The organism is Streptomyces sp. NPDC085937 (assembly GCF_044540535.1).
Taxonomy (GTDB): domain Bacteria; phylum Actinomycetota; class Actinomycetes; order Streptomycetales; family Streptomycetaceae; genus Streptomyces.
Map to the genome: position 1 here is coordinate 248,721 of NZ_JBITSH010000003.1, position 111,443 is coordinate 360,163.

A 111,443-nucleotide genomic window follows, 5' to 3' on the forward strand; every position below is an offset into this window, starting at 1 on the left:
TGGGCCCCGCCGGGTGGTACAGCCCCCCCCCCCCCCCCCCCCCACCCCCCCCCCCCCGGGGGGGGGCGGGGGGGCCCCCCCCGGGGGGCGGGGGGGGGGGGGGCCCCCGGGCCCGACGGCGGTCGGCAACGGTTCCCGGACGTCCCTGCCGCCAGGGGCCGGGACGGACTTACCGTCCTACTCGGGGAGCTCCGTCTCGTCCTCCACGACGTGCATGGCGGCCTCCTCCGCGCCCGCCGCACCGCCGTCGATGCCGACGTCGTCGGCGACGGACTCCTTGGTGACGTCGCTGTGGGCGCCCTCGTCGGGGGCGACCAGGCGTCCCGCGCGGTCCGTGCCCGCCTCCGCGTCGACGGGTTCGCCCTCGCCGCCGGGCAGGTCACCGACCCCGTCGCCGTCGGGCGTGGCCGGGTCCGGCACCTCCTGGGCCAGCCGCTCGTCGAGGGTCTCCCCGTCGTGCTGCTCGGCCGCCGTGATGCCGTGCTTGGTGACCCCCACCGCCTTCTCCGGCGGTGAGTAGCCCTCGTCGAGCATGTCGTCGTAGTCCCGCTCGTCGAGGGCGTCCTGCATGTCGAGCGGCGCGCCGTCCTCCTGCTGCTCGTTGTCCCCGGTGGGCTGGTAGACGTCGTCCCCCATCGGTTCGGAGCCCATGGCGTCCTCCCTGTCGCGCTGCTTCGGCGTATGCGGTCTCGTATGTGGGATCCGCGTTTCCCGTCAGGCGATCTCTAACCCCGTCAGCCGTCCTACCTGCGGAAAAAGCGGGCACACCCGGGGTGCGCGCCGCCTCATCCGCGCGGTGCGTCCACCGAACCGGGAGCGATGCGGATGTCGTAGTCCTCGACCCGGTGGACGGGCCAGGACCGGGCGTAGCGGGGCGGCAGGCTGCCGGTGCGGGTGATCTCGGCGACCGGCGTGTCCTTCGCGGTGCGCAGGATGCCGGCGACCGTGATGTTCTCGTTGTTCCCGGCGGTCGCACCGGAGGAGCAGCCCGTGTAGTAGCCGATGGGGATGGACTCGTGCCCGGTGATCAGGCAGGGCGGGTCGACGCCGAGCCGGTGCAGTCCGTCGGCCGTGCGGGCCCAGTCCTCGCGGCCGGCCGTGGAGCGGTCCACGGTGTGCACCAGAACGGTCAGCTGCACCACGAGGTGCCCCGCCAGTCCCAGCGCCACCACGGTCCGGACGGCCGGCCGCCACTTCCCGCGCGGCGCCGTGACCAGGTGCCACAGGGCGTCCGCGACGGGGATGGCGAGCAGCGCGTAGGCGGGCTGGAGGAAGCGGGGCGCCGCGTACTGGATGGTGAACAGGTACGGCACCGCCGCGGTCACGGCGCAGGCCAGCGGCACCGCGGTGCGCAGGGCACGGCCGGCCCGTACGGCGACGACCAGGCCGAGCACGGCGAGCAGCGGCAGCACGAACCACCACAGGGTGATCACCGGATGGGGCATCGACCCGGTGCAGGGACGGCACAGGGCACGTCCGCCCAGGCTGCGCAGCTGGTCGTCGACGGCCATGTGGAGGCCGAGGCCGCCCTGGATGCGGGAGGCCTCCGCCAGCCGCTCCGAGAGGCCGCCGAACGCCACGTACGCCTCGATCACCCAGGGCACGCCGCCGGCCAGGAGGCCGCCCACGGTGGCCGCGAGGAAGCGCGGGCGGCGGCCGACCGCGGCGAGCACGAGCAGCGGCAGCGCGACCCAGACCGCGTCGGTGGGCCGCATCCACGCCATGAGCGCGGCGCCCGCCACGACGGCCCAGAGCGGGCCGCGGGCCGCGGGGTCGTCACGGTGGTGCAGGTACGCGCCGACGGCGACCAGCGCGCCGATCGCCACCCAGTAGTTGGGCATGGCCTGCGGGCCGTAGAAGAGGGTCACCCAGAGGGAGGCGAAGAAGGCCCCGCCGACGACCAGGACGCGGGTCGGGAAGAGGCCGCGCCAGACGCGCAGGGCGAGGAACAGGCCGAGGCCGGAGACCACGGCGAGGTAGACGCGCAGCAGGGCGGTGGAGTCGGACCAGGACGCCACGGGCGCGACCAGGAAGGAGACGCCCCGGGAGCGGGGGGCGCTGAAGAACGCGGCGGGGTGGTGGGTGGTGACCTGGCTGGTGTAGACGATCTCGTCCCAGCCGAGGCCCAGCACGGGCCGCACCAGCGCGAGTTGGGCGACCGTGAAGACGGCGGCGAGCGCCGCGAGCGGCCACGCGCCGCGCAGGCGCCGCGGGCTGTCCGGGCGTGACCGCTCCTCGGGCCGCCGTGTCACGGTCGGCGGGGCGCCGGCGCCTTGGGTCATCGTCCGTCCTTCGTTGCCACGCGGCAGGGCCGCCGGGTCCCACGGTTCGTACGGACCACGGGACCCGGGCCCCGGGGAAGCCGGATGTCCGGGGATCATGGGCCAAGCTAACCCGGCCGACGCGATCGTGCAGACGGTACACGGCCAAACGTTCCCCTCCGGTGCCGGGGCGGCCCGGTCAGCGTGCGTGCGGGCGCCGGTGCGGGGGCTGTTCGGGCGACGTCCTCGGGGCGGGCACCGGGACCGGGCCCTCGACGGGGGCGTCCACGCGCACGGTGAGCTCACGGCCGTGGTGACGCAGCGTCAGCGGCGGTCCCGAACGCAGGCGGTACGTGGTCCGGTCGGCGGTGACCTCCACGTGCAGGCACCGTCCGAGGTGGCCCAGGGTGAAGGCCAGCCGGCGCAGTCCGGGCGGCAGCCGGGGGGCGAACCGGAGGCCGTCGCCGTCCCAGCGCATGCCGCCGAAGCCGGCGACCAGGGCGGTCCAGGCCCCGGCCAGGGAGGCGATGTGCAGCCCGTCGCGGGTGTTGCGCTCCAGGTCGGCGAGGTCCATGAGCGCGGCCTCGCCGGTGTAGGCGTGGGCCAGTTCCAGGTGTCCGGTGCGTGCGGCGAGGACGGCCTGGACGCAGGCGGACAGGGAGGAGTCGCGGACGGTCAGCGGCTCGTAGTAGGCGAAGTTGCGGGCGATCTGCTCCTCGTCGTGGCGCTCCTCGAACCAGTCGGCGCGGGTGTGCATCGCCAGCACCAGATCGGCCTGTTTGATCACCTGTTTGCGGTAGAGGTCGAAGTACGGGAAGTTCAGCATCAGCGGGTAGTGGTCGGCGCGGGTGCCGGAGAAGTCCCACCGCTGGTAGCGGGTGAAGCCCGCGTGCTGTTCGTGCACGCCGAGTTCCTCGTTGTAGGGCAGGTGCACCGCCTCGGCCGCGTCGCGCCAGCTCGCGCTCTCCTCCTCGTCGACGCCGAGGCCGGCCGCCCGGTCGGGGTGGCGTTTGCAGGCGTCGGCGGCGGCCAGCAGGTTCGCCCGGGCCATGAGGTTGGTGTACGTGTTGTCGTCGGCGACGGCGCTGTACTCGTCCGGCCCGGTGACCCCGTCGATGTGGAAGACGCCCCGGTCGTCGTGGTGGCCCAGGGAGCGCCACAGCCGGGCGGTCTCCACCAGCAGCTCCACACCGGTGTCGCGTTCGAAGCGTTCGTCGCCGGTGGCCTGGACGTACCGCACCACCGCGTCGGCGATGCCCGCGTTGACGTGGAAGGCGGCGGTGCCGGCCGGCCAGTACGCGGAGCCCTCCGAACCCTCGATGGTGCGCCAGGGGAACGCGGCCCCGCGCAGGCCGAGCTGCGCGGCGCGCTCGCGGGCGACGGGCAGCGTGCTCTGCCGCCAGCGCAGCGCCTCGGCGGCGGCCTCCGGCACCGTGCAGATCAGCAGGGGCAGCACGAACACCTCGGTGTCCCAGAAGGCGTGCCCGTCGTAGCCGGAGCCGGTCAGGCCCTTGGCCGGTATCGCCCGCTGTTCGGCGCGGGCGCCCGCCTGCAGCACATGGAACAGGGCGAAGCGCACGGCCTGCTGGATCTCCTCGTCGCCGTCGACCTCCACGTCGGCGCGGGCCCAGAACGCGTCGAGGTAGTCGCGCTGTTCGTCGAGGAGGCCCTGCCAGCCGCTGTGCGCGGCGGCGGCGAGCGCCGCCTCCACCTGGTCGCTCATCGCGGGCCGCGAGCGGGCTCCGGACCAGCCGTGCGCGACCAGCTTCTCCACCCGCAGCCGCTGTCCCGGTTCCAGAACGGAGGTGACCGTCAGCCGGGCCAGGTCGACGTTGCTCTCGCAGTCGGTGGTGGTGCGGTCGGGTCCGTCGACGACGTGGTCGGCGGCCACGGCGACCCGCAGTCCGCTGCGCCGGGTGCGGTGCAGCAGCCGCAGCCGGCGGCCCTGGGCGAAGTCCTCCTCCGGTTCCAGCGGGGACCGCAGGGCGCGGGCGGCGCGCGGGTCGCCGTCCGGGCCCGGCAGGGACTCGTTGGCGACGAGTTCGGACTGCAGCACCACGCGGGTGCGGCTGTCGACCGGCTCGACCTCGTAGGCGACGGCGGCGACGGCCCGCTGGGTGAGCGAGACCAGCCGGGTGGAGCGCACCCGGACGGTGGACCCGGCCGGGGAGGTCCACTCGCAGACCCGGGTCAGTGTCCCCCGGCGCAGGTCGAGGGTGCGTTCGTGGTGGACGAGGCGTCCGTAGCGCAGGTCGAACGGCTCGTCGTCGACCAGCAGCCGGATCACCTTGCCGTTGGTGACGTCGATGACGGTCTGCCCGGACTCGGGGTAGCCGTAGCCGGCCTCGGCGTAGGGCAGGGGGTGCAGTTCGTGGACGCCGTTGAGGTAGGAGCCGGGCAGGCCGTGGGGTTCGCCCTCGTCGAGGTTGCCGCGCCAGCCGACGTGGCCGTTGGACAGCGCGAACACCGACTCGCTCTGCGGCAGCCGCTCCAGGTCCAGGCCGCGTTCGCGGACCGTCCAGGGGTCGATGTCGTACCAGCGGTCGGTGCTCACCGTTCACCTCCGAGTTCGGCCAGGTCGGTGACGACCCGGTCGGCGCCGTGCGCGTACAGCGCGTCGGTCTGGCCCACGCGGTCCACGCCGACGACGAGACCGAAGCGACCCGCGCGTCCGGCGTCCATGCCCGCCAGCGCGTCCTCGAACACGGCCGCGTGCGCCGGCTCGACGCCGAGGTCGCGGGCGGCGGCCAGGAACGTGTCGGGCGCCGGCTTCCCGGGCAGTCCGCGCTCGGCGGCGACGACGCCGTCGATCCGTACGTCGAAGAGGGTCTCGGCGTCGATGGAGCGCAGCACGTCGCGGCAGTTGGCGCTGGACGAGACGACCGCGGTGCGCAGTCCGCTCGCGCGGACCGCGCGCAGGAAGCGCAGGGTGCTGTCGTAGGGCTCCACACCGTCGGTGCGGATCTTCTCCAGCAGCAGTTCGTTCTTGCGGTTGCCCAGACCGTGCACGGTGCCGGCGTCCGGCGGGTCGTCAGCACCGCCCTCGGGCAGCCGGATGCCGCGCGAGTCGAGGAAGGTGCGGACGCCGTCGGCGCGCGGCCGCCCGTCCACGAACGCGTCGTAGTCGGTGCCGGTGAAGGGCGTGAAGGCGGGGCCGTCCCGCTCGCGCAGGAAGGCGTCGAACATCTCCTTCCAGGCGGCGGCGTGCACCACGGCCGTCTTCGTGACGACGCCGTCGAGGTCGAAGAGGCACGCCTCGATGTGTTCGGGCAGACCGAGATCCGTCATACCCGACACCGTTCCCCGTACGGCGCCGGACAGTGAGTGGCGCGGGCCACACGGGTGGTGCGGCCCGCCGGGTGACACACTCTGCCGTGTGGCGCTGACCTTCGACGACCTCCTCCGCCGTGCCCGCGCCCTGCCCCGGGGCGGGCGGCGCGCGCTCCTCGGCATCGCCGGCAGCCCGGGCGCGGGCAAGTCCACACTCGCCGAGCGCCTGGTGCGGGAGCTGAACGGCGCCGGGGAGCCCTGGGTGGCGTGGGTGCCGATGGACGGCTTCCATCTCGCGGACGCCGAGCTGGACCGGCTCGGCCGCCGCGACCGCAAGGGCGCCCCCGACACCTTCGACGCGGCCGGGTACGCGGCCCTGCTGGGACGGATGCGCGAGGAGGGCGACGACGAGGTCGTGTACGCCCCCGGCTTCGAACGGGACCTGGAGCAGCCGCTGGCCGGCGCGATCCCCGTGCCGCCGGCCGCGCGTCTGGTGGTCACGGAGGGCAACTACCTGCTGCTCGGCACCGGCGCCTGGTCGCGGGTACGGCCGCTGCTCGACGAGGTGTGGTTCTGCGCGCCGGACGAGGAGGAGCGGCTGCGGCGGCTGATCGCCCGTCACGAACGGTTCGGCAAGAGCCATGAGGAGGCCGTCGCCTGGGTGGAGCGGTCCGACGAGCGCAACGCCGCACTGGTCGCGGCGACCCGGGACCGCGCCGACCTCGTCGTGCCGGAGTCGGCGGTGACGGCGGTGACGGCGGTGCGGTCGGTGCCGCCGGTGCGGGACTCGGGGAATACCGCGGCCGGCTGACGCGGAGCCGGACGCGTGGTGAGCGGGGCCTGCGGATCACCTGGACGGGCGTCGCGCGCGGCGGGACGGTGCGAGAGTGGGGCCATGAGTGGTCTCGTGGCGGCGGGGGCACCGGACGCGGTCGCCGTCGACGGCGCGGGCGGTGGCGGCGGGTCCCCGCTCCGGGGTGCGGTGCGGCGGTGGGGCGTCGTCGTCGCGGTGGTGCTGCTGCTGGGACAGATGGCGGTGGCGATGGTGACCACCGCCGTGCGGCAGACACCGACGATCGACGAACCCGTGTACGTGGGGACGGCCGCGGTCTATCTGCACGAGCACAGCCTGCGGTTCAACGCGGAGCATCCGCCGCTCGGCAAGCTGGTGATCGCCGCCGGGGTGGCGGTCGCCGATCCGCGTCCGGAGCGGGGATTCGACGGTGACCAGACCGAGTTGGGGCGCCGGCTGCTGTACGAGTCGGGCAACGACCCTTGGCGGGTGATGTTCTGGGCCCGGCTGCCGGTGATCGTCCTGACCCTGCTGTTCGGGCTGGTGGTGTTCACGTTCGCCCGCGAAGTGGCGGGCCGGGCGGGCGCGTTGGTCGCGCTCGGGTTGTACTGCCTCTCCCCCGACGTGATCGCCCACGGTTCCCTGGCCACGCTGGACGTCCCGGCCGCCGGGTTCGTGCTCACCTCGGTGTGGCTGCTGTGGCGCGCACGGCGTCGGCCGTATCCGTATGTGCCGTCGGCCGGTGCGGCGTTCGGGGCCGCCCTGGCCACGAAGATGAGTGTGCTGCCCGCGCTGCCGGTACTCGCGGTCCTGGCCGCCGTATCGGTGTGGTCGGCCGCTCCGGCCTCTCCCGGTGAGCGCAGGCGCCGGCTCGGCCGGGCGGCCGGCGGTGCCGTGGTGTTCGGGCTCATCGCGTGCGCCGCGGTGTGGGCCGCGTATCTGGCGGTCGATCCCCGACTGCGCTGGGGGCCGCCGCACCACGTCCCCGAGGTCGGCGGGCTGCGGGGGCTCGCCGTGCGGCTGCTCCCGCTTCCCGAGGCGTTCCGGGACGGCATGCGGATGCAGTTCGGCTTGGAGAACCTGCCCTGGCAGGGCTTCCTCTTCGGAGAGTTGTACACGGGGTCGCTCTGGTACTACCTGCCGGCGGCGCTGCTGGTGAAGACACCGCTGGGCGCGCTGGCCCTGTGGGCGGCGGGGTCGGCCGTCGTGACGGCACTGCGCCCGCTGCGGCCCGCCGCCCCGTATCTGCTGCTGACGCCCGCGGTGTTGCTGGCGGCGGCCATGTACGGGTCGCGGGACTTCGGCACCCGGTACGCCGTCGTCCTGCCGATGTTCCTCGCGGTGGCCGCCGGGTGCGTGGTGCGGGTGCGGTGGCGGTGGACGCGGGTGGTGACGGGCACGCTGGTGGCGTTCGTCGCCGTCAGCTCGCTACGGACGTTCCCCTACTATCTGCCGTACTCCAACGAGGCGTTCGGCGGGCCGGCGAAGACCCGGTTCCGGCTGCACGACTCCAACGTCGACTGGGGGCAGGACCTCGGCCGGCTCGCCGACCGGCTGGACGAGCGGTACCGGGGCGAGCGGATCTGGCTCGTGTACAAGGGGGCGGGCGTGCCCGCGTACTACGGGATCGACGCCGACGATCCGCGCCGGGCGGCGCCCGGGGACGTACGCGGGGTGCTCGTGGTGTCGGACTCCGCGGCGGCCAAGGCGACCGGGCGGCTGGCCGAACTCATCGACAGCAGCAGGCGGATCGACCAGGTGGGGCACTCGATCACGCTCTACCGGCGGTGAGGGCGCGCCCACCGCGCGTGCGCGGAGTCGCGGGTGACTCAGGAGTTCCGGGTGACTCAGCCGTCGGCCGGCTGGGCGGCGCGCCGGAAACCGACCGCGCTCACATGCCGCATGACCGTGCTGGCCACGCGGTAACGGCCGTTGGGCACCTCGGAGGAGCGGCGGACGTGCACGGTGAGCGGGCCCGCCCACTCGTAGCCCTGGCGGGCGGCGTGCCGGGCCAGACGGTCGGTGAGCACCTGCCCGACGCTGTCGCCCCGCCGGGTCAGCTCCTCGTGCACCGGGGCGGCCAGTTCCACGTCGTAGGCGTTGGGCACCATCACCCGTCCCGCGGTGCACACGACGGCGTTGCTGTCGCACTCGCGCCGCAGGGCGTCGACGAGTTCGAGCGGATCACGCCCGAACATCCGCGCCCAGAGCGCCTCCCATCGGTTCTCCAGTGCCTCTTCCAGCGTGCTGAGGGCGCTCATGCTGTCACCTGCCGAAACTCGGTCGCGTCGGGACGTGGGGACGGGACATGGGGACTGGTGCGGCGGGCATGGCGTTCGGACCAGGCCGCGCGGCCGGGGACCGGCGGGCCCCCGCGCCCGCGGCGTGATCCGAGCGGCATGCCCTACCGCTCCTCGTAGTCGTCGGGCCGGATCTCGGCCTCCTCCAGCGCCTCGCGCATGGTCCGGCCGGTGCCGCCCTGCGCCTGCGCGTCGCCCTCGGTCCGCTGCTCGAGGGTTTCGTCGGTGTCGTGGGTCTTCGGCCGGTTCTCCTCGGGGACGGTCATGTCCGCTGTGCTCCTCGTGATCTCAGGGGTTGTGCTCGTGTTCCGGTGCTGTCGAGCGTGGTCGCTGTGCAGCGCTGTGTCGGCGGGTTCCCTGAGCGGGCGGGGATATCCCCCGGCATCGGGGACGGGTCTCGCCCGGGGGTGCGGCTGCGGTGCGGACGTCGTTTCGGCCCGGGGAGGGTGGGGGCGGTGCGGAGGTGCCTCCGGCCGGGGACAGAGGCGGTGCGCTGGTGAGGTTCCGCCGGGAGGCGGGGGCGGCGCGCGGGTGCGTTCCGGCCGGGAGGCGGGGGCTGTAGGGGCGCCGATCGCAGGCGGGAAGCGAGGGCGATACGGGGGCCGGGAACACAAGGACGGCGGGGCCGGAGCGGGGTGGGTGACGAGGCTGGTCACCCGGGTGTGTGGGCTATGTTGAACCCTCGTGGGAGACGAAGGAGGCGCACCGGTGCCATCGCCGCAGCAGGCACGCGCACAGGCATCCGCGATCACCTCGGGAAAGGCGGGCCCGGACACGGAACTGTCCCCGACGGCCCAGCTCCGCACCCTCTTCGACCGGCCCCGGCTCTCCCCCGGCCAGCGGCGCATCGCCCAGTACCTCATCGAGCACATCACCGAGGCGGCGTTCCTGTCGATCACCGACCTCGCCGACCGGGTCGGGGTGAGCCAGCCGTCGGTGACCCGCTTCGCCTCCGCGGTCGGCTTCAGCGGCTACCCCGCGCTGCGGGAAAGGCTCCAGGCGATCACCCTCGGCACCCGCTCCGGCGGGCACGCCGAGGAGAACCGGGCGAACGAGTTGCAGGCCGCGGTCGACGCGGAGATCGAGAACCTGGAGAACCTGCGGCGGGACCTCGCCGACACCGACCGGGTCATCGACGTCGGACGCAAGCTGTCCTCGTCCGCCCCCCTCACCGTGCTGGGGCTGCGCATCTCCGTCTCCCTGGCCGAGTACTTCGCCTACGCCGCGCGCCGTATCCACCCGGACGTGCGGCTGGTGACGCTGGGCGGCAGCGTGGCCTACGACGCGCTGCTGCAGTCGCGGGAAGCGGGCGGCACCTGGGTGCTGGCCTTCTCCATGCCACGGCACGCGCAGGAGACCCTGACGGCGATCCGGGTGGCGCGCAGCGCCGGGCTGAAGGTCGCACTGATCACCGATCTGGCGCTCGGGCCGCTCGTGGACGAGGCGGACGTCACGTTCGCCACCGGCACCGGCTCCCGCCTGGTGTTCGACTCGTACGCCGCTCCCGGCGTGATGTGCGCGGCGCTGCTGCAGGCCATGACGGACGCCGATCCGGAGCGGACGCAGGCCCGGCTCGAGGACTACGAGCAGGTGGCCGACGAGCATCAGTTCTTTCTCCGGGACTGAGCCCGGACCGAACCCGGACCGAACCCGCACCGAGTCCGTACCCACCGGTCTTCGCCGTCACCCGCCCACTTCACAGCGGGCATGAATGTTTTCATACGTCTTGAAAACTGGTTGGCATATATAAATACTGCTCACGGATCACGGCCCGGCCGCTCCGGACCGCGTTCCGTCCACCGCACCCGCCCGCCCCTGGAGGCCGACGGTCCGCCATGCGCTGCACGCACCGACGCCGCGGTCCTGCACCGGTTTCCACCGGGCACCCGCGCGAACACCCGAAGCCGCCGGCTCCTACCCGCACCGGCGGTCCGGGTGTTCGGCCGGGCCTCCCCTGCCCGGCCACCCGTGGCGGTCCCGGTCTCCCCCTGGACCGGGGCCGCCCCACCCCGTCGCCCGCGCCGGCGACGCCGTACACCCGGAAGCGATGATCATGCCCCTGACGTCCACGCGCCTCAGTCCCGACTGGCCCTGCCAGGTCAAGGCCCCCGGGAGCTACGACTGGGAACGCTCGGCGGCCAAGTGGCTGCGCGAACTGGTACCGGCGCGGTACGCGAGCTACCCGGCGTTCATCCGGCACCCCGTCCTGCTGGCCCGGCATGCCCAGATCCAGGTCGAGCACGAGATCCGGGTGGCGCGCACCGCCCTGCAGACCGCCCGGGCCGACCTGCCCCGGCTGGGACTCCACGAGGGTGTGATCGAGCACACCATCAAGCTGTACGCCGCCGAGCTGATGCAGCTCCAGCACATCGCCCGCAGCGTGCGGGCGGTGACGCAAGCCTTGGACGAAAGCGGCCGCTGACCCACCCGCGGGCCCGTCCGGCCTCGCCGGGCCCGTTCCGGTCGGGCGTCCGCGGCCGGCGCCCCTACCGACGTGGCTCCCCAAGGGGGCGTGGTGACGCAGGTCGGTCCTGCGTGCGCCGCATGTGCGCCGCGAGGGACAGTGCGAGCCCGCCCCGTACGCGCCGCCCGAGGTGGGGCTGCTGGGGTTCGTGAGGTCGAGGGCGTACGCGTACGCCCTGTGTCCGGGCGGGGTGCCGAGATCCGGGCCCGGGCGGGAATCCGTAGGAACAAGCCGGTCAACGAACCAGCGCGGGTGTGCAATGCTCGGGGTGTGAAAAGCGATCGCCTTGCCCCGGTCGAGCCCGGAACAGTCCCGGACCTGGTCGAACTGGCCAGGGTCGTCGCCCAGCAGCGCGCGGAGATGGACCGGCTGCGGGGGCAGGCCGCCACGACGGTCGTCGTGGAGCGCGCCAAGGGCGTTGTGATGGCTTTGACGGGCTGTACCGCCGACGCCGCGGAGGAGACCCTGCACGGGCGTGCCAAGGCCGCCCGCCGCACCCTGCTGGAGGAGTGCTGGATCACCCTCGGCGCACGGACGCCCGCCCGGCCGGGCACCGACGCGGCCACCGGCGGCCCGGACTCCGGCGGCAAGGGCGCGGCGGCCTCGGCACCCCTGGACGCCCCGGCCCCCTTCTCGGCCCCCGCCGACGTCGCCGACGCCCTGGCCCGCCTCGGCCGCGCCCTGGTGCACGTGGACACGCACCAGACCCTCGCCCGGTGTCTGCTGGACCACCTCGCCCCGGAGCTGGACGCGGACTCGGTGATGATCTACGCCCGGCGGCCCGGAGGCGGTCTGGAACTGGTCGGGCACGCCGGCGTCGACGAGGGGCTGGCCGCCCGATGGCGTCAGGTCCCGCCGTTCAGCGGGGTCGCCGTGCTGGACGCCCTGCGCTCCGGTGAACCGTGCTGGCTGGAGAACTTCGCCGAGGACAGCACGCGGTACCTGCTGATCGGTGAGCCGCCCGAGCGCTGGCAGTCCCGGGTCTGGCTGCCGCTGGCGGGCGGCGACGGCTCCGACCTGTGCATCGGGGTGCTGCGCGGACGCCCCGGCACCTTCTCCCCGCGCGACCGCGCGCACCTGCACGCGATGATCCGGCTCTGCGCCGGACGCCTGCGCACCTTCACCGCCCCCACGGAGGCCGCCGACGACACTCACACGGACGCGGTCCAGGCGCTGTTCGCGGCCCTGCCCGTCCCGGCGATGCTGCTCACCCCGCTGGGCGGCGCGTCCGGCGACGTCGAGGACTTCCGCGTCGACGCCGCGACGGCCCAGGCCGCCGACCTCCTCGGCAGCCCTTCGGGCGAACCGACCGGACGGCGGCTGCGGGAGGTGCGGCCCGACCTGACCGACCTGCCGATGTGGCAGGGCTGCCTGGACACCCTGGCCGGCGCAGGGCCGTACGAGAGCGAGCCGTTCGCGCACCAGGAGACCGTGGACGGCGTCCTGGAGCTGGCCACCTACTCGGTGCGGGTGACGCGTCTGGAGGACGCGCTGGTCGTCACCTGGCTCCGGCACGCCTCCTCGGACCGGCAGGAGCAGCGGCTGGCCGAGCTGCAGCGGCTGGGCAACCTCGGCTGGGCCAACTGGAACCTCTCCAGGGACGAGGCGTCCTGGTCGGCGCAGGTCTTCGCGATCCTCGACCGGGATCCGGCGGACGGGCCGGTGCGGCTCGTCGACGTCCCCGCGCTCGCGCTGTCCGACGACCGGCCCTCACTCGAGGCGGCCGTCAAGGCGCTGCTGCGCGAGGGGCAGCCGTTCGACGCCTCGTTCCGGGTCCGCGGCGGACACGGCGTACGGCATCTGCGGCTCGTCACCGAGGTGGTGGCGGACTCGCACGGCACGCCCGTCGAGGTGCACGGGGTGGTGCAGGACCTGACCGCGCGGCGGCGGGCGGAGCTCGCCCTGGTGGAGAGCGAGCGGGCGATCCTCACCCAGCACGACGTGCTGCAGTCCGAGCGGGTCCTGGTGGCGCGGCTGCAGAACGCCCTGCTGCCGCTGCCCGACAAGGTGGTGAATCTGGCGGGGCTGCGTGTCGAGGTCGCCTATCTGCCCGCGCAGGCCGGCATCCATGTCGGCGGCGACTGGTTCAGCGCCATCGAACTGCCCGACGGGGACGCCCTGTTCGTCGTCGGGGACGTCGCGGGCCACGGCGTGGACGCCGTCGCCACGATGGCGCAGCTGCGGTTCACGGCGAAGGGCATGGTCAGCACCGGCTCGTCGCTGACCGGCGCGCTGGCCCGGCTCAACACGCTGCTGCTGCACTCCCGGGACGCCCACGGCACCGCGACGATGGTCCTGGCCCGCTATCACGCGGCGGACCGGCGCCTGGTCTGGGCCCAGGCGGGCCACACCCCGCCGCTGCTGCTGCGCGGGGGCGAGGCGACGTACCTGCCGCGGCCGCCGGGCATGCTGCTCGGCGCCACCAACGCCCCGTACTTCGAGGAGAGCGAGTACCTCCTCGAACCGGGCGACCGGCTGATGCTGTACACGGACGGTCTGGTCGAGCGCCCGCCCGAGAACATCGACGTGGGCCTGGCCCGCCTCGCGGACGCCGCGCTCACCCACCCCGCCGACGGCGCCGGCGCCCTCGGGACGCTGCTGGACGCGATGCTGGAGGAGGAACGCCGGGACGACGTGTGCGTCCTGGACATCCGCGTACCGCAGGACTTCTAGCCCCCCGCGGGGAACAGCCTCGGGGGGTCATGGGCCGCCCGTGTGGGTTTCCAGGGCCCGGCGGGTGTCGTCGCCGTAGACGCCGGTCTCGTCGCCGCGGACGCCGTACCAGAGCTGGAAGCGGGCGACCGCCTCGGCGAGGGTGGTGTCGTAGCGGCCGTCCGTGGTGCCGTCGCGGTAGACGTCCGGGACGCGCAGCAGCCGTTCCTGGAGGGCCGCCACCTCGGGTCCCGTGTCGCCCTCGCGGAGGAAGCCCGCCTCCGCCGGGCTCGGCGGGGCGGCCGGTGCGGGGACGCCGGTCGTGGGGCCGGTCGTAGCCGGGGCGCCCGGTGCCGCGTTGTCGTCGGGCGGGGGCTGGGTGAACAGGAGCGCGCCCCCGAAGCCGGCCAGCGCGGCGACGCCCACCACGAGGGCCGGTGCGGCGCGGCGCCACCGGGACGGGCGGGCGGGGGCCGGTGGTGGGCCGGCGGGCACCGGCGGGAGTTCGCGGGTGACCTCCTCGGACCCCTCCGGCGGCAGAGGGGGCGCCACCTCTCCGTCGTCGTCGCCCCGCTCGAAGTCCCGGAACAGTTCCGCGAGGGCGTCGGTGCGGCGCGGGCGCAGCACGCGGACGGGTTCGAGGGGTGGTCCGTCAGGGGACCCGGGCCCCTGCGCTGTCGTCACGTCGCTCTCCTTCCGTACCGGCCGGTGGAGTCGATCCGTCCACGGCAGGAGGTACGTGCGCGGGGCCCCGCCGGTTCAGCTCCGGGGGCCGGCGGCCTGGCGCAGGAAGTCGCGCAGGGAGGCGGACAGCGCGGTGACGAACACGTCGCGCCGCGCGTCGTCGAGGACGTCGAGGGAGAGGTACGGGTTGAGGTCCTCCAGCTCGACCAGCAGCAGTTCCCCGCCGGGCGCGCGACAGGCGTCGACCCGCTGGATGCCGTGGTCGAGGGTGTTCCACTCGATGAAGCGCCGGGCGAAGTCCAGGTCGTCCGCGGTCGGCCGGTACGGCTCGAGCTGCCAGCGCCGCGCGGGGTCGGGCGCGTGGAGGGCGTACTGGAAGGAGTGGTCGACGAAGTAGAAGGAGACCTCGTACACGAAGTCGATGTACGGCTGCACCAGGAGGTCGCCGCCGGCCGGGGCGGTCACCTCGCCGGGCGGGACGACGCGCAGTCCGTGGGAGTCGGCGCCGAGCCGGGGCTTGACGACGTACCGCTCGGCGCGGGGCAGCCGGTGCAGGTCCTCCGGCCGCCCGACCGTGGGGATCACCGGGAAGCCGGCCTCGGTGAGGTCCAGCAGGTACTGCTTGCCCGCCATGTCCCCGCGGCCGGTGAGCGGGTTGTAGACCGGGGTGCCTGTCGCGACGGCGTGCGCGCGGAACTCCTCGTAGGCGTCCAGGTATCCCAGCACCGGCCCGCTGTTGCGCACCACGACGCCGTCGAACCCGCCCATCAGGGCGACGGCGTCCCGGGGGTGGCACAGGGCGAGGTCCATGTCCGCGCGCAGCCGGGAGGTGAGGAAGATGTCCTCGTCGCAGTAACGGCGCCCACGGGCCGGGTAGGCCAGGTCGCTGACGTACAGGATCCGCGGGCGGACGGACGGCATGGGGGCTCCCCGGGGCTACGGTGACCCGCGCATGAGTGGCACGGATGTGCGGCTCATCATGACGGGTGCCGGCCGTCCCCCGATCACCGGAGGGCCGCTTCGGCGGGCGGTGTCAGTGCACGGTGGGCGGTGTCAGTGCACGGTGGGCGGTGTCAGTGCACGGTGGGCGGTGTCAGTGCACGGTGGGGCGGTAGACGCATTCCTGGATGCGGTCGTCCAGGGTGCGGCACTCGATCAGTTCCAGGTCGAAGTCGGCCGCGCCCTCGAAGACGCGGTCCAGGCCGGTACGGCCGGTGATCACCGGGAAGATCGTCACCTGGAGGCGGTCGACCAGGCCGGCCGCCATCAGGGCGCGGTTCATCGACAGGCTTCCGTGCGAGCGCAGTGGCACGTCGGACTCCTCCTTGAGGCGGGCCACGACGTTCACGGCGTCGCCCCTGACCACCGTGGCGTCCGGCCAGTCGAGCGGTTCCTGGAGGGTGTTCGAGACCACCGTCGCCGGCAGGGCGCGCATCCGGGTGACCCAGGGGTCGCGTACGTCCGACTCCTCGGTGCTCGTGGACAGCATCTGGGCGAAGGCCCGGTAGGTGTGGGCGCCCATGACCATCCGCTGTTCCCCCGCGTACTGGGCGAGGCGGTGGTCGAGCAGTTCCGGGCCCTGCTTGCCCCAGTAGCCGGTCCAGTCGCCGCCCGCGCCTCCGTATCCGTCGAGGCTGGAGAAGACGTCGAAGGTGTAGGTGGCGGTCATGGCGGGCTCCTCGGGGTGTGCGTCGGCGTGGAGGCGAGAGCGGACGGGCGGAGTGCCGGTCATGCAGAAAGGACTCCGCCGGCGTGCCCGGCTCATCGCCTCGTCAGCCACCGTTCCTCAGGTGTTCCGCCCCCGCACGTCAGAGGGCGATCCGCGCCGCCACCGGGAGGTGGTCGCTGCGGGTCGGGGGCAGGGTCCAGGCCGATGTGGCCCGCACTCCCCCGACGAGGATCTGGTCGATCCGGACCACCGGGAAACCGGACGGCCAGGTGAAGCCGAATCCCGCGCCCGACGTGGTCTGCGCCGAGGCGAAACGGGAGGTCAGGGGGCGTAGTGCCCGGTCGTCGGCGGAGCCGTTGAAGTCTCCCAGCACCACGGCCCGGGAGGCGTCCTCCGCCCGGATGAAGCCGGTCAGCCGGGCGAGCGCCGCGTCACGGGCGCGCGTGGTGAATCCGGCCGCCGGGCTCACCCGCACCGACGGCAGGTGTGCCACGTACACGGCGAGCGGGCCCCGGGGCGTCTGTGCCGTGGCGCGCAGGGCGCGGGACCACGGCATGATCGGCAGGCTGCGCGCGTCGTGCAGGGGGAAGACGCTCCAGATGCCGACCGTTCCCTCGAAGAAGTGGTAGCGGTAGGCGGGCGCCAGGGCCCGTTCGTAGACGGGTGCCGTCTCCGGGCTCAGCTCCTCCAGCGCCAGGATGTCCGCGTGGGCGGAGGCCAGTTGGCGTGCCGTGCCCTCCGGGTCGGGGTTGTCCTGGTTGACGTTGTGGCTGACGACGGTGAGGTCGCCGCCGGCGGCGGACTTGTCGGTGAGCGTGCTGCCGAAGACCGTCAGCCACACGGCGAGCGGCAGGGCCGCGGCGGCCAGGGCCGTACGGGAGCGGCGCAGCAGGGCCGCGGCCGGCAGCAGGGGGAGCGCGAGCGCCGTCCAGGGGAGCAGGGTGTCGGTCAGGCTGCCCAGGTGGCCGGGGCCGTCGGGCCGCAGACCGGGGCATGCGAGGAGCGCGGCGAGGAGGACGGCGCAGGCGGTCGTCAGCGTGCCTCGGCGACGCCGTCCGCGGGGCGGCCGGGGCTCGGCGGTCGTCCGGGGCCGGTCCGGGGCAGGGGTGAGGGTCATCGCCGTTCAGCCCTCGGTCCGTACCGGCAGCAGCCGGCCGCGGAGGCCGTCGACCAGGGCGTGGGCGGCCTCCAGGGCGGCTGTCAGCCCCTCGCCGGGGGTGGTGTTCGCCCGTTGGTGCAGCACCGCGCCGAGGAGGAGGCGGGTGCGGTCGCCGGTGTGGATCTCCGACGCCCACAGGAGGTTGCCGCCCGCCGGGGTGCTGGATCCGGTCTTGAGGCCGACGACGCCCGACGTGCCGAGCAGCGTGTTGCTGTTGCTCACCCTGCCGACGCCGGGGACGGTGGCCTCGCGGGACGCCACGATCTCGCGCAGGACGGGGTTCCGCATCGCCCGGCGGGCGAGTTTCAGCTGGTCGGCGGCCGTGCTGGTGGTCGTCGCCTCGATGCCGCTGGCGCCCGTGTAGGTCGTGTCGTGCATGCCCAGCTCGTCCGCGGCGCGTTGCATCCTCCGCACGAACGCCTCCTGGCTCCCTGCGTCCCAGCGCGCCAGCAGGCGGGCGATGTTGTTCGCCGAGGGGAGCAGCAGCAGTTCCAGCAGGTCCCGCTCGGTGTGGCGGTCGCCGGCCGTGACGACGGCGGTGGACTCGTCGCCCACGCCGGCCTCGTACGCGGCCTCCCGGTCCACCTCGATCCAGAGGCCCTCCTCGCCGGGGCGCAGCGGGTGGTCGGTGAGGACGACGTAGGCGGTCATCACCTTGGTGAGGCTCGCGATCGGTACGGGCCGTTGCGTGCCGCGCGTCACCACCGGGCCGGTGCCCTCCAGGGCCACGGCGGTCTGGCCCTCCCCCGGCCACGGGATGCCGCCGTCGTCGGCGATCTCCTCGAGGCCGCCCTCCGGCATCGCGGGGGCGGTGTCCCGTCCGGCGGAACCGCCCGCCCCGCTGAGACCGGCCGGGAACAGGGCGAACAGGACGACCAGCGCCGTCAGGCCGGTCATGACGAGCAGTGTGCCCCTTGAGCGGTTGCGGGGGACGGGGAACAGGGACATGCGGGGTGCCACCTCCGGGCTGACGTACGGCGGGTACGGCAGCAAGGCTGCGGGGGTGGTGCGTCCGGAGGACGGGCGCCGAAGCACCGGCGGCGCTCGGTGACACGTCGGTTGTGTATCAAGGGCGGGCGGCAGGCACCCGGGTGGAGACACCGGGCGGGCGGCGGGCCTCCCCGGGGGGGGCACGGCAGGGGGCGAGCACCCCTAAGGGCGGCCATCAGGCGGCGGGCGTCCCGGGAGGGGGGGAGACGACCGGCAGGCGGCCGGCGTCCCGCAGGCGTCCCTGGGGGCGGCCGGCAGGCCGCGGGCATCCGGGGGCGACCCGCGAAGCGGCGGGCCGCGGACCGCCGCGTCGGTCATCGGCCGGGCGGCGTGACTCCGTCCGGCAGACGCAGTTCCGCCACCGCTCCCCCGTCCGCCGGGTGGTTGCGGAGGTCGAGCCGGGCGCCGATCACCTTCGCCTGGCCTCGGGCGATCGTCAGGCCCAGCCCGTGTCCCCGGCCCCGCTGCTCCGCTCCCGTGCGGAACCGCTGGGGGCCGTGGGCCAGGAGGTCCGCCGGGAAGCCGGGGCCGTGGTCGCGCACCGTGACCGTCAGGCCGGAGACCGTGATCTCCACGGGCCCGGCACCGTGCCGGTGGGCGTTGACCACCAGATTGGTGACGATGCGGTCCAGCCGGCGCGGGTCCGTCTCGGCGGCCGGCGCGCCGGTCGCGGTGACCGTCGCCGGGAGGCCGGTCCGGGCCACCGACTCCTCGACCAGTTCGGCGAGGGCCACCCGCCGGGGCTGGACGTGTTCGGCGCCCGCGTCGAGGCGGGAGATCTCCAGCAGGTCCTCGACGAGGTCGCGCAGCACCCGCACCCGGTCCCGCACCAGCTCCGTCGCCTCTCCCTCGGGGAGGAGCCCCGCCGAGGTGACCAGGCCCATCAGCGGGGTGCGCAGTTCGTGGGCGACGTCGGCGGTGAACCGCTGCTCGCTGACGATGCGTTCGCGCAGGCTGTCGGCCATGGAGTCGACCGTGGCCGCGATCTCGGTGATCTCGTCGCCGCCCCGCCGGCCCATCCCGGTACGCGCCTCCAGATCGCCCGCCGTGATGCTGCGCGCCGTGCGGGCCACCCGGCGCAGCCGTCTGGCCGGAAGCTCCGTGGCGAGGGCCGTCGCCGGGATGACGACGGCGAGGGTGACCAGCGAGTACTTCCACAGGTGCCGGTCCAGGGCCTGCCGGGTGAGGAGGTCCGCGGTCATGTCGGTCTTGAGGGCGTGGAGCTGCCCGTCCTTGCGTTCGGCGGCCCAGTAGACGGGCGCGGGCGGGCCGTCCTCGTAGAGGGTGCCGCTGCCGTGCCGTTCGACCTGGCGCAGCAGGGACTCCGGGAGTTCGCCCGGGGTCGCCAGGGGTGGTGCCTGGCCGGTGCGGCGGGCGTCCTGTTCCGCCCGGTGGAGCTGGTCGGCGGCTCTGAGGGCTCCCTCGTGCATCGACCGGGCCAGCGTCGACTCGTGCACCAGCACCCCGACGGTGAGGGCCATGGTGGCGCAGGCGACGCCCACCAGCAGGATGATCTTCCAGTGCAGGGAGCGCAGGTTGAGCAGCGCCCGTACGATCGGCATGTCCGGCTCTCCGGGTCAGCGGCGCAGTTTGTAGCCGAAACCGCGGACGGTCTCGATGCGGTCGGCGCCGATCTTCCTGCGCAGTCGTTGCACGCACAGGTCGACGACCCGGGAGTCGCCGTCCCAGCCGTAGTCCCACACGTTGCGCAGCAGGGTCTGCCGGTCCAGCACGATGCCGGGGTGTTCGGCGAACTCCAGAAGCAGCCGCAGCTCGGTCGGGGCGAGCTCGACCTGCGTGCCGTCCCGGTACACCTCCAGTGCGGCGGGGTCGATGGCCAGGTCGCCGAAGACGAGCCGGTCCGGCGTGCCGGGCGGGCCGCCCGCCCGTGCGGGCGCGAAGGTGGCGCGGCGCAGCAGGGAGCGGATGCGGGCCACGAGGACGGCGGTGTCGACGGGCTTGACGACGTAGTCGTCGGCGCCCGCCTCGAGGCCGGACACCACGTCGAGGGAGTCGCCGCGGGCCGACATCATCAGGACGGGGGCGGTGCTGGTCTCCCTGATCCGGCGGCACAGTCCGATGCCGTCCAGGCCGGGCAGCATCACGTCGAGCAGCAGCAGGTCGTGGTGGCCCTCGCGGAACAGTTCCAGCCCGTCGAGCCCGTCGGCGGCCGTGACCACCTGGTAGCCGTAGCGCTCCAGGGCCAGGGCGACGGACCGGCGGATCACCTCGTCGTCCTCGACGAGGAGGACGGTGACGGCGGGGGTCTCAGGCATGTGCATCCAACGGGGCGTCGCAGGGTCGGTGAGGGCGGCGGGCAGGCCGGGCCGCCGTCCGGGGTCGGGGACCGGTACTCCATGATGCCTGGCCGCGTCGGTGATCCCCGCCGCCGGCCGGGGCGGGGTGGGGCTCACCTCCGCCCGGCCGAGCTGGGAGGACGCGGGGCGGATGCACAGCCGATACACAGCCGTGCGGTCGCCCGATGCACGGCCGCCGCACAGCTGCCGCACACCCGAGGCGTCGCCGACACCTCGGGTGCCGAAGGTGGCCGAAGTGCGGGGTCCGCGTGCGGGCGCCCTTCTATCATCAGCCGGATGATCTCCAACTGGCGTACCCGCAAGGGGCGATCACTCGGACCGGCCCTGTTGCTCACCCTCTCGCTGCTGCTGGCCGCGCTGTGCGTGCCGAGCGCCTCGGCCGCCATGTCCGGCTGTCAGGAGGACGGGAACTACGAGGCCTGCTTCATCTACGGCGGGACCGAGGACACGCTGCTCGTGTCCAAGATCCGGGGCAAGGTCGACGCGACCGCCAGGGCGTCGGCGGCCGGGGAGGCGGGCAACTACGTCCGCGTGGCCCTGTACGACTGGAAGGCCGACGGCGGCGGCCTGGCCCTCGCCTCGTCGCTCGTGGACGCCGCCAGGAGCGGGGTGAGCGTACGGCTGGTGATCGGCACGGCCGCCGCCTCCGTGAAGGCGGAGCTGGCCAAGGCGGACATCGGCATCACGTACTGCGCCGACGCCTGCGCGACCCCGGGCTCGGGGGCGATGCACAACAAGTTCTTCCTGATCAGGAAGGGCGCGACCAAGCTGGTCCTGCAGTCGTCCAGCAACATCGGTTCGACGCAGGCCCGGCACGCGCAGAACATGCTCGTCGTGCGGGACGACGACGCGCTGTTCTCCGCGTACGTCAACTACTGGCGCCGTCTGAACGCCAGGGGATGGACCTACGACGGCGTCACCTGGAGCACGGACGCCTCGCGGACGCACGACGGCGGCAACGACCTGTCCAAGGCGTACTTCTTCCCGCAGCCGGGCAGCACGCGGGTGGCCGACGTGCTGGGCAACGTCAGTGCCTGCGCGGAGGGCAACGACCGGGTGTGGCTGGAGGCCAGCCTGCTCGACTCCAGTTCCTACTCGGCGGGCGTCGCCGCCCAGTTGAACCGGCTGGAGTCGCTGGGCTGCGACGTGAAGATCGTGGTGCAGAAGGGCGCGGGGCGGGACACCCTGCTGGCCAAGGGCATCGCCTCGTCCCGTGTGCGGTGCGACGGCCACAGCCACAACAAGGTGATGGTGCTCGACGCGAAGTACGCGGGCCAGTGGCGCAAGGCCGTGTTCGTGGGCTCCTACAACCTGACCGAGAACTCCGCGACCCGCGCCAACGACGCGATGCTGCGTGTCGTCAACGGGTGGGTCACCAACCGGTACATCGAGCAGTTCCGTCAGCTGTGGACGAACCCGCGCCCCTGCGACTGACGAACCGGGGGCCCGGCGCCGCGCGTGCGCCGGGCCCCCGGCCGGGGTCACGTCAGCGTCTGCGGGGCCGGCCGGCCCCGATGCCCGCGACATGCAGGGCCAGGGCGGTCAGCCCCAGCAGCATGACGTTCACCGAGGAGAACACCTCGTTGGTTCCGATCTCTGCCGCGTTGATCAAAAAGGCGATGAAGAACAGCACCGCCGCCACTATGCCGAGCATGAACGAGCTCCTCTCGTCGGCATGTTGCCCGTATGCCCGGCCGTCGCGGACCCAGACCCGTCACATGCCGGAAGGCCGCGAAAGCCGCCCACGCCCCGCACGAGAGGGTACTGAGTGCCTTTACTCGTGGCACTCAGTGCCATAATCTGTGGCTGTGCGCGGTGGCACGGCCACCGGGCAGGCGCGTGCCCGGGCGACCGGACGCGTGGAAGTCCGGCCGAGTGCAGGGAGTTGACCAGCGTGTACCACTTCTCAGGGAACGTCGCTCAGCAGGCAGCCGGTTCCGCGACGCGCCTGCTCGAACCGCGGGGCGCGGACCAGGACGCGATGCTCTTCCAGCGGTGCACCTGGTGCGGCACGGCGATGTACCACCGGCTGCTGTGCCCGGTCTGCCAGGGCAGCGACCTGCGGACGGAGCGCAGCGAGGGCGTCGGTACGGTGCGCCACTCGACGGTGCTGCACCGCAACACCCCGGCGGCGCGCAACGTGTCGCTGATCGAGATGGCCGAGGGGTTCGTGGTGCGCGGGCGGGTCATGGGTCCGCCCATCGGCATCCACAGCGGCGACCGGGTGCGGCTGTCGACGGCGGAGGACCCGGTGCGCGGCGAGCCGGTGTTCCAGCTCGTGGACGAGCCGCTGCGCGCCTGGACCTGACCCGGCCCCGGCTCAACTGCCGTGCGTGGGGCCCCGGTCAGAGGGTGACGCGGATGCCCACCGTGCCGCTCGCACCGCGGCGCAGACGGCTGCCCAGCAGCGTCAGCCGGCCCATCAGGCCGTACTTGCGGGCGATGAGCTTCCGGTAGCGGGCCGTGGTGTCCGCGTCGCACACCTCGGCGGTGGCCGGTACCTGGTCGCCGGTCGGGTTGCCGCGTACGTCGCACGGTCCCACGAGGACGTCACCACGGGCGCGGACACGCTTCACCTTCCAGGAGTCGGCGGCGGTCCACACGCCGAGCGCGTCTCCGTCCCGCACCACCCACACCGGTGTGGCGACGGGCGTGCCGTTCTTCCGGAAGCTGGTGAGCAGCAGGTACTTCCCCGCCCCGAGCCGGTCCCGCAACGCGTCGTCCATGCCCCGAGTGTAGGCCCGTTCGCGGCCGAACCGCCGGGAATCGTCCCCGTGACGTGACCGGAAGCGATCACGGGACAGCGCGGGCCGAGGCGGCGGAAATAGGGATGCGGTACGACGGGTGGTCTGCGACAGTCTCGCGCTGTGAACAGTGACGATGTCGTTCTTCGCCGTGCCGACCCCGCGGACGCCCCGGCCGCGGCCGAGGTGTGGCTGCGTTCCTTCGCCGCCGCCCTGCCGTCGGTGCGCCGTGCGCATGACGACGCCGAGGTGAGGGCCTGGTTCTCGCACGTGGTCGTGCCCCGTCACGAGACCTGGGTGGCGGTCGTGGACAGCGGTGTGGTGGGTGTTCTCGTGCTGGAGGGAGGGGAGCTGGAGCAGCTCTACCTCGACCCGCCGTGGCGTGGGCGGGGGTTGGGCGACCGGTTCATGGCCCTGGCCAAGCAGCGGCGGCCGGACGGGCTCGCGCTGTGGACGTTCCAGGTCAACGAACCGGCCCGGCGCTTCTACGAACGGCACGGCTTCCTCGCGGTCGAGCACACGGACGGCTCGGGCAACGAGGAACGCGAGCCGGACGTCCGTTACCTCTGGCAGCCCCGCGGGACCGGCTGAGACCTCTGGCAGCCCCGCGGGACCGGCTGAGCCGTGGTGACCGCACGCCGGTCCTGTCAGCTCCGGTACCGCCGGCCTGACCGGCCTCGTCACGCTCGTGGACACGTCGAGTCGTGGAGGGACCCCGGTCTCGGGGTCGTACTCGACCACATCCAGCACCCGCCCGCCGCGGTCTGGGTGACACCGGCGCGCACACGGCCCACCAGGCGGTCCGCCGGCCGCTCCTTCGTAGGGAGGGGCGCTCCAGTCCTCCGGCCGGCGCGCGACGAACACGAACTCGCGGCCCGGACGGTCGGGGGCGTCCCGCACGTCCTCCAGGACGTAGCCGTGGCCGGCGAGGTCCGCCTCGACCTCCTCGCGCTCGCGGAAGCGCAGGGTCGAGTCCGAGGTCAGGACCGCTCCGTCCGACGCGAACACGAACGTCGTCCGGAAGGACACCGACGGGCCGTCCACGGCGGTCACTTCGTGCCAGCTCTCCACCCCGCCGACACCCGGCACGTCGGCGCTGACGTACGAGTGCTCGCGGGTCCAGCGTTCCCACGCGCGCCGGGCCGGGTCGCGGGTCTCGAAGACGAGACGGCCGCCGGGCCGCAGTGCCGCCCGGGCGCCGCGCAGGGTGGCGTGCCAGGTACCGGGGTCCACGATCGCCTGGGCGACGTTCGCCGTCATGGTGGCCAGGTCGGCCCGGAGCGGGGGCAGGTCCGTCGCGTCGCCCTCGATCCAGCGGACCCGCGCGGCGCCCGGCTTGGCGCGGGCGACGTCGAGGGACGCGGCGGCGGGGTCGACGCCTACGACGTCGATGCCGTGGTCCGCGAGGAGCAGGGCGAACACTCCCGTGCCGCAGCCGATGTCCAGCACCTGCCGGGCGCCGAACTCCCGGGCGATGCGCAGATAGGGGTCGAGGTCGCCGCGGTCGGGGTCGAGCGGGTCGTAGAGGGCCGCGAGCCGGGGGTGGGCGAAGCCGTCGTCAGCCACGGGCGCCGCCCGCCGCGCGCACGGCGTCGGCCATCCGCCGCACCGCGTCCGTGAGCACCTCGGGGGAGGTGGCGAGGTTCAGCCGGGCGTGGCCCGCGCCGCCCGTGCCGAAGGGCAGCCCGCCGGTGAGCGCCACCCGGCCGTGCGCGAGGAACGCCGCGGCGGGATCGTCGCCCAGGCCGAGGTCGCGGCAGTCGAGCCAGGCGAGGTAGGTGCCGTCGCCCGGGCGGTACCGGACGGCCGGCAGGTGTGCGGCCAACAGGCCGGTGAGCAGCCCGCGGTTGGCGTCGAGACCGGCGAGCAGGGCGTCCAGCCAGGCGACGCCGTCCCGCAGGGCGGCGGTGTGGGCGAGGATGCCGACATGGCTCGGTCCGTGGCCGACGATCTCGGGCATCCGCGCCAGCTCGTCGCCCGCCCCGGGCCCGGCGACGGCGAGGGCCGCCTTCAGCCCGGCCAGGTTCCACGCCTTGGACGCCGACATCAGCGACAGCCCGCGCTCGCCGCCGGGCACGCTCAGGTAGGGCACGAAGCGGGCGTCACCGAGCACCAGGGGCGCGTGGATCTCGTCGGCCACGACGCGCACCCCGTACCGCTCGGCGAGCGCCGCCACCGCCGTGAGCTCGTCGGCGGTGTGCACGGTGCCGGTCGGGTTGTGCGGGCTGCACAGCAGGTAGGAGGCGCGACCGCCGCCGGCCGTCACCTCGCGGAAGGTGTCCTCAAGGACGTCGAGGTCGAGTCGTGCGTCCGCGCCGAGCGGGGCCTCGACCACCCGGCGCTCCGCGTGCCGCACGAAGTCGAAGAAGGGCGGGTAGACCGGCGGGTTCACCACGACCGCGTCGCCTCGCCCGGTGACCAGCCGCAGCATCTCGACCACGCCCAGCATCACGTCGGGGACGATCGCGGTGCGCTCCACGGCGAGCCCGGGCCAGTCCCAGCGCTTGTCGGCGAAGGCGGCGAGCGCCTCGGCGTAGGCGGTGCCTGCGGGATACCCGGTGTCGCCGGTCCGCATCGCCTCCGTGACCGCGCGGACGACCGGTTCGGCCACGGGCACGTCCATCTCGGCCACCCACACGGGCAGGACGTCCTCGGGATGGGTCCGCCACTTCATGCTGGTGCGACGTTGCAGCTGATCCAGGGGGAGCGCCGTGAGGGGATTCGGTTCACCGGACGTGTCGTGCGGGATCCTGGTCATGAAACACACGATAGGGGGCGTGGTGTGGACCCACATCAGGATTTCGGGGCGCCGCCGGGAGACGGTGACGGGACGGTCCTGGAGATCGCCTGCGACGAGTCGGGGTCGGACGGCGAGAACCTGACCGGCGGGAACACCGACGTGTTCGCGCACGCCGGTGTGCACGTCCCCGTCCCCCACGCGGCCGGCGCGCTGCGCGAGATCCGCGGGCGGATCCGCTCACCGGCGTCCGAGTACAAGGCGACCCATCTGCTGCGCGAGAAGCACCGGGCGGTGCTGGAGTGGCTGCTCGCGCCCGGCGGTCCGCTGCACGGGACGGCGCGGGTGCACCTCACCGAGAAGTCGTTCTTCGTGGTGGACCGGCTGGCCGCCGTGCTGCTGGAGGACCCGGGCGCCGCGGTGGAGCTGTTCCGTACGGGGCGTGAGGCGCTCGGGGCGCGGGGGTGGCAGCGGTTCCTGTCCGTGGCCAACCGGCTGCTGCGCGGCCGTAACGGCGCGGAGCCCGGTTCCTCCGTACCACTGTTCTTCGAGACGCTCGACGACCTGTGCCAGGCGTACGCCGGTACGGCCGCGGCACCGGTGCTGGCCCGGCTGACGGCGGGGCGCGAGCGGGCCGAGGCCTACCGGGCGGGGCTGCTCGACGGCCCGGCGGCGCGCATCCCCGTCCTCAATCCGCTGCTCCCGGCGATCGTCGCCACGGCCGCGTACTGGAGTGGGCCCGGGCGCCGCCCGGTGCGGCTGGTGCACGACCGGCAGAACCTGCTGACGCCCGAGCGCATCGCCTGGATCGAGGACGCCGCCCGGCACTCCGGAGTCGCTCTGCGGGAGGTGCGGCTGGTCGTCGCGCGGGACGATCCGCGGGTGCAGCTGGCGGACTTCCTCGCCGGGATCGCCCGGAAGGCGGCCGGCGACGCGCTGCGCGGCGCCGGCGACCCGCGGCTCGTTCCGCTGTTGCGTCCCTACGTGGACCCGGCGTCGGTGTGGGGGGACGCCCGTAGCGCGGCCGCGCTGGGCCTCGGCGCCCCCGACTCCCCGGCGCGTGCGGCCGGTTGAGCGTGGGGCCGGGCACATCGGCGTGCGCGCGGACTGAACGCGGCGGGCCCCGGGTCCGTATGGACGGGGGGCACTCGGCTCGGAGGAGGCCCCGCGGTGCGCGCACCGCGTGTCGAGGTTCTGGAGCCATGCATGAGGCACGCACGACGACGGGTGGTCCGGCGAGTGACACGGCTGGCGGCCGTCGGCGGACTCCTGCTCGGCGCCACGATGGTCACGCAGGCCGTGGCCAGTGAGCCGGGCACGCCCGACGCCGTCCCGTTCTCCACCGCGTCGCCCGCCGACAAGGCCGCCGCAGGGCCGGGCGCGGCCCTGGTCCAGCGGCTCGGCACATCGCGTACGGCGGGCAGCTGGATCGGGTCGGACGGCAGGACGGTGGTCGCGGTCACCGACGAGGAGGCGGCGGCCGAGGTGCGGGCCGCGGGCGCCGAGCCGAAGATGGTGCGCCACAGCATGGACGACTTCGACTCCGCCACGAAGACGCTGAGTTCGGCGCCGCGCGTGCCCGGCACGGCCTGGCTGAAGGACTACCGGACCAACCAGGTGGTGGTGCGCGGCGACACCACGGTGTCCGCGGACGACTGGTCGGCGCTGACCGATGTCGCGGACGGCATCGGGGACTTCGTGCGGATGGAGCGGGTCGGGGGCGTTTTCAGCACCCGCCTCAACGGGGCCCTGCCGATCCTGTCGACGGCCGGGCGCTGTTCGGCCGGGTTCAACGTGACCGACGGGGAGAAGGACTTCATCCTCACGGCCGGTCACTGCGGCCCGGAGGGGTCGGTGTGGTTCGCCGACGACGGGGGCCGGCAGGCGGTCGGCACGACCGTCGGGCTCAGCTTCCCGGGTGACGACTACTCGCTGATCGCGTACGCCGGCGGCACGGCGGGGGCCGACCCGGGTGTGGTCGCGGTGGGCGGCGGCAAGGGTGTGCGGATCACCGGGGTGGCCGACCCGGCCGTGGGGCAGCGGATCTTCCGCAGCGGCAGCACCAGCGGGCTGCGCGACGGGGAGGTGACCGCGCTCGACGTGACGGTGAACTACCCGGAGGGCACGGTCGGCGGGCTGATCGAGTCGGACGTGTGCGCGGAGCCGGGTGACAGCGGCGGGCCGATGTTCTCGGAGGGGGTCGCGCTCGGCGTCACGTCCGGTGGCAGCGGCGACTGCCGCGCGGGCGGTACGACGTACTTCCAGCCGCTGACGAAGGCGCTGACCGACCTGGACGTGCGGCTGATCGTGGCGCCCCAGGAGGGCGGAGGTGCCGCCGACCCCTCCCCCGCGCCGTCGCAGGCGCAGGGTGTGGCGGCGCCGGACTCCGCCTCGCCGGGGTCGTCGGCCCCGGTGCGGGACATCCTGCCGGATCCGTCGACGCTGCTGTCGCGGCTGGCCGACCCGCGGAACGTGGGGCCGGGGCTGCTGGTGATGGGCGGGAGCCTGGTCGCGCTGGTGGCGTCCCGCTGGATCAGGGCCGAGCAGGACCGCAAGGCGTACCGGCGGCAGTACTCGGCGCTGTGGGGCTGAGAGGTGGAAAGGGCACCCGTGCGCCCACGGGTGCCCGGTCGTGCCGCCGAGGACGGTCAGGCCGCCGTGGCCGCCTGCGGGAGGGCCGAGGCCCACTCCTCGACCAGGCGCTGGTACTCCTCGCGCTGTTCGACGCTGAGTGTCCCGCCCGACCGGAGCCACAGAGCCCGGATCTCCTCGTTGACCTCGGCAGCCGATCGCTCGGAGGAAGGTTCAACACTGGTGGACATACCGTGAAGCATACGGCCCCGGAGGTGAAGACGCTGTGAGTAATCGCACGCCCATCGGGCATTTCGGACAGTGTTGCTGATCACGTCCATCTGGCAAGCAACGTGGGCGAGTTCACACCCGACGCGCCGCGTGGCGCCCGGCCGCGGGCCGGGCGCCGGGGGACCTCAGGTGCCCGGCTTGCGGCCGTACACGTAGACGTCGTCGCCCGTCTTCAGCAGCGACCAGTACTTCTTGGCGGCGGTCTTGGTCATGTTGACGCAGCCGTGCGAGCCGGGCGGGTTCCACATGCTGACACCCACGGAGTGGAAGGCCTGCCCGCCGTCGAAGAACTGGCTGTACGGCATCGGCACGTCGTAGATGGTCGAGACGTGGTTCTTGTTCCGCCAGTAGACCTTCTCCAGGCCGGTGCGGGTCTCGTACCCGTTGCGTCCGGTGCGGACCGGCACGGGGCCGTAGACCAGCTTCTTGCCGTCCTGGATCCAGCTGAGCTGGAGGGTCAGGTTGACGCAGGCGATGCGCCCCTTGTTGGTGGGGCACTTGCCGGCCTTGTTCGGATTCTTGCCGACCGCCTTCTGCTTGTTCATCAGATCCATGACGCCCCAGGTCACGGGGCCCGCGTATCCGATGTTCGGCCTGATGCCGTGCTTGTTCTGGAAGGCACGGATCGCCTTGCAGTCGGCGGCGGACTGCTTGCCGTCGACCGGGCGGCCGAGGAACTTCTCGACCTTCTTCTGGTACGGCCCCGCCGAGGTGGTGCAACTCGCGGCCTGGGCCGGTGACGCCCCGAGCACGAGCGTGAGCGGGGCCACCAGTGCGGTGACCCCCAGGGCGACGACACCCCGTCTACGTATGTCCCCCATGGTCCGTTTCGCCTTTCCCGCGAAGGTGTGCGCTGGCCGCGCACTCTGCCAGGTAGACGGCCTGGGAGGAAATTCGGTTGTACGCGCAACCGGACCGTTATGTCCGCCACTCCGGGCACTTCGACGTGAGCTGCCTCACGCCGGACGACCCGCTGTGCGCGGCCCGTCACCTCCCGGCGTGGTCCACCGCCCGGTGGAAGCCGTGGTTGACGGCCGTGACGCCGCCGTCGACGACCAGGGTGGTGCCGGTGATCCAGGACGCGTCACGGGAGGCGAGGAACGTCACGGCGGCCGCGATGTCCTCCGGCTCACCGACCCGGCCCAGGGGGTAGAGCTTCGAGATCGCCGCCATGTCGTCGTCCCGGCCCGCCCAGGCGCGGGTACGGACCGTCCCGGGCGCCACGAGGTTGACCCGGACGCCCCGGGGGCCGGCGTGCCCGGCGAGGGTGCGGGTGAGGGAGATCAGGCCCGCCTTGGCGGCGCTGTAGGCGTGGTTGCCGAAGTCCTGCAGCCCGTTGACCGAGCCGACGGTGACGATCGCGCCCCGGCCGGACGCCTCCAGGTGTGCCAGGGCGGCCCGGCAGCACCGGTAGGCGCCGGTGAGGGTGACGTCCAGGTCCGCGGTCCACTCCTCCTCCGGCTCGTCCTCGAAGCGGGGCGCGTCCGGGGTGCAGTGCGCGGCGTTGTTCACCAGCACGTCGAGCGAGCCGAAGCTGCGGACGGCGTGGGCCACGGCCGCCTCCACGGACGCCCGGTCGGACACGTCGCAGACGACGGCCTCCACCGTCAGTCCGCGTCCGCGCAGCTCCGCCGCAGTGTGCTCCCCCGCGTCCGGGTCGGCGTCCGCGATCAGGACGCCCGCTCCCTCCTCGGCGAACCGCCTGGCGGTGGCGGCGCCGATGCCGCGCGCCGCCCCGGTGATGAGAACCCCGTACCCCGCGAAGCGTCCTGTGTCCGTCGTCATGGGGTGAAGGTAGCGGCTCGGACGATCACCACGGCAAGCCCTTTTCCGCACCGCCCGGCCCCGATTTCAGCGATAGCCGGTGACGTCCGCCGGCCGGCCCGGGTCCTGCACCTCCACCAGGTAGCGCCAGGCATCGGGGCGGCTGCCGTCGAGGTCGGTGAAGCCGTACTCCAGGGCGAGACCGCCGCTGGAGAGGGAGGTGCCGTTGAAGCGGGCCACGTCCGGGTCGGCGGCGAGCGCGGCGACGGCGCGGCCCACGTAGCGCGGTGTCTCGGAGATGGCGAAGTGCGGCACCTTCTCCAGCGCGTCGCGCCAGTTGTCCTCCCGCACCCCGAACTCGTCGAGCATGATCTCCGAACGCATCCAGCCGGGGGTGAGGGCGACGGCCGTGGCGCCGCGCGGGCCGAGCTCCTGGCCGAGGGCGAACGCCATGCGCAGCACCGAGGACTTGGCTAGGTCGTAGAAGAAGGAGACCCGGTAGTGGTCGCGGTTGTAGTCCGCGGTGCCGTCGGTGAGCTCGACGACCAGTCCGCCGGGGCGGCGCAGCAGCAGCGGCAGTGCGTGGTGGCTGGTGATCGCGTGGGTCTCCACCGCCAGGCGCAGCAGCCGCAGTCCCTTGTCGAGGTCGTGCTCCCAGACGGGCGCCTCCCAGTCGAAGAGCTTCTCGCCGCCCCAGATGTCGTTGACCAGGACGTCGAGGCGGCCCTGCTCGGCGTCGATCCGGTCGACGAGCGTCTTCACCTGCGCCGGGTCCAAATGGTCGGTGGGCACGGCGATGCCCCGGCCGCCGGCCTCGGTGACCAGGTCGGCGGTGTCCTCGATCGTCTCGGGGCGGTCGTACTCGGAGCGGCGGGCGCGGGTGCTGCGGCCCGTGACGTACACCGTGGCGCCCGCCGCGCCGAGTTCCACGGCGATGCCCCGTCCGGCTCCCCGGGTCGCCCCGGCCACCAGCGCGACCTTGTCCCGCAACGCCTGTGTCATGTGTTTCCGGCCTTCCGCTCGCTCGTTCCGTCCGTCGACGACGAGCCTGACGGGTAAGCCGGACATCCTCTGTCGCCTTTTCGGCGGGGATCACCCGGGGCGTCGTCGGGTTCACCCGGACGCGCCCGCACGGTCGGTGCGCGCGGGGAGCGGGCGCGCGCCGACACCGTGCGCGCCCGGACGCCGGTGCGTCCGGGCGCGTGGCGTCCCGGTCAGTGGCCGCGGGCGATCCACTCCTCCAGGTGCGGCGCCTCGGCGCCGATGGTGGTCGGATCGCCGTGGCCGGTGAGGACCTTCGTCTCGGGCGGCAGGGTGAGCAGCCGGTCCCGGATCGAGTCGATGATCGTCGGGAAGTGCGAGAAGGAACGGCCGGTGGCGCCCGGGCCGCCCTGGAAGAGGGTGTCGCCCGTGAACACCGCCGCGAGCCCCGGGTCGTACAGGCAGACCGCGCCGGGGGCGTGGCCCGGGGTGTGCAGCACGGTGAGGTCGGCGCCGCCGGCCTCGATCACCTGCTCGTCGGCGAGCCAGGCGTCGGGGTCGCGGTCCGGGTGGGTCTGCTTCCACAGCTGCAGGTCGTCGGGGTGCAGCCAGATCATGGCGCCGGTGCGGTCGGCGAGTGCGGGGGCGGCGTCGATGTGGTCGTTGTGGGCGTGGGTGCACACGATGGCGGTCAGGCGCCGGTCACCCACCGCCTCGGCGATGGCGTCGGCGTCGTGGGCCGCGTCGATGACGACGGCCTCGTGGTCGTCACCCACGATCCAGACGTTGTTGTCGACGTCCCAGGTGCCCCCGTCGAGGCTGAACTGACCGGAGGTGACGAGGCGTTCGATGCGGGCGGTCATCACAGCACCACCACCGAACGCAGCACGTCGCCGCGGTGCATCCGCTCGAACGCCTTCTCCACCTCGTCCAGGGCGATGGTCTCGGTGACGAACGCGCCGAGGTCCAGGCGGCCCTGGAGGTGCAGGTCGATCAGCATCGGGAAGTCCCGGGAGGGCAGACAGTCGCCGTACCAGGAGGACTTGAGGGAGCCGCCGCGGCCGAAGACGTCGAGCAGCGGCAGTTCGATCGTCATCTCGGGGGTGGGGACGCCGACCAGGACGACCGTGCCGGCCAGGTCACGGGCGTAGAAGGCCTGCCGGTAGGTCTCGGGGCGGCCGACGGCCTCGATGACGACGTCGGCGCCGAACCCGCCGGTGAGTTCCCGGACGGCCTCCACCGGGTCCGACTGACGGGAGTTGACCGTGTGGGTGGCGCCCATGGAGCGCGCGGTCTCCAGCTTGCGGTCGTCGATGTCGACGGCGATGATCTTCGCCGCGCCGGCCAGCCGGGAGCCGGCGATCGCCGCGTCCCCGACACCGCCGCAGCCGATGACGGCGACCGAGTCGCCGCGGCCCACGTTGCCGGTGTTGATCGCGGCGCCGATGCCGGCCATCACGCCGCAGCCGAGCAGCCCGGCCACCTCCGGCGCGACGGCGGGGTCGACCTTGGTGCACTGTCCGGCGGCGACCAGGGTCTTCTCGGCGAAGGCGCCGATACCGAGCGCCGGGGAGAGCTCGGTGCCGTCGGTCAGGGTCATCTTCTGCTTGGCGTTGTGCGTGTCGAAGCAGTACCAGGGGCGTCCGCGCAGACAGGCGCGGCAGGTGCCGCACACCGCCCGCCAGTTGAGGATCACGAAGTCCCCGGGCGCCACGTCGGTGACGTCGTCGCCGACCGACTCGACGACACCGGCGGCCTCGTGGCCGAGGAGGAAGGGGAAGTCGTCGTTGATGCCGCCCTGTTTGTAGTGCAGGTCCGTGTGGCACACCCCGCACGCCTGGACGCGCACGACCGCCTCGCCGGGGCCCGGGTCGGGTACGACGATCGTCTCGATCCGTACCGGCTCGTCCTTGCCGGGTGCGATCACGCCGCGTACTTCCTGGGCCATGGTGCTGACTCCTTCGTCGGCCGGGTCCGTCTTCCCTCCGACCCTACGCGGGAATGATCGGCTCCGCCGCCCACCGTGCGGGGCGTCCGCCCGGGAGACGTAGCCTGAACATCCGTCCGACGCCGAGGGGGCCACGTGAGCATCGCAGGGGAACAGACCGGCAGCCCGGCCTGGCGACTGCTTCTCGGGTACGTACGGCCGCACCGGTGGGCGTTGCTGGGCGGTGCGGCGCTGTCCCTGGTGACCGGTGCGACGGGGCTGGTGCTGCCGCTGGTGGCCCGGGAGCTGATCGACGACCTCGCCCACGACCGTGCCGTGACCGGCGCGCTGCTGCTGATGTCGGCGTTGGTGATCGCCAACGCGGTGCTGGGCGCGGTGGGTTCCTACGTGCTGCGGCGCACGGCGGAGTCGGTGGTGCTCGGGGCGCGGCGCACGCTGTCGTCGTATCTGCTGCGGCTGCGCGTCGCCGCCGTGGACCGCGCCGAGCCGGGCGACCTGATGGCCCGCGTCACCTCCGACACCACGCTGCTGCGCGAGGTGACCACCGATTCGCTGATCGGTCTGGGGACCGGCGGCCTCACCCTGGTCGCCACCGTGGTGCTGATGGGCTTCGTGGACCCGGTGCTGCTGGCGGTCACCCTCGGCGTGATCGCGCTGGCGGGCACGATGCTCGGGGTGATCGTGCCCCGGATCCAGCGGGCGTCCCGCCAGGCGCAGGACGCGGTGGGCGTCATGGGGGCCTCGCTGGAGCGGGTGCTGGGCGCGCTGCGCACCGTGAAGGCGTCGGGTGCCGAGCCGCGCGAGGAGCACACGCTGCACGAGGCCGCGCGGGAGTCGTGGCGGATGAGCGTGCGGGCGGCCAAGTGGTCGGCGGCGGCGGGCAACACGGCGGGGCTGGCGATGCAGCTGGCGTTCATCACGGTGCTGGCGGTGGGCGGCGCGCGGGTGGCGACGGGGGCCATCGACATCGGGACGCTGGTGGCGTTCCTGCTGTTCGTGTTCTATCTGATGGCGCCGATCTCGCAGGTCGTCGGCGCGGTCACGCAGTACCAGGCGGGCAGCGCCGCGCTCGCCCGGATCCAGGAGGCGCTGCGGCTGCCCGCCGAACCGGACGCCCGCCCGGCCGAGTTGCCGACGCCCGGTGCCGCCCCGGCCGCCGTCGCCTTCGAGGACGTGCGGTTCCGCTACGCCGACGATCTGCCGTACGTCCACCACGGGGTGACGTTCGCCGTGCCCGCGCAGGGGCTCACCGCGTTCGTCGGGCCGTCCGGCGCGGGCAAGACCACGGTGTTCTCCCTCATCGAGCGGTTCTACGACCCCGAGTCGGGCGTGATCACCGTGGACGGGCGGGACCTGGCCGACTGGGACCTGCCCGAACTGCGGGCCGCGATCGGGTACGTGGAGCAGGACGCGCCGGTGCTGTCGGGTTCCCTGCGGGACAACCTGTTGCTGGGCAACCCCGGGGCGGACGACGCCGCGCTGACGCGGGTGCTGAAGACGACCCGCCTCGACGGTCTGGTCTCCCGGCTGCCGGACGGCCTCGACACCCTCGTCGGACATCGCGGCACCAAGCTGTCGGGCGGTGAGCGCCAGCGGGTCGCCATCGCCCGCGCCCTGCTGCGCCGGCCCCGTCTGCTGCTGCTCGACGAGGCGACCTCGCAGCTGGACGCGGTGAACGAGGCCGCGCTGCGGGACACCGTCGCCGACGTGGCCCGCACGACCACGGTGCTGGTGGTCGCGCACCGCCTGTCCACCGTGACGGCGGCCGACCGCATCGTGGTGATGGACGCGGGCCGCGTCCGCGCGGTCGGCACGCACCGTGAGCTGGTCGCCTCGGACCCCCTGTACGCGGAACTGGCCGCGACGCAGTTCCTGGCGACGGCAGGCTGACGCGGGGGCGGCGGCCCGTGCCCCGCCGGTGGGGCTTGCCCAGGGTCGCGGGGCGGAGGAGGCTCGTAGGAGAGGCCGTAGGGGCCCGCCGGAGTTCCGGGCCGCGGCCTCGGAGGAGGTGGGTCATCATGACGACCGCCGCACACCCTGCCTTCGGCACCGACACCCTGCGCCGGGGCATCGAGGCGGACACCCCGGCGATGCTGACCTCGCTCTACGCGGACGACGCGGAGCTGCGCGTCGTGGACCACGTGAGCGGACCGAGCCGGCCGAAGGTGCTGCACGGCAAGGACGAGATCGCCGCCATGCTGGACGACGTCTACAGCCGCGACATGACGCACGCGCTGGAGGCGTGCGTCGTGCAGGGCGACCACGCCGCCTACTGCGAGAGCTGCCGCTACCCGGACGGGGTGCGGGTGCTCTCGGAGTCGATGTTGACACTGCGCGACGGGCAGATCACGGGGCAGGTGATGATCCAGGCGTGGGACGAGTGACATCGCGGGCGCGGGGTTGCGCCGGAAGCGTCACGGCTGCGTCCGCGTCGCGTCCGGCTCGGTGAGCGTCGTCCTCGTCGCGTCCACGAAGGTCTCGACGAGCGGTGAGGGGCGCTCGCCGGCCCAGGCGAGCGCCACCTCGCCGGGCGGTGCGTCGGTGACGGGCAGGTAGGCGATGTCGGGGCGCGGGAAGACCGCCGCGACCGACTCCGGCACGAACACCACACCGCTCCCGGCGCGGACGTACGCCAGGATCTCCTCCATGTCGTGCACGTCCGGCCCGCGCCGCCACGGTGTGCCGTCGGGCCGGGGGTCGGCGTTCCAGACGGCCGACCACGCGGGGGCGGCGCCCGCGTACCGCAGCAGCGGTTCGTCGGCGAGGTCGCGCAGCCCGACCGTGGCCTCGCCGGCCAGCGGATGGCGGACGGGCAGCACCGCGCACAGCCGCTCCCGGTACAGCGGCAGCACGCGCAGCCGCCCGGAGTCGACGGGCAGACGGACGAAGCCGACGTCGGCGGTGCCGTCGAGCAGGTCGGTCGCCTGGCTCCACCAGCGCAGTCGCACCAGCTCGATGCGAACCTGCGGCCGGCGCGCGGAGAACGCGTGCAGCGGCGCGGTGATGTCGGAACTCAGCATGAAGCCGACCTTCAGCACGCCCTCCCCGGCGGCGATCCGCCGGACGCGGTTCCGCGCGGCGCGGGCGGCGGCCAGGAGCTCCCGGGAGTCGTGGAGGAACTGCTCGCCGGCGGGCGTGAGGGCGACCTCCCGGCTGCTGCGGTGGAACAGGACCACGCCCAGATCGTGCTCCAGCTGCTGGATCTGCCGGGAGAGCGCGGGCTGGGTGACGTGCAGCGCCGCCGCGGCCTGACCGAAGTGCAGCCGTTCGGCGACCGCGACGAAGGACCGCAGCCTGCGCAGATCCAGATCCGTCTGTCCGCCGTCCATGCCGTCTTCTCCCCTGCTGCCTGCGCCGATGCACCGACGTCATCGTAGGCACCGAAGGAAGCATTGGACCTCCGGGAAACCGCAGGTCACGCTGGTTCGTGTACTGCGGGCGACACCGATCCTCCGCCCGCCCCCTCCCCCCTCTCCTGGAGTGTTCGTCATGATGCGTGCCGCCGTCGCCGTCGGGGCCGACGCCCCGCTCGCCCTGCAGGACCTGGAGATCCCCGAACCGGGTCCGGGCGAGGTGCTCGTCAAGGTCACCGCCTGCGGGGTCTGCTTCACCGACCTCAACCTGCTGCGCGGCCACTATCCGTTCGCCCGTTTCCCGGTCGTGCCGGGCCACGAGATCACCGGCGTGGTCACGGCCGTGGGACCCGGTGTCACCTTCCCCGAGGTCGGCACCGCCGTGGGCGGCCAGTTCCTGTACGACTCCTGCGGTCACTGTGACTACTGCGTGCGCGGCGACCAGATCCTCTGCCCGCGCAAGGTGATCACCGGCATCGTCGCGGACGGCGGTTACGCCCCGTACGTGCTGCTGAAGGCGGGCTTCGTCACGCCGCTGCCGCACGGCCTGGACCCGGTGGCCGCCGCGCCGCTGATGTGCGCCGGGCTGACCGCCTTCAACGGGCTGCGCCAGGGCGGCATACGGGCCGGCGCCCGGGTCGCCGTCGTGGGCGCCGGGGGCGTGGGCGCGCTGGCGGTGCGGTACGCCGTCGCCATGGGAGCGCGGGTCGCCGTCGTCGGCCGGTCCCGGCACGGCGAGGACGCGGCGAAGGCGCTCGGCGCGGAACTGTTCGTCGCTGCCCGGGAGTCGGACCCGGCGAAGGCCCTCAAGGCGTGGGAGGGCGGCGCGGACCTGGTGCTGAACGCCTCCCCGTCCACCGAGGCGGCCACCGCCACGCTGGGCGGGCTGGCCCCGGACGGCACCCTGATGCTGTGCGGCTACGGCCCGGAGCCGCTGGTGCTGCCGACCCAGCCGATGATCCTCAACCGGCTGCGGGTGGGGGCGTCCCCGTCCGGCTCGCCGCACGACCTGCGCGACACCCTGGCCTTCTCGGCCGCGCACGGCATCCTCCCCGACGTCACGCCGATCAGTCTGGACGAGGCCCCGGCCGTGCTGGACGCGATGAACGCGGGCACCTCCCGCGGCCGCAGCGTCATCGTCTTCTGACCCCGCTCCCCGCCCCCGCTTTCCCCAGGAGCCCATCATGTCCGCTCACGTCATCCTGATCACCGGCGCCTCCAGCGGCTTCGGGGCGCTGACCGCCCGTGCCCTCGCGGACGCCGGGCACACCGTCTACGCCGGGATGCGGCACACCGCCGGGCGCAACGCCCCGGCGGTCGCCGAGGCCCGCGCGTACGCGGAGGAGCACGAGGCCGACCTGCGCACCGTCGAACTCGACGTCTCCCGCCAGGACTCGGTGGACGCGGCCGTCGCCTCGGTCACCGAGGAGGCGGGACGCGTCGACGTGGTCGTCCACAACGCCGGCCACATGGTGCTCGGCCCCGCCGAGTCCTTCACCCCCGAGCAGCTCGCCGAGATCTACGACACCAACGTGCTGTCCACGCAGCGGGTCAACCGGGCGGTGCTGCCGCTCATGCGGGAGCGCCGGGACGGCCTGCTGGTGTGGGTCGGCTCCACCAGCACCTACGGCGGCACGCCGCCGTACCTCGCCCCGTACTTCGGCGCCAAGGCGGCGATGGACCACCTGGCGAAGAGCTACGCCGTGGAGCTGTCCCGGTTCGGCATCGACACCTCGATCGTCGTGCCCGGTTCGTTCACCTCCGGCACCAACCACTTCGCGCACGCGATGCGTCCCGAGGACACGGCGACGGCCGAGGCGTACGACGAGCTGTACGAGGGGCTGATGGACGACGTCGGCAAGCGGCTGGCCGCGCTGTCGCCGCCGGACGCGGACGCGGGCGAGGTCGCCCGCACGATCGTGGCGGTGGTCGACGCGCCGAAGGGCGAGCGGCCCTTCCGGGTGACCGTCGACCCCGCCGACGACGGTTCGGAGAGGGTCAGCGAGGTGGCCGACCGGATCCGCTCCGAGTTCTACGACCGCATCGGCTTCACCGATCTCCTCATCACCGGGACACCGGCCGACGGCTGACCGGGGCTGGTATGACTGGGTGCATGCATGCAGACACCGCCCGGTCGGCCATCGACACGTTCATCTCGGCGTTCAACGCCTCCGACGACGCCTACGTGACCTCGCTGCTGTCCCAGGCGCTCACCTCGGACGTGGTCTTCTGGGGGCCGCTGGGCCGCAGCGAGGGCATCGAGGCGGTGGAGCGGTTCGTGCTGGACATCCGGCGGCACCCGGCCGGGTCCGGCACGATGGTCCGCTGCTCGGGGGTGGACATGCCCGACGAGTGGGCCCGGTACCGGTGGGTGTTCACGACCCCCGACGACGGGCCCCGGCTGGCCGGGACGGACGTCGTCCACCTTCGTCGGGGGCTGATCGACCAAATGATCATCTTCGCGGGCGACATCGCTCCGGCCGGCTGACGCTCCGTCATCCGCTCGGCTTCGGTGTCTCCGGCGGACGGAGGATCGCCAGGAGCTGGCGGACCAGTTCGTCCACCACCTCGTCGAGGGTCGCCTCGACCCACCCCGCGTTCCAGTCGTGCAGCAGCCCGTTGACACTGCCGATGAACCCGGTCGCGGCGAGCCGGTGGTCGCGGGGCGGTGCCTCACCGCGGGCGACGGCGGCCTCCGCCTCGGCGCAGATGAGGTCGACCCAGCGGGCACGGCGGGTCAGCCGCTGCTTCTCCAGGCGCGGGCTCACCCCGATGATCTCCACGAAGGCGATGCGGATGCGGCGCGGGTCGCGGGTGACGTCGGCCGCGTAGGCGCGGAAGATCGCCGCGGCGCGCTCCGCGATCGGCGCGCCGGCCGCCTCGGCGGCCGCGGTCAGGACCGCCGCCTCGGCCCAGTCGTTGACCTGAAGGTGCAGCGCGGCGAGGACGTCCTCCAGGGTGCGGAACTCCTCGTAGAACTGACGGGTCGACAGTCCCGCGGCCTCACTGAGGGCGGCGACGGTGGTGGACCGGTACCCGGGCCCGCCGCCGAAGAGTTCGAGGGCCGCGTCGAGGAAGCGCCGGCGCCGCTCGGCCTTCCGCTCCTCGGCGGACTTCCCGGCGTACCGGCCGCTCGGTGCGCCCAGTCTGCCCCCCATCGGACCTCCCCTCCTCGCTTCCGGCGATTTTGTCGTGTCCGCGGTCTTGTGAAGAGGGGCAGCCCTTACCTACTTTTCAGTAAGTTCATTCTGAAAGCCCGCCTGTTCAGATTCCCCTCCCGCAATTGGCATGTCCCGCTCATAGCGCCCCCACCCGCAGAGGAGACCCCGCCATGCCGATCCGCAGCAGACACCTGTGCACCCTCGCCGCCGTCCTCGCCCTGACCGTCACCGCCCCCGCCGGCGTCGCGAGCGCCGCCGGCCAGGCACCCTCCGCGGACCTGCGGGAGGTGCTGTTCGTGGGCAACAACTGGGACGGCACCGCCGACGTCATCGAATCGGGCGGTGACTTCGGACGGATCGGCCGGATCGACGTGGTCCCCGACAAGGCGCAGCGGATGGCGGAGATCAACGCCAACCCGATCCGCTGGATCTACTTCATGGCCATCCGCAACAGCGTCGGTGAGGGGCACGACCAGTTCGTCGACGACATGTACTCCACCCCGGACGGCACCGCGGTGGTGGTCTCCCGGCCCAGCTTCGCCGACGTCGTCTCGCTCGACCTGGCCACCGGACAGGTCAACTGGCGTTTCGCCGTGTCCGGTTACCGGGCCGACCACATGGCCGTGTCGCCCGACGGCACCCGGGTCGCCGTCTCGGCCTCGACGTCCAACACGGTGCACGTCCTCGACATCACGACCGGCGAGCAGGTCGGCTCGTTCAAGACGGGCGACAAGCCGCACGAGAACGTCTTCAGCCGCGACGGCCGCCACATCTGGAACATGTCCATCGGCGAGGTGAACACCGACCTGGACGCGCCCTGGCTGGACTGGACGAAGGGCGACCGCAAGATCACGGTCGCCGACGCGCGGACGTTCCAGCAGGTCAAGGTCATCGACATGCGGGACCGGCTGGACGCTGCCGGTTTCAGGGACCACTCCGACGCCGTCCGCCCGGCGGCCTTCTCCCCCGACGAGTCGAAGCTGTACTTCCAGGTGTCGTTCTTCAACGGCTTCTTCGAGTACGACGTCACCACCGACCGGATCACCCGCGTCAAAACTCTGCCGAAGAACCCGGCGACCAGCGAGGACCGCACCACCTGGGTCAACGACTCGCGCCACCACGGCATCACGATGAAGCCCGACGGCGCGAAGCTGTGCGTGGCGGGCACGATGGACGACTACGCGACCGTGGTCGACCGCGACACCTTCGAGCACGGTCCGCTCGTCCCGGTCTCCAAGCCGTACTGGGCGACCGTGAGCGGTGACGGAGAGTCCTGCGTGGTCTCCGAGAGCGGCGCCGACCGGATCACCGCGATCGACTTCGCGACGGGCGAGAAGACCGTGTCGGTCCCCGTCGGTGACCACCCGCAGCGGGTCCGGCTCGGCCATGTGCGGGAGGGCTGGACCGCCCCCTCCGGCGGCTGATCCGGCGCGGCGGGTGGGCCGTGCGCGTCAACCGCCCACCCGTCGCACCACGTTGAGCAGGTACTCCCTGCGGTTCAGCGGGTTGTGGTCGGTGCGCGGCCGGTGCGGCACCGGGCCGTGCGTGACGGGCGCGTAGTGCCCGAACCGGGTCTCCAGCTCGCCCTCGCCCCGCGTCAGCCCCGGCAGCCGCTGCTCCAGCTCCCGCACCCGGGCCGCCGGCACCGTGCCCTCCAGGACGCCGAGCGCGCCCCGGGTGCCGGTGGTCCGCGGCACGGCGCCCAGTCCGCCGAGGACCGGCAGCAGGGCGCCCAGGGTGTCCGCCGGGGCCTCGATCCGGAAGTGGTGCACGGGCTCGTGCACCACGGTGCCGGCCCGGCGCAGCGCGTCCATCAGCACCAGCGGGGTGAGCCCGCGGAAGTCGGCACCGGTGCTCGACATGCTCTTGTCGAAGCGCTGGTGGGCGTGGCTCTGACGGGGCCAGTACCCGCAGTGCGTCATGGTGACCGCGCAGTCGGTGACCTGCCAGCCGTGCGGCCCCTGCCCGAGCGTGGTCCGCACGGTGTCCTCCACCGCCTTGAAGAAGGCGTACGGCATGGCGCCCAGCTCGACCTCCAGGCGGAAGTCCGTGCCGGAGCCGGGCGGCGCCGGGTCGACCCGCAGCCCGACCGTGGCGATGAAGGGGTTGCCGTCCTGCCTGATGAACTCGGCGGCCTCCCCCGGCCCGGCGAGCCGCTCCACGCACAGCGGGGTGGTGCCGCGGAAGGTGACGTCGAGCCCGTACTCCTCGGCGAGGGTGGCCTGGACGACCTCCTTCTGGACCTCGCCGTAGAGCGACACGGAGGTCTCGCGCCGCCGTTCGTCGTGGCGCAGCCCGATCAGCGGGTCCTGTTCGGCGAGCTGGGCGAGCGCGAGGTGCAGCCGGCCCGGGTCGACGCCTTCCCCGGGCACCACGACGGTCTCCAGGGTGGGCGGCGAGAAGAACTGCCGTTGTTCCTTCGGAGGTTCGCCGATCGCGTCGCCGACGCGGACGTCCGTCAGGCCCCACAGCCGGGCGATCCGGCCCGCCTCCACGGCATCCGTGCGGCTGTCCGCGCCGTGGTCGAAGACGCTGAGGCCCGTGACCCGGCCTTCCGCGACTTTCCCGGCGCCGACCGGGATCCGGTCGCGGGCGCGCAGGGTGCCGGAGAACAGGCGCGCGTAGGCGATCTTCTCCCCCGCGGGGCCCCGCTCCACCTTGAACACGGTGCCGGACAGCGGCCCGTGGGGCGAGCCGCTGGATTGGGGCAGCAACTCCCGCACCCCGGTGAGCAGTTCACCGACGCCCGCGCCGGTGACGGCGGAGCCGAAGAACACCGGGTGAACAAGCGCCTGACGGGTCTGCCCGGCCACGGCCTCCCGCATCCGGGCCGGCGTGAGCGTTCCGTCGACGTACGCGGCGAGCAAGCCGTCGTCGTGGTCGGCGAGGACGTCCAGGGCGGACGGCACCGGGCCGGGCACGAAGCGTGCGTCCCGGGTGCCGAGCCCTTCGGTGGTGCCCATGGGCGCGAGCGCGGGGGTCAGGCGTGCCGCCATCTCCCGGAGCAGTTCCGCCTCGCGCGCCCCGCGCCGGTCGATCTTGTTGACGAAGATCAGGGTGGGCAGGGACAGCCGGCGCAGGACGCGCATCAGCACCCTGGTCCGTGCCTGGACGCCCTCGACGGCGGAGAGCACCAGCACGGCGCCGTCCAGCACGCCGAGCACCCGCTCCACCTCGGCGACGAAGTCCGGGTGGCCGGGGGTGTCCAGCAGGTTGACGGTGATGTCGTCGAGCGGGAACGAGACGACGGCCGACTTGATGGTGATGCCGCGCCGGCGCTCCAGCGCGAGGGTGTCGGTGGTGGTGCTGCCGTCGTCGACGCTGCCCAGCTCGTCGATCACGCCGGCGGTGTGCAGCAGCCGCTCGGTCAGGCTGGTCTTACCGGCGTCGACATGGGCGAGGATTCCCAGATTGAGCACGTGCACGAAGCGTCATGTCCTTCGGAGTGAGGGGTGTTCCTTCCTGGGGGGACATGAACGTTCCTCGCACTGCTGCTCCTCGGTTCCCGACGGCGGTTCCCCAGCAGTGGACCAGACGGGCACGTGCGGCACAACGGATTAATGCTCAACAAAAAGCCCCGTCCCGACTCTCGCCCCGTCACGAACCACCCCCTTAGAGTGACGCGCATCACGTCCGGCGACCGACCGGTATCCCTCGCACGCTTCTGGGAGGGCACATGACCCGTATCTCGGTGAAGGTGGACGGCACGACGTACGAGGACGAGGTGGAGCCCCGGCTGCTGCTGGTCCACTACCTGCGCGACCGGCTGGGCCTGACGGGGACGCCCGTCGGGTGCGACACCTCCAACTGCGGGGCCTGCACCGTCGATCTGGACGGGGAGAGCGTCAAGAGCTGCTCGGTCCTGGCCGTCCAGGCCGACGGCTGCGCGGTGACGACCGTGCAGGGCCTGAGCAGCGACGGCGAGTGGACCGGCCTGCAGCGGGCCTTCCACGAGCGGCACGCGCTGCAGTGCGGCTACTGCACGCCCGGCATGCTGATGGCGGCCAGGGACCTGCTGAAGGAGAATCCCCGCCCCACGGCCGACGAGGTGCGGCACGCCCTGGAAGGAAACCTCTGCCGGTGCACCGGCTACCAGAACATCGTGCGCGCGGTGCTGGCCGCCGCCTCCGACGAGGAGGTGCGGGCATGACCGAGGGCGCCGTCGAGGCCGAGGTGGGCCGGGCGCGGCTGCGCAAGGAGGACGCCCGGCTGCTCACCGGGCAGACCACCTGGACCGACAACATCCAGGCCGCCGGGATGCTGCACCTGGCGATCGTGCGCAGCCCGATGGCGCATGCGCGCATCGAGCGGATCGACGTCTCCCCCGCCCGGAAACTCCCGGGCGTGGTGGCCGCGTTCACGGGGAGCGATCTCGCGGAGGGGATGGGATCGCTGCCGTGCGCGTGGCCGGTGACCGAGGACATGGTGCACCCGGACCACCCACCGCTCGCCGTGGAGGAGGTGCGGCACGCCGGCGACCCGGTGGCGGTCGTCGTGGCCCGCGACCGGTACGCGGCGGCGGACGCGCTGGAGGCCGTCGAGGTCGCGTACGAGCCGCTGCCGGCGGTGCTCGACCTGGAGGCCGCGCTCGCCGAGGACGCGCCGCTGGTGCACGCGGACAAGGGCACCAACCGCTGCTACGACTGGCCGCTGAGGGCCGGTGAGGACTTCGCGGCGGTCCGGGAACGCGCCGAGGTGGTCGTCCGGCGCCGCTACCACCAGCAGCGGTTGATCCCCAACGCGATGGAACCGCGCGCGGTGGTGGTCACGCCGCTCGCCGCGTCCGGCGAGTACACGGTGTACTCGGCCACGCAGATCCCGCACATCCTGCGGGTGATGCTCGCCATGGTGACCGGGATACCCGAGCACAAACTGCGGGTGGTCGCCCCCGACGTGGGCGGCGGCTTCGGCTCCAAACTCCAGGTGTACGGCGAGGAGGCGATCGCGCTGGCGGTCGCGCGCCGCCTCGGCCGCCCCGTGAAGTGGACCGAGTCCCGCTCCGAGGGCTACCTCGCCACCCACCACGGACGCGGCATGATCCAGGACGTCGAGATCGCCGCCGACCGCGACGGCAGGCTGCGCGGCCTCAAGGTGGACCTGCTCGCCGACATGGGCGCCTATCTGATGCTGGTCACCCCGGGCGTGCCGATCCTCGGTGCCTTCATGTACCCGGCGATCTACAAGATGGACTCCTACGAGTTCCGCTGCACCGGCGTGTTCACCACCCGCACCCCCACCGACGCCTACCGCGGCGCCGGACGCCCGGAGGCGACGTACGCCATCGAGCGGATCATGGACGAGCTGGCCGCCGAACTCGGCATGGACCCGGTCGAGTTGCGGCGCCGCAACTGGATCCGGCACGAGGAGTTCCCGTACGACTCGATCGCGGGGCTCACCTACGACAGCGGCAACTACGAGGCGGCCACCGACAAGGCGCTCGCCCTGTTCGGGTACGACGGACTGCGCGAGGAACAGCGCAAGCGCGACGAACGCGGGGACACCGTGCGGCTCGGCATCGGGGTGTCGACGTACACGGAGATGTGCGGGCTCGCGCCGAGCCGGGTGCTGCGTGATCTGCGGTACGCGGCGGGCGGCTGGGAGGCGGCGAGCATCCGCATGCTGCCCACCGGCAAGGTCGAGGTGGTCACCGGCACCAGCCCGCACGGCCAGGGGCACGTGACGTCCTGGAGCCAGATCGCGGCGGACGTCCTGGGCGTGCCGTTCGAGGACGTCGAGGTGGTGCACGGCGACACCCGGGCGGCCCCGCAGGGCATGGACACCTACGGCTCGCGCTCACTGGTGGTGGGCGGGGCGGCGGTGCATCACGCGGCGCGCAAGGTGGTCGACAAGGCGCGGAAGATCGCCGCGCATCTGCTGGAGGCGAGCGAGCGGGACCTGGAGTTCACCGGCGGGGCGTTCTCGGTGAAGGGCTCGCCGGAGGCGCGGAAGACCATCCAGGAGGTGGCGTTCGAGGCGTTCACCTCGCACGACCTGCCCGACGGCATGGAACCCACCATCAACGCCGAGCACGTCCTGGACCCGGAGAACTTCTCCTATCCGCACGGCACCCATCTGTGCGCGGCGGAGGTGGACACCGAGACGGGGATGACCCGCATCCGCTCCTACGTGTGCGTCGACGACGTGGGCCGGGTGGTCAACCCGATGATCGTCGAGGGCCAGGTGCACGGCGGACTCGCGCAGGGCATCGCCCAGGCGCTGTACGAGGAGGCCGTGTACGACGACGACGGCAACCTGCTGTCCGGCACGATGGCCGACTACCTGGTGCCGTCCGCGGTGGACCTGCCGGACTTCGTGACGGACCGGACGGAGACACCCGCCGATTCCAACCCGCTCGGGGTCAAGGGCGTCGGGGAGGCGGGGACGATCGCCTCCACCCCGGCTGTGGTCGGCGCGATCGTGGACGCGCTCAGGCCGCTGGGCGTGACGGACGTGACCATGCCGTGCACCCCGGAGCGGGTGTGGCGGGCGATCCACGGTGAGGAGGACCCGGCATGATTCCCCCCGCGTTCGACTACGTCCGCCCGCACACCGTCGAGGAGGCGGTGCGGGCCCTCGCCGACGGCGGCGAGGACGCGAAGGTGCTGGCCGGCGGGCAGAGCCTGCTGCCGCTGATGCGGCTGCGGATGGCGTTCCCGCAGCTGCTCGTCGACACCGGCCGCATCCCCGGCCTGCGCGGCAGCCGAATGGAGGGCGACACGCTCGTCGTCGGCGCCATGACCACCCACCACGACGTGCTGCACGACGCGCTGGTGCGCCGGCACGCCGGTCTGCTGGCCGCCGCCACGGCCACGGTCGCCGACCCGGCCGTACGGCACCGGGGCACGCTCGGCGGGTCGCTCGCCCACGCCGACCCGGCCGCCGACCTGCCGGCCGTGATCCTGGCACTGGAGGGCGAACTGGTCGCGGTGGGGCCGCGCGGGCGGCGCTCGATCCCCGCCCGCGCGTTCTTCACCGACTACCTGGAGACCGCGCTGGCGCCGGACGAGCTGCTGGTGGAGGTGCGGTTGCCGTCCACCGACGGCTGGGGCTTCCACTACGAGAAGTTCCAGCGGGTGGCGCAGGCCTACGCGATCGTCGGCGTGGCCGCGCTGGTGCGGCGGGAGCACGGGAGCATCGCCGAGGCGCGGGTGGGCCTGACCAACATGGGCTCGACCCCCCTGCGCGCCCCGGCGGCCGAGGAGGCGCTCGCGGGCGCGGGTGACGCCACGGCGGTGAAGCGGGCGGCCGGCGAGGCGGCCACCGGCACCCGGCCGTCCCGGGACACCTCGGCCTCCCCGGAGTACCGGGCGCATCTGGCGCGGGTGCTGACCGGGCGGGCGGTGCTCGCCGCCGCCGGGATGGGGTGAGGGCCCATCACCGCCGAGGAATGGCCGGGCGGCCCGGAGCAGGTGCGGGCCGCCCTGGAGGAGACGGGCTACCTCGTCGACGAGGGGCTGGCCATCGCGTGCTTCCTGGCGCTGAGGCTGCGCCGTCCGGTCTTCTGCGAGGGCGACGCGGGCACGGGCAAGACCGCGCTCGCCTCCGCCCTCGCCGAGGTGCTGGACGCCCCGCTGATCCGCTTGCAGTGCCACGAGGGCATCGACGCCTCGCAGGCCCTGTACGACTGGGACTTCCCGCGTCAGCTGCTGCGGCTGCGGGCCGCCGAGGCGGCCGGGGTCACCGACCCGGAGAAGCTGGAGGGCGCGCTGTACGACCGCCGCTACTTGCTCGCCCGGCCGCTGCTGCGGGCGCTGGAGAGCGGTCCGTGCGTGCTGCTGGTGGACGAGATCGACCGTGCGGACGACGAGTTCGAGGCGTTCCTGCTGGAGCTGCTGTCGGACTTCGCGGTGACGATTCCCGAGCTGGGCACGGTGCGGGCGGAGGTGCCACCGCTGGTGGTGCTGACCTCCAACCGCACCCGCGAGGTGCACGACGCGCTGAAGCGGCGCTGCCTGTACCACTGGTTCGACCATCCGGACTTCGGCCGTGAACTCGCCGTCGTACGCGGCCGGTTGCCGGGGGTGGCTCAGCGGCTGGCCGAACAGGTGACCGCGCTGGTGCAGGAGCTGCGGCGGCACGATCTGGTGAAGCCGCCCGGGGTGGCGGAGACCATCGACTGGGTGCGGGCCCTGGACGCGCTGGGGGCGAGCGAGGTGGACGCGGGCCTGGCGACGGCCACGCTGGGCTCGGCGCTGAAGTACCGCGAGGACGCGGAACGGGCGCGGGGCCTGGATCTGGCGGCCGTGCTGGCGGGGCGGCGGTGACCGGTGTGCACGGTGCCCCGTCCCGGAGTCGCTCGGCGGCCGGTGACGTGCCGGACCCGGCCGCCGTGCTCCTCGGGTTCGCGCGGCGGCTGCGCACGGCCGGCGCGGACGTGAGCGGCGAGCGGGTGCGGGCGTTCCTGCGGGCGGCGGAGGCGCTGCGACCGGGGGCGCGGAGGGACGTGTACTGGGCGGGGCGGCTGACGCTGTGCGGCGGCCCGGACGACCTGACCCGCTACGACCGGGAGTTCGCGGCGTGGTTCGGCACCGGTGGCCCGCCCGCGCCCGACCCGGTCCCGGCGCCGCCGCGCCCGCGCCCGGTCCTGCGGAACGAGGCGACCCCGACCGGCCGGCCCGGCACCCCCGTGGAGCGCGCGCCGCGCCTGCCGTCGTGGGCGGCCTCCACCGACGTGCTGCGCCACCGTGACGTGGCGGAGCTGAACCCGGCCGAGCGGGAGCAGGTGCGGCGGCTGCTGGCCGCTTTCGCGCTGCGCGGCCCGGTGCGGCGCACCGCCCGGCGGCGACCGGCCCGGCGCGGGGAGACCGATCCCCGCCGCACGGTGCGGGCCATGCTGCGCGGCGGCGGCGAGCCGGTGCGGCCACTCCGCCGGAAGCGGGCCGAGCGACCTCGCCGGGTGGTGCTCCTCGTGGACGTCAGCGGGTCGATGGCGCCGTACGCGGACGCGCTGCTGCGGTTCGCGCACGCGGCGGCGCGCGGCCGGCACACCGAGGTGTTCACCGTGGGCACCCGGCTCACCCGGGTCACCCGCGCGATGGCGCACCGGGATCCGGACGCGGCGATGGCGGCCGTGGCGTCGGCGGTGCCCGACTGGCGCGGCGGGACCCGGCTCGGGGAGCTGCTGAAGGAGTTCCTGGACCGCTGGGGGCGGCGGGGCACGGCCCGGGGCGCGGTCGTGGTGCTGCTGTCGGACGGCTGGGAGCGTGGCGATCCGGAGCTGCTCGCCGAGGGGATGCGACGCTTGCACCGGCTCGCGCACCGCGTGATCTGGGCCAATCCGCTCAAGGCGCGGCCCGGGTACGCCCCCCTGGCGGCCGGGATGGCGGCGGCGCTGCCGAGCGTGGACGCGTTCGTCGAGGGGCACAGCCTCGCCGCGCTGGAGCGGCTGGCGCGGGTGGTGCGCGGAGGCCGCCCGGTGGAGGGGGTGCCCGTGGAAGGAGCGGATGGTGCGTGACGTACTCCCGGTGCTCGGCCGCTGGTACGCGGCCGGGGCGCCGTTCGGCCTGGCCACGGTCGTCGAGGTGAGCCGCAGCGCGCCGCGCGACCCGGGTGCGGTGATGGCCGTCGGCCCGGACGACGAGGTGGTGGGCAGTGTCTCCGGCGGCTGCGTGGAGGGCGCCGTGTTCGAGCTGGCGCGGGAGGTGGTCGCCGAGGGCGAGGCGCGGCTCGAGACCTTCGGCTACAGCGACGAGGACGCCTTCGCGGTCGGGCTGACCTGCGGTGGCGAGCTCACCCTGCTGGTGCGTCCGGTCACGCCGGAACTGGACCCGGCGTTCGGTGACGTCGCCGCGTCGGTGGCGGCGGGCGAACCGGTCACGGTGGCGACGGTCACCTCAGGTCCCGCGCGGCGCGGCGCCACGCTCGCCGTGTGGCCCGACCGGGCCGCCGGTGGTCTCGGGACGGAGGGCCTCGACGTGGCGGTCACCGCGGACGCGCGCGGTGAACTCGCCCTCGGTGCGACCGGGTTGCGGCACTACGGGCCACAGGGGCAGCGCCGTGAGGACGCGGTGGAGGTGTTCCTGCAGAGCTTCGCGCCGCCGCCGCGCATGCTGGTGTTCGGCGCGATCGACTACGCGGCGTCCGTGGCCCGTATCGGTGTCTTCCTCGGCTACCGGGTCACCGTGTGCGACGCCCGCCCGGTGTTCGCCACGCCCCGGCGCTTCCCCGCGGACGTGGAGGTGGTCGTCGAGTGGCCGCACCGGTACCTCGCCGGCACGGACACCGACGGGAGCACGGTGATCTGCGTGCTCACCCACGACCCCAGGTTCGACGTGCCGCTGCTCACCGAAGCGCTGCGCCGGCCGGCCGCCTACATCGGCGCGATGGGCAGCCGTCGTACGCACGACGAGCGTGCCAGGCATCTGAAGGAGGCCGGACTCACCGAGCGGGAGCTGGCCCGGCTGCGTTCCCCGGTGGGCCTCGACCTCGGCGCCCGGACGCCGGAGGAGGTGGCCGTGTCGGTGGCCGCCGAGATCGTCGCCCTGCGCTGGGGCGGTTCGGGCGCCCCGCTCACCACGACCCGGGGCGCGGTCCACCCGTCCCGGCCGTCCACCGGTTCCGCCCGCTGACAGGAGGAAGCCATGGAACTGCGTCACGAGTTCACCGTGCCCGTCCCGGTCGACGACGCCTGGAGGGCCCTCCTCGACATCGAACGGGTCGCGCCCTGCCTGCCCGGGGCGAGCGTGGAGGAGTACGACGACAAGACGGTGACCGGTTCGGTGCGGGTCAAGGTGGGCCCGGTGACCGTGACGTACAAGGGCACCGCCGTCTTCGAGGAACGGGACGAGCAGGCGCGCCGCCTGGTGCTGGTCGCCGGGGGGCGGGACGCCCGGGGGCAGGGCACGGCCCGCGCCACGGTGACCGGCACCCTGAGCGAACGGGACGGGGTGACGGCGGTGACCGTGCACACCGATCTGACGGTGACCGGGCGGCCGGCGCAGTTCGGGCGGGGTGTGCTGGCGGAGGTGGGCGAGCGGATCATCGGCCAGTTCGCCGCGTGTCTCGCGGAGCGGCTGACCGAGCCGGCGGCCGGCCAGGACGACGCGCCCGGGGACGGGGCTCGCGGGCAGGCGGCCGGCGAGGCGAGGCCCGCGTCCGTCGCGGCACCGGAGCGGCCGGCGTCCGGGGTGCGGGAGCCGCTGGACCTGCTGCACACGGCCGGGCTGCCGGTCGCCGCGCGCGCCGCCGCGGTGGTGGCGGCGGCCGTGGTGGTCGCCGTTTGCGTACGGGGGAAACGCCGGCGCGGTAAGGCCCGGAAGAATCTCGTCCGGGGTGTGTGAGCCCCGCGGGCAGGGGTAGTCGCCCGGTATCACCTCCGATGGTTGGAAGGAGGTCCGTGGAAGAGTCGCATCTACTCGTAGCGCCCGGGCCGTTTCCACCGAGCGAGACGGCCCGGACCGTCAGCGCGGCGGCAGCCGGTGGAAGTCCACCTCGGACAACCGGCCCCCGGTGATCGCGGCGGTCATATAGGTGCAGTGGGGCTGCCGGCGGCGATCCGTCGGAGACCCCGGATTGAGCAGTCGAAGTCCCGTCGGCGCCGTGGTGTCCCACGGGATGTGACTGTGTCCGAACACCAGGACGTCGAGATCGGGGAAGCGTGCGGCGCACCGCTTCTCCCGCCCCTGCGCGGCGCCGGTCTCGTGGACCACCCCCAGGCGCAGCCCGCCGAGTTCCGCGCGGGCCACCTCGGGCAGCCGGGCCCGCAGCGCCGCCCCGTCGTTGTTGCCGTACACGGCGAGGAGCCTGCGGCTGCGGCTCTCCAGCAGGTCGAGGGTGTCGGTGTCGACCCAGTCCCCCGCGTGCACGACGACGTCGGCGCGGGGAATCTCCTCCAGCAGCGGCTCGGGCAGCTGCTTGGCGCGCTTGGGCAGGTGGGTGTCGGACATCAGGAGCAGACGCACGGTGGGCAGCCTAGGGGTCGGGGGCGGCGGAGGCGGGGAGCCCGCGCACACGCCGTCGGACCCGCACCCCGGCGGGTGCGGGCCCGGTCGTGGCGGAGGGGTAACGGGGGCCGGGGTCCGGGCGGCACGACGGCCGGGCGGGTCCGGACCTCGGGCGGGGTCAGTCCTCGCCGCGGACGATGTTCTCCTCGGCCCAGGTGACCGGGGCGGCCGTCGTGGTGTTCCGGTCGACGGCGGGCAGGCAGGTTCGCAGCGGCTCCTGGCCGCGCAGGCGCCGCGCTCGCGCCCAGCCGGTCTCCGGACGGCGGGTCCGGGGCTTGTCCATGCTCTCCGTGATCACGTCACATCATCTTCCTTCTGCGGTCACCGGCGGGCCGGGTCCCCGACACCGCCGCACCCAAACCCCGCTGCCGCACATCCGTGCAACTTCCCTACGACGACACCTACTTACGTGTGCGGCCGGGCCACGCTGATGTCGCCGAGGGCCGACTGCGGGTCGCGCTCCATGGCGACGTCCCCCAACGACACGACGCCGACCGGCTGTCGGCCCTCGACCACCGGCACGCGGCGCACGGCGTGTTCCCGCATCAGCCGCACCACGAGGTCCAGCTCGTCGTCGGGCCCCACCGTCACCACGTCGTCGCTGCAGGCGCCGGCCACGGTGGTCTCCTCCGGGTCGACGCCCTCGGCGATCGAACGCACCACGAGGTCCCGGTCGGTGACCAGTCCCCGCAGCCGCCCGTCGTCGGTGACCAGGACGGCGCCGAGGTCGCGGTCCCGCATGATGCGGGCCACCTGTGCCACGGAGGTGTGCGGTCCGACGGTCACCGGCGCGGCGGTCATGATGTCGCGGACGTACTGGGTCATGGCGTGTCCTTCCCTTGCCCGTCTCGGTGCGGCGGACCGGGTACCCGCCGCGCGGCGACCCCTGCCACCCGTCACGTCCGTACGGTGAACTCCGCCCACACCTGCTTGCCGCCGCTGACCGGCAGCGTGCCCCAGGTCGCCGACACGGCCTCGACGAGCAGGATGCCGCGGCCCCCGGTCGCCTCCCAGCCGATGCTGGTGGGCCTCACCGGGGAGCGGGGCGAGGCGTCGGCGACGGCGAGCCGCAGCCGGTCGCCGACCAGGGAGAGATCGAGGCGGACCTGTCCCTCGGTGTGCACCAGGGCGTTGGTGACCAGTTCGGACACGGCGAGCAGCGGGGCGTCGATCTCGTCGGTCACGCCCCAGGAGCGCAGGGTCCGCCGGGTGAAGCGGCGGGCGTGCCCCACCGCCTGCGGCACCCGCCACACGGTCCAGCTCTCCCGCAGCGGGCGGTTCTCCATGCCGTCGTAGCGCATCAGCAGGAGCGCCACGTCGTCGCTGCGCGGCGCCCGGCCGAGCAGCGTGTCGGCGACCGGCCCGAGACGGACCGGGTCGGCGGCGGACACCTGCCGGGCGAACCGTTCGAGCCCCTCGTCGATGTCGGAGTCGGGCGACTCGACCAGGCCGTCCGTGGTGAGGGCGACCAGCGTGCCGGGCTGGAGCCGCAGCGGGCTCATCGGGAAGTCGCACTGCCGCACCACCCCGAGCGGCGGGCCGCCCTCCGCCTCGGCGATCTCGGTGCGTCCGTCCGGGTGGCGCAGCACCGGCGGCAGGTGGCCGGCGCGGACGCACCAGGCGGCGCCCGCCTCCATGTCGACGTCGACGTAGCAGCAGGTGGCGAAGAGGTCCGTCTCCATGTCGACGAGGAGCCGGTTGGCGTGCGAGACCACCACGTCCGGGGGGTGGCCCTCGACGGCGTAGGCGCGCAGGGCGGTGCGCATCTGTCCCATGAGGGTGGCGGCGCCGGCGCTGTGTCCCTGGACGTCCCCGATGACGAGCGCGACGTGGTTGTCGGGCAGCGGGATGACGTCGTACCAGTCGCCGCCGAGTTCCAGCCCCGCGGTGCTGGGCAGGTAGCGGGCGACGGCGACCGCGCCGGACAGCCGGGGCAGCCGGCGCGGCAGCAGCTGCCGCTGGAGCATGCCGACCAGTTCGTGCTCGGCGTCGAAGGCGCGGGCCCGCATCAGCGCCTGGCCGGCCAGGTTGGCGGCGGCGGTGAGCAGGGCGCGCTCGTCCGCGCCGAAGTCGTGCGGGGCGTCCCAGCCGACCAGGCAGGCCCCGGCCATGCGGTTGCCCGCGGCCAGCGGCAGCACCGCCAGTCCGCCGGGGCCGACCCCGGCCAGGGCGGGCTCCAGCGGGGAGCCCGCGGGCCAGATGCCGGGGCGGCCCTCGCGCAGCGCGGCGGCCAGGGTGGGCATGGTGCGCACGGGCGCGTCGGGCCACTCGGTGCGCCACTCCGACCGCCACACCTCGGGCCAGGCCTCGGGCTCGGGCGGGTCGAGGACGGTGACGACGAGCCGGTCGCTCTCCAGCTCGGCGAGGGCCATCCGGTCGGCGCGCAGCGGGCGGCGCAGCGCGGCGACGACGGCCTTGCCGACGTCCCGCACGGTCACGGCCGTGGACAGCGCGGCGGCCAGCCGCTGCACCCGGGCCACGTCGGTGACGTCGGCGCGCAGCGAGGAGGCGTCGGTGACGGAGCCGACGAGCCGGGCCGGGCGCCCTTCGCCCCCGGAGGCCAGCCGGCCGCGCAGCCGGAGCCATCTGGGCGGGCCGGCGGGCTGGAGCACGCGGAACTCCAGTTCGCGGTCGCCGATGGTCATGTGGTCGGCCTCGACCACGGACATCAGCGAGGGCAGGTCCTCGGGGACGGTCAGGCCGAGCAGGGTCTCCACCCGCCCGTCGAAGTCGTCCGGGTCCACGCCGAACAGGTCCAGGATGTCGTCGTGCACCCGGAGGCGCCCGGTGTCCATGGCGAGGCTGAAGCCGCCGGGCGGGAGGTCCGCGCCGTCGTCGGGCACGGGAGGCGCGGGGGCGGCGACCGCGTCGGCGACCAGACCGAGGCACGCCCGCTCGTCGGCGTCGAAGCCACCGGGCCGCTCGCTCACCGCGAGGAGGCAGCCGCCGTCGTGCCGCACCGGCAGGGCGGCCAGGTGGAAGTCGCGGCGGGGGGTGCGCCGGGACTGGGCCTGGGCGGCCAGGTCCCTCGGGCCGAGCCACACCGTCCGTCCGCGCGCGGCCTCGGCGACCGGGCTGCGGCCGGTGGCGGAGTAGCAGTCACGCACCCCGCACAGGGTCCTCGGCACCCCGGCGGTCTCCGTCAGGCAGAGCAGCTCGCCGTCCTCACCGGGGGCGTAGACGCCGGCGAACGCGGCGCCGGCGAAGACGAGGGTCTGCTCCAGGATCCTGCGCAGCCGCTCGGGTGAGTCCGGGTCCGCGGCGAGCGCCGTCAGGGCACCTTCGGCGCGCAGCGTTCTCGTGCTGCGTCCCGCAGCGCCCTCACCCACCACGTTGGCCATTACAGCGCTTATGGGACACGTGCGCAGCCCCTGTGCACGAACGGTGCCCGGGGCGGGCTTCCCGCGGGGCTCCGCTTCTCGAGCGCCGGCGAGGCCGGGCCCGGCCCGTCCGGCGCTCGACGACGGGGCCGCCAAGGCCGGCAAGGGGGGCTCACCGCCACGGAACGGGGTACGCGCACAGGTGCGCGCACAGGGCGTCCCGCTCGCCGTGCGGGACGCCTTCCCGCAGGGGAGATTGGGTGCGGGTCGTGCGAGGAGGTGGTCGGCGTGTCCGAGGGACAGGCGTCCGCGCAGTCGCACGCCCCCGTGGGCCGTCCGCTGCTGTCGCTGACGCTGGCCGCGCTGATGGACGAGGTGCACGCCCACTCCGGGGCGGTGTACCTGCTCTCCCCCGACCAGCCCGTGCTGGAGATGGCGGTGATGGCCGGACTGCCCCGTGCCTTCGCGGCGCCGTGGGAGCGGGTGGGGCTGAGCGCGCCGATCCCCGTGTCCGACGCGGTGCGTGAACGGCGGCTGGTGTGGGTGGGCGGCGAGGAGGAGATGGCCCGCCACTACCCCCGGATCGCGATGGTGCTCCCCTACCCCTTCTCCCTGGCCGCGCTGCCCGTGGCGACGGCGGCGAAGGTGTACGGCGCGGTCTTCGTGACCTGGCCGGGCTCGCACCCGCCGGACCTGTCGGACTGGGAACGCGAGCACCTCACCGCGGCTTGCGACCGGCTGGCGGTGCGGCTGGAGCGGGCCGCCGAGAGCAGCCTGCCGCTCGCGCCGGAGCCGGACCTGCTGGCCGCGCCGGTGGTGGGCGGGGCGGCCGGCACGCTCGGCACCGTGGAGGCGGCCCGGATGGTGTCCCGGCTGCCGTACGGGCTGTGCTCGCTCGACCTGCACGGGCGGGTCGCCTTCGCCAACGCCGCCGCGTCCGAGCTGCTGGGCGTGGAGTCGCAGCGGCTGCTGGGGGCGCAGATGTGGGCGGCGGTGCCGTGGCTGAACGACCCGGTGTACGAGGACCGGTACCGGGCGGCGCTGTTCAGCCAGCACGTCACCTCGTTCGTCGCGCTGCGCCCGCCCGACGCGTGGCTGTCCTTCCGGCTGTATCCGAGCACCACCGGCCTCAGCGTCCGGATCAGCAGGGCGCGCGCGGTCAGGGAGATGAACCGCGCCACGCCCCGGCCGGGGACGGTGCCGGAGCGGCTGGTGACCATCACCCAGGTGCTCAGCCTGGCCGGCGCGCTGACCGAGGCGGTCGGGGTGCAGGACGTGGTGCAGCTGGTCGCCGACGAGATCGCGCCGGCGGTGGGCAGCCAGGCGCTGGTCGTGCTCGGCTCCCGGGCCGGCCGGCTGCGCGTGCTGGGGCACCGCGGATACGCGGACCCCCTGGTGGTGGAGCGGTTCGACGGGATGCCGCTGTCCCGGGCCACGCCGGGCGGGCAGGTGCTGCGCTCCGGTGTGCCCGCCTTCTTCGAGACGCGGGAGGAGCTGGAGCGGCTGTACCCGGCGCTGCAGACCCACCCGTCCGGGTTCTCGGCGTGGGCGTACCTGCCGCTGATCGCCTCCGGCCGGCCGGTGGGCACGTGCGTGCTGTCCTACGCGGCCCCGCACCACTTCACGACGGAGGAGCGGGCGGTGCTGACCAGCCTGGCGGGGCTGATCGCGCAGGCGTTGGAGCGGGCCATGCTGTACGACGTCAAACACCGCCTGGCGCACGGGCTGCAGGAGGCGCTGCTGCCGCACACCCTGCCGTCGCTGCCGGGGATCGAGGCCGCCGCCCGGTATCTGCCGGCCACCCGGGGCATGGAGATCGGGGGCGACTTCTACGACCTGGTGCCGACGCAGGGCACGGCGGCGGCGGTGATCGGGGACGTGCAGGGGCACAACGTGACGGCGGCCGGGCTGATGGGCCAGGTCCGTACGGCGGTGCGGGCGTACACGGCGGTGGGGCAGGCGCCGGACGAGGTGATGCGCAGTACCAACCGGCTGCTGCTCGACCTGGGTTCGGAGCTGTTCGCGAGCTGTCTGTACCTGCGCCTCGATCCGGTGCGGCGGCGGGCCGTGATGTCCCGTGCGGGGCATCCGCCGCCGCTGCTGCGGAGGCCGGACGGGCGGGTCCGGGTGCTGGACCTGGCCGGCGGCCCGCTGCTCGGCGTCGACGCGGCGGCGGTCTACCCGTCGACCGAGGTCGCGCTGGAGCCCGGTTCGCTGCTGGTGCTGTACACCGACGGCCTGGTGGAGTCGCCGGGCACGGACCTCGAGGACGCCCTCGCCGACCTGTGCCGGCGCCTGACCGACCTCGGCGACCTGCCCCCGGACGACCTCGCCGACGCCCTGGTCCGGCACGGCCCCCACACGACGGACCGCCTGGACGACACGGCGGTCCTGCTGCTCAGGTCGGTACCGGTGGTCTGACGGGGGCGCTTCCGGCGGAGGTGCGGACGGCGTGACCGGCCGGTACCGGGGGCCTCCCGGTGCCGGCCGGTCGTCGGCGTCAGCGCGTCGAGGTCAGCCCGGAGCCGTGTCCCTGACGGCCGGCGCCGCGACCGGGGTGCGCGCCCTCGCCGGCCTGCCCGTCACCGGCGTCCTCACCGTCACCGGCGTCCTCAGCCGCGCCCGCGTCCTCACCCGCGCCCGCTCCGGCGTCCTGCTCGCCGCCGGCCTGGTCGCCCGCGCCCGCGTCCTGCTCGCCGCCCGCCTGGTCGCCCGCACCCGCGCCAGCCCCCGCGCCGAGGGTCGCGCCGACCGCTTCCAGGGCGGTGGTCACCGGCTGGAAGAAGGTCTCCCCGCCCGACGTGCAGTCGCCGCTGCCGCCGGAGGTGAGGCCGATGGCGAGTCCGTCCTGGGTGAACATCGAGCCGCCGCTGTCGCCGGGTTCGGCGCAGACGTCGGTCTGTATGAGACCGGTGACCGTGCCCTCGGGGTAGTTCACCGTGGCGTTCAGGCCGAGGACCTGACCGTCGGCGAGGCCGGTGGTGCTGCCCATGCGGAACACCTGCTGGCCGACCGCCGCCTCCGCGGCCCGGACGACCGGGACGATCTGCCCCCCGACGTTCACCTCGCTCGGGGCCTCGGTGGCGGGGTCGTTGTAGGTGACGAGCGCGAAGTCGCCCGCGCCGGGGAACAGCGCCTGGTCGACGGTGGCGATCGGCTGTCCGCCCTGCTGGTCCGACCACTCGTCACCGGCGGCGGCACAGTGCCCGGCGGTGAGGAACGCGGGCGTGCCGTCGGCCGCGGTCACGTTGAAGCCGAGCGAACAGCGGGCGCCGCCCGCGAAGATGGCGTCGCCGCCGGACGCGAAGGTCCGGAAGGTGCCCGCGGACTTCTTGATGGTGGCCATGCCGGAACCGAGGCTCCGCACGGTGGACTCCAGCCGGTCCCACTTGTTCCCGGTCACCGTGCTGTCCGCGGTGACGAGGATCTTGTTGGTGCGCGGGTCGACCGCCCAGGACGTGCCCGGGATGGTCGCCTCCGACGTCAACGTCCGCGCGCCGGACTCCAGTTCAGCCATGCTGTTGTCGACCTCGCGGACGGCCGCACCCGCGCTCCGCGCCCGCAGGACCATGTCGCCCTCGTCGCGCACCACGTTGACGACCAGCCGCTTGCCGTCGCCGTCGTAGTAGGCGCCGGCGTACGCGTCGCCCAGCATTCCGGCGAGGCGCGTGGCGAGATCCGAGGCGTCGCCCGCCTTCAGGGTCCTCGGCGCGGCCGCGGCGTCGTCCGGCGCGCCGTCCTGTGACGCGTTCGCACTGGGAAGCAGGATCGCGGCGGCACCGAGGGCCACCACACCGCCCACCGCCATCGCGGCCTTGCGCTTGGGAATTCGCTTGTGACTCAAACTTCTCGACCTCCTGGGGGGACCGGAGTCGTGCCGCCGTGGGGGCGGCTGTCGGGGCGCCTGGATGGCCGTTGGTACGCAAGGGAGTTGAGGAGTGTTCAACGCCTTCCGCGACCTCACCCTCCGCCACCGGACACGCACGCTCGGTGTCCGGGGCCGCCTTGAATCCTGGCTTCGGCGAATCTGCACACCGAATGCCCAACCCGGTCACCGCAGCGAGGTGCATGCACAACGCATGTATCCGGGAAGCGCCCTTGCGGCCGGTGTGTCGCTTTCCGGCCACGAGGGCGCAAGTGGCCGGATGGGGCGATGCCGTGGGCCATGTGAAGAAGTCGCCGCCGAGCCGTGCCCCCGTCTGCACGCTTGGGTGCCCCTTGGGCGCGAGTTGCCTGGTGAGGCGCCCGAATGATTGGAAGCCCGCAGCGGCGGCGTGCTTTGATCCATCGCACCGCAAGGCCGTTCCGGGCTCCCGGCGACGGGCGTCCGACGCCCGCGGTCGCGGCCTTCATCTGTCCCCAGAGGGGGCCGCTCCCCCCTTGTGAATATCCATACGAAGGGAAGTTCCCCATGAACTCCACCCCGCAGGTCGAGACCGCCGAGATCTCCGACGCCGACCTCGACGCCGTCTCCGGTGGTCTGTCGGTCAACGCCGTGAACACCCTCACCGGCGCCCTGGACGGCATCGCCCCGGTCTCCGGCCTGGTCGACACGGTCGTCGGCACCGTCGAGGGCGTCACCGGCCTGAACACGGCCCCGGTCACCAACCTGGTCGCCGGTCTCTGATCGCGTCCTCGTGTCACCGAGTCCCGGAGCCGCTCCCCGGCTCCGGGACTCAGTGGTGCGTCCGTAGTCTCCCCGTCACGTCGCACAGTTCACCCAGGTGAGGGAAGACCCGTGCAATTCCGCCAACAGGCCCTCGCCAAGCTCCAGTCACCGGAGGAACTCGACCTCCCGGTGCGCTTCGCCCGCCCGCAGGGCTGGCTGGTGCTGTCCGTCACCGTGATCGCGATGGCCGCCGCGTCCGTGTGGGCGCTGACCGGTTCGGTCACCTCCACCGTCCAGGCACCCGCCATCCTCACCTACGGGCAGGGCAGTTACATCCTGCAGAGCCCCGTCGCCGGGCAGGTCACCGCCGTACTCGCGCGCGAGGGCGAGCGCCTGCCGGCCGGCTCCCCCGTACTCAAGGTCCGTACGCCGGACGGTGACCAGGTCGTGCGGACCCTCCAGGCGGGCCGGATCACCGCGCTCGCCGCGAGCGCCGGGCAGATCATCGCGACCGGCACGGACGTCGCCGCGGTGGAGAAGGTCCGCGGGGCCGGGTCGCCCCTGTACGCGACGGTGTACGTCCCCGCGCAGAAGGCCGCCGGCATCCCCGCGCACGGCTCCGTCGACCTGACGGTGCAGTCCGTGCCGAGCCAGGAGTACGGCGTGCTGCGCGGCGAGGTGACGGAGGTGGACCGCTCCGCCCAGTCCCCGCGGCAGATCACCGGGTTCCTCGGCGACACCCAGCTCGGCGAGGAGTTCACCCGGGACGGCAGGCCGGTGGCCGTCACCGTGAAGCTGAAGCGGTCGCCGGCGACGCAGAGCGGCTACGCGTGGTCCTCGGCCGGGGGCCCGCCGTTCGAGCTGACGTCGATGACCCTGGCCACCGGTTCGATCCGGCTGGCCGACCGGCGTCCCGTGGATTGGCTGCTGCCGTGAGCACCGCACAGGAGACACGCGGCAGACGCCGTGCCGCCCCGCCCCGCCGCAAGGTCCCCACGTCCAAGGTCAGGACGGTCCGTACGCCCACCGTGCTCCAGATGGAGGCCGTGGAGTGCGGTGCCGCCTCCCTCGCGATGGTGCTCGGCCACTACGGCCGCCACGTCCCGCTGGAGGAGCTGCGCATCGCCTGCGGCGTCTCGCGGGACGGCTCGCGCGCCAGCAACCTGCTGAAGGCCGCCCGCAGCTACGGGCTGACCGCCAAAGGCATGCAGATGGACCTGGCCGCCCTCGCCGAGGTGACGGCGCCGGCCATCCTGTTCTGGGAGTTCAACCACTACGTCGTCTACGACGGCATGGGCCGCCGGTTCGGCCGTCGCGGGGTGTTCGTCAACGACCCCGCCAAGGGGCGCCGGTTCGTGCCGCTGGAGGAGTTCGACAGCAGCTTCACCGGTGTCGTGCTGGTCATGGAGCCCGGCGAGGACTTCAGCCGGGGCGGGCGCAGACCGGGCGTGCTCGGCGCCATGCCGGCCCGGCTGCGCGGCACCGCGGGCACCATGCCCGCCGTGGTGCTGACCAGCCTGCTGCTGGTGGTGGTGGGCGCGGCCGTGCCCGGACTCAGCCGCACCTTCATCGACGACTTCCTGATCGGACAGCAGACCTCGACGCTGGACGTGCTGTTCCTGTCGATGGGCGCCTGCTTGCTGCTCACCCTGCTGCTGACCTGGCTCCAGCAGGCGAACCTGCTGCGCGGCCGGCTGATCTCGTCGACGCTGTCCAGCGCGCGCTTCCTGCGCCACCTGCTGCGGCTGCCGGTGACGTTCTTCTCCCAGCGCAGCCCCGCCGACCTCGTGCAGCGCCTGCAGTCCAACGACGCCGTGGCCGAGACGCTGGCCCGTGACCTGTCGGCGGCGGGCGTCGACGCGGTCGTGGTCGTGCTGTACGCGGTGCTGCTCTACACGTACGACCCGCAGCTCACGTTCGTGGGCATCGGGGTGGCGCTGCTGAACATCCTCGCGATGCGGATCGTGATCCGGCTGCGCGCCACCCGCACGGCGAAGCTGCGCGCGGACACGGCGCGGCTCACCAACACCGCGTACACGGGGCTCCAGCTGATCGAGACGCTGAAGGCGACCGGCGGCGAGGACGGCTACTTCCGCAAGTGGGCCGGGCAGCACGCCACCACGCTGGAGGAGCAGCAGCGGCTCGGGGTGCCGAGCGCGTGGCTCGGCATCGTCGCGCCGACGCTGGCCACGCTGAACAGCGCGCTGATCCTCTGGATCGGCGGCATGCGGGCGGTCGAGGGGCACATCTCGGTCGGTCTGCTGGTGGCCTTCCAGGCGCTGGTCGCCCGGTTCACGGCGCCGCTGACCCGGCTGAACGGGGTGGCGGGCCGCATCCAGGACTTCGCCGCCGACGTGGCCCGGCTGAAGGACGTGGAGAACTTCCGGACGGACCCGCTGTACGGGCGTCCGGGCGCCGGTGAGTCGACCCGGCGGCTGCACGGCCATGTGGAGCTGCAGAACCTCACCTTCGGCTACAACCCGCTGGACAAGCCGCTGCTGACCGGCTTCGACCTGACGGTCGGTCCGGGGCAGCAGGTGGCGCTGGTGGGTGGCTCGGGCAGCGGCAAGTCGACCGTGTCACGGCTGATCTCGGGGCTCTACACCCCGTGGGAGGGCGTGATCCGGATCGACGGGCCGCGCATCGAGGACATCCCGCGCGGGGCGCTGGCCGCGTCCGTGTCGTTCGTCGACCAGGACGTGTTCCTGTTCGAGGGGACGGTGCGGGACAACGTGGCGCTGTGGGACCCGTCGATCCCGGACGAGGCCGTGGTGGAGGCGCTGAGGGACGCGGCGCTGTACGACGTGATCGTGCGCCGTCCGGGCGGCATCCACAGCCCGGTCGAGCAGGACGGCCGGAACTTCTCCGGCGGTCAGCGCCAGCGTCTGGAGATCGCGCGGGCGCTGGTACGGCGGCCGAGCATCCTGGTCCTCGACGAGGTGACCAGCGCGCTGGACGCCGAGACGGAGCTGGTCGTGATGGACAACCTCCGCCGCCGCGGCTGCGCGTGCGTGGTGATCGCGCACCGGCTGTCCACGGTCCGCGACAGCGACGAGATCGTCGTCCTGGACCAGGGCACGGTCGTGGAGCGCGGACGGCACGAGGAGCTGGTGGCGCGCGGCGGCGCGTACGCGGCGCTGGTCAGGGAGCGATGAGATGACTGCCGTGCAGGAGGGGCAGGGCGGCGACGTCGTCCTGGGCGCGCTCGGCGCGCTGGGCACCCCGATCGACTGCTCCGGGTTCGGGCGGCTGGACCTGGAGGGGCCGCAGGTGCTGTGGCTGATCGCGTCCGGTGCCGTGGACCTGTTCGCGGTGGACGCCGAACAGCAGGGTCACTGGCACCACCTGGGCCGGCTGGAGGCGGGCTCGCTGGTGCTGGGCCCGGTGGCGGGTCCGGCGCACACACTGGTGGCGCGCCCCCTGCGGGACTGCGTGGTGCGCCGCGTCGCGCTGCGCGAGCTGTACCAGGAGGCCCACACCCAGACCTGGTCGTACGACGCCTACGGCAACCCGCAGTACGTGCCGCCGACGACGAGCCCGCTGGAGTACGCGCTCGCCCTGGGCGTGGGCCGGAGCCTCGCCGTGCTGTTCCAGGCGCCGATGGCGACGGAGCGGGCGGCGGCGCCCACCGACGACGACGTGTTCTGGATGCAGGTGCCCCCGGGCAGCGTGCAGTACGGCTCCCTGTACGGGGCGGAGGCCGCGGCGGACCTGCTGATGGACCCGGCGCTGTGGCAGAGCATGGTCGACCAGCAGTACCGGCTGATGACCACGCTGGACCGGTGGATCGAGCAGTTGGAGGAGACGCACGAGTCCCGCACCGCGCAGGGCATCGCGGCCGGTGAGGCGGTGCGGGCGCAGGCCGACCGGACGCTGCTCGCGTCGATCGGCAAGCGGTCGGGGCAGCGCACGACGGCCGCCGACGCGGACGCCACCTACGCGGCCTGCGAGCTGGTGGCGCGGGCGGCCGGGATCACGCTGGCCTCGCCGGCGCAGTCCGGCACCGGCGCCGACCGGCTGGACCCGGTGGAGCAGGTGGCGCTGGCCTCGCGGCTGCGCACCCGGGTGGTGCGGCTGGAGGGCCGGTGGTGGCGCGACGACGTGGGACCGCTGGTGGGCCATCGTGCCCTGTCGGGGGCGCCGGTGGCGCTGCTGTGGCGGCGCGGCGGCTACGTGTCGGTGCATCCGTCGACGGGCCGGGAGACCCCGGTGGAGAAGGCGAACGCCGAGGAGTTCGAGCCGCGCGCGGTGATGTTCTACCGTCCGCTGCCCGAGCGGCGGCTGAGCCCGCTGCGGCTGATGCGGTTCTGCATGGGCGGCACCCGGGGCGACCTGACGGGGCTGGTGCTGAGCGGTCTGGTGACGGTGGTGCTGGGGGCCCTGGTGCCGCTGGCGACGGGCCGGGTGCTCGGCGAGTACGTGCCGAAGGCGCAGACGGACCTGATCGTGCAGGTGTGTCTCGCGGTGATCCTCAGCAGTGTGGTCGCGGCCGCGTTCATGCTGCTGCAGAACCTCACGCTGCTGCGGCTTGAGGGCCGGGTGGAGGCCACGCTCCAGCCGGCGGTGTGGGACAGGCTGCTCAGGCTGCCGACCCGGTTCTTCACGGAGCGGTCCACGGGTGAGCTGGCGAGCGCGGCGATGGGTATCAGCGCGATCCGCCGGATGCTGGCCGGGGTGGGCCCCACGGTGACCCAGTCGGTCACCGTGGGCGCGGTGAACCTCGGGCTGTTGCTGTGGTTCAGCGTGCCGATGGCGCTGGCCGCGCTGGGCATGCTGGTGGTGGTCGCGAGTGTGTTCCTGGGGCTCGGCCTGTGGCAGGTGCGCTGGCAGCGGCGGCTGGTGGTGCTCGGCAACAAGCTGAACAACCAGGCGTTCCAGACGCTGCGCGGGCTGCCGAAGCTGCGGGTGGCGGCGGCGGAGAACTACGCGTACGCGGCGTGGGCGTCGCAGTTCGCGCGCAGCCGTGAGCTGCAGGCGAAAGCCGGCCGGATCAAGAACCTGACGGCGGTGCTGGGCGCGGTCTATCTGCCGCTGTGCACGCTGGGGATGTTCATGCTGCTGGCCGGCCCGGCGCGCGGGTCGATGACGGCGGCGGAGTTCCTGACCTTCAACACGTCGGTGACGATGGTGCTCACGTCGGTGACCCAGCTGACCGGCTCGTTCGTCTCGGCGGTCGCCGCGCTGCCGCTGTTCGAACAGATCCGGCCGGTGCTGGACGCGACGCCCGAGGTGCGTACGGCGAGCACCCGGCCGGGCCCGCTGACCGGGGCGCTCGAGGCCCGGCGGGTGTCCTTCCGTTACTCCGACGACGGTCCGCTGGTGCTGGACGACGTGTCGTTCGAGGCGCGTCCGGGCGAGTTCGTGGCGGTGGTGGGGCCGAGCGGCTGCGGCAAGTCGACACTGCTGCGGCTGCTCATCGGCTTCGACCGGCCGCAGTCCGGCTCCGTGCTGTACGACGGGCAGGACCTGGCGGCGCTCGACCCGTCGGCGGTGCGCAGGCAGTGCGGTGTCGTGCTCCAGCACGCGCAGCCGTTCACCGGGTCGATCATGGACGTGATCTGCGGCAGCGAGCCGTACACGCCGGAGGAGGCGATGGCGGCGGCGGAGATGGCGGGGCTGGCCGAGGACATCCGCCGGATGCCGATGGGGCTGCACACCATCGTCTCGGGCAGCGGCGCGGTCTCCGGCGGTCAGCGGCAGCGGCTGATGATCGCCCAGGCGCTGATCCGACGGCCCCGGATCCTCTTCTTCGACGAGGCGACCAGCGCCCTGGACAACGAGACCCAGCGCACGGTGATCGAGAGCACCAAGGCACTGCGGGCCACCCGTGTCGTCATCGCGCACCGCCTGTCGACGGTGCTGGACGCGGACCGGGTGGTGGTGATGGAGGCGGGCAAGGTGGTCCAGCAGGGCACCCCGGCCGACCTGCTCGCCGACACCCGGGGCCGTCTGCACGAGCTGGTGCGCAGGCAGCTCGCCTGATCCGGGAGGCGTCCGCCCCGGGGTACGGCGCCCCCGGGGGCATCGCGGCCGCCCAGGAACACACGGTTGGTGGCGCGTCTTCGTCGTCCCGCGCGGTCGGGTCGTTGGCCGGGACGGGAAATGGGTACCCACGGGCCATGCGGACCAGCGTGGTGGATGTCGGGTCGAAGACCGTCAGGCTCGTCGTGTCGGACACGGAGGGCGGCGCGCCGCTGCCCGTGCACACCGCCAAGTGGCGGCTGCGGCTGTCCGAGCAGGTCAAGCCCGGCGGGCCGGTGCCGGACCGTGCCGTGGAGGACCTGGTGGACGCCGTGGCGGCGGCGGACCGGGCCGCGGCGCGGTGGGGCGCGGCCGGTCCCCTGGCCTTCGCCACGGCGGTGGTGCGCGGCGCCCCCAACCGGCAGGAGGTGCTGCGCACGGTGCGGGAGCGGACCGGCGTCGAGCTGTGCACCCTGCCCGGCGAGGTCGAGGCGGAGCTCACCTTCCTCGCGGCGCGCCGCTGGATGGGCTGGCGCTGCGGGCCGCTCGCCCTGCTGGACATCGGCGGCGGCTCGCTGGAGGTCGCCTTCGGGCGCGGCCGGCTGCCCGACTTCGCCGCCTCGCTGCCGCTGGGGGCGGCCCGGCTGACCCACGAGTACTTCGAGGACGAGGACCCGCCCTCGCCCGACCGGGTACGGACCCTGCGCCGCAGGGTGCGGCACCAGCTGCGTGACGCGGCGGCCCGGATCCGCTGGGAGGGCCCGCGTACGGCGGTCGCCACCTCCCGCACCTTCCAGCAGCTCGGGCGGCTGTGCGGGGCCGCGCCCGGCCGGCACGGCCCGTTCGTGGAGCGGGAGCTGTCGGCGTCCGACCTGCGCGTGGCGATCGACCGGCTGGCCGCGCTGTCCGCGGCCGACCGCGCCCGGCTGCCCGGCATCTCCGCGCCCCGCTCGCTGCAGAGCCTGGCGGGCGCGGTCGTGGCGCACACCGCGATGAAGCTGACCGGCCTGGCGACGGTGACGATCTGCCCCTGGGCGTTGCGCGAAGGGGTGCTGCTGCGCCACGTCGAGGACGGTCCGTCCTGGTGGGCGGAGATCACCCGGAGCAACGAGAAGGAGGCGGCGGGCGCCGACCTGGTGCCCCTGCGCATCGCCGCCCCGCGGCACTGACCGCGGCCCGAGGGGCGGCACACCGACCGGTACGACCGGTAAGACCAGCACGACGTGAGGAGAACCCGTGTCCGAGCACGACGACACCCCCAAGGACGAGTCGGCCGTCGACGAGGTGCTGCGCGAGGTGGAGGAGGCCGAGCGCCGGACCCGGGACACCGAGGAGGACCGCCGGCACCGCGGTGAGGCGGGCGATGCCGTCACGCCCAACACCGAGGCGCAGGAGCAGGCCGAGGGAGAGTAGCCGTGTCGGGGCTGCCGCCGGGGTCCGGCGGCAGCCCGTGCGGCCGGCCCTACTGCGGCGGGGCTCCGAGCGGCCGGGCCGCGAGAGCGCGGGCGACGCCCAGCAGGTTCGCCGCCATGGCGCGGCCCGTGCTGCGCGACCAGTCCTGGCCGCTGCCGCCCTCCAGGAAGGACGGCCCCGGGCCCGGGCCCTGATTCCAGTAGGTCCAGGCCTGGCCGGGGATGGTGTAGCCGATGTCCTGGAGCCCGCCGGTGATCTCGCTGATCACATGGTGGGCGCCGTCCTCGTTGCCGGTGACGACGACGCCGGCGACCCGGTTGTAGGCGACCGGGCGGCCCTCGTCGTCGGTCTCGGACAGCATCGCATCCATCCGCTCCAGGACCCGCTTGGCCACCGACGACGGCTGGCCCAGCCAGGTCGGCGAGGCGATGACGAGGATCTCGGCCGCGAGGAGCTTCTCGTGCACCTGGGGCCAGTCGTCGCCCTCGTGCACGGCCTCGCTGACCACGCCGGGGGCGATCTCCAGGTCCACGGCGCGGACGACGTCGACCTCGACGCCCTCCCGCTCCAGCTGCTCGGTGACGGTCCGGAACAGCGCCTCGGTGTTGGAGGTCTCCGGTGACTTCTTGAGCGTGCAGTTGATCACCAATGCCTTCATGACGTCATGGGGTACCCCGCACACGCGCCCCCGCCACGCCGCCGGGCGTTTCCGTCCGCCGTCCGGGTACTCGGGGCCCATGGACGACCCCCGAGACGAACCTCTGCTGCCCGGACCACGCGGGCCGCTCAGCCGTGCCGTGACCACCTATCTGCGGGGCGCCGGCCCGCTGCCCTCCGAGGAGGACGTGGCGGCGGCCGCCGTGTACGGCGAGGACCTCCAGCTCGCCCTCTACCTCTGCTACGAGATGCACTACCGCGGTTTCGCGGACGTGGCGCCGGCCCTGGAGTGGGACCCGGACCTGCTGCGCACCCGGGCGGCCATGGAGCGGCGCTTCCTCGCCGCCCTGCGCGCGGACGCCCCGCGCCACGCGAGCGTCGACGACGCGCTCGCCGGGATCCTCGTGGAGCCGGTGGACGGCACGGGCGTCAGCCACTTCCTGCGGGACAAGGGCGAGCTGTGGCAGCTGCGCGAGTACGCGGCCCTGCGCTCCCTGTACCACCTCAAGGAGGCCGACCCGCACGCCTGGGTGCTGCCGAGGCTGCGCGGCCGGGCCAAGGCGGCGATGGCCGCCGTGGAGTTCGACGAGTACGGCGGCGGGCGGGGCGACCGGGTGCACGCCCGGCTGTTCGCCGACCTGATGACCGACCTCGGACTGGACACGACGTACGGCCGCTATCTGGACGCCGCCTGCGCGGAGTTGCTGGTCACGGTGAACCTGATGTCGCTGTTCGGCCTGCACCGCACGCTCCGGGGCGCCCTGGTGGGCCACTTCGCGACGGTCGAGATCACGTCCTCGCCCGGGTCGCGGCGGCTCGCGGAGGCCATGCGCCGCACGGGCGCCGGTCCCGCCGCCGAGCACTTCTACGACGAGCACGTGGAGGCGGACGCCGTGCACGAGCAGGTGGTCCGCAAGGACGTCATCGGCGGTCTGCTGGAGGACGAGCCGCTGCTCGCCCCGGACATCGCCTTCGGAGTGGCCGCCACGGTGTTCACCGAGGACCTGCTCGGCGACCGGCTGCTCGCCCACTGGCGGGACGGCCGCTCGGCCCTGCGTGTCCCGCTGTCACAGGAAGTGACCCATGTCTCTTGACCAACGGGGTACTCGGCCGCCTGTGAAAAGTCTGGCACTCCCGGGCGTGTACGCCCCTCAAGAGGACACCGAGCTGCTCGCCGCCGCCCTGGCCGACGAGCCCGTCCCGCCGGGCGCCGACGTCCTCGACGTCGGTACCGGCTCCGGAGCCCTGGCGCTGGCCGCCGCACGGCGCGGCGCCCGTGTGACCGCCGTCGACGTGTCACGGCGGGCCGTGTGCACGGCCCGGCTGAACGCGCGGCGGGCCGGTCTCTCCGTCCAGGTCGTACGCGGAAACCTGTTCGATCCGGTGCGGGGCCGGACGTTCGACCTGGTGCTCACCAATCCCCCCTACGTTCCCGCGCCCGCCGGTCACCGGCCCCCGCGCGGCGCCGCCCGCGCCTGGGACGCCGGCGGTGACGGCAGGCTGGTGCTGGACCGGGTCTGCCACGAGGCCCCCGGGCTGCTGCGGCCGGGCGGTGTGCTGCTCCTCGTGCAGTCGGCGCTCAGCGATCCGGAGCTGACCGTGGACTGTCTGCGCTCCGCCGGGCTGAAGTCCGCGGTCACGCAGCGGCGGCGGATCGCCTTCGGTCCGGTGCTGCGGACCCGGGAGAAGTGGCTGCGGGAGCGGGGGCTGCTGTCCCCCGCCGACAACGAGGAAGAGCTGGTGGTGATCCGTGCCGAACTCCCCGTCTGACCCCGCGCACTCCCCGTCCGGGTCCGCGCACTCCCCCTCGGGGTCCGCGCACTCCCCGTCCGGGCCTGCGGGTGACCCGCGCCGCGTCACCATGCGGCGCAAGGGGCCGATGCTGGTGGACGGGCCGGTGGAGGTGGAGCTGGAGGACGGCTCGGTCGTGTCCTCCGACCGCTTCCGCGTGGCCCTGTGCACCTGCCGGCGCAGCCGGCGCTACCCGTGGTGCGACACCAGCCACCGCGACCGCGCCTGAATCCTTCCCGATACGGCCCGGAGGCCGGCGGGCGGCCCCACTCCGCCCGCCGGCCTCCTTGTGGGATCGCACTGTCCGCGCGGTGCCCGGTACTCCCCAGTCCGCGGGCCGCCACACGGTCACGGGAACGTGCGATCCCGGTCTCAGAAGGCGAAGACGCTCGACCCGTGCGCGTGCATCTCGCACGTGTTGGAGAACGAGCGCTCGTAGGAGACGCGCTTGCCCTGCCAGACGCCGTCGACGGTGACCAGCACCGGGTCGTACACCATCGGGCACATGACGTCGCCGCTTCTCGTCAGCGCGTTCAGGTCGCCGCCGACGCCGGTCAGGTCCGCGCAGGCGGAGGCGGCGGCCGGGTGGGTGCCCGAGGGTCCCGGCGCACAGGTCAGGGTGACCGCGCGTTCCGGCGTGACGGCCGTCGCGCTGACTCCCTTGCCGACCGTGAGCACGAGGGCCGAGGGGGCGTAGAGCGCGGACGGGGCATGACCCGGGGCGGCGAGCGCGGCCCCGGACAGGGGGGCGCCGACGGCGGTGGCCGTGAGACCGAGGGTGATGGCCCAGCGCGCGGTGTTCCGCATTGTGTGCATCCTTCCGCTTCGTTTTCTTCCGGTCGCCGGCCCGTGCTCGGTTGGTGCCGAACCGGCGTGCCGGAGTCTGCCGAGTCCCCGGCGGAAACTCACGTCGACCCCATGCATTTCAGTAACATTGCGTATTGAATCAGTGGCGCGAAGTGACCAAATGGACGCGCGTCGACCCGGTAACCGGGCGGTTGTCACGCGCACCGCACAGCCAGGTGGCCGAATTCCCCTCGCTCGTTAATCGGCCTGAAACATTCCGATTCCGTCGTACGCAGGCCGAACAGAAACCCCTTGCGGTCATGAAAGGGTCATTCGCCGGTCATCCGAGCAACCCCGCGAGACCTCCCGGGCACAGCGGACGCCCGCCTGCGCGCGCTGGACGCCACCGGCACATACCGGCCAGTATGCGTCGGGACCATGTGGGTCGGGACCATGTGGCACGAGGAGACAGGGCGGGACGGATGGCGAAGCACTGGGCCGACTTCCAGTACGAGATCTACCTGAACGGCATGACGGGTGCCGTGCCACGCTTGCCGACCGACCTGACCCGGCTGGAGGAACTCACCGAGCGGCGCCTCGGTCCCGGTCCGGTCGGCTACGTCGCCGGCAGCGCGGGCGACGGCAGCACCGCCCGCGCCAACCGCGCCGCCCTGGACCGACGCCGGATCGTGCCGCGCATGCTGCGCGACGTCCACGAGCGGGACCTGTCGGTGGAGGTGCTGGGCCGCTCCCTGCCCGCGCCGCTCGCCCTGGCCCCGGTCGGCGTGCTGTCGATCATGCACCCGGAGGCCGAGCCGGCCGCCGCCCGGGCGGCGGCGGCCCAGGGGGTGCCGTTCGTGCTGTCCTCGGCGTCCAGCACGCCGATGGAGCAGGTCGCCGAGGCGATGGGGGACGCCGAGCGCTGGTTCCAGCTGTACTGGCCGAAGGACGTGGAGGTGGCGCGCAGCTTCCTCGGCCGGGCCAAGGCGGCGGGGTACACGGCGCTGGTCGTCACCCTGGACACCCCGCTGCTGTCCTGGCGCCCACGCGACCTGGACCAGGCGTACCTGCCGTTCCTGCGGGGCGTGGGCACCGCGAACTACTTCTCCGACCCCGCGTTCCGGGCGGGGCTCGCGAAGCCGGTGCACGAGGACCCGAACGCGGCGGTGATGCACTTCGTGGGTATGTTCTCCGACCCCGCGAAGACCTGGCCGGACCTGGCGTTCCTGCGCGAGAACTGGGACGGTCCGATCGTCCTGAAGGGTGTGCTGCACCCCGACGACGCCCGGCTCGCCGCCGACGCGGGGATGGACGGGGTGGTGGTGTCCAACCACGGCGGACGCCAGGTGGCGGGCGCGATCGGGGCGGCGGACGCGCTGCCCGGCGTGGTGCGGGCCGTCGGGGACCGGCTGACCGTGCTGTTCGACAGCGGGGTGCGCACCGGCGACGACGTGTTCAAGGCGCTCGCGCTGGGCGCGCGGGCGGTGCTGGTGGGCCGCCCGTACGTGTACGGGCTGGGCCTCGACGGGCAGGCGGGCGTGGAGCACGTGATCCGCTGCCTGCTCGCCGAACTCGATCTCACCCTCGCCCTGTCGGGGCACTCCGGCCCGGGGACCGTCGGGCCCGACGACCTGACCGAGGCCGTGGTCTGACACCCTCCGGGGCGGCCCTCGGGGCCGCCCCGGAGGAGAAGCCACCCCGGGGAGCGCCGTCAGCTCGCCGGCTCGGCCAGGTCCGCGTACCGGGCGGAGGGGGTCGTCGGACCGGTGATGGAGAGGGACTCCGTGGCCGAGCGCACCGGCTCGGCGGCCCAGCGCTGCTCCACGGTCCGGTCGCGCACCTTGACGACGATGTCGGCGTTCGCGTCAGGGGTCGCCGGGGCGAGCGCCAGCTGGACGTCCCAGCGGGGCACGAGTTCGCCCTGCACCGTGAGGTCGTAGCGCACGTCGTCGGCGGTCCGGTCGCCGGTGTCCGCGCACGTCCCGAGGACCACGACACCGGCGTCCTTGTGGGAGTCGAGGCACAGCCCCGGGTCGGCGACGCTGCGCAGCAGGCCGTCCTCCTCGTACGTCCACTGCTGGCTCCACGCGGAGGAGCACTTCGCCAGCCGGGTGCCCGTTCCGTCCTGAGGCTCGTCCCGGGCGTCCAGGCACAGGCCCGAGGCGATGTTGCGCAGCCGGGTGCGGCCGGGCGCCGAGGGCAGGCCGGCCGCGCCGGGCGGGGAGGCGGACGGCACGGCGGCGCGGCCGCCCGCGCCGGTGGCGCCCGTCGGATCGGCGGTGCCGCCGTCCGGGGTGGACGACCCGGCGATGAGCACGCTGACCAGCACCCCGGCGGACACCGCGCCGAGTCCGGTGAGCAGGGTGCGGGTGGAACGCACCGGGTCGGGCAGCGCGATGCGGCCGAGCCGCTCGGGCACCGGGAACCGGGACAGCAGCCGGTGCCCGCTGTACCCGCCGTCGCCGCCCCCGCCCTTGCGCCGGCGGCGGCCGGCACGTCCGGCGCGCGGGCCCGCCGTGGCGCGTCCGGGACGCGAGTCGAGGTAGCGCCGGGCCCCCCACCCGAGCACCGCCTCCGCGATCAGCGTGCCCAACGCGCTCTCGAAGTGGCCCAGTTGCTCGGCCGCGTTGCGGCAGTAGCGGCACTCGCCCAGGTGCTGGCGGACCTCGGGCAGCAGGGCCCCGCCCCGGCGGATGGGGACGTCGAGCAGCCGGTTGTAGAAGCGGCACTCCTGGGTGGGCGCCAGTTCCTGATGGGCACGGACCAAACCCTGACGGAATTTGTCTCGCGCCTGATCGAGTGCACCCGACGCGATGTCGGAATCCGTGCCCAGCAGACCCGCCGGTACGGAAATCGGCTCGGCCTCGACCTCGACGTGCCAGAGCAAACAGCGCGCGAGTGCGGGCAGGGAACGGAATGCCCGCTGGGCGAGTGTGCGGTTTTCCGGCGTCATGGTCGTCGCCGCGCGCATGCCGCGTCCGCCCGCCGGTTTCAGCAGGCCCGGCAGAACGTCGGCTATTCGGTCGTCGGCGGCCCACTCGCGGACCGTGTCGCGCACCCCCACCAGCAGGACCGGACGGAGTGCGACGGCGGACTCACCGACGGCGACCCGGTCGAGCACCCGGTGCAGGGCGGCCCCGGTCACCATGGAGGCGGTCTGCCCGCCGGAGGCGAGGCACACGGTCGCGTAGTCGTGCATGGCGTGCCAGTGCCGCGCCGTCAGCAGGGCGACGGAATGGGCGGCCTCGCCCTCCGGACGGCCGCGCAGTCGCGCGGCGAGTGCCTCGTCGGATTCCCCCGGATCACCGCCCGGCGGGGGATAGGGAGGTCGAGGGGGGTGGGGGGTGTGCACTGAGATTGGTTCCTTCCCACAGCGCATGTGGCATTCGAGCGTTTCCGGCACCGAAAAGGGACGCCCGAGTGGTGCATACCTCTTTGGTGTGGCGCGGGGGGCGGGAATTAACCGACGGCGCATCCGACCCGGTTCATCAACTCGCGTGCGTCCCCGGCCTTTACCCCCACACGGGTGGCTCACTCTCGCACAACCCGTACGCGGCCAACAAGGCGGTCGGACAACATGCCCGCGTTGACAGAAAGTCAAAAAGACAAGGCCGTCCGCGGCGATCCGTCCGGCATTCGCGTCGCCTTTTCCCGGGGTTCCCACCGGGTGCTGCGAAAAGGGCGTGACCGGAAGCCGGTGAACACCACTCCCCCGGCATGCGCGCGCCGCCGTTTCCCCACCGCGCGGCCCGTGTGAACGGCTCGCGCCGAGCCCCGGTGACGGGAGCGTCAGATCTGCCAGGAACGCAGCCGGTCCGCGGCGCCGTAGACGTCGGTCGCGCCGGAGATCAGGTCACGGGCGAGGTCCACCAGGGCGCCGTAGGGCGGGTCGATGCCGGCCCCGCTGACGTACATGTAGGCCACGGCCGTGGCACAGGCGAACCGGGCGTTGGCGGAGGGCAGCGGGCGCAGCACGGCCAGGGTGTGCAGCAGGGCGGCGGCTCGCCACGCGGCGTCGGAGTTCACGCCGAGGCGGGGCGGGTCGACGCGGTGCCGGGCGACGGCCGCCACCAGCGCGGAGAAGTCGTTGACCGTGGGCTGGTCCGGGAGGACTTCCTCATGCCGCTGGAGCAGCCAGGGCACGTCGATGTGCAGCACGGGTGCCATCGGTCAGGCGGCCCGCCCGGCGCCCGTGGCGGGCGGCTCGTCGTCGGGGAAGGCGGCGGCGAACTCGTCGGCGTGCGTGGCGAAGAACCGGCGGAAGGCCTCGGCGCCCTCCTGGAGGGCGCGGTGGCGGGCGATGTCCGCCGCTGCCGCCTCCCGCACGAGCGCCTTCATGGACGTACCGCGTTCCTTGGCGATCTGCCGCAGGTCCTCGAGCTCGCGGTCGCTGAACTCCACGTTGAGAGCTGGCATGGACTTACGGTACCGCTCGGGTACTGATCAGTAAATACCCGCAGGTCAGAGCATACGTGGTGGGGTACCGCCGGACACCCGGGCGGGCCGGTGACCGCATCGGTCACCGGCCCGCGCGAGGAGCGGGGGTTCAGCCCTGGTCGGCCACGAAGGAGGCCATGCGGGTCAGGGCGGCGTTCCAGTTGATGGTGTGCTCGTTGGTGGACCAGGACTGGATGTCGTCGATGAAGCAGAACTGTCCGACGCAGCCCTGCAGTTTCGACTGGGCGAACGGGTCCTGGATGCTGCTGTTGGGTCCGCCGGACAGCGTGCCGGCGGGCGGGTTGGGCAGGTTCGGGTCGAGCTGGCGGGCGTACCACCGGCTGTGCTGGTTCTTGGCGTGGACCTCGCCGTAGCCGGTGACGTAGGACATGTTCAGGGCGTTGCGGCCGAGGATGTAGTCCATGCTCTGCAGCGCGCCGTCCCGGTACTTGGCCGCGCCGGTGAGGTCGTAGGCGGTGGCGAGGACGACGGCGTTGTTGAGGATCTGGTGGCTGGAGCCCCAGTCGTAGAGGTTGCCCTGCGGCGCGTACGGCATCCCGTACGGGTGTGCCTTCAGGGTGGCCAGGTAGGCGTCGGCGCCCTCGATCACGGAGCGGCGGACCTTGTCGAGCCCGGGCAGCTTGTTCGGCACCGTGGCGAGGTCGAGCCGGCCGGCCGCGGCGGTGCGCGCCCAGTCGAAGCCGATCGGGCCGAAGATGTCCGCGGTGTGCACCGGCGACTTCAGCAGGTGGTCCTTGAACGCGCGCTCACCGGTGGTGAGGTAGAGCTCCGCGGCAGCCCAGTAGAACTCGTCGGACACGGTGTCGTCGGGGTAGGCGCCGCCGCCGATGCCGTCGTCGGGGTCGGCGAGCAGGTCCGGGTGGGCCAGTGCGGCCGCCCAGGCCGTGCGCGCCGCGGCCAGGGTGCGGTCCGCGAACCTCTTGTCGTAGGGGCGGTAGAGCCGGGCCGCCTGCGCCGCGGTGGCGGCGAGGTTCAGGGTGGCGGCGGTCGTCGGCGGGTGCAGCTCGCGCTTCTGCGGGTCGTCGCCGGGCAGCAGGGGCAGCCCGGTCCACTGCTCGTCGTGGATCTTGTGGTGGGCCATGCCGGCCAGCGGCTCACCGGCGGGCACCTGCATCTTCAGCAGGAACTCCAGCTCCCAGCGGGCCTCGTCGAGGATGTCGGGGACCTTGTTGCCGCTCTCCGGGATGTTCAGGGTGCGGTCGCCCAGCGTGTGCGCCTTGCCGGTGCGGGCGTGCCGGGCGCGCTCGTAGGTGCTGAGCACCTCCCAGGTGCTGATGCCGCCGTTGACGACGTACTTGCCGTGGTCGCCGGCGTCGTACCAGCCGCCGGTGACGTCGAGGGTGTAGTCGCACTCCCCGGGCCGGCAGGGCACCGCGCCGTCGCCCTGGTTCGGGGCGATCCCCACGTGACCGGCCGGGCGGCCGTAGCCGGGGCGCAAATCCTCGCGGATCGCGACGCCGCTGCGCTGGGTGTAGTAGTACTTCGCCGAGTCCAGCCGCAGCCGCTCGTAGGCCTTCGCGTCGAGGTCGAAGGGGTGGCTGCTCTCGCCGTCGGCGGTCAGGGTGAAGCCGGTGCCGTGGCCCCGGTAGGAGCCGAAGTCGACGGAGTGCACGTTCTGCCCGGAGGAGCCGTCGACGCCGCGCGGCACGGTCCAGCCGGTGCGGACCACCCGGCCGCGGCCGTCCTTGAGCTGCCAGGGCAGCTTCTGCGTGGCGTCGGTGACGAGCGTGGCGTTCTTCGGCCCGGCGGGCAGGTAACCGACCTGGTTGACCCGGACGCGCGGCCCGGTGTCCGGCTCGTACGGCTCGGGGGCGACGCCGCCCAGCAGGGACACGTCGTCCACGCAGAACCGCCAGGGGTCGGGGCTGCCGCCGAGCTGGAAGCCGACCTGGGCCTGCTCCGTGCTCACCGGTGCGGTGAAGGTGTACGCGTAGGTGTCGCCGGACACGCTGAGCTGCGGTGACACCTCGTGGTAGGTGTCGTACGGGTCCACCTGGAGGCCGACGATCGCCCGGACCACATGGCCCGCGGGCGAGCCGGTCGCGGTGAAGGAGAACCGGTACGTCTCCCCCTCCACCAGGGTGATGTCGTTGTGGCCCACGATCGCGTCCCAGCGGTTGGCGGTGCCGCCGGGCACGTCGGCGCACAGGCGGCCGTCGGAGGCGCCCGCGGTGACGCCCTCGGACGCCCACCAGGGGTCGGTGCCGTTGTCGAACGTGCCGTTGCGGACCTGCTCGACCTCGTCGGCCCCGGCCGGGGCGGCGGGCAGCGCGGTGAGCGCGGTCGCCAGCAGACCGGTGAGGGTCAGCAGAGCGGTTCTGCGTCTGTTCACGTCTGGGCTCCTCTGCGGAGGTGCGGGGGACGAGAGCGTCATGGGAGCGCTCCCAACTCCGTGCGCCGACCATGGTTGTGGCAGATGTGACGCGCCGTCAACGGTCGTGACACGAACAACCGTGCTCACTTGGCGCGGAGGCGGGGGCCCCGGTTCCCGTTCATGTCGCGCCCCGACGCACTAGGCTGGGTCCCTGGCGATGCACCGGTTCGCGGTGAGTGTGCGCAATGGAGTGGCGACGATGAGGCCGGACGACCCGTTCGACGATGCCGTGACGGCCAGGGCCGTCATCGCCGCCGACGGCACGCTCGCGCGGTGGAGTGAGGGCGCGCGCCTGCTGCTGGGACACCGGGCCGAGGAGGTCGTCGGCCGTCCCGCCGCCGACCTGCTGGCCGACGGTCCGGAACCGCTCCCGCTGCCCGCCGACCGCTGGAGCGGCACGCTGGTGCTGCGGCACCGCGACGGCGGCACGGTGAGCGTGTGGGTGCTCGCCCACCACCGGCAGCAGGCCGGCGACGGCCCCGGCGAGTGGCTCGCGGTGACCCCGCTGGAGGCCACCGATCACGAGCTGCCCGACGATCCACTGGTCAGGAAGGCCGTCTTCCAGTCGCCGTGCGCCACGATGGTGTTCGACCAGGCGCTGCGGCTGCGCGGGGTCAACGACGCGATGGCCCACCTTCTCGGGCTGCCCGCCGACCACCTGCGGGGACTGCGGCCCACCGACATCGGGGGCCGCCCGCAGCACAGCGAGCTGGAGCGGCAGCTGCGCCAGGTGCTGCGCACCGGCCGGCCGCACGACATGCAGACGTACATGAAGGCCACCAGCGAGAACTACGCGCACGCCTGGCTGGCCCGGATGGCCCCGCTGACCGACCGGTCCGGCCGGGTGCGGGGCGTGTGCGTCACCGCCCACGACTTCACCGAGCAGTTCCGGGCCCGGGAGCGGCTGCAACTGGTCAACGAGGCCAGCATGCGCATCGGCACCACCCTGGACGTCACCCGGACGGCGCAGGAGCTGGCGGAGGTGTGCGTGCCCGCGCTCGCCGACTTCGTGAGCGTGGAGCTGCTGGAGCCGGACGACGCCGGGGGTGAGCCCGCCGGTCCGCTGTCCCCGCCGGTCTCGCTGCGCCGGGTCGCCCAGCAGTCCCTCACCGCCGGCAGCCCGGAGGCCGTCGCCGACGTGGGAGAGGTGGTCGTCTACCCGGAGGCCTCACCGCAGGCTGACTCGCTGCTCGCGGGACACAGCATCGTCGCCTCCGTACCCTCCGGCGACCTCGACCCCTGGCTGTCGGTGGACGCGATCCGCGCCCGGCGGATCGAGGAGTTCGGCGTGCACTCCATGCTGTCCGTCCCGCTCCAGGCGCGCGGCACCACCCTCGGCGTGGCGGCGTTCACCCGGTTCAGCCAGCCCGAGGCGTTCACCCACGACGACGTGCTGCTGGCCGAGGAGGTCACCGCCCGCGCCGCCGTCTGCATCGACAACGCCCGCCGCTACTCGCGCGAGCGTGAGACCACCCTCGCCCTGCAGCGCAGCCTGCTCCCCCGCACGCTGCCCCGGACGGCGGCGCTGGAAGCGGCCACCCGCTATCTGCCGGCCGCGCGCACGGGGGTCGGCGGCGACTGGTTCGACGTGATCCCGCTGTCCGGGATGCGGGTCGCGATGGTGGTGGGTGACGTCGTCGGCTACGGCATCCAGGCGTCGGCGACGATGGGCCGGCTGCGCACGGCGGTGCGCACGCTCGCCGACATCGACCTGGCCCCCGACGAGCTGCTCACCCACCTCGACGACCTGGTGCTGCACCTGTCGGAGGAGGCGGGCGGCGACTCCGGCCCCGGGGAGGTCGGCGCGACCTGCCTGTACGCGGTGTACGACCCGGTGTCGCGGCGCTGCACCCTGTCCCGGGCGGGGCATCCGGCGCCCGTGCTGATCCCGCCCGGCGGGCCGCCCCGCCACCTGGAACTGCCGTCCGGGCCTCCGCTGGGGCTGGGCGGGCTGCCTTTCGAGTCGGCCGAGTTCGAACTGCCCGACGACAGCGTGCTGGCGTTCTACACCGACGGACTGGTCTCCTCCCGGGAACGCGACCTCGGGCAGGGCGAGGCGCTGCTCCGCGAGGCGCTGTCCGGGGCGGCCGGCCCGCTCGACGAGACGTGCGACCGGGTGCTGAACAGCGTGCTGTCACCGGGCGGCGCGACGGACGACGTGGCGCTGCTGCTGGCCCGTATGCGGGGGCTGCCGTCCTCGCAGGTCGCCACCTGGGACATCCCGGCCGACCCGGCGCTGGTGGCCCCCATCCGCAAGCAGGTCCTCGACCAGCTGGCCGCCTGGTCGCTCACCGACGCGTCGTTCACGGCGGAGCTGGTGGTGAGCGAGCTGGTCACCAACGCCATCCGGTACGGCGCCCCGCCGATCCGGCTGCGGCTGATCCATGACGACGCGACGCTGATCTGCGAGGTGTCCGACACCAGTCACACGGCCCCGCACCTGCGGCGCGCCAAGACCTGGGACGAGGGCGGCCGGGGCCTGCTGCTGGTCGCGCAGCTCACCCAGCGCTGGGGCACCCGGCACACGGCCGAGGGCAAGACGATCTGGGCGGAGCTGACCCTGACCGACACGCTGTGACGGTCCGCCGGCACGCCCCCGGCGCGGGGTGCCGCGCCGGGGGCGTGTGCTCAGTGGCCGGCGACGGGGTGGGGCGTGTAGGGCTGGGCGAGTTCCTCGAGCTCCTTGTCGGTGAGTTCGAGGTCGACGGCGGCCACGGCGTCCTCGATGTGCCCGGGCTTCGCCGCGCCGACGATGGGCGCGGTGACCCCCTCCTGGTGGAGCAGCCAGGCGAGGGCGACCCGGGCGCGCGGCACACCGCGGGCCTCGGCGACGCGGGCGACCGCCTCCACGATCGCGCGGTCGCCCTCCTGGTACAGGGTGCTGCCGAACTGGTCGGTGGCGCTGCGCTCGGTGGCGGCGTTCCACTCCCGGGTGAGCCGGCCGCGGGCGAGCGGGCTCCACGGCAGCACGCCCACGCCCTGGTCGGCGCAGAGCGGCAGCATCTCCCGCTCCTCCTCGCGGTAGAGGAGGTTGTAGTGGTTCTGCATGGACACGAACTTCGTCCAGCCGCGCAGTTCGGCGGTGTACTGCGCCTTGGAGAACTGCCAGGCGTACATCGAACTGGCCCCGATGTAACGGACCTTGCCCGCCTTGACGACGTCGTGCAGCGCCTCCATCGTCTCCTCGACGGGCGTGTGCGGGTCCCAGCGGTGGATCTGGTACAGGTCGACGTGGTCGGTGCCGAGGCGACGCAGGCTGTGGTCCAGCTCCGTCATGATCGCCTTGCGGGAGAGGCCTGCGCCGTTGGGTCCGGGCCGCATCCGGCCGTTCACCTTCGTGGCGAGCACGACGTCGTCACGGCGGGCGAAGTCGCGCAGGGCCCGGCCGACGATCTCCTCGCTGGTGCCGTCGGAGTAGACGTTCGCGGTGTCGAAGAAGGTGATCCCCGCCTCCAGCGCCTGCCGGATCAGCGGCCGGGACGCCTCCTCGTCGAGGGTCCACTCGTGGTTGCCGCGACCGGGATCGCCGTAGGTCATGCATCCCAGGCAGACGCGTGAGACCTCCAGGCCCGTCGAACCGAGCTTCACGTACTGCATCGTTTCTGCTCCTGCCGTCGGGAACGGTTCCTGTCGCAGGAGCGTACGTGTTCGTGCGCACTCGAAGCCGGGTGCGGCTCAGCCTTGCCGCAGCAGGTCCAGGGCGCTCTCCCAGCGGAACTCCCTCCGTGTGCCGTCCGCTTCGGGCCCGCCGGCGTAGGGGTCGCCGAAGCGGACGCCCATGCCGCGCAGCCGGGCGACACTGTCCCGGTAGGCCGGGTGGGCGGCCAGGGCGTCGGCGACGCAGGGCAGGACGGCGATCGGCACCCCGAGCCCGGCGGCCTCGCACAGGGTGCCGACGGCGAGGGTGTCGGCGATGCCGGCCGCCCACTTGTTGACGGTGTTGAAGGTGGCCGGCGCGACCACCACGGCGTCCGGTGCCGGGAAGGGACGCGGGTCGCCCGGCCGGCGCCAGGCGGAGCGGATCGGGCGGCCGGTCCGCGTCTCGACGGCGGCGGCGTCGAAGAAGCCGTTCATCGCCGTCGGGGTGGCGATGACACCGGCCTCCCAGTCCCGCTCCTGCGCGGCGGTGATCAGCTTGCCGACGTCCGCGGCGACACCGGCGGCGCAGACGACGACGTAGAGGAAGGGCTTGTCGGTCACCCGGGCACCCTAGTCAGGTAAAACCGTTTGCCGGTACCGGGCGGCAGGCCCCAGGATCCTGCCCATGTCCACGCACCTGTTCCCGCTGCCCTCGTCCGCCCTCGCCGTCGTCGCGGGCCGACAGCAGCAGGCCGGCGCCCGGGAAGGCACGACTCCCCCGCGCTCGTGACGGCCGCGCTGCTCGCGGGGCTGCTGGCCGGCTACGGCATCGCCGTCCCCGTGGGCGCCGTCGGCACCTACCTCGTCTCCCTCACCGCCCGTACGTCCCTGCGCACCGGGGTGTGCGCGGCGCTCGGCGTCGCCACGGCCGACGGTCTGTACGCGCTGACCGCGGTCCTCGGCGGCTCCGCCCTCGCCTCGGCGCTGCGTCCCGCCCTGGGCCCGCTGCGCTGGGTGTGCGTCCTCGTCCTGGCCGCGCTGGCGGCCTGGGGCGCGGCCACCGCCGTACGGCGGTACCGCGGCCGGCGGCTCGCCACCCGCGCCGGTGCGACGCCCCCGAGCCCCGTGCGGGCGTATCTGGCGCTGCTGGGGATCACCCTGCTCAACCCGACGACGGTGATCTACTTCGCGGCGCTGGTGCTCGGCTCGCAGGCCGGGGCGGCGGGCGGCGCCGCGGAACGCGCCGTGTTCGTGACGGCCGCGTTCGCCGCCTCGGCGAGCTGGCAGGTGCTGCTGGCCGGCGGCGGCGCGCTGCTGGGCCGGGCGCTGACGGGCCACCGCGGCCGGTTGGCGACGGCGCTGGTCGCGAGTGCCGTCATGACGGCACTCGCACTCCGCATGGCGTGGCCCCCGTCCTGACGATCCACACCCGGCCACACGCCCCACCGAACGGCAGACGCCCCGCCGCACAGCACCAGGTCCCGCCCGGCGCACGGCACGCGGCCGGCCGCACGACCCGGCCGGGGGTCAGTGGGTGCGGGCCAGGAGGAGGGTGACGTCGTCCCGAGGGGTGCGGGTCGGCAGCGTTTCGACGACCTCCGTGCACAGGTCGTCCAGGGACGGTGTCGTCCGCCCCCGGGCGAGGGCCCCCCGCACGCGTTCCATCCCCACGTCGATGTCCTGCCGGCGGTCCTCGACGAGCCCGTCGGAGTACAGGGCGATCAGCCCGCCCGCCGGCAGGTCGAGGACCGTCGACTCGTACGGCAGCACCCCGTAGCCGAGCGGCGTGCCCGGAGGCAGCTCGGGGAAGACGACGTGGCCGTCGGGGTGGGCCACGACGGGCGGCGGGTGCCCGGCCAGGGCCACCGCGCACGTCCGGGCGGCCGGGTCGTACACCGCGTAGACGCAGGTGGTGCCGATGGTGCACCGCTCCGTCTCGCTCTCGTCGTTGTCCGCGGACAGGTGGACGGACGTCCGGTCCAGGCGGGCGAGCAGGTCCGCCGGGGAGAAGTCGAGGTCGGCCAGGGTCCGTATCGCCGTGCGCAGCCGGCCCATGGCGGCCGCCGCGGCGATACCGTGCCCGACCACGTCGCCGACGACGAGCGCCGTCCGTCCGCCGGGCAGCCCGAAGACGTCGAACCAGTCGCCGCCCGCGCTGTACTCGGCGTCCGCGGGGAGGTAGCGGGCGGCCACCTCCAGGGCGTCTCCGCCGTCCACCTGGCGCGGCAGGAGACTGCGCTGCAGGGTGAGCGCCGCCGTGCGTTCGCGGGTGTAGCGGCGGGCGTTGTCCAGGCTGAGCGCGGCGCGGGAGACCAGTTCCTCGGCGAGCAGCCGGTCGCCCTCGTCGAAGGGGGCCGGATTGCCCGCCCGTACGAAGACCGCCACGCCCATCAGGAGGCCGCGGGCCCGGACCGGGACGATCAGCAGGGAGTGCATGCCGTACCGGTCGATCTTCTCGGCCCGCGCCGGGTCGCCGTCCAGCCAGCTGCCCGGGGAGGTGTCGAGGTGCGGCTGGAGCAGCGGGCGGCCGGACCGCAGGACCTGCATGAACGGGGAGGCCTCGGGGACGTAGACGGCCTCGCCGGTGGCCCACAGGGACTCGGGGGTGCCGTCGAGGACGGAGGCGACGCCCGCCCGCCGGAAGGTCGGCACGCGCCCGTCGGCCGAGCCGAGCAGTCCCAGCGGCTCCCCGCCGAGCCGTACCGCCTCGGTCAGGTCGACGGTCGCGTAGTCGGCGAGCAGGGGCACGGAGAAGTCGGCCAGTTCCTGTGCCGTGCGCATGACGTCCAGGGTGGTGCCGATCCGGGCTCCGGCTTCGCTGATCACGGCCAGCCGGTCCCCCACGCCCCGCCCGTTCCTGACGTCCAGCACCAGCAGGCACACGCCCAGTGGCCGGCCGTCCGTGCCGTCCAGCCGCAGGAAGGACGCGGTGAGGACGCGGGGCGCCCGTTCCCCGGGGCCGGGCGGGACACGGTACTCGCGGCCGACGGCGCACCGGCCGGTGGCGAGCACCTCCCGCATGACCGCCTCCAGCCCGGCGGCGTCACCGGACAGCGCCTGGCGGGGTGGCCGCCCGAGCCGCCGCTCACGGGGGATGCCGTCGTACCGGGCGACGACGTCGTTGGCCCAGACACAGCGCAGTGCGGTGTCCCATACGGCGAGTCCGAGACCGGAGCAGGTCAGCAAGGCCCGCAGGGCCGGACCGGCCCGCTCGCCCGCCGTCCGGATCGCGTCCGCCACGCCCGGCGGTTCGGCTGCGGGATCCGCTGCTGCCACGATGTCCAGCCTCCCGGATTCGATCACGTCCTGGGCTCGGCGGGCCTCCCGTCCATCAAATCGGCGTGCCGCCGACGGGGCAACTCGCCGGCCGGCCGGCCGGGGCGCGGCAGGGTGCCGGGCGGCGCCGGGCCGCCCATGGCCGGGACACGCCGGTTCGGACGACTTCCGCGTGCGGCGGTGTGGGAGAAATGATCGACTCGGCCGCACAACGCGAGAACGATGGGACGGATGCCATGCCTCTCGAAGGCGAGTACGAGCCCAGCCCGACGGCCTGGGTGCGGGATCAGGTGGACCTGTACGAGCGGTCCGGCGGTACGGAGGGGACGACGCTGCAGGGCAGGCCCGTCGTCGTGCTGACCAGCCGGGGCGCGAAGAGCGGCAAGCTGCGCAAGACCCCGGTGATGCGGGTGGAGCACGAGGGCCGCTACGCGGTGGTGGCCTCGCTGGGCGGCGCGCCCAAGCATCCGGTGTGGTACTTCAACGTGCGGGCCGATCCGCACGTCGAACTCCAGGACGGCACGTCCAAGTGGGACATGACGGCCCGTGAGGTCACCGGCGAGGAGAAGGCCGAGTGGTGGAAGCGCGCGGTGGAGGCGTACCCGCCGTACGAGGACTACCAGAAGAAGACCAGCCGTGAGATTCCGGTCTTCGTTCTGGAGCGGTCCGGGCAGGGCTGACGGATGCGGTGCGACGGGCCGGAAAAATTGTCCGGCCCGGTGCGCATGAAGCCCGGGCCCCCGGGCACACGAGCGTCAGGCCCCGCCGCGTTCCCCCGTCGCGGCGGGGCCCTCCCATGCCTCCACCGCGCCCCGGTCGGTGACGTCCAGGAACACCTGCTCGGCCTCGGGGACCGTCCGGACGATGGACCGCTTGATGCGTACGGCGACCTGTTCGACCCGCTCGCTGTCCAGGCCCGGAACCAGGTCGATCCGCGCGGCCACCAGCGCCGTGTCGAGCCCGGTCTTCATCGTGAACAGCGCCTCGACGCTGTCTATCTCGGGCTGGGCGCACAGCAGTTCACGGATGCGCTCGGTCGCCCGCGGGTCGGCGGCCTCGCCGATCAACTGGTCGCGGGCCTCGCGGCCGAGCCGGTAGGCGACGTACACCAGCAGGACGCCGATGGCGAGCGAGGCGGACGCCTCCCACACCACCTGTCCGGTGCGCATGTGCAGGGCCATGCCGGCGATGGCCAGGGTGACGCCGATCACCGCGGTGCCGTCCTCGGCGACGACCGTGCGCAGCGCCGGGTCACCGAGACCGCCGCCCTGCCGGCGCACCTGGTGGAGGGCGCGCAGCAGCGAGCCGCCCTCGGCGAGCAGGGCCACGCCGAGCACGACGAGTCCGGCGATGTAGCCGCTCAGCTCTTCCTCTCCCCCGTTCCGCAGGGCGTCGATGCCCTGGTAGAAGGAGAAGCAGCCGCCCATCACGAAGATGCCGACGGCCGCGAGCAGCGACCAGAAGAACCGTTCCTTGCCGTAGCCGAAGGGGTGGCGGCGGTCGGCGGGGCGCCGGCTGCGGCGCAGGGCGGCCAGCAGGAAGACCTCGTTGACGCTGTCGGCCACCGAGTGCGCCGCCTCCGACAGCAGCGCCGGGGAGGCGGCGGCCAGGCCGCCGACCGCCTTGGCGGCGGCGATCACCAGGTTGGCCGCGAGCGCCACCAGCACGGTGACCCGTGTCTTGCGATCCGATCGTGTAGTCACGCGGGGCGATTGCCCCGGTCGGCCCAGCTCATACCGTGCCGTCGGGGGAAAACGGGGAACGCGGTCACAGGGACGTACCGACGACAGAGGGAGACCACCATGAGCGGCCGCGACGACGGAGGCGGCGGCAACAGCTCCTACGGGAAGAAGGCGTTCAAGCGGTCCACGGCCCATTTCACGGACCGGATCACCGCGGACGGCCGGGACGGATGGCCGGTGGAGGCCGGACGCTACCGCCTGGTGGTGAGCCGGGCCTGCCCGTGGGCGAGCCGCGCGCTGGTCTCACGGCGGCTGCTGGGGCTGGAGGACGCGGTGTCCCTGGCCGTCACGGACCCGATCCAGGACGACCGCAGCTGGCGCTTCACCCTGGACCCCGACGGCCGTGACCCGGTGCTCGGCATCCGGTACCTGAGCGAGGCCTACGACCGGCGGGAGACGGACCATCCGGGCGGGGTGAGCGTGCCGGCCGTGGTGGACGTGCCCAGCGGGCAGCTGGTCACCAACGACTACCAGCAGATCACCCTGGACTTCGCGACCGAGTGGACGGCCCTGCACCGCGAGGGCGCGCCGGACCTGTATCCCGCGGAGCGGCGCGACGAGATGGACGCGCTGATGGACGACGTCTTCCACGACGTCAACAACGGTGTGTACAAAGCGGGTTTCGCGAACGGGCAGGAGAAGTACGAGACCGCCTGCACGGCGCTGTTCCGGCGTCTGGAGTGGCTGGAGCGGCGGCTGGAACGGCAGCGGTACCTGGTGGGCGACACCATCACCGAGGCGGACATCCGGCTGTTCACCACGCTGGTGCGGTTCGACGCGGTGTACCACGGCCACTTCAAGTGCAACCGCTGGAAGCTGACGGAGAGCCGGGTGCTGTGGGGTTACGTCCGTGACCTGTACCAGACCCCGGGGTTCGGCGACACCGTGGACTTCGACCACATCAAGCGGCACTACTACCAGGTGCACAGCGGTATCAACCCGTCCGGCATCGTCCCGATCGGGCCCGACCTGGCCGGCTGGACGACTCCGCATCACCGGGAGGAGCTGGGCGGCCGGCCGTTCGGGGACGGCACTCCTCCGGGGCCGGTGCCGGCCGGTGAGGAGGTCGCGGCGCGCGGGCGCCCCTGATTCCCGGGCCTTGAGTTCCGGCCCCCCGGCCCGCGGCCTCTGAGCCGTGGCCTCCGTGCCGACCGACTTTTCATCCACGAGACGACGCAGCCGACCGAGGAGAGCGACGTGGCCAAGAAGAACAAGAAGGCGAAGAAGAAGCTGCCCCTGGCGTACAAGCCGATCGGGTTCGCGCTGGGCTGGACCAGCGGCACCGTGGCGGGGATGGCCTTCCAGAAGACCTGGAAGGTGATCAAGAAGGAGGACAACGCGCCGGACGCGCTGGACCGGGACCGCCGCTGGGGCGAGATCCTGCTGGCCGCGGCGATCCAGGGCGCGATCTTCGCGGTGGTGCGCAGTGCGGTGGACCGGGCGGGCGCGAAGGCGATCGAACGGTCCACGGGGACGTGGCCCGTTCCCGACCAGGGCGGCCGGGACTGACCCGAGCGTCACGGGGCTCCGTCCCCGGACCCCGCTCCTCAGAACGCCGGTGGGGCTGATCCTCAGCCCCACCGGCGTTCAGCCCTGCTTGGGTGCCGTAGGCACGCCCCGCCTCACCGTGAAGCTGTGTCCCGCCGGGTCGGAGTACCCGCGCTCCTCGGCCGCGCCGGAGGGGTCCCCGCTCTCCGTCGGGCGGCCGCCCAGGCTCACGATGCGCCGCTCCACCCCGTCCAGGTCGTCCGCCACGAACTCCAGGTGCGCCTGGAGGGAGTTCTCCGGGCGGGGCCAGCTCGGCGCGGTGGCGTTGACGTCCCGGCGCAGGGCCAGGCGGAAGCCGTCGGCGGCCCGGATCTCGACCCGGTTGGCGCTCGCCTCGACGTGGTCCGCCTCCAGCAACTCCCGGTAGAACTCGGCAAGTTTTTCGGGCTCGGCGCAGTCGAGCACCACCACACCCGCGGTCACCAGTGCCATGTCTCCTCCGAAGCGTCCGTGCGGGGCGCTCCGTCCCCGCCTCCAGTGACACCTGTCCGCGCTCGCCGCTTTCAGTCACCGCGCGAAGTGGCGAAGAACTCGGCCACGCGGCGGCAACATATGTCATTCGAACATGCTCGAATGCACTCGTCCTCGGGTAACTTGCCGAAGGGAAACCGGCGTTGGGGCCAGGGACCCGTCCTCGTGGCACGGAGCAGGCTTGGAGGCGATGGCGTCGTGCGGTACGAACCCCCGCCGTTGACCCGGTACCTGCGCGTGCGCCGCGAACGCGGCCACACGGTGCTGGAGTTCCGTGGCGAGATCGACATCGCGGCCGCCTCGGAGATCGTCCCGCACCTGGATCTGGCCACCGCCGATGCGGACACCCGGATGGTCATCGACCTGACCCACATCGAGTTCTTCGACGCCTCCGGCCTGCGTCTGCTCCACCGCGCCCGGAACCGGCTGGCGGACGGGCGGCTGCTCCTGGTCTGCGCCCATCCGCTGACCCTGCGCATGCTGCGGATCACCGGGCTGTCCCGGCTGCTGCCGCCGTCGCCCGACCTGGACACGGCGCTGACGCGGCCCGGATCCCGCTCCGGCCCCGTCTAGGGCCTGTCCGGCGGGTCCCGGGTCGGCTGCCCGGTGTCCGGCCGTGCGCCCCCCGCGTGCTCCCGCTGCCGGGTTGTGTCCTCCAACTGCCCTGTCTGTTCCGTGAGATGGCGGGAATGCGGACGGGAGGAAGGAGGGCCGTCGCCATGACGACTCCGGTGAAGGGACCGGCCGCGCGGGTGCCCGGCTGGGTGAAGGTGCTGGGCTCCGTGGTGGTGCTGCTGGCCGTGCTGTTCGCCGGGATCCGGCTGAGCGTGCTGCCGGGGCTGAAGGACCTGTTCGGCACGGAGACCCGCGACCGCTCCGGGCCCGCGCTCCTCGAGTCCATCCAGGACATCAGCCGCTACGACGCCGCCTCGGGCAACTTCCAGGTGGTGGTGGACCTGGAGAAGGACACCAAGTTCCTGCCCGACGCCGTCCGCGGCAGCCGCACCCTGTACGTGGGCGCGGGCACCGTCGACGCCTACGTGGACCTCGGCGGGCTGAAGGAGGGCGACGTGCGGGTCGACGAGGACCGCACCTCGGCCACCCTGCGGCTGCCCCGCGCGCGCCTCGGCACCCCGGCGCTGGACGTGGACCGTTCCTACGCGGTGTCCAAGCAGCGCGGGCTGCTCGACCGGCTCGGGGACCTGTTCTCGGACAACCCCAACAGCGAACAGGCCGTGCAGAAGCTCGCGGTGCGGCACATCCGGGAGGCGGCCGAGGAGAGCGAACTCACCGCCCGGGCGGAGGCCAACACCCGGGGGATGCTGCAGGGCCTGCTGCGTTCCCTGGGCTTCGAGCACGTGCGGATCAGCTTCGCCGGCTGACCGGAGTGACCGTCCCGGCCGGGGGTAACCGCCGTAACACTCACGGACGTTGACGACTGGAGGACACCCGATGGCCCGCGCCGCCCCCCACCAGCTCCCGTTGCCCCTGCGGCTTCTGGTGCTGCTGTGCGCCTTCGTCTTCATGGTGGTCTTCGCGGTGGTCCTGGCCCGGCTCACGCTGCAGCCGTCCCCCGCCTCGGAGGCCCTGACGCACACCAACCTGCACCCCGGCCGCTCCCTGCGGGCCTATCTGGACCAGCCGGCGCTACGGGACGCGGTGAAGCAGATCGGCGGCAACATCCTGCTGGGCGTCCCCTTCGGGGTGCTCGCCCCGGTGATCGCGCCGCGCACCCGGGGCTTCCTGCGGATCCTGGTGCTCACGGCCGTGGTGATGCTGCTGGTCGAGGTGGCGCAGGGCGCGCTGGTGACCGGGCGGGCCTTCGACGTCGACGACGTCATCCTCAACACCGCCGGAGCGCTCATCGGCTACCTGCTGCTGGGCCGGCGGATGAGCAGGGCCGTGCACGCGCGCCGCACCAAGGAATGACCGGGCCGCCGCTCGCCTCTGCCTCGCCACGGGCGGAGGCGAGCGGCGGTCTACGGCTCCTTCTTCTGCTCCTCGCGGACCCGGGGGGCCTCACGCGAGGACCAGGTGAACTTGTCCCCGCCCACCCAGCGGACCGTGTCGGGGTCGTCGAGGTCGTGCACGGTGATGCCGTACGCGACGGCGGCCTGCAGCACGTCGGTGATCGACCTGGCCTCACCGACGACCTCTCCGTCGATCTGCACGATCCGGAACGGCGGCGGCCCGGGCTGCACCCCGAGCACCATGATCCGCGGCTGCGACATGTACGGGCTCGCGCTTTCGGTCATGAGTCGAGGGTAGAGCGCAAAGGGAGTGAACGCGGCATCCGGGACACAGCGGCACGGGGTCCCGCACCCTCAGGGACGCCGCCAGTCGTCGTTGGTCAGGTGCGACCCGGCCTGCGGTCCCATCCGGAGCATCCCACCGTCCACGCTCCACGAGGCACCCGTGACGTACGAGGCGTCGGGCCCGGCGAGGAAGGCGATCACCGCGGCGACCTCTCGGGCGTCACCGGGCCGGCCGAGAGGGATGACGGGCCGGCTCTCGGTGTGCGGGTCGGTGTCCTCCTGGCCGGTCATCGGGGTGGCGATCTCACCGGGGGCGACCGCGTTGACGGTGATGCCGTGCTCGGCGAGCTCCAGCGCCATCACCTGGGTGAGCAGCCCGAGACCCCCCTTGGCCGCGCAGTACGGGGCCGCCCCCACCCGCGGCTGGTGCTCGTGCACGGACGTCACGTTGACGATGCGGCCGCCGTCGCCCTGCCGGATCATGTGCCGCGCCGCCTTCTGCCCGCACAGGAACGGGCCGAGCAGGTCGACGTCCAGCACCTCCCGCACCTTCTCGGGCTCCAGGTCCAGGAAGGGTGTCATCGTCCCCGTGCCGGCGTTGTTGACCAGCACGTCGACGCGACCGAGCCGTTCGCACAGCTCGTCGACGGTGTCGGCGGCGCAGGGCAGCCGGGTCAGGTCCAGACGGGCGACCTCGGCACGGCATCCGTGGGCCCGGACCTCCTCGGCGGTCCGCTCCGCGCCCTCGCGGTCGCTGTTCCAGGTGATGCCCACGTCCATCCCCGCCGCGGCGAGGCGTACGGCGGTGGCCCGGCCGATACCCGAGTCCGCGCCGGTGACCAGGGCGACCTTGCCGTTGACAGGAGTGGAGAGTGACATGCGGGCCTCCTCGTCGTCGCTGTGCGGGATGCCGGGTCGCAGTACCCCCGCGGACGCGGGCCAACCTTCCCCGCCGCGGAGTGCGGCCCCACCCGCCCTGGGGAACCCTGGAGCGAGGAGGTGGCCATGGACCCCGTCGAGGCGCTGGAGGACATCGCGTTCCTGCTGGAGCGGTCGCTGGCTCCGACGTACCGCGTGCGCGCCTTCCGCACCGCGGCGCGCACGCTGAGGGAGCTGGGCCCCAACGAGGTGCGCGAGCGGGCCGTGGCCGGGACGCTGGAGCGGCTCAAGGGGGTGGGGCCGAAGACCGCCCAGGTGGCGCGGGAGGCGCTGGCCGGGGACGTGCCGGAGTACCTGCGCACCTTGCGCGAGGAGGCGGACCGGGAGCCCGCGGACCGGGCGGGCGGCGAACTGCGGGCGCTGCTGCGCGGCGACTGCCATCTGCACTCCGACTGGTCGGACGGCGGCAGCCCGATCGAGGAGATGGGCCGCACCGCCGCCGCGCTGGGGCACGAGTGGGCGGTCCTCACGGACCACTCCCCCCGGCTGACCGTCGCGCGCGGGCTGTCGGCCGGGCGGCTGACCGAACAGCTGGACGTGGTGGCGGAGCTCAACGAGACCTGGGCGCCGTTCCGGCTGCTGACCGGCATCGAGTGCGACATCCTCGAGGACGGCTCCCTCGACCAGGAGCCGGAACTCCTCGAACGGCTGGACGTCGTGGTGGTGTCCGTGCACTCCAAGCTGCGGATGGACGCCCGGTCGATGACCCGCCGGATGGTGGCCGCCGTACGCGACCCCCACTCCGACATCCTCGGGCACTGCACCGGGCGGCTGATCACCGGGCGCGGCCGGCCGGAGTCGCGGTTCGACGCGGACGAGGTATTCGCCGCGTGCGCGGAGACCGGCACCGCCGTGGAGATCAACAGCAGGCCCGAGCGGCTCGACCCGCCCCGGCGGCTGCTGCGGCAGGCGGTGGAGGCGGGCGTGCTGTTCTCCGTGGACACCGACGCGCACGCCCCCGGCCAGCTGGACTGGCAGATCCTCGGCTGCGCCCGCGCCGAGGAGTGCGGCGTACCGCCCGGACGGGTGGTCACCACCTGGTCCCTGGACGAGCTGCTGGCCTGGACCCGGCACCGGGCCACGCCGGCCGGCGTGGCGAGCGGCGAGGGTGGTACCCGTACCGGTCCGCGAGGAGAGGAAGGACCTTCATGACACGGGCGGCGGTCTTCGACGTCGACGGCACTCTGGCCGACACCAACCATCTGCACGTGACGGCCTGGTGGGAGGCGTTCCGGCAGGCCGGGCACCAGGTGCCGACGCACGCGATCCACCGGGCCGTGGGGCTTCCCTCGACCGACCTGATCGCGCATCTGCTGGGCGAGGACCGGGACACCTCCCGGGACGCGGAGCTGAGCGCCGCGCACAAGACGCTGTACGGGCAGTACTTCGACCGGCTGCCGGCCCTGCCCGACGCGGGGCGGCTGCTGGAGCGGCTGCACGACGACGGCTGGACGGTGGTGCTCGCCACCTCGGCCGGCGGGGCGGAGCTGGGCGCGCTGCGCCGGACGATCGACGCGGACCGGGCGATCACCGCGACCGCGAGTGCCGACGACGTCGACGAGGGCAAGCCCGCACCGGAACCCGTCGAGCACGCCCTGGAGCTGGCCGGGGTGCCCGCCGACCGGGCGGTGTTCGTGGGTGACACGGTGTGGGACATGCGGGCGGGCTCCCGGGCCGGGGTGCGCTGCGTGGGTCTGCTGTGCGGGGGCATTCCGCGCGCGGACCTGACGGAGGCCGGCGCGGACGTGGTGTACGACGGTCCGGCGCAGCTGCTGGCGTCGCTGGCGGACTCCCCGCTGGCGTGAGATTCCCCATGCGTGACCGGTGGCGGCGCGGGGAAACCCGCAGCTCATGACGCGGGTGATCGACGAGACACGGGACAGGGGCTCCGCCGGGCGGATGGGCCGCGCGGCGGACGCCGTGCGGTGGGAGGCGCGCTCGGTGGGCCGGGCGGCGCGGGCCGTCGTCCGCGGGCCGGGGCGGGAGCGGGACCTGCTGGTCCAGTCGCTGAAGGCCGCGCTGGCGGCGCTGCTGGCCTGGCTGGTGGCGCAGGTGTGGCTCGACGACCCGATGGCGCTGATGGCGCCCTGGGTGGCGCTGGTGCTGGTGCAGGCCACCGTCTACAGCTCGCTGGTGCAGGGGGCCCGGCAGTTCGCCGCGATCTGCATCGGCGCGCTGGTGGCGTCGGGCGCGCAGGCGGTCACCGACGACAACACGGGTGCCATCGCCCTGTCGGTGCCGGTGCTGGTGCTGCTGTCGAACTGGCCGCGCTTCGGTGACCAGGGCATCTACGCCGCCACGACGGCCGTGTTCACCATCGCGTCCGGGACGGTGAGCGCGACCGCCGTGGGGCACCGGCTGGGGCAGGCGGCACTGGGCGCGGCCATCGGGGTCGCGGTGAACGCGCTGATCCTGCCGCCGGTCCACCTGCGGGACGTACGGGAGAACCTGGCGGCGCTCGCCCGGGAGGCGGGCGAGGTGCTGCACGCCGTCGCCGGGGACCTGAGGGAGGGCGAGTGGGACGCGCAGTCGGCCGTCGGGCGGCTCGACGCCGCGAAGCGGCTGCAGGACCGGCTGGACGCGCTGCACTCGGCGCGCGGCTGGAGCCGGGAGAGCCTGCGGCTGACCTCGGGCATCCTGCGCTCCCTGCACCGGGCGCCGACGGAGGCGCTGCCCGCGGAGGACGAGGACGAACGCTTCAGCCGGATCACCGGACATGTCACGGCGCTCACCCGCACCCTGGCGGTGGCCGCGGACGAGGAGCGCTCGCCCGTCGCTCCGGACGCCGAGGTGCTGCGCTCCTACGGGAAGCTGCTGGAGCTGCTCGGGGACAGCCTTCACGCGGAGGCGGACCGGCTGCTGGGCCAGGAGGGGGCGGCCGACCCGCTGCTGGACGAGCGGACCGAGGCGGCGATGCGGGACCTGCACACCAGGCTCCAGCAGGGGCTGACGGAACAGGCGGGCAAGGGCGCGGCGCGGACCGCGGTGCTGGGCACGCTGGTGCTCCAGGCGGAGAACCTGTGGTCGGACCTGGACCCGGGGGCGCGGGGGCGCTGACCTCCCGCGCAGCGTGGTGACCCATGTCACCGCTCCGGGGCGCCACCGGCGGAACACATCGGGACTGTTGCCCGTTGAACAGACCGTGGGTGCGGATGGGACAGTGTCCCCGGGCCTCACCATTCGCCCACAGGGAAGATCGTTCGGCTGAAGCCCTGTGGAGCCTTTCGCCGAGAGGCGACCGCCATGCGCACCCACCTCTGGCCGCCCCGGCCGTGATTCCCCCGTCACGGCCGGGGCTTTCCCTTTCTCCCTCCCGGGTACCCGGAGGCCTCCGCGGAGCGTTCCGGCCGGAGGGAGCGGAAGGTGAGCAGCGCAGCAGGCATCAGGGTCGTCGTCACGGGCGCCACCGGCAATGTGGGGACCAGCGTGGTGCGGGCCCTCGCCGAGGAACCGGAGGTCGCCTCCGTCCGGGGCCTGGCCCGGCGGATCCCCGACTGGTCGCCGCCGAAGACCGAGTGGTCGGCGGTGGACCTGGCCTCGGACCGGTTCGACCTGGTCCAGGAGTTCGCGGGGGCCGACGCGGTCGTCCATCTGGCCTGGGCGTTCCAGCCCACGCACGATCCCGCGACCACCTGGCGCAGCAACGTTCTCGGCAGCATGCGGGTGTTCGACGCGGTGGCACGGGCCGAGGTGCCGGCGCTGGTGCACGCGTCGTCGGTGGGGGCGTACTCCCCCGGCCCGAAGGACCACGCGGTCGACGAGTCGTGGCCGACGCACGGCTGGCCGGACGCCGCGTACTGCCGGGAGAAGGCGTATCTGGAGCGGGCCCTGGACATCGTGGAGCGCGACCACCCCGCGCTGCGGGTGGTGCGGATGCGGCCGGCGTTCCTCTTCAAGCGGGAGTCGGCGAGCGAGCAACGGCGCATCTTCGGCGGCCGTTACCTGCCGGGGCAGCTGGCCCGGCCGGACCTGCTGCCGTTCCTGCCGGACATCCCGGGGCTGCGGATGCAGGTGATGCACACCGACGACGCGGCGCGGGCGTACCGGCTGGCCGTGCTGTCCGCGGACGCGCGCGGGCCGTTCAACCTGGCGGCGGAGCCGGCGGTCGACGTGGAGCTGCTGGGTGAGATGTTCGGCACCCGCCGGGTGCGGCTGCCGCGCTCCGCGGCCCGGTCGGCGGTCGCCGCGGCCTGGGGGCTGCGGCTGCTGCCCGCCTCCCCGCACCTCTTCGACGCGGTGCTGCGGCTGCCGTTGATGGACTGCACCCGGGCGCGGGTGGAGCTCGGCTGGCGGCCGACGCGCACCGCGACGGAGGTGCTGGAGGAGTTCCTGTCGGGCATGCGGCAGGGCGCGGGAGAGCGGACGGCGCCCATGCGGGGCCGCGCGGTGGGCTGAGCGGCGCGGTTTCGCGCGCCCCCACGGAGGTACCCGCGAGGGCCGTACGGATGAAGGGAGAGGGCCGTGACCGACCACCGCCTCGAAGGACCCGGTGAGAACGGCGTCGGTGTCCCCCGGGATCTGCCCGACCAGCAGGCCGGGCCCGACGAGGACCCCTGGGAGGTCGCGCCGGCCGCGGCGGAGCGGGAGAGCGAGCGCAAGGCCGAGGAGGCGAAGGGGCGCGACCCCGACGCGGACGCCGAGGACGACGAGGACGGCGAGGACGTCCCCGACACGGACGAGGCGGGCACCGGCCGCCAGGGCGCCCCCCATTCGGCGGCGTCCTACCCGGAACACCCGGTCCCGGACGAGTCCACGGGCTGACCCGGCGCGGGTCAGCTTCCTGCCCCGCGCAGGACGCGAGTGACGGTTCCCGGCCCGGCACGGGGGCGTTGCCGCAAGGCCCCGCGGTTCAGCGGGGGAGGCGTTCCTGGAGGGCCGTGTGCCAGGCGGGGGCCGGGACCGCCGGGTCGGGGGCGGGGCGGCGGCCGCCTCGGTCGAAGAAGTCGGCGAGGGGCAGGATCGCGGCGCCCACGGTGACGGCGTCGGGGCCGAGCCGGCCCAGTTCGATCGTCACCTTCTGCGCCGGGTGGCGCAGTGCGTACGACAGGGCGTGCCGGCGCACGGCGGGCAGGAAGCGGGAGCCGAGCTGCAGGCCGGCCCAGCCGCCCATGAGGATGCGTTCCGGCTGGAAGAGGTTGATCAGGTCGGACAGGCCCGCGCCCAGGTACTCGGCGGTCTCCTCGAGGACCGACAGGGCGACGGGGTCGGCGGCGGCCCCGTCGGCCGGGTAGGCGGCGGCGAGCATGCCGGTGAGCGCCGTCTCCTCGTCCGTACCTTCCGGCACCCGGCCGCCCTCCTCGCGCCACCGCGCGAGCAGCGACTCGGCGCCCGCGTACGCCTCCAGGCAGCCCAGGGCGCCGCAGCGGCAGCGGCGGCCCCGGACCCGTACGGTCAGGTGCCCCCATTCCACCGCCCGGCCGTGCTCCGCCTGCGGGGTGACCAGGCAGGCGCCGACGCCGGAGCCGAACAGGACGACCAGGGCGTTGCTCGCGCCGCGTCCCGCGCCGAACCACATCTCGGCCTGGCCGAGCGTCTTGGCGCCGTTGTCGGTGAAGTAGGGGACGCTTTCGGGCAGCGGGGAGCCGTCGCGGAGAAGGGACTCCAGCGGGACGGCGTCCCAGCCGATGGTCTGGCCGTGCACGACGGCGCCCCGGTCGGGCCTGTGCTCGACGATGCCGGGGACGCCGATACCGACGCCGAGGAGCCGCTCGGGGGCGAGGCCGGCGGCGGCGAGCACCTCGTCGATGCCGGAGCGGATGTGGTCCACGATGACCTCGACCTCGTACCGCTGCTGTTCCAGCGGTCGCTCGGCGCGGGCCAGCTCGGTGAGGGTCAGGTCGAACAGCTCGATGCGGACCCGGGTCTCGCCGACGTCGACGCCGATCATGTGGCCGCTGAGCGGGGCCACCCGCAGCAGGGTGCGGGGGCGGCCACCGTCGGAGTCGACGCTGCCGGCCTCCTCGACCAGCCCGTCGGCGATCAGGTCGGCGACCACGTTGCTCACGGATCCGGAGCTGAGTCCGGTCGCGGGGCCGAGTTCGAACCGGCTGAGGGGGCCGTCGAAGTAGAGCCGCTGCAGCACGGCCGCGCGGTTGGCCCGTCTGAGGTCGCGCACCGTGCGCCCGTTCCGCCCCGCCATGTGGCTCCTCCCGAAACCCTGCCCGACCTGCAACATACCGCCGGACGGTTGCCCGGCGCGACTTTTCCGCACCCTTAGTTCATGCTGTGAACTTGGACGTGGTGAGTGCGGCGATCTCCTCCAGCACGGCCTCCAGGTGCGGGCCGACCCGCTCCCGGACCTGCTTCGCGGCCTCCTCGCCCACGGCCCGCGGCACCGTCTCGGTGAGCATGATCAGGTCGAGGTAGGCACGGTACTGGGCGATGCGGAGCCGGGCCCCGTCGTCCAGGACCAGGCGGCCGCCCTCCCGCGCATAGCCGTCGAGGAACGCCTCGTCCTGGCGGATGTCGTCGAGCAGCGCCAGGGAGGCGAGGTCGGCGAGCGGGTCGCCCCAGAACATCCGCTCGCCGTCGATCAGGCCACCGATGCGGGCCGGGCCGTCCGCCGGACGGTCGACCAGAATGTTCCCGGGCCACAGGTCGAAGTGGACCAGCACCGGCACGGTGACCTCGTCCAGCGCCGGGGCGGCGGCCCGCAGCACGGCGGCCACCTCGTCGACGGGGCGGGGCAGCAAGGGTCCGTGGTCGCGGGCGTCGGCGAGCACGGCGTCGGTCATGGCGGTGAAGGCGGTGCGCCAGTCGGGGGCGAGCGGGCCGAGCGCGCCCGAGGGGTAGCCGTAGGCGCTGCCGGTGACCCGGTGCAGCCGCGCCGCCTGACGGCCCAGTTCGGTGCGCAGCGCGGTCCGTTCCGCCGGGGCGACGTCCGCCTCGGGCCAGGGCACGCCCGGGCAGGCGGTCATCAGCAGGTGCGGTACGGCGTCGTTCATGGCGAGGGACACGAGCCGCGGCGCGGGCACCCGCGCCTCGGCCGCTCCCCCGTAGAACGCCGCTTCCGCGACGAGCAGGCGTTTCTCGTGGCGCAGGCCGGGGGCGGTGGGTGGGGGCGGGACCTTCAGCACGTAGCGGGTACCGTCGCGGAGGGTGATCTCCTCGACGGTGTTGTAGGTGCCTCCGGCCAGCGGGCGCACCTCGGCCGGCGCGTCGGACGGCAGACCCGCGCGGGCGAGCACCCGCCGGGCACGGTCCCGGGAATCCCCCATCGTGCGCTCCCCTCCCCTGGGTGACTGCGGTACAGCGTACGGAACTCCCCCGGGCCCGGTCCCGGGAGGAAATTCGGTGGCTCGCCCGGGGAGCGGGTCCCTACGCTGGCCGCAGAAACCTAGACCCCCTAGGTTTCCCCTAGGCTTGACCCCCGTCACACAGGAGACGACCCATGAGAGCGCTCACCGAGCAGGACATCCGCGGTTCCTTCATCAACTGCTCGAAGGGTGAGGCGAAGCGGCTGAACGTGCCCCGTGACCTGGCCGAGCGTCCGTGGGACGACCTGGACTTCCTGGGCTGGCGCGACCCGGGGGCGCCCGACCGCAGCTATGTGGTCGTCGAACGGCAGGACGGGCTCGTCGGGGTGGCCATGCGCTTCCAGCCGGCACAGCGGGGCTTCCTGCACCGCAGCATGTGCTCCCTGTGCCTGACGACCCATCCGAGGGGCGGGGTGTCGCTGATGACCGCCCGCAAGGCGGGTCCGGCGGGCCGTGAGGGCAACTCGGTCGGCGCCTACATGTGCACCGACCTCGCCTGCTCCCTGTACCTGCGCGGCCTGAAGGTGCCGGAGACCGGGGCGCGGTTCGAGGAGAGCCTCACCCTGGAGCAGCAGATCGACCGCACGAGGGGCAACCTCCTCGCCTTCATCGGCAAGCTGTAGTCCCGTTGCCCGTCCCCCGGGCGACTGCCGTCACACAGGAACACGTTCGTCACACGGCGGGAGGGGGAACCGTCCGAGGATGCACGTTCGCCAGATGATCACGCCCGCCGTCCGGCTCATCAAGCAGCACCGGGACCCGCTGACCGTGCAGTTGGTGCGGTCGGCGGCCGCGGCGACCCTGGCCTACATCATCGCGGTCCGGCTGAGCCCGGAGGCCGCGCCGCTCACCGCCCCGCTGACCGCACTGCTCGTCGTGCAGGTCACCCTGTACTCCACCCTCACCACCGGTCTGCGCCGGGTGAACTCGGTGGTGACCGGCGTGGTGCTGGCGATCCTCTTCAGCCTGTTGGTGGGTCTGACCTGGTGGAGCCTCGGGCTGCTGATCCTCGCCGCGCTGTTCGTCGGCCAGCTGGTGCGGGCGGGCGAGTTCGTCCAGGAGGTGGCGATCAGCGCGATGCTCGTGCTCGGGGTGACCACCCACGGGGACACCGCCTGGGCCCGGATCGTCGAGACACTGATCGGCGCCATCGTCGGGATGGCGTTCAACCTGCTGTTCGCGCCGCCCGTGTGGGTGGAGGAGGCCGGCCGGTCGATCGAGGAGCTGGCGCGCCGGGTGCGGCAGCTGATGCTGCGGATCGGTGAGGAGGCGGCGGGCCGCCCGCCCGCCTCGCGCGCGGCGGCCCGGCTGCACGAGGCGCGCCGCCTGGACCACGACATCAGCGAGGTGGACGCGGACCTGCGGCAGGCGGAGGAGAGTCTGCGGCTCAACCCTCGGGTGCGCGAGGGCCTGCTGCACCGGGTGGTGCTGCGCACCGGTCTCGACACGCTGGAGATCTGCACCGTGGTGCTGCGCGTCCTGGCGCGCACCCTGACCGACCTGGCCAAGGAGCGCGAGCCGGAACGGCTCTTCGAGGAGGAGACGGGGGCGGTCTTCGAGCAGCTGCTGGCGGAGATCGCCGACGCGGTGGTGAGCTTCGCCGTGCTGGTCACCACCAGCGTGAGCGCCAACGCCGAGTCGGCGGAGGAGCGGCTCGCCTCGCAGCTGCGCCAGGCGGCCGGGACCCGCGACAAGCTGGCGGAACTGCTGTACGCGGAGGCCGGGCGCGACCCGCAGCGCTGGCAGCTGCTCGGCGCCCTGCTGACGGAGGTCAACCGCATCCTGGACGAGATGAACACCGAGCACCGCACCCGGCGGCTGTTCGAGGAGCTGGACCGGCACTCGCGGGAACAGCGCGAGCGGCTCCCCCGGCTGACCCGGATGCGGGACCGGATGAGCGTCCCGGAGCGGCTCCGGCGTGACCGCCGCGCGACATCGGGACGTCAGCGGTGAGCGAACCCTTTCTCTGGTGACGCGCCGCGTCCGGGCTGACGGTGACACCCGGCCGGCACGGCACCGCGCCGCCCGGTGAGAGGCACACCCGCCCGACCGGCACGCCCCGACCCGGCGCGTTGCCCCTCGGCGCGGTGGCGCGCTGGCGCCGCTCCCGGCCGGGACACCCGCCTCCGGGCTTCGGGCGCCGCGACCGGCCGCATGACCTGGGGTCCCCGCGCCCGTCATGCGACCGTTGGCGCCGCTTGAGGGCACCCGGTGCGGCGCCAGGCCGGCCAGGGCGCCCGGCCCGGCATCAGACGCCGACCCGCCCGCACGACCGGGCGCACCTCGCTCCTGGCCCTGTACGGCGCCCCGTCCGGCGCCGTGCCCCCCGACGCGGCGCCAGGCCGGCCAGGGCGCCCGGCCCGGCTCCGGGCGCCGCGACCCGCCCGCGTCGGCGGGTGTCCCTTGCGTCCGGTGGGTGATCGACGTCAAGGTGGCCGTGGCGGACGGGACGGGAGACGACCGAAGGTGCGTGTGATGAACAGGGCCGACTTGAGCAGGCGCCGCTTCGTGGGCGCGTTCGCGGGGACGGCCGCCGGGATGACGCTGCCCGCCTGCGACGACGGTTCCCCGCCGTCCGGGGCGCCGACCCCCTCCGCCCCGGCGACGGTGACCGGCCAGCCGTCACCCGGCGGGACGTCCACGGGGCCGCGCCCGCTGTACCTGGGCACGTACACCTCGGTGGACGGCGGCGGCGAGGGCATCGGGCTGGCCGTCTACGACCCGGCGTCGGGACGGATCACCGGCGCGGGCACGATCGGTGACGTCGGCGACCCGTCGTACCTCGCCGTACACCCGGACGGCCGGACGCTGTACGCGGTGAACGAGCGGGAGGACGGCGCGGTGACCGCGGTCCGGCTCTCCGACCGGAAGGTCCTGGGCAGCGCCGGCACCGGCGGCTCGTCCCCCTGCCATCTGTCGGTGCATCCGGGCGGACGGTATTTGCTGAGCGCCGACTACGGCTCGGGCACCGTCGCGGTGCACCGTATCGAGGAGTCGGGGGCTGTGGGCGAGCGCACGGCGCTGGTCACGCACTCCGAGCCGGCCCCGGGTCCGGGGCAACAGGGCCCGCACGCCCACCAGTTCGTCACCGCGCCGGACGGGGGCCACGTCCTCGCCGTGGACCTGGGTACCGACACCGTGTACACGTACCGCCTCGACGAGCGGGCGGGCACCCTGACCGAGGTGGCGCGGGCCGGCACCCGGCCCGGCGCCGGACCGCGCCACCTGACCTTCCATCCCGGGGGACGGTTCGCCTACCTCGCCAACGAGCTCGACAACACGGTGGCGGTGTGCGCGTACGAGCCCGGTTCGGGGCGGCTGCGGATCGGCGAGGCACAGCCGACGGGCACGGGGTCCGGCACCAGCTACCCGGCGCAGTTCGTCCTCACCGGCGACGGGCGGTACGCATACCTCGCCAACCGGGGGCACAACAGCCTGACCCGGTACGCCGTCGAGGCGGACGGGGCCCGGCTGCGGCTGCTGGACACCGTGCCGGTGGGCGGCGACTTCCCGCGGCACATCGCCCTCTCCCCGGGCGGCGGGCTGCTGTTCGCGGCGAACCAGAGGTCGGGCGACGTCACCGTGTTCCACGTGGACGCCGACAGCGGCGAACTGCGGTCGGCCGGTGAGCCGTTCGCGTCACCCGTCGCCGTCTGTGCGCTGCCGCTGTAGCGCACGGGGGCGGGAGGCGGCGCTCGCCTGGGTCAGCAGCACGTGCATGCGTTCGGTGAGCTGGGAGACGTCGTCGGCGGGCGCGTGGAACGGCAGCCGTACGTCGCCGTCGGTGCGCAGGCGTTCGATGCGCAGGGTCAGTCCGTGCCGGTCCACGGCGAGCGGCCGCACCCGGACCGCGCCCTGCAGGCCGGCCGGGTCCACCAGGCGGGTCAGCCGTTCGACGGCGTCGCCGTGGCAGTCCGCCAGGTGGGTCAGCAGCCGTGCCTCGGCGCCGGCCAGCGGGTCGGGCGGGGCGGTGGCGAACTCGTCGCGGCCGACGATCAGCGCGCCGGACGGCCGGCGGAGCACGACACGGGTGGGTTCGAAGGCGAGCCGGCCGCCCTGGACGGCGAACCATCCCGCCAGCCAGACCCGGGCGCGGATCCGGTCGCGTACGGGGACGGGCGCGACGTCGGCGAACTCCAGCACGGCGGACGGCTCTCCGCGCGGCGCGCAGATCGCGGCCGTGAGCAGCGTGCTGTCCTCGGCCACGTCCAGCAGCACCCGCCCGTCGTCCGTGACGGTGTGCGCGCCGACGAGTTCCTCCCGGGTGCCCTCCGCGGTCACCGTGCAGGACCAGGCGGCGGCGAGCACCGAGCGGGCCCGCTCCGCCGCACCGGGCGCGGCGGCCCAGCCGTGCGTGTGGTCACCCATCCCAACCTCCTTTTAGGTAAGCCTTGCCTAACCTATCGGAGATCGAGGTGCGCGCCAACCGCCCCCGGTGATCTTCCCGGAACCTTTCAGGAGGTGAGCACGCCCAGCAGGGCGCGTGCGCACAGGTCACGCACCTGCTCACGCCCCAACTCCGAGCCGCGCAGCCATTCCAGGCAGACCGCCGTGGTGAAGGCCAGCCAGCCGCGCACCGCGAGCCGGGTGTCCGGCCGCGTGCCGAGTACCGGACCGAACTCGGGGTCGGCGGCGAGCGCGGCGAGGATCTGCCGTTCCTGCGCTGCCAACGCCCGCCGGTAGACCCGCCGCACCGCCTGGTCCCCCGCCGCGTCGGCGCGGTGGAACGCCCGGTAGCCGTGCGCGTGGGCCTCCACATACTCCAGGTAGGCGTCGAGGCCCGCCGTCAGCTGCTCGCGCACGGGCACGCCCGGCACCGCCGCCGTCATGCGCAGCATCCGCTCGCTCTCGCGCTCCACCACCGCCGCGAAGAAGTCCCGTTTGGCCGGGAAGTAGTGGTAGAGCAGCCCGCGCGACACCCCGGCGATCTCGGCGACCTGCTCGATCCACACCTCGTCGTAGGGGCTCTCCGAGAACAACCGCGCGCCCACCGCGAGCAGTTGCTCCCGACGCTCCTCGGTGCTGAGCCGACGGCGGGTGCGCCCGCCCTCCTTCGCGGCCATTCCCGCACTGTAGTTGACGCCGCTCCGGCGGCCGGACCAGACTGGGCCCGCGTTATTGAACTCACGTGCAACACGTCGCACTCGCTCGCCGGATCGAAGGAGATCGCGCCATGGCGGAGACGACGGAACGGGCCGTACTGCCGAAGGGGTTCCGCAGCGCGGAGCAGGGCTGGCCCGCGCTGCACCGCATACCGCACCCGCCGCACCGGCTGCCGCTGCTGGGCGACGTCATAGGGTCGAGCAGAAGCACCCCCGTGCAGGACTCGGTGCGTCTCGCCCGCCGGCTGGGCCCGATCTTCCGGCGCAACGCGTTCGGCAGGGAGTTCGTGTTCACGTGGGGCGCGCGGCTGGTGGCCGACCTGGCCGACGAGTCACGGTTCGCCAAACACGTGGGGCTCGGCGTGGCCAATCTGCGGCCGGTCGCGGGCGACGGGCTGTTCACGGCCTACAACCACGAGCCCAACTGGCAGTTGGCGCACGACGTGCTGGCGCCCGGGTTCAGCCGGGAGGCCATGGCCGCCTACCACCCCATGATGCTGGACGTGGCCGCGCGGCTGACCGAGCACTGGGACCGCGCGGCGGACGGCGGCCAGTGGGTGGACGTGCCCGGCGACATGACCAAGCTGACGCTGGAGACGATCGCGCGCACCGGCTTCGGACACGACTTCGGCTCCTTCGAACGGGCCCGTCCGCACCCGTTCGTCACGGCGATGGTCGGCACCCTCGGCCACGCCCAGCGGCTGAACAACGTCCCCCCGCCGCTGGCCCCGCTGCTGCTGCGCCGGGCCAACCGCCGCAACGCGGCGGACATCGCGCGGCTGGAACACATCGTCGACGAGGTGGTCCGCCGCCGGCGCGCGGACGGCCACGCCGAGGGCGATCTGCTGGACCGCATGCTGGAGACGGCCCACCCGGACACCGGGGAGCGGCTGTCACCGGAGAACGTCCGCCGCCAGGTCATCACCTTCCTGGTGGCCGGTCACGAGACCACCTCGGGCGCCCTGTCCTTCGCCCTCCACCACCTGTCCCTCCACCCCGAGGTGGCGGACCGCGCCCGCGCCGAGGTGGACCGCGTCTGGGGCGCCACGGACACGCCCGCCTACGAACAGGTCGCCCGCCTCCGCCACGTCCGCCGCGTCCTCGACGAGTCGCTGCGGCTGTGGCCGACGGCGCCGGCGTACTCGCGTGAGGCGACCGACGACACGGTGCTGGCCGGCGAGCATCCGATGCGGCGCGGCGCGTGGACGCTGGTCCTGACGCCGATGCTGCACCGCGACCCCGACGTGTGGGGCGCGGACGCCGAACGCTTCGACCCGGACCGCTTCGAACCCGCGGCGGTACGCTCCCGGCCGCCGCACACCTACAAGCCCTTCGGCACGGGCGCCCGCGCCTGCATCGGCCGCCAGTTCGCGCTGCACGAGGCAACCCTGGTCCTGGGCCTGCTGCTGCGCCGCTACGACCTGCACGCCGACCCCGCGTACCGCCTCCGCGTGACGGAACGGCTCACGTTCATGCCGCGGGGGCTGCGGTTGCGCCCGGACCGCCGCCGCGCACCCCGCCCGGACGCACCGGGCGGGGCGGCGGGCGACGGGGCGGCGCCGGTGGGCGAGGAGCACCGGACCGCGGGCTGAGCCCGACGGCACGGCGCCCGCCCCCTCGCGCGGGCCGACGCTCCACGCCCGCGACAAGGCGTGCCGCCGCTCCTCCCCGGCCGGTCCTGTGAGGTGGGCCGGCCGCGGACCGGTCAGCCGGCCTCGGGTGGCAGGACCAGCCCCTCCAGGCGATCCGGGTCGGCCAGGATGTACAGAGCCGTGATGCGGCCGTCATGGACCGTGACGGACATGACCGAGTTGACGCGGCCGTCGGCCGCGCTGACCAGACCGGGGGCGCCGTTGACCAGGACGGTGCGGGCCTGCGCGTTGAAGCGGGCGAACAGCATCGCCGACTCGGCCACCTGCCGCGCGCCCCGCAGCGTCTTCGAGCCGGCCATGCCCCGGACCAGTGCGCCCGCGTCCGCGCGCAGCACCACGTCCGGGTGGAGCACGGCGAGCAGTGCCTCGAAGTCGCCGGTGCGTGACGCGGCGCGGAAGGCGTCGAGGGCCTGTCGCTGCCGTCCGGCGTCGGGATCGGCCGGCGGGCTGGAGTCACGGACGCGGCGGCGGGCGCGGCTGGCGAGCTGACGGGTCGCGGCCGGGGACCGCTCCACCACCGGGGCGATGTCGTCGAAGGGCACGGCGAACATGTCGTGCAGCACGAACGCCAGCCGCTCGTCGGGGTCGAGGGTCTCCATCACGACCAGCAGGGCGATGCCCACCGAGTCGGCCTCCAGCGCCTCCTGCTCCGGGTCCACCCGTGACAGCGGCCGGATCACCGGGTCCGGGACGAACGTGTCGTCCATCGGCTGTTCCCGGCGGGCGGTGCGCGAGCGCAGCAGGTCCAGGCAGATCCTGCCGGTGACGGTGGTGAGCCAGCCGCCCAGGTTGTCGATCCCGCCGGACTCCACCCGGCTGAGCCGCAGCCACGCCTCCTGCGCGGCGTCCTCCGCCTCGGCGACCGAGCCGAGCATGCGGTAGGCGACCGCCTTGAGGTGGGCCCGGTGGTCCTCGAAGTCCCGCGCGAGCCGCTCCTCGTCGCCGCCCACGGTGGTCACCGGGGGAACAGCTCGAAGGCGACCGCGGGGCGGTTCCCGAACCGCTTCCCGGTCTCCTCGGCGAAGCCGGTCAGCAGCGTGCGCGCGTACGTCTCGGGGTCCTCGTCGGTGAGCGCCTCGATGTAGGTGCGGTGCTCCAGCAGGGAGCGCACCGCCCGCTCCAGCCCCGCCGTCGCGTCCACCGCGTGGGTGGGCGAGCTCGATCCGGCGACCGCCACCCAGCGCACGCCGTCCCAGGGTTCGAGTCCCTGCTCGGTCAGCTCGGGGAAGATCCAGCGGTTGCCGGCGTCCCCGGCCGCGTCGAGTGTGGCCCGGCCGACGGCCACGTGGTCCGGGGTGTTCCAGGCGGTGCCGCCCCAGGTGTCCCGGTGGTTCAGGGTGACCACCAGCTCGGGCCGGTACCGGCGGATCGCCGCCGCGATGTCCCGGCGCAGGGCGGGGCCGTACTCGATCACGCCGTCCGCGTGGTCGAGGAAGGCGACCTCCGAGACGCCCACCACGGCGGCGCTCGCCCGCTGCTCGCGCTCCCGGAGCGGTCCGCACGCACCCGGTTCCAGGGTGTCGATGCCCGCCTCGCCGCGGGTCGCGAGGACGTAGGAGACCTCGCGGCCCGCGTCGGTCCAGGCGGCGACGGCCGCCGCGCAGCCGTACTCCAGGTCGTCGGGGTGGGCGACCACGGCCAGGGCGCGCTGCCAGTCGTCGGGCAGGGGCTGGAGTTGACTGATCGTCGGCTCGGTCATGACCGGCAGACTAACCCCGTGCACCGACAGTGCACGGGGGCGCGCGGTCAGGCCTCGTCGCGGGCGAGGGCGAGCAGCCGGTCCAGGACCCGGGGGCCGCCGACGCGGACGCCGTCGTGCTCGAACTCGTCGGTGACCCAGGTGCGCAGTCCGCGGATCGCGCGGGCGGTGGCCAGCGCGTGCGCGGTGTCGACGTACATGTCGTCGTGGTAGACGGCCGCCGCGACCGGGACCTCGTTGGCGGCCAGGCGCGCCGGGTCGTACAGCGGGGTCCAGTCGGTGCGCGCGGCGAGCAGTTCGGCGGTCTCGCGCAGCGGGCGCAGCGCCGGGTCGCAGTCGAAGATCCAGGGGTGGATGGTCTCGCCGGTGAACAGCAACGGCTCGTCGCCGGCGAGTGCCTTGGCCGCGTCGAACCGCGGGAACTCGGACCGTACGCGTTCGGCGGACCAGGCGGTGGGCCGGGCGTCCTGGGCGTAGATCACCTCGTGCACCAGCGCGTACAGCGGGTGTCCGGCGAACGACAGCAAGGCCTGCGCCTGCTCCTGGAAGGCGTCGGAGAGCTGCGGGCCGGACGGGGTGGGGACGAAGGCGTCTTCCAGGAGGAAGTGCAGGCGGTGGCTGCCGTCGCCGCCGCCGAGCATCAGGCCGAAGGACTGGAACGCCTCGACGGTGAACCGGTAGCCGTTCGGCAGGACCACGTCATGGGTGAGGAGGTGGTCGGCGATGCGGCGGGCGCGCTCGACGTCCTGCGGGTAGCGGGCGTAGTGGGCGGCGACCTTCCGCTCGATGCGCGGGTAGGCGGCCCGGTAGACGTCGTCGGCGTGCGCGTCGAGGGAGGGCAGGCCGCCGGTGATCAGGGCGGTGTCCAGGCCCTCGGGGGCGAGGGAGAGGTAGGTGACGGCGCAGAAGCCGCCGAAGCTCTGGCCGAGCACGGTCCACGGGGCGCCGCCGGTCACCTGGGGGCGGATGACCTCGCAGTCCCGCACGATCGAGTCGGAGCGGAAGTGCGTGAGGTAGTCGGCCTGCTCGGCGGGGCCGCCGCGGAGCGGGAGCGTCTGCCGGTTGGCGGGGGTGGAGGCGCCGGTGCCACGCTGGTCGAGCAGCAGCACCCGGTACTCCTCCAGGGCGCGGCCGAGCCAGGCCGGCTTCCCGACGAAACGGTTCGCCCCGAAGCCGGGGCCGCCCTGGAGGTAGAGCAGCCAGGGCAGGTCCTGGCCGGCCTTGTCACTGGCGACGACCTCGCGCGCGTACAGCTCGATCGTCTCCCCCGAGGGGTCGGCGTGATCGAGGGGCACGGTGAACCGGCGGTCGGTGAGGACCACGCCGGGCTGGCGGTAGGTGTCGGTCAACGGGACTCCCGGGACGAACGGATTGTCGGGCCGCGACCCAGTTCAGCACATGTTCCTGCGGCCAACGACCCCGGGATCATGAAATGTTTGCGGGCGGCGGTCAGCGGGCGGACAGACTGGAGCGCCGGACCACCAGTTCCGGGGCGAGCACGACCCGGCGGTGCTCGTGCGGCGTGTCCGTCTCCTCGGTCTCCTCCAGCAGGAGTTCGGCCGCCAGCGCGCCCATGGTGACCGCGGGCTGGCGCACCGAGGTGAGCGGCACGGCCGCCGCGGCGGCGAACTCGATGTCGTCGTAGCCGACGATCGCCAGGTCGTCGGGGACGCCGACGCCGGCCGCGTACATCGCCTGGAGCACGCCGAGGGCGAGCAGGTCGTTGGCGCAGAACACGCCCGTGGGGCGGCGGGACAGGCCGAGGAGCCGGGCGCCCGCGTCGCGCCCGGCGGCGACGTCGAGCCGCTCGGTGGGCAGTTCGTGCAGGCTGCCGGGGCCGAGCCCGGCCTCGGCGAGGGCGTTCAGCGCGCCGGTGCGGCGGTCCCTGACCTGATTCAGTCCGGGCGGGCCGCTGACGTAGGCCAGGGAGCGGTGCCCGGCGTCGACGAGGTGCCGTACGGCCAGAGCGCCGCCCGCCACGTCGTCCACGGAGACCGAGCACTCGGTGGTGCCCTCGGCGACCCGGTCGACCAGCACGAACGGGATGCCGTGCCGGCGGAACGCCTCGATGTTGCGGCCGGTGGCGTCGGCGGGGGTGAGCAGCACGCCCCGCACCCGCTGCTCCGCGAAGAGCGACAGGTACTCGGCCTCCTCGCCGGGGCTCTGGGCGCTGTTGCAGACCATGACGCCCAGACCCGCCTGACGGGCGGCACGCTCGGCGCCGCGGGCGACGTCGACGAAGAAGGGGTTGCCCATGTCGAGGACGAGCAGGCCCATGATGCGGCTGCGGCCGGCGCGCAGCTGGCGGGCGGACTCGCTGCGCACGTAGCCGAGCCGGTCGATGGCGGACAGCACCCGGGCCCGGGTATCGGCGGCGACCGTGTCCGGACGGTTGATCACGTTGGAGACGGTGCCTACGGAGACTCCGGCGACGCGGGCGACGTCCTTGATACCCACCGACTGGGCCATCGGACAGGAACCTCCAGGAGAACGAGGGGGCGGGGGCGGCGCGGCGGGCCATCACACTACCCGCACGGCCGCCCCTTTTCGGTCACGGACGGGGTGGATACGTGCCCGTCAGCCGAGGTGGAGGACCTCGGTGAGCGGGGGCGTCGCCTCGTCGGGTCGGCAGCCGTCGAGGGCCTCTGAGAAGGGCGCCGTCCCGGCCTTCCGGCGGCGGGTCCGGGTCAGAAGTCGAACTCGTCGATGTTCCCGGCGTCGAAGACGGTGGGCCTGCCGAGGTCGATCACGCCGTCCTTGCCGACGGTGTACTCGCCCATCGCGCCGGCCGTGAACGTCTCGCCCTCCTGGCCGGTGATCTGGCCGGAGGCGAGCGCGATGGCGGTACGGGCGGCCAGTTCGCCGAGCTTCGCCGGGTCCCACAGCTCGAACGCCTCGACGGTGCCGTTCTTGACGTACTTGCGCATGTCGTTGGGGGTGCCGAGGCCCGTCAGCTTGACCTTGCCCTTGTACTTGGAGACGGAAAGGTACTGGGCGGCGGCCTTGATGCCGACGGTGGTCGGGGAGATGATCCCCTTCAGGTCCGGGTACTCCTGGAGCAGGCCCTGGGTCTGCTGGAAGGACTGCTGGGCGTCGTCGTTGCCGTAGGCGACCTTGACCAGCTTCATGTCCTTGTACTTGGGATCCTCGAGCTCGTCCTTCATGAACCCGATCCAGGTGTTCTGGTTGGTCGCGGTCTGCGCGGCGGACAGGATCGCGATCTCGCCCTGGTAGCCGATCTGTTCGGCGAGCAGCTGCACCTCGGTGCGGCCGAGGTCCTCGGCGGACGCCTGGGAGACGAAGGCGTGGCGGCAGCCGGGGGTGGTGTCGGAGTCGTAGGTGACGACCTTGATGCCGTTCTTCATGGCCTGCTTGAGCGCGGTGCACAGCGCGCCGGGGTCCTGCGCGGACACGGCCATCGCGTCGACCTGCTGCTGGGTGAGGGTGTTGACGTAGGAGACCTGGCCGGCGGTGTCGGTGGCGCTGGTGGGACCGACCTCCTTGAAGCTGGAGCCGAGTTCCTTCACAGCCTTCTCGCCACCCTTGTCGGCGCTGGTGAAATAGGGGTTGTTGACCTGCTTGGGCAGGAAGCCGACGGTCAGGCCCTTCTTGGTGGCCGCGTCCGGGTCGGCCTTGCCGGCCGAGGCGGCCGCTCCGCCCTCGTTCTTGACGTCCTCCTTGGTGGTGCCGCCACAGGCGGTGGCGGCCAGGGCGAGGGAGGTGACGGCGGCGAGCGCCGCGCAGGTACGGCTCAGGGATGCCTTGCGCATGGTGGGTTCCTTAAAGGCAGGGGACGGTTCAGGAGGTCGGTGCGGGCCTCTTGGGGTCCGGAGCGGGTGCGGTGGCCGCCCTCCGTCCCGCCCGGGCGACGGCGATCTGCCGGGCGACGCGCGGGCCGAGAACGGACAGCACCAGCAGCACGCCGGTGACGACGATCTGGGACTGCGCCGACACGTCCTTCAGGCTCATCACGTTCTGCAGGGCGCCCAGCAGGAACACACCGGCGACCGCGCCCCCGAGGGTGCCCTTGCCGCCGTCGAAGTCGATGCCGCCCAGCAGGACGGCCGCGACGACGGACAGTTCGAGGCCGGTGGCGTTGTCGTAGCGGGCGCTGGCGTAGTGCAGCGCCCAGAAGACGCCGGTGAGGGCCGACATCAGGCCGGTGACCGTGAACAGGATCAGCTTCTGTCGCCTGACGCGGATGCCGGCGAACCGCGCGGCCTCCTCGCCGGCGCCGATCGCGAACAGCGACCGGCCGAACGGGGTGGCGTGCAGGGCGACGACGGCGAGCGCGAGCAGCACCAGGAAGGGCAGGAAGGCGTACGGGACGAAGGTGTCGCCGATGCGTCCGGCGGCGAAGTCCAGGTAGGCGGTGGGGAAGTCGGTGACCGCGTCGGAGCCGAGCACGATCTGCGCGATGCCCCGGTAGGCGGCGAGGGTGCCGATGGTGACGGCGAGGGAGGGCAGACCGAGGCGGGTCACCAGCAGGCCGTTGACCAGGCC

The 111,443-nt window shown here is 73.6% G+C and carries 104 protein-coding genes and 1 pseudogene (1 of these 105 only partly in view); 51 read left to right on the plus strand and 54 right to left on the minus strand.

The genetic code is table 11. From position 1 onward, the window contains the following. Positions 1-177: 177 nt before the first annotated feature. The 4 genes from ACIF8S_RS08175 to ACIF8S_RS08190 all read right to left on the minus strand — a co-directional run bounded on the left by ACIF8S_RS08175 (position 178) and on the right by ACIF8S_RS08190 (position 5,549). Positions 178-651 carry a DUF5709 domain-containing protein gene (locus tag ACIF8S_RS08175; protein ID WP_399998062.1) on the minus strand — a complete coding sequence of 158 codons (474 nt, stop codon included), beginning with the start codon at positions 649-651 and terminating at the stop codon, positions 178-180. Positions 652-785: 134 nt separating this feature from the next. Continuing rightward, on the minus strand, positions 786-2,282 hold the full coding sequence (locus ACIF8S_RS08180) for a hypothetical protein (protein ID WP_399998063.1): 1,497 nt from the start codon (positions 2,280-2,282) through the stop codon (positions 786-788). A 178-nt stretch (positions 2,283-2,460) separates the two neighbouring features. Next, positions 2,461-4,815, minus strand: coding sequence for a glycoside hydrolase family 65 protein (locus ACIF8S_RS08185; RefSeq protein WP_399998064.1), 2,355 nt, complete (start codon positions 4,813-4,815; stop codon positions 2,461-2,463). Further along, entirely contained in the window at positions 4,812-5,549 is a 738-nt protein-coding gene (locus tag ACIF8S_RS08190) for an HAD family hydrolase (protein ID WP_399998065.1), read from the minus strand. Before ACIF8S_RS08190 ends, ACIF8S_RS08185 begins: the two co-directional genes overlap by 4 nt. 88 nt (positions 5,550-5,637) lie before the next feature. On the opposite strand from ACIF8S_RS08190, the gene ACIF8S_RS08195 reads away from it, so the two are divergent. Together ACIF8S_RS08195 and ACIF8S_RS08200 are read left to right on the plus strand one after the other, a co-directional pair. Next, positions 5,638-6,342 (plus strand): nucleoside/nucleotide kinase family protein, encoded by a 705-nt coding sequence (locus tag ACIF8S_RS08195; RefSeq protein WP_399998067.1) that lies wholly within the window; start codon positions 5,638-5,640, stop codon positions 6,340-6,342. A 219-nt stretch (positions 6,343-6,561) separates the two neighbouring features. After that, positions 6,562-8,115 (plus strand): ArnT family glycosyltransferase, encoded by a 1,554-nt coding sequence (locus ACIF8S_RS08200; protein ID WP_399998476.1) that lies wholly within the window; start codon positions 6,562-6,564, stop codon positions 8,113-8,115. Positions 8,116-8,171: 56 nt separating this feature from the next. Here ACIF8S_RS08200 and ACIF8S_RS08205 read toward each other — a convergent pair whose 3' ends face one another. Then, positions 8,172-8,585: a DUF3662 domain-containing protein gene (locus ACIF8S_RS08205; protein WP_349794748.1), complete on the minus strand. Its 414-nt coding sequence runs from the start codon at positions 8,583-8,585 to the stop codon at positions 8,172-8,174. Positions 8,586-8,728: 143 nt separating this feature from the next. Beyond that, positions 8,729-8,890, minus strand: coding sequence for a hypothetical protein (locus tag ACIF8S_RS08210; RefSeq protein WP_199785308.1), 162 nt, complete (start codon positions 8,888-8,890; stop codon positions 8,729-8,731). Between the two features lie 442 nt (positions 8,891-9,332). Between ACIF8S_RS08210 and ACIF8S_RS08215 the strand changes: the two genes are divergently transcribed. From ACIF8S_RS08215 to ACIF8S_RS08225, 3 genes are all read left to right on the plus strand, one after another. Next, complete coding sequence (locus ACIF8S_RS08215) at positions 9,333-10,250, plus strand: MurR/RpiR family transcriptional regulator (RefSeq protein WP_349794747.1); 918 nt, start codon at positions 9,333-9,335, stop codon at positions 10,248-10,250. A gap of 421 nt (positions 10,251-10,671) precedes the next feature. Continuing rightward, positions 10,672-11,046, plus strand: coding sequence for a hypothetical protein (locus ACIF8S_RS08220; RefSeq protein ID WP_399998069.1), 375 nt, complete (start codon positions 10,672-10,674; stop codon positions 11,044-11,046). Positions 11,047-11,358: 312 nt separating this feature from the next. Then, positions 11,359-13,761, plus strand: coding sequence for a SpoIIE family protein phosphatase (locus ACIF8S_RS08225; RefSeq protein ID WP_399998071.1), 2,403 nt, complete (start codon positions 11,359-11,361; stop codon positions 13,759-13,761). Positions 13,762-13,788: 27 nt separating this feature from the next. Here ACIF8S_RS08225 and ACIF8S_RS08230 read toward each other — a convergent pair whose 3' ends face one another. The 7 genes from ACIF8S_RS08230 to cseB form a co-directional block, all read right to left on the minus strand. Next, positions 13,789-14,424 (minus strand): peptidoglycan-binding protein, encoded by a 636-nt coding sequence (locus tag ACIF8S_RS08230; RefSeq protein WP_399998072.1) that lies wholly within the window; start codon positions 14,422-14,424, stop codon positions 13,789-13,791. Positions 14,425-14,499: 75 nt separating this feature from the next. Beyond that, complete coding sequence (locus ACIF8S_RS08235; RefSeq protein WP_399998074.1) at positions 14,500-15,345, minus strand: hypothetical protein; 846 nt, start codon at positions 15,343-15,345, stop codon at positions 14,500-14,502. 172 nt (positions 15,346-15,517) lie between these two features. Further along, positions 15,518-16,093, minus strand: a complete 576-nt coding sequence (locus tag ACIF8S_RS08240; RefSeq protein ID WP_399998076.1) for a dihydrofolate reductase family protein — start codon at positions 16,091-16,093, stop codon at positions 15,518-15,520. Between the two features lie 139 nt (positions 16,094-16,232). Continuing rightward, entirely contained in the window at positions 16,233-17,210 is a 978-nt protein-coding gene (locus ACIF8S_RS08245; RefSeq protein WP_399998077.1) for an endonuclease/exonuclease/phosphatase family protein, read from the minus strand. A gap of 6 nt (positions 17,211-17,216) precedes the next feature. Next, positions 17,217-18,149 carry a D-alanyl-D-alanine carboxypeptidase family protein gene (locus ACIF8S_RS08250; RefSeq protein ID WP_399998078.1) on the minus strand — a complete coding sequence of 311 codons (933 nt, stop codon included), beginning with the start codon at positions 18,147-18,149 and terminating at the stop codon, positions 17,217-17,219. 407 nt (positions 18,150-18,556) lie between these two features. After that, positions 18,557-19,804 carry an ATP-binding protein gene (locus tag ACIF8S_RS08255; RefSeq protein ID WP_399998080.1) on the minus strand — a complete coding sequence of 416 codons (1,248 nt, stop codon included), beginning with the start codon at positions 19,802-19,804 and terminating at the stop codon, positions 18,557-18,559. Positions 19,805-19,819: 15 nt separating this feature from the next. Continuing rightward, a complete protein-coding gene (gene cseB / locus ACIF8S_RS08260; RefSeq protein WP_399998081.1) occupies positions 19,820-20,518 on the minus strand; it encodes a two-component system response regulator CseB in 699 nt (232 codons plus the stop codon). A 318-nt stretch (positions 20,519-20,836) separates the two neighbouring features. Between cseB and ACIF8S_RS08265 the strand changes: the two genes are divergently transcribed. Further along, positions 20,837-21,994, plus strand: a complete 1,158-nt coding sequence (locus ACIF8S_RS08265; protein WP_399998082.1) for a phosphatidylserine/phosphatidylglycerophosphate/cardiolipin synthase family protein — start codon at positions 20,837-20,839, stop codon at positions 21,992-21,994. A gap of 52 nt (positions 21,995-22,046) precedes the next feature. Here ACIF8S_RS08265 and ACIF8S_RS08270 read toward each other — a convergent pair whose 3' ends face one another. Next, entirely contained in the window at positions 22,047-22,214 is a 168-nt protein-coding gene (locus ACIF8S_RS08270) for a hypothetical protein (protein WP_167534540.1), read from the minus strand. Positions 22,215-22,454: 240 nt separating this feature from the next. Between ACIF8S_RS08270 and ACIF8S_RS08275 the strand changes: the two genes are divergently transcribed. After that, a complete protein-coding gene (locus ACIF8S_RS08275) occupies positions 22,455-22,868 on the plus strand; it encodes a Zn-ribbon domain-containing OB-fold protein (RefSeq protein ID WP_399998083.1) in 414 nt (137 codons plus the stop codon). A 37-nt stretch (positions 22,869-22,905) separates the two neighbouring features. Here ACIF8S_RS08275 and ACIF8S_RS08280 read toward each other — a convergent pair whose 3' ends face one another. Continuing rightward, complete coding sequence (locus ACIF8S_RS08280) at positions 22,906-23,286, minus strand: PPOX class F420-dependent oxidoreductase (protein WP_399998477.1); 381 nt, start codon at positions 23,284-23,286, stop codon at positions 22,906-22,908. A gap of 141 nt (positions 23,287-23,427) precedes the next feature. On the opposite strand from ACIF8S_RS08280, the gene ACIF8S_RS08285 reads away from it, so the two are divergent. After that, positions 23,428-23,895 carry a GNAT family N-acetyltransferase gene (locus ACIF8S_RS08285; protein WP_399998479.1) on the plus strand — a complete coding sequence of 156 codons (468 nt, stop codon included), beginning with the start codon at positions 23,428-23,430 and terminating at the stop codon, positions 23,893-23,895. A 252-nt stretch (positions 23,896-24,147) separates the two neighbouring features. Here ACIF8S_RS08285 and ACIF8S_RS08290 read toward each other — a convergent pair. Beyond that, a pseudogene (locus ACIF8S_RS08290) lies at positions 24,148-24,870 on the minus strand (class I SAM-dependent methyltransferase); the annotation flags it as partial. Next, positions 24,863-26,062, minus strand: coding sequence for a MalY/PatB family protein (locus tag ACIF8S_RS08295; protein WP_399998084.1), 1,200 nt, complete (start codon positions 26,060-26,062; stop codon positions 24,863-24,865). The gene ACIF8S_RS08295 and the pseudogene ACIF8S_RS08290, both read right to left, overlap by 8 nt. Positions 26,063-26,086: 24 nt before the next feature. Here ACIF8S_RS08295 and ACIF8S_RS08300 point away from each other — a divergent pair, with 24 nt between their 5' ends. After that, on the plus strand, positions 26,087-27,115 hold the full coding sequence (locus ACIF8S_RS08300) for a hypothetical protein (protein ID WP_399998085.1): 1,029 nt from the start codon (positions 26,087-26,089) through the stop codon (positions 27,113-27,115). A gap of 132 nt (positions 27,116-27,247) precedes the next feature. Then, positions 27,248-28,633, plus strand: coding sequence for a S1 family peptidase (locus ACIF8S_RS08305; RefSeq protein WP_399998086.1), 1,386 nt, complete (start codon positions 27,248-27,250; stop codon positions 28,631-28,633). A gap of 56 nt (positions 28,634-28,689) precedes the next feature. On the opposite strand, the gene ACIF8S_RS08310 is transcribed toward ACIF8S_RS08305, so the two are convergent. From ACIF8S_RS08310 to ACIF8S_RS08335, 6 genes are all read right to left on the minus strand, one after another. Next, positions 28,690-28,875, minus strand: coding sequence for a hypothetical protein (locus ACIF8S_RS08310; protein WP_145824623.1), 186 nt, complete (start codon positions 28,873-28,875; stop codon positions 28,690-28,692). A gap of 153 nt (positions 28,876-29,028) precedes the next feature. Next, positions 29,029-29,724, minus strand: coding sequence for a L,D-transpeptidase (locus ACIF8S_RS08315; protein WP_349794702.1), 696 nt, complete (start codon positions 29,722-29,724; stop codon positions 29,029-29,031). Positions 29,725-29,890: 166 nt separating this feature from the next. After that, positions 29,891-30,688 carry an SDR family NAD(P)-dependent oxidoreductase gene (locus ACIF8S_RS08320; RefSeq protein WP_399998087.1) on the minus strand — a complete coding sequence of 266 codons (798 nt, stop codon included), beginning with the start codon at positions 30,686-30,688 and terminating at the stop codon, positions 29,891-29,893. 66 nt (positions 30,689-30,754) lie between these two features. Next, entirely contained in the window at positions 30,755-31,669 is a 915-nt protein-coding gene (locus ACIF8S_RS08325) for an SDR family oxidoreductase (RefSeq protein WP_399998088.1), read from the minus strand. A 212-nt stretch (positions 31,670-31,881) separates the two neighbouring features. Further along, the gene (locus tag ACIF8S_RS08330) at positions 31,882-32,511 is read right to left on the minus strand and encodes an MBL fold metallo-hydrolase (protein ID WP_399998089.1); all 630 of its coding nucleotides are present in this window, start codon (positions 32,509-32,511) and stop codon (positions 31,882-31,884) included. Continuing rightward, complete coding sequence (locus ACIF8S_RS08335) at positions 32,511-33,596, minus strand: S-(hydroxymethyl)mycothiol dehydrogenase (protein ID WP_399998091.1); 1,086 nt, start codon at positions 33,594-33,596, stop codon at positions 32,511-32,513. The genes ACIF8S_RS08330 and ACIF8S_RS08335 overlap by 1 nt, the downstream gene beginning before the upstream one ends. 135 nt (positions 33,597-33,731) lie before the next feature. Here ACIF8S_RS08335 and ACIF8S_RS08340 point away from each other — a divergent pair, with 135 nt between their 5' ends. Beyond that, the gene (locus ACIF8S_RS08340) at positions 33,732-35,486 is read left to right on the plus strand and encodes an ABC transporter ATP-binding protein (protein WP_399998092.1); all 1,755 of its coding nucleotides are present in this window, start codon (positions 33,732-33,734) and stop codon (positions 35,484-35,486) included. A 128-nt stretch (positions 35,487-35,614) separates the two neighbouring features. Continuing rightward, complete coding sequence (locus ACIF8S_RS08345; RefSeq protein ID WP_399998093.1) at positions 35,615-35,980, plus strand: nuclear transport factor 2 family protein; 366 nt, start codon at positions 35,615-35,617, stop codon at positions 35,978-35,980. 30 nt (positions 35,981-36,010) lie between these two features. Here ACIF8S_RS08345 and ACIF8S_RS08350 read toward each other — a convergent pair whose 3' ends face one another. Then, the gene (locus tag ACIF8S_RS08350) at positions 36,011-36,925 is read right to left on the minus strand and encodes a LysR family transcriptional regulator (RefSeq protein ID WP_399998094.1); all 915 of its coding nucleotides are present in this window, start codon (positions 36,923-36,925) and stop codon (positions 36,011-36,013) included. A 160-nt stretch (positions 36,926-37,085) separates the two neighbouring features. On the opposite strand from ACIF8S_RS08350, the gene ACIF8S_RS08355 reads away from it, so the two are divergent. The 3 genes from ACIF8S_RS08355 to ACIF8S_RS08365 are packed head-to-tail and all read left to right on the plus strand — an operon-like array spanning position 37,086 to position 39,437. After that, positions 37,086-38,096 (plus strand): alcohol dehydrogenase catalytic domain-containing protein, encoded by a 1,011-nt coding sequence (locus tag ACIF8S_RS08355; RefSeq protein WP_399998095.1) that lies wholly within the window; start codon positions 37,086-37,088, stop codon positions 38,094-38,096. A 37-nt stretch (positions 38,097-38,133) separates the two neighbouring features. Further along, the gene (locus ACIF8S_RS08360) at positions 38,134-39,039 is read left to right on the plus strand and encodes an SDR family oxidoreductase (protein WP_399998096.1); all 906 of its coding nucleotides are present in this window, start codon (positions 38,134-38,136) and stop codon (positions 39,037-39,039) included. A gap of 23 nt (positions 39,040-39,062) precedes the next feature. Beyond that, on the plus strand, positions 39,063-39,437 hold the full coding sequence (locus tag ACIF8S_RS08365) for a nuclear transport factor 2 family protein (RefSeq protein WP_150155091.1): 375 nt from the start codon (positions 39,063-39,065) through the stop codon (positions 39,435-39,437). Between the two features lie 7 nt (positions 39,438-39,444). Here the strand turns inward: ACIF8S_RS08365 and ACIF8S_RS08370 are convergent, their stop codons facing one another. After that, positions 39,445-40,107, minus strand: a complete 663-nt coding sequence (locus ACIF8S_RS08370) for a TetR/AcrR family transcriptional regulator (protein WP_399998097.1) — start codon at positions 40,105-40,107, stop codon at positions 39,445-39,447. Positions 40,108-40,280: 173 nt separating this feature from the next. On the opposite strand from ACIF8S_RS08370, the gene ACIF8S_RS08375 reads away from it, so the two are divergent. Beyond that, positions 40,281-41,534, plus strand: a complete 1,254-nt coding sequence (locus ACIF8S_RS08375; protein WP_399998099.1) for a YncE family protein — start codon at positions 40,281-40,283, stop codon at positions 41,532-41,534. Between the two features lie 27 nt (positions 41,535-41,561). Here the strand turns inward: ACIF8S_RS08375 and ACIF8S_RS08380 are convergent, their stop codons facing one another. Continuing rightward, positions 41,562-43,535: a GTP-binding protein gene (locus tag ACIF8S_RS08380; protein ID WP_399998100.1), complete on the minus strand. Its 1,974-nt coding sequence runs from the start codon at positions 43,533-43,535 to the stop codon at positions 41,562-41,564. A gap of 251 nt (positions 43,536-43,786) precedes the next feature. On the opposite strand from ACIF8S_RS08380, the gene ACIF8S_RS08385 reads away from it, so the two are divergent. From ACIF8S_RS08385 to ACIF8S_RS08415, 7 genes are read left to right on the plus strand one after another with little or no spacing between them, the layout of a single operon-like run. Then, positions 43,787-44,260, plus strand: a complete 474-nt coding sequence (locus ACIF8S_RS08385) for a (2Fe-2S)-binding protein (RefSeq protein ID WP_191879369.1) — start codon at positions 43,787-43,789, stop codon at positions 44,258-44,260. Further along, positions 44,257-46,626, plus strand: coding sequence for a xanthine dehydrogenase family protein molybdopterin-binding subunit (locus ACIF8S_RS08390; RefSeq protein WP_399998101.1), 2,370 nt, complete (start codon positions 44,257-44,259; stop codon positions 46,624-46,626). Before ACIF8S_RS08385 ends, ACIF8S_RS08390 begins: the two co-directional genes overlap by 4 nt. After that, on the plus strand, positions 46,623-47,477 hold the full coding sequence (locus ACIF8S_RS08395) for an FAD binding domain-containing protein (RefSeq protein ID WP_399998103.1): 855 nt from the start codon (positions 46,623-46,625) through the stop codon (positions 47,475-47,477). The genes ACIF8S_RS08390 and ACIF8S_RS08395 overlap by 4 nt, the downstream gene beginning before the upstream one ends. Before the next feature lie 6 nt (positions 47,478-47,483). Further along, entirely contained in the window at positions 47,484-48,374 is an 891-nt protein-coding gene (locus tag ACIF8S_RS08400; RefSeq protein WP_399998481.1) for an AAA family ATPase, read from the plus strand. A 5-nt stretch (positions 48,375-48,379) separates the two neighbouring features. Beyond that, positions 48,380-49,564, plus strand: a complete 1,185-nt coding sequence (locus tag ACIF8S_RS08405; RefSeq protein ID WP_399998482.1) for a VWA domain-containing protein — start codon at positions 48,380-48,382, stop codon at positions 49,562-49,564. Continuing rightward, positions 49,557-50,678 carry an XdhC family protein gene (locus ACIF8S_RS08410; RefSeq protein ID WP_399998104.1) on the plus strand — a complete coding sequence of 374 codons (1,122 nt, stop codon included), beginning with the start codon at positions 49,557-49,559 and terminating at the stop codon, positions 50,676-50,678. Before ACIF8S_RS08405 ends, ACIF8S_RS08410 begins: the two co-directional genes overlap by 8 nt. Before the next feature lie 12 nt (positions 50,679-50,690). Next, a complete protein-coding gene (locus tag ACIF8S_RS08415; RefSeq protein WP_399998106.1) occupies positions 50,691-51,389 on the plus strand; it encodes an SRPBCC family protein in 699 nt (232 codons plus the stop codon). 120 nt (positions 51,390-51,509) lie between these two features. Here the strand turns inward: ACIF8S_RS08415 and ACIF8S_RS08420 are convergent, their stop codons facing one another. The 4 genes from ACIF8S_RS08420 to ACIF8S_RS08435 form a co-directional block, all read right to left on the minus strand. Beyond that, the gene (locus ACIF8S_RS08420; protein WP_399998107.1) at positions 51,510-52,010 is read right to left on the minus strand and encodes a metallophosphoesterase family protein; all 501 of its coding nucleotides are present in this window, start codon (positions 52,008-52,010) and stop codon (positions 51,510-51,512) included. 160 nt (positions 52,011-52,170) lie between these two features. Continuing rightward, positions 52,171-52,350, minus strand: a complete 180-nt coding sequence (locus ACIF8S_RS08425) for a hypothetical protein (protein WP_024883425.1) — start codon at positions 52,348-52,350, stop codon at positions 52,171-52,173. A gap of 107 nt (positions 52,351-52,457) precedes the next feature. Further along, positions 52,458-52,877, minus strand: coding sequence for a CBS domain-containing protein (locus ACIF8S_RS08430; protein WP_399998109.1), 420 nt, complete (start codon positions 52,875-52,877; stop codon positions 52,458-52,460). A 71-nt stretch (positions 52,878-52,948) separates the two neighbouring features. Beyond that, the gene (locus ACIF8S_RS08435; RefSeq protein WP_399998111.1) at positions 52,949-55,393 is read right to left on the minus strand and encodes a SpoIIE family protein phosphatase; all 2,445 of its coding nucleotides are present in this window, start codon (positions 55,391-55,393) and stop codon (positions 52,949-52,951) included. Between the two features lie 267 nt (positions 55,394-55,660). On the opposite strand from ACIF8S_RS08435, the gene ACIF8S_RS08440 reads away from it, so the two are divergent. Beyond that, complete coding sequence (locus ACIF8S_RS08440; RefSeq protein ID WP_399998112.1) at positions 55,661-57,793, plus strand: SpoIIE family protein phosphatase; 2,133 nt, start codon at positions 55,661-55,663, stop codon at positions 57,791-57,793. Between the two features lie 79 nt (positions 57,794-57,872). Here ACIF8S_RS08440 and ACIF8S_RS08445 read toward each other — a convergent pair whose 3' ends face one another. Next, positions 57,873-59,216 carry a S1 family peptidase gene (locus ACIF8S_RS08445; RefSeq protein WP_399998113.1) on the minus strand — a complete coding sequence of 448 codons (1,344 nt, stop codon included), beginning with the start codon at positions 59,214-59,216 and terminating at the stop codon, positions 57,873-57,875. 567 nt (positions 59,217-59,783) lie between these two features. On the opposite strand from ACIF8S_RS08445, the gene ACIF8S_RS08450 reads away from it, so the two are divergent. The 6 genes from ACIF8S_RS08450 (at position 59,784) to ACIF8S_RS08475 (ending at position 67,355) form a co-directional block, all read left to right on the plus strand. Then, a complete protein-coding gene (locus ACIF8S_RS08450) occupies positions 59,784-59,999 on the plus strand; it encodes a type A2 lantipeptide (protein WP_215210967.1) in 216 nt (71 codons plus the stop codon). Positions 60,000-60,110: 111 nt separating this feature from the next. Next, the gene (locus ACIF8S_RS08455; RefSeq protein WP_399998115.1) at positions 60,111-60,917 is read left to right on the plus strand and encodes an HlyD family efflux transporter periplasmic adaptor subunit; all 807 of its coding nucleotides are present in this window, start codon (positions 60,111-60,113) and stop codon (positions 60,915-60,917) included. Continuing rightward, positions 60,914-63,136 (plus strand): NHLP family bacteriocin export ABC transporter peptidase/permease/ATPase subunit, encoded by a 2,223-nt coding sequence (locus tag ACIF8S_RS08460; RefSeq protein WP_399998116.1) that lies wholly within the window; start codon positions 60,914-60,916, stop codon positions 63,134-63,136. Before ACIF8S_RS08455 ends, ACIF8S_RS08460 begins: the two co-directional genes overlap by 4 nt. Before the next feature lies 1 nt (position 63,137). Next, positions 63,138-65,963, plus strand: coding sequence for an NHLP bacteriocin export ABC transporter permease/ATPase subunit (locus ACIF8S_RS08465; protein ID WP_399998117.1), 2,826 nt, complete (start codon positions 63,138-63,140; stop codon positions 65,961-65,963). A 137-nt stretch (positions 65,964-66,100) separates the two neighbouring features. Further along, complete coding sequence (locus ACIF8S_RS08470; protein WP_399998118.1) at positions 66,101-67,111, plus strand: Ppx/GppA family phosphatase; 1,011 nt, start codon at positions 66,101-66,103, stop codon at positions 67,109-67,111. 67 nt (positions 67,112-67,178) lie between these two features. Beyond that, positions 67,179-67,355: a hypothetical protein gene (locus ACIF8S_RS08475; RefSeq protein ID WP_215210974.1), complete on the plus strand. Its 177-nt coding sequence runs from the start codon at positions 67,179-67,181 to the stop codon at positions 67,353-67,355. A gap of 49 nt (positions 67,356-67,404) precedes the next feature. Here ACIF8S_RS08475 and ACIF8S_RS08480 read toward each other — a convergent pair whose 3' ends face one another. Beyond that, positions 67,405-68,013 (minus strand): flavodoxin family protein, encoded by a 609-nt coding sequence (locus ACIF8S_RS08480; RefSeq protein ID WP_215210975.1) that lies wholly within the window; start codon positions 68,011-68,013, stop codon positions 67,405-67,407. A gap of 79 nt (positions 68,014-68,092) precedes the next feature. Here ACIF8S_RS08480 and ACIF8S_RS08485 point away from each other — a divergent pair, with 79 nt between their 5' ends. The 3 genes from ACIF8S_RS08485 (at position 68,093) to ACIF8S_RS08495 (ending at position 70,032) form a co-directional block, all read left to right on the plus strand. Next, a complete protein-coding gene (locus ACIF8S_RS08485) occupies positions 68,093-69,106 on the plus strand; it encodes an iron-containing redox enzyme family protein (RefSeq protein ID WP_399998119.1) in 1,014 nt (337 codons plus the stop codon). 46 nt (positions 69,107-69,152) lie between these two features. Continuing rightward, positions 69,153-69,782 (plus strand): HemK2/MTQ2 family protein methyltransferase, encoded by a 630-nt coding sequence (locus ACIF8S_RS08490; RefSeq protein WP_399998120.1) that lies wholly within the window; start codon positions 69,153-69,155, stop codon positions 69,780-69,782. Positions 69,783-69,873: 91 nt separating this feature from the next. Next, positions 69,874-70,032: a CDGSH iron-sulfur domain-containing protein gene (locus ACIF8S_RS08495; RefSeq protein ID WP_051489933.1), complete on the plus strand. Its 159-nt coding sequence runs from the start codon at positions 69,874-69,876 to the stop codon at positions 70,030-70,032. A 143-nt stretch (positions 70,033-70,175) separates the two neighbouring features. On the opposite strand, the gene ACIF8S_RS08500 is transcribed toward ACIF8S_RS08495, so the two are convergent. Further along, entirely contained in the window at positions 70,176-70,610 is a 435-nt protein-coding gene (locus tag ACIF8S_RS08500) for a subtilase-type protease inhibitor (protein WP_399998121.1), read from the minus strand. 461 nt (positions 70,611-71,071) lie between these two features. Between ACIF8S_RS08500 and ACIF8S_RS08505 the strand changes: the two genes are divergently transcribed. Continuing rightward, positions 71,072-72,241: a lactate 2-monooxygenase gene (locus tag ACIF8S_RS08505; protein WP_399998122.1), complete on the plus strand. Its 1,170-nt coding sequence runs from the start codon at positions 71,072-71,074 to the stop codon at positions 72,239-72,241. A gap of 59 nt (positions 72,242-72,300) precedes the next feature. Here the strand turns inward: ACIF8S_RS08505 and ACIF8S_RS08510 are convergent, their stop codons facing one another. From ACIF8S_RS08510 to ACIF8S_RS08525, 4 genes are all read right to left on the minus strand, one after another. Further along, complete coding sequence (locus ACIF8S_RS08510; RefSeq protein WP_399998123.1) at positions 72,301-73,941, minus strand: RICIN domain-containing protein; 1,641 nt, start codon at positions 73,939-73,941, stop codon at positions 72,301-72,303. A 437-nt stretch (positions 73,942-74,378) separates the two neighbouring features. Continuing rightward, entirely contained in the window at positions 74,379-74,756 is a 378-nt protein-coding gene (locus ACIF8S_RS08515; protein ID WP_145824657.1) for a toxin Doc, read from the minus strand. 3 nt (positions 74,757-74,759) lie between these two features. Further along, positions 74,760-75,005 (minus strand): hypothetical protein, encoded by a 246-nt coding sequence (locus ACIF8S_RS08520; protein ID WP_037722460.1) that lies wholly within the window; start codon positions 75,003-75,005, stop codon positions 74,760-74,762. A 130-nt stretch (positions 75,006-75,135) separates the two neighbouring features. Then, positions 75,136-77,379: a glycoside hydrolase family 9 protein gene (locus ACIF8S_RS08525; protein WP_399998125.1), complete on the minus strand. Its 2,244-nt coding sequence runs from the start codon at positions 77,377-77,379 to the stop codon at positions 75,136-75,138. A gap of 241 nt (positions 77,380-77,620) precedes the next feature. Here ACIF8S_RS08525 and ACIF8S_RS08530 point away from each other — a divergent pair, with 241 nt between their 5' ends. Further along, positions 77,621-79,999, plus strand: coding sequence for a SpoIIE family protein phosphatase (locus ACIF8S_RS08530; protein ID WP_399998126.1), 2,379 nt, complete (start codon positions 77,621-77,623; stop codon positions 79,997-79,999). Between the two features lie 50 nt (positions 80,000-80,049). Here the strand turns inward: ACIF8S_RS08530 and ACIF8S_RS08535 are convergent, their stop codons facing one another. Continuing rightward, a complete protein-coding gene (locus ACIF8S_RS08535) occupies positions 80,050-81,018 on the minus strand; it encodes an aldo/keto reductase (protein ID WP_399998127.1) in 969 nt (322 codons plus the stop codon). A gap of 78 nt (positions 81,019-81,096) precedes the next feature. Next, a complete protein-coding gene (locus ACIF8S_RS08540) occupies positions 81,097-81,621 on the minus strand; it encodes a flavoprotein (RefSeq protein ID WP_399998129.1) in 525 nt (174 codons plus the stop codon). A gap of 165 nt (positions 81,622-81,786) precedes the next feature. Between ACIF8S_RS08540 and ACIF8S_RS08545 the strand changes: the two genes are divergently transcribed. Next, positions 81,787-82,419, plus strand: coding sequence for a LysE family transporter (locus ACIF8S_RS08545; protein ID WP_399998130.1), 633 nt, complete (start codon positions 81,787-81,789; stop codon positions 82,417-82,419). Positions 82,420-82,527: 108 nt separating this feature from the next. Here ACIF8S_RS08545 and ACIF8S_RS08550 read toward each other — a convergent pair whose 3' ends face one another. Further along, the gene (locus ACIF8S_RS08550; RefSeq protein ID WP_399998131.1) at positions 82,528-84,276 is read right to left on the minus strand and encodes a SpoIIE family protein phosphatase; all 1,749 of its coding nucleotides are present in this window, start codon (positions 84,274-84,276) and stop codon (positions 82,528-82,530) included. Positions 84,277-84,512: 236 nt separating this feature from the next. Here ACIF8S_RS08550 and ACIF8S_RS08555 point away from each other — a divergent pair, with 236 nt between their 5' ends. After that, entirely contained in the window at positions 84,513-84,956 is a 444-nt protein-coding gene (locus ACIF8S_RS08555) for a nitroreductase family deazaflavin-dependent oxidoreductase (protein WP_399998132.1), read from the plus strand. A gap of 75 nt (positions 84,957-85,031) precedes the next feature. On the opposite strand, the gene ACIF8S_RS08560 is transcribed toward ACIF8S_RS08555, so the two are convergent. Continuing rightward, entirely contained in the window at positions 85,032-85,943 is a 912-nt protein-coding gene (locus ACIF8S_RS08560; RefSeq protein ID WP_399998483.1) for a cation diffusion facilitator family transporter, read from the minus strand. A 135-nt stretch (positions 85,944-86,078) separates the two neighbouring features. Here ACIF8S_RS08560 and ACIF8S_RS08565 point away from each other — a divergent pair, with 135 nt between their 5' ends. After that, the gene (locus tag ACIF8S_RS08565; RefSeq protein WP_399998134.1) at positions 86,079-87,107 is read left to right on the plus strand and encodes a glutathione S-transferase family protein; all 1,029 of its coding nucleotides are present in this window, start codon (positions 86,079-86,081) and stop codon (positions 87,105-87,107) included. A gap of 108 nt (positions 87,108-87,215) precedes the next feature. After that, positions 87,216-87,527, plus strand: a complete 312-nt coding sequence (locus tag ACIF8S_RS08570) for a DUF4235 domain-containing protein (RefSeq protein ID WP_349794618.1) — start codon at positions 87,216-87,218, stop codon at positions 87,525-87,527. Positions 87,528-87,605: 78 nt separating this feature from the next. Here ACIF8S_RS08570 and ACIF8S_RS08575 read toward each other — a convergent pair whose 3' ends face one another. Continuing rightward, positions 87,606-87,998, minus strand: a complete 393-nt coding sequence (locus ACIF8S_RS08575) for a VOC family protein (protein ID WP_399998136.1) — start codon at positions 87,996-87,998, stop codon at positions 87,606-87,608. A gap of 237 nt (positions 87,999-88,235) precedes the next feature. Between ACIF8S_RS08575 and ACIF8S_RS08580 the strand changes: the two genes are divergently transcribed. From ACIF8S_RS08580 to ACIF8S_RS08590, 3 genes are all read left to right on the plus strand, one after another. After that, positions 88,236-88,610: an STAS domain-containing protein gene (locus tag ACIF8S_RS08580; protein WP_399998137.1), complete on the plus strand. Its 375-nt coding sequence runs from the start codon at positions 88,236-88,238 to the stop codon at positions 88,608-88,610. A gap of 146 nt (positions 88,611-88,756) precedes the next feature. After that, positions 88,757-89,419 (plus strand): DUF4230 domain-containing protein, encoded by a 663-nt coding sequence (locus ACIF8S_RS08585; RefSeq protein ID WP_349794613.1) that lies wholly within the window; start codon positions 88,757-88,759, stop codon positions 89,417-89,419. A gap of 70 nt (positions 89,420-89,489) precedes the next feature. Beyond that, complete coding sequence (locus tag ACIF8S_RS08590; RefSeq protein ID WP_215210994.1) at positions 89,490-89,966, plus strand: VanZ family protein; 477 nt, start codon at positions 89,490-89,492, stop codon at positions 89,964-89,966. Positions 89,967-90,016: 50 nt separating this feature from the next. Here the strand turns inward: ACIF8S_RS08590 and ACIF8S_RS08595 are convergent, their stop codons facing one another. Further along, complete coding sequence (locus tag ACIF8S_RS08595) at positions 90,017-90,292, minus strand: hypothetical protein (protein ID WP_399998139.1); 276 nt, start codon at positions 90,290-90,292, stop codon at positions 90,017-90,019. A gap of 69 nt (positions 90,293-90,361) precedes the next feature. After that, a complete protein-coding gene (locus ACIF8S_RS08600) occupies positions 90,362-91,171 on the minus strand; it encodes an SDR family oxidoreductase (protein ID WP_399998140.1) in 810 nt (269 codons plus the stop codon). Positions 91,172-91,297: 126 nt separating this feature from the next. Here ACIF8S_RS08600 and ACIF8S_RS08605 point away from each other — a divergent pair, with 126 nt between their 5' ends. From ACIF8S_RS08605 to ACIF8S_RS08625, 5 genes are all read left to right on the plus strand, one after another. After that, positions 91,298-92,383 (plus strand): PHP domain-containing protein, encoded by a 1,086-nt coding sequence (locus tag ACIF8S_RS08605; protein WP_399998141.1) that lies wholly within the window; start codon positions 91,298-91,300, stop codon positions 92,381-92,383. Continuing rightward, complete coding sequence (locus ACIF8S_RS08610; RefSeq protein ID WP_399998143.1) at positions 92,380-93,036, plus strand: HAD family hydrolase; 657 nt, start codon at positions 92,380-92,382, stop codon at positions 93,034-93,036. Before ACIF8S_RS08605 ends, ACIF8S_RS08610 begins: the two co-directional genes overlap by 4 nt. 46 nt (positions 93,037-93,082) lie before the next feature. Then, on the plus strand, positions 93,083-94,288 hold the full coding sequence (locus ACIF8S_RS08615; RefSeq protein ID WP_399998144.1) for an aromatic acid exporter family protein: 1,206 nt from the start codon (positions 93,083-93,085) through the stop codon (positions 94,286-94,288). 306 nt (positions 94,289-94,594) lie between these two features. Further along, on the plus strand, positions 94,595-95,626 hold the full coding sequence (locus ACIF8S_RS08620) for an SDR family oxidoreductase (protein WP_399998145.1): 1,032 nt from the start codon (positions 94,595-94,597) through the stop codon (positions 95,624-95,626). 66 nt (positions 95,627-95,692) lie between these two features. Then, complete coding sequence (locus tag ACIF8S_RS08625; RefSeq protein WP_399998147.1) at positions 95,693-95,992, plus strand: hypothetical protein; 300 nt, start codon at positions 95,693-95,695, stop codon at positions 95,990-95,992. Positions 95,993-96,080: 88 nt separating this feature from the next. On the opposite strand, the gene ACIF8S_RS08630 is transcribed toward ACIF8S_RS08625, so the two are convergent. Next, a complete protein-coding gene (locus tag ACIF8S_RS08630) occupies positions 96,081-97,370 on the minus strand; it encodes an ROK family protein (protein ID WP_399998148.1) in 1,290 nt (429 codons plus the stop codon). Between the two features lie 79 nt (positions 97,371-97,449). After that, positions 97,450-98,448 carry a phosphotransferase family protein gene (locus ACIF8S_RS08635; protein WP_399998149.1) on the minus strand — a complete coding sequence of 333 codons (999 nt, stop codon included), beginning with the start codon at positions 98,446-98,448 and terminating at the stop codon, positions 97,450-97,452. 173 nt (positions 98,449-98,621) lie between these two features. Here ACIF8S_RS08635 and ACIF8S_RS08640 point away from each other — a divergent pair, with 173 nt between their 5' ends. The 3 genes from ACIF8S_RS08640 to ACIF8S_RS08650 all read left to right on the plus strand — a co-directional run bounded on the left by ACIF8S_RS08640 (position 98,622) and on the right by ACIF8S_RS08650 (position 102,159). Then, positions 98,622-99,110 (plus strand): FBP domain-containing protein, encoded by a 489-nt coding sequence (locus ACIF8S_RS08640; RefSeq protein WP_399998151.1) that lies wholly within the window; start codon positions 98,622-98,624, stop codon positions 99,108-99,110. Between the two features lie 79 nt (positions 99,111-99,189). After that, the gene (locus ACIF8S_RS08645) at positions 99,190-100,440 is read left to right on the plus strand and encodes an aromatic acid exporter family protein (RefSeq protein ID WP_399998152.1); all 1,251 of its coding nucleotides are present in this window, start codon (positions 99,190-99,192) and stop codon (positions 100,438-100,440) included. A 522-nt stretch (positions 100,441-100,962) separates the two neighbouring features. Beyond that, entirely contained in the window at positions 100,963-102,159 is a 1,197-nt protein-coding gene (locus ACIF8S_RS08650) for a lactonase family protein (protein WP_399998153.1), read from the plus strand. On the opposite strand, the gene ACIF8S_RS08655 is transcribed toward ACIF8S_RS08650, so the two are convergent. Next, complete coding sequence (locus tag ACIF8S_RS08655) at positions 102,127-102,855, minus strand: DUF2470 domain-containing protein (RefSeq protein ID WP_399998154.1); 729 nt, start codon at positions 102,853-102,855, stop codon at positions 102,127-102,129. The two genes, ACIF8S_RS08650 and ACIF8S_RS08655, sit on opposite strands and share 33 nt — an antisense overlap. An 86-nt stretch (positions 102,856-102,941) precedes the next feature. Further along, positions 102,942-103,550: a TetR/AcrR family transcriptional regulator gene (locus tag ACIF8S_RS08660; RefSeq protein ID WP_399998156.1), complete on the minus strand. Its 609-nt coding sequence runs from the start codon at positions 103,548-103,550 to the stop codon at positions 102,942-102,944. A 110-nt stretch (positions 103,551-103,660) separates the two neighbouring features. On the opposite strand from ACIF8S_RS08660, the gene ACIF8S_RS08665 reads away from it, so the two are divergent. Then, positions 103,661-105,181 carry a cytochrome P450 gene (locus ACIF8S_RS08665; RefSeq protein WP_399998157.1) on the plus strand — a complete coding sequence of 507 codons (1,521 nt, stop codon included), beginning with the start codon at positions 103,661-103,663 and terminating at the stop codon, positions 105,179-105,181. Positions 105,182-105,294: 113 nt separating this feature from the next. Here the strand turns inward: ACIF8S_RS08665 and sigJ are convergent, their stop codons facing one another. The 6 genes from sigJ to ACIF8S_RS08695 form a co-directional block, all read right to left on the minus strand. Next, positions 105,295-106,200, minus strand: a complete 906-nt coding sequence (gene sigJ / locus ACIF8S_RS08670; protein WP_399998158.1) for an RNA polymerase sigma factor SigJ — start codon at positions 106,198-106,200, stop codon at positions 105,295-105,297. Continuing rightward, positions 106,197-106,940: a PIG-L deacetylase family protein gene (locus tag ACIF8S_RS08675; RefSeq protein WP_399998160.1), complete on the minus strand. Its 744-nt coding sequence runs from the start codon at positions 106,938-106,940 to the stop codon at positions 106,197-106,199. Before ACIF8S_RS08675 ends, sigJ begins: the two co-directional genes overlap by 4 nt. Before the next feature lie 47 nt (positions 106,941-106,987). After that, entirely contained in the window at positions 106,988-108,289 is a 1,302-nt protein-coding gene (locus ACIF8S_RS08680) for an alpha/beta fold hydrolase (protein ID WP_399998162.1), read from the minus strand. A 100-nt stretch (positions 108,290-108,389) separates the two neighbouring features. Further along, positions 108,390-109,409 (minus strand): LacI family DNA-binding transcriptional regulator, encoded by a 1,020-nt coding sequence (locus ACIF8S_RS08685; RefSeq protein ID WP_399998163.1) that lies wholly within the window; start codon positions 109,407-109,409, stop codon positions 108,390-108,392. A 218-nt stretch (positions 109,410-109,627) separates the two neighbouring features. Then, a complete protein-coding gene (rhaS, locus tag ACIF8S_RS08690; RefSeq protein WP_399998164.1) occupies positions 109,628-110,710 on the minus strand; it encodes a rhamnose ABC transporter substrate-binding protein in 1,083 nt (360 codons plus the stop codon). A gap of 28 nt (positions 110,711-110,738) precedes the next feature. Next, a protein-coding gene (locus tag ACIF8S_RS08695) for an ABC transporter permease (RefSeq protein WP_399998166.1) crosses the window boundary here: on the minus strand, positions 110,739-111,443 show its 3' portion. 312 nt of this gene lie beyond the right edge of the window; 705 of the gene's 1,017 nt are visible here — the last part of the coding sequence; the start codon falls outside the window, past its right edge — the gene reads right to left on this strand; its stop codon occupies positions 110,739-110,741.

What these genes read in the sequence shown, in the direction of transcription:
- ACIF8S_RS08175 (WP_399998062.1), bottom strand. Translation starts at nt 651, where the DNA reads ATGGGCTCCGAACCGATGGGGGACGACGTCTACCAGCCCACCGGGGAC.
- ACIF8S_RS08180 (WP_399998063.1), bottom strand. Translation starts at nt 2,282, where the DNA reads ATGACCCAAGGCGCCGGCGCCCCGCCGACCGTGACACGGCGGCCCGAG.
- ACIF8S_RS08190 (WP_399998065.1), bottom strand. Translation starts at nt 5,549, where the DNA reads ATGACGGATCTCGGTCTGCCCGAACACATCGAGGCGTGCCTCTTCGAC.
- ACIF8S_RS08200 (WP_399998476.1), top strand. Translation starts at nt 6,562, where the DNA reads ATGGCGGTGGCGATGGTGACCACCGCCGTGCGGCAGACACCGACGATC.
- ACIF8S_RS08205 (WP_349794748.1), bottom strand. Translation starts at nt 8,585, where the DNA reads ATGAGCGCCCTCAGCACGCTGGAAGAGGCACTGGAGAACCGATGGGAG.
- ACIF8S_RS08210 (WP_199785308.1), bottom strand. Translation starts at nt 8,890, where the DNA reads ATGACCGTCCCCGAGGAGAACCGGCCGAAGACCCACGACACCGACGAA.
- ACIF8S_RS08220 (WP_399998069.1), top strand. Translation starts at nt 10,672, where the DNA reads ATGATCATGCCCCTGACGTCCACGCGCCTCAGTCCCGACTGGCCCTGC.
- ACIF8S_RS08235 (WP_399998074.1), bottom strand. Translation starts at nt 15,345, where the DNA reads ATGCCGTCCGTCCGCCCGCGGATCCTGTACGTCAGCGACCTGGCCTAC.
- ACIF8S_RS08240 (WP_399998076.1), bottom strand. Translation starts at nt 16,093, where the DNA reads ATGACCGCCACCTACACCTTCGACGTCTTCTCCAGCCTCGACGGATAC.
- ACIF8S_RS08245 (WP_399998077.1), bottom strand. Translation starts at nt 17,210, where the DNA reads ATGACCCTCACCCCTGCCCCGGACCGGCCCCGGACGACCGCCGAGCCC.
- ACIF8S_RS08250 (WP_399998078.1), bottom strand. Translation starts at nt 18,149, where the DNA reads ATGACCGGCCTGACGGCGCTGGTCGTCCTGTTCGCCCTGTTCCCGGCC.
- ACIF8S_RS08255 (WP_399998080.1), bottom strand. Translation starts at nt 19,804, where the DNA reads ATGCCGATCGTACGGGCGCTGCTCAACCTGCGCTCCCTGCACTGGAAG.
- cseB (WP_399998081.1), bottom strand. Translation starts at nt 20,518, where the DNA reads ATGCCTGAGACCCCCGCCGTCACCGTCCTCCTCGTCGAGGACGACGAG.
- ACIF8S_RS08265 (WP_399998082.1), top strand. Translation starts at nt 20,837, where the DNA reads ATGATCTCCAACTGGCGTACCCGCAAGGGGCGATCACTCGGACCGGCC.
- ACIF8S_RS08270 (WP_167534540.1), bottom strand. Translation starts at nt 22,214, where the DNA reads ATGCTCGGCATAGTGGCGGCGGTGCTGTTCTTCATCGCCTTTTTGATC.
- ACIF8S_RS08280 (WP_399998477.1), bottom strand. Translation starts at nt 23,286, where the DNA reads ATGGACGACGCGTTGCGGGACCGGCTCGGGGCGGGGAAGTACCTGCTG.
- ACIF8S_RS08295 (WP_399998084.1), bottom strand. Translation starts at nt 26,062, where the DNA reads ATGACCAGGATCCCGCACGACACGTCCGGTGAACCGAATCCCCTCACG.
- ACIF8S_RS08305 (WP_399998086.1), top strand. Translation starts at nt 27,248, where the DNA reads ATGAGGCACGCACGACGACGGGTGGTCCGGCGAGTGACACGGCTGGCG.
- ACIF8S_RS08310 (WP_145824623.1), bottom strand. Translation starts at nt 28,875, where the DNA reads ATGCTTCACGGTATGTCCACCAGTGTTGAACCTTCCTCCGAGCGATCG.
- ACIF8S_RS08315 (WP_349794702.1), bottom strand. Translation starts at nt 29,724, where the DNA reads ATGGGGGACATACGTAGACGGGGTGTCGTCGCCCTGGGGGTCACCGCA.
- ACIF8S_RS08320 (WP_399998087.1), bottom strand. Translation starts at nt 30,688, where the DNA reads ATGACGACGGACACAGGACGCTTCGCGGGGTACGGGGTTCTCATCACC.
- ACIF8S_RS08325 (WP_399998088.1), bottom strand. Translation starts at nt 31,669, where the DNA reads ATGACACAGGCGTTGCGGGACAAGGTCGCGCTGGTGGCCGGGGCGACC.
- ACIF8S_RS08330 (WP_399998089.1), bottom strand. Translation starts at nt 32,511, where the DNA reads ATGACCGCCCGCATCGAACGCCTCGTCACCTCCGGTCAGTTCAGCCTC.
- ACIF8S_RS08335 (WP_399998091.1), bottom strand. Translation starts at nt 33,596, where the DNA reads ATGGCCCAGGAAGTACGCGGCGTGATCGCACCCGGCAAGGACGAGCCG.
- ACIF8S_RS08345 (WP_399998093.1), top strand. Translation starts at nt 35,615, where the DNA reads ATGACGACCGCCGCACACCCTGCCTTCGGCACCGACACCCTGCGCCGG.
- ACIF8S_RS08350 (WP_399998094.1), bottom strand. Translation starts at nt 36,925, where the DNA reads ATGGACGGCGGACAGACGGATCTGGATCTGCGCAGGCTGCGGTCCTTC.
- ACIF8S_RS08355 (WP_399998095.1), top strand. Translation starts at nt 37,086, where the DNA reads ATGATGCGTGCCGCCGTCGCCGTCGGGGCCGACGCCCCGCTCGCCCTG.
- ACIF8S_RS08360 (WP_399998096.1), top strand. Translation starts at nt 38,134, where the DNA reads ATGTCCGCTCACGTCATCCTGATCACCGGCGCCTCCAGCGGCTTCGGG.
- ACIF8S_RS08365 (WP_150155091.1), top strand. Translation starts at nt 39,063, where the DNA reads ATGCATGCAGACACCGCCCGGTCGGCCATCGACACGTTCATCTCGGCG.
- ACIF8S_RS08370 (WP_399998097.1), bottom strand. Translation starts at nt 40,107, where the DNA reads ATGGGGGGCAGACTGGGCGCACCGAGCGGCCGGTACGCCGGGAAGTCC.
- ACIF8S_RS08375 (WP_399998099.1), top strand. Translation starts at nt 40,281, where the DNA reads ATGCCGATCCGCAGCAGACACCTGTGCACCCTCGCCGCCGTCCTCGCC.
- ACIF8S_RS08385 (WP_191879369.1), top strand. Translation starts at nt 43,787, where the DNA reads ATGACCCGTATCTCGGTGAAGGTGGACGGCACGACGTACGAGGACGAG.
- ACIF8S_RS08390 (WP_399998101.1), top strand. Translation starts at nt 44,257, where the DNA reads ATGACCGAGGGCGCCGTCGAGGCCGAGGTGGGCCGGGCGCGGCTGCGC.
- ACIF8S_RS08395 (WP_399998103.1), top strand. Translation starts at nt 46,623, where the DNA reads ATGATTCCCCCCGCGTTCGACTACGTCCGCCCGCACACCGTCGAGGAG.
- ACIF8S_RS08415 (WP_399998106.1), top strand. Translation starts at nt 50,691, where the DNA reads ATGGAACTGCGTCACGAGTTCACCGTGCCCGTCCCGGTCGACGACGCC.
- ACIF8S_RS08430 (WP_399998109.1), bottom strand. Translation starts at nt 52,877, where the DNA reads ATGACCCAGTACGTCCGCGACATCATGACCGCCGCGCCGGTGACCGTC.
- ACIF8S_RS08435 (WP_399998111.1), bottom strand. Translation starts at nt 55,393, where the DNA reads ATGGCCAACGTGGTGGGTGAGGGCGCTGCGGGACGCAGCACGAGAACG.
- ACIF8S_RS08450 (WP_215210967.1), top strand. Translation starts at nt 59,784, where the DNA reads ATGAACTCCACCCCGCAGGTCGAGACCGCCGAGATCTCCGACGCCGAC.
- ACIF8S_RS08465 (WP_399998117.1), top strand. Translation starts at nt 63,138, where the DNA reads ATGACTGCCGTGCAGGAGGGGCAGGGCGGCGACGTCGTCCTGGGCGCG.
- ACIF8S_RS08470 (WP_399998118.1), top strand. Translation starts at nt 66,101, where the DNA reads ATGCGGACCAGCGTGGTGGATGTCGGGTCGAAGACCGTCAGGCTCGTC.
- ACIF8S_RS08480 (WP_215210975.1), bottom strand. Translation starts at nt 68,013, where the DNA reads ATGAAGGCATTGGTGATCAACTGCACGCTCAAGAAGTCACCGGAGACC.
- ACIF8S_RS08485 (WP_399998119.1), top strand. Translation starts at nt 68,093, where the DNA reads ATGGACGACCCCCGAGACGAACCTCTGCTGCCCGGACCACGCGGGCCG.
- ACIF8S_RS08495 (WP_051489933.1), top strand. Translation starts at nt 69,874, where the DNA reads ATGCGGCGCAAGGGGCCGATGCTGGTGGACGGGCCGGTGGAGGTGGAG.
- ACIF8S_RS08500 (WP_399998121.1), bottom strand. Translation starts at nt 70,610, where the DNA reads ATGCGGAACACCGCGCGCTGGGCCATCACCCTCGGTCTCACGGCCACC.
- ACIF8S_RS08505 (WP_399998122.1), top strand. Translation starts at nt 71,072, where the DNA reads ATGGCGAAGCACTGGGCCGACTTCCAGTACGAGATCTACCTGAACGGC.
- ACIF8S_RS08515 (WP_145824657.1), bottom strand. Translation starts at nt 74,756, where the DNA reads ATGGCACCCGTGCTGCACATCGACGTGCCCTGGCTGCTCCAGCGGCAT.
- ACIF8S_RS08520 (WP_037722460.1), bottom strand. Translation starts at nt 75,005, where the DNA reads ATGCCAGCTCTCAACGTGGAGTTCAGCGACCGCGAGCTCGAGGACCTG.
- ACIF8S_RS08530 (WP_399998126.1), top strand. Translation starts at nt 77,621, where the DNA reads ATGAGGCCGGACGACCCGTTCGACGATGCCGTGACGGCCAGGGCCGTC.
- ACIF8S_RS08535 (WP_399998127.1), bottom strand. Translation starts at nt 81,018, where the DNA reads ATGCAGTACGTGAAGCTCGGTTCGACGGGCCTGGAGGTCTCACGCGTC.
- ACIF8S_RS08555 (WP_399998132.1), top strand. Translation starts at nt 84,513, where the DNA reads ATGCCTCTCGAAGGCGAGTACGAGCCCAGCCCGACGGCCTGGGTGCGG.
- ACIF8S_RS08565 (WP_399998134.1), top strand. Translation starts at nt 86,079, where the DNA reads ATGAGCGGCCGCGACGACGGAGGCGGCGGCAACAGCTCCTACGGGAAG.
- ACIF8S_RS08575 (WP_399998136.1), bottom strand. Translation starts at nt 87,998, where the DNA reads ATGGCACTGGTGACCGCGGGTGTGGTGGTGCTCGACTGCGCCGAGCCC.
- ACIF8S_RS08585 (WP_349794613.1), top strand. Translation starts at nt 88,757, where the DNA reads ATGACGACTCCGGTGAAGGGACCGGCCGCGCGGGTGCCCGGCTGGGTG.
- ACIF8S_RS08590 (WP_215210994.1), top strand. Translation starts at nt 89,490, where the DNA reads ATGGCCCGCGCCGCCCCCCACCAGCTCCCGTTGCCCCTGCGGCTTCTG.
- ACIF8S_RS08595 (WP_399998139.1), bottom strand. Translation starts at nt 90,292, where the DNA reads ATGACCGAAAGCGCGAGCCCGTACATGTCGCAGCCGCGGATCATGGTG.
- ACIF8S_RS08600 (WP_399998140.1), bottom strand. Translation starts at nt 91,171, where the DNA reads ATGTCACTCTCCACTCCTGTCAACGGCAAGGTCGCCCTGGTCACCGGC.
- ACIF8S_RS08605 (WP_399998141.1), top strand. Translation starts at nt 91,298, where the DNA reads ATGGACCCCGTCGAGGCGCTGGAGGACATCGCGTTCCTGCTGGAGCGG.
- ACIF8S_RS08610 (WP_399998143.1), top strand. Translation starts at nt 92,380, where the DNA reads ATGACACGGGCGGCGGTCTTCGACGTCGACGGCACTCTGGCCGACACC.
- ACIF8S_RS08615 (WP_399998144.1), top strand. Translation starts at nt 93,083, where the DNA reads ATGACGCGGGTGATCGACGAGACACGGGACAGGGGCTCCGCCGGGCGG.
- ACIF8S_RS08630 (WP_399998148.1), bottom strand. Translation starts at nt 97,370, where the DNA reads ATGGCGGGGCGGAACGGGCGCACGGTGCGCGACCTCAGACGGGCCAAC.
- ACIF8S_RS08635 (WP_399998149.1), bottom strand. Translation starts at nt 98,448, where the DNA reads ATGGGGGATTCCCGGGACCGTGCCCGGCGGGTGCTCGCCCGCGCGGGT.
- ACIF8S_RS08640 (WP_399998151.1), top strand. Translation starts at nt 98,622, where the DNA reads ATGAGAGCGCTCACCGAGCAGGACATCCGCGGTTCCTTCATCAACTGC.
- ACIF8S_RS08645 (WP_399998152.1), top strand. Translation starts at nt 99,190, where the DNA reads ATGCACGTTCGCCAGATGATCACGCCCGCCGTCCGGCTCATCAAGCAG.
- ACIF8S_RS08650 (WP_399998153.1), top strand. Translation starts at nt 100,963, where the DNA reads ATGAACAGGGCCGACTTGAGCAGGCGCCGCTTCGTGGGCGCGTTCGCG.
- ACIF8S_RS08655 (WP_399998154.1), bottom strand. Translation starts at nt 102,855, where the DNA reads ATGGGTGACCACACGCACGGCTGGGCCGCCGCGCCCGGTGCGGCGGAG.
- ACIF8S_RS08660 (WP_399998156.1), bottom strand. Translation starts at nt 103,550, where the DNA reads ATGGCCGCGAAGGAGGGCGGGCGCACCCGCCGTCGGCTCAGCACCGAG.
- ACIF8S_RS08665 (WP_399998157.1), top strand. Translation starts at nt 103,661, where the DNA reads ATGGCGGAGACGACGGAACGGGCCGTACTGCCGAAGGGGTTCCGCAGC.
- ACIF8S_RS08675 (WP_399998160.1), bottom strand. Translation starts at nt 106,940, where the DNA reads ATGACCGAGCCGACGATCAGTCAACTCCAGCCCCTGCCCGACGACTGG.
- ACIF8S_RS08685 (WP_399998163.1), bottom strand. Translation starts at nt 109,409, where the DNA reads ATGGCCCAGTCGGTGGGTATCAAGGACGTCGCCCGCGTCGCCGGAGTC.
- rhaS (WP_399998164.1), bottom strand. Translation starts at nt 110,710, where the DNA reads ATGCGCAAGGCATCCCTGAGCCGTACCTGCGCGGCGCTCGCCGCCGTC.